This window comes from Exiguobacterium sp. s191 (genome assembly GCF_018618955.1).
Taxonomy (GTDB): domain Bacteria; phylum Bacillota; class Bacilli; order Exiguobacteriales; family Exiguobacteriaceae; genus Exiguobacterium_A; species Exiguobacterium_A abrahamii.
The window spans coordinates 57,182-172,524 of the sequence record NZ_JACSNC010000001.1; the positions used below are offsets into that span (position 1 = coordinate 57,182).

106 protein-coding genes and 2 pseudogenes (2 of these 108 running past the window's edge) are annotated in these 115,343 nt (G+C 46.7%); 89 read left to right on the top strand and 19 right to left on the bottom strand.

The features are described 5' to 3' along the window. From lplA to KNQ09_RS00400, 9 genes are all read left to right on the top strand, one after another. Window positions 1–879 carry the 3' portion of a lipoate--protein ligase gene (gene lplA, locus KNQ09_RS00360; protein ID WP_050677162.1) on the top strand. Its footprint begins 111 nt before the window's first position, so only the last 879 of its 990 coding nucleotides appear in the window; its start codon lies beyond the left edge, outside the window; it ends in the stop codon at window positions 877–879. Window positions 880–929: 50 nt separating this feature from the next. Continuing rightward, the gene (locus tag KNQ09_RS00365) at window positions 930–1,817 is read left to right on the top strand and encodes an SDR family oxidoreductase (protein ID WP_050677163.1); all 888 of its coding nucleotides are present in this window, start codon (window positions 930–932) and stop codon (window positions 1,815–1,817) included. A gap of 124 nt (window positions 1,818–1,941) precedes the next feature. Then, entirely contained in the window at window positions 1,942–3,489 is a 1,548-nt protein-coding gene (locus tag KNQ09_RS00370) for a fatty acid--CoA ligase family protein (RefSeq protein ID WP_133207917.1), read from the top strand. A 67-nt stretch (window positions 3,490–3,556) separates the two neighbouring features. Continuing rightward, a complete protein-coding gene (gene mgsA / locus KNQ09_RS00375; protein WP_029340960.1) occupies window positions 3,557–3,991 on the top strand; it encodes a methylglyoxal synthase in 435 nt (144 codons plus the stop codon). A gap of 96 nt (window positions 3,992–4,087) precedes the next feature. Further along, entirely contained in the window at window positions 4,088–4,243 is a 156-nt protein-coding gene (locus KNQ09_RS00380) for a hypothetical protein (protein WP_167507527.1), read from the top strand. A gap of 134 nt (window positions 4,244–4,377) precedes the next feature. After that, window positions 4,378–5,040 (top strand): response regulator transcription factor, encoded by a 663-nt coding sequence (locus KNQ09_RS00385; protein WP_023467381.1) that lies wholly within the window; start codon window positions 4,378–4,380, stop codon window positions 5,038–5,040. Then, window positions 5,037–6,419: a HAMP domain-containing sensor histidine kinase gene (locus KNQ09_RS00390; RefSeq protein WP_133207918.1), complete on the top strand. Its 1,383-nt coding sequence runs from the start codon at window positions 5,037–5,039 to the stop codon at window positions 6,417–6,419. The genes KNQ09_RS00385 and KNQ09_RS00390 overlap by 4 nt, the downstream gene beginning before the upstream one ends. A gap of 110 nt (window positions 6,420–6,529) precedes the next feature. Next, the gene (locus KNQ09_RS00395; protein WP_029340962.1) at window positions 6,530–7,003 is read left to right on the top strand and encodes a competence protein ComK; all 474 of its coding nucleotides are present in this window, start codon (window positions 6,530–6,532) and stop codon (window positions 7,001–7,003) included. 97 nt (window positions 7,004–7,100) lie between these two features. Next, window positions 7,101–7,508 (top strand): hypothetical protein, encoded by a 408-nt coding sequence (locus KNQ09_RS00400; RefSeq protein ID WP_023467385.1) that lies wholly within the window; start codon window positions 7,101–7,103, stop codon window positions 7,506–7,508. Between the two features lie 43 nt (window positions 7,509–7,551). On the opposite strand, the gene KNQ09_RS00405 is transcribed toward KNQ09_RS00400, so the two are convergent. Both KNQ09_RS00405 and KNQ09_RS00410 read right to left on the bottom strand, forming a co-directional pair. Continuing rightward, complete coding sequence (locus tag KNQ09_RS00405; protein WP_023467386.1) at window positions 7,552–7,893, bottom strand: hypothetical protein; 342 nt, start codon at window positions 7,891–7,893, stop codon at window positions 7,552–7,554. Between the two features lie 60 nt (window positions 7,894–7,953). Further along, complete coding sequence (locus KNQ09_RS00410; RefSeq protein ID WP_214857028.1) at window positions 7,954–8,331, bottom strand: truncated hemoglobin; 378 nt, start codon at window positions 8,329–8,331, stop codon at window positions 7,954–7,956. A gap of 137 nt (window positions 8,332–8,468) precedes the next feature. Here KNQ09_RS00410 and addB point away from each other — a divergent pair, with 137 nt between their 5' ends. The 9 genes from addB to KNQ09_RS00455 all read left to right on the top strand — a co-directional run bounded on the left by addB (window position 8,469) and on the right by KNQ09_RS00455 (window position 24,027). Next, entirely contained in the window at window positions 8,469–11,900 is a 3,432-nt protein-coding gene (gene addB / locus KNQ09_RS00415; RefSeq protein WP_214857029.1) for a helicase-exonuclease AddAB subunit AddB, read from the top strand. Further along, window positions 11,897–15,448 (top strand): helicase-exonuclease AddAB subunit AddA, encoded by a 3,552-nt coding sequence (addA, locus tag KNQ09_RS00420; RefSeq protein ID WP_214857030.1) that lies wholly within the window; start codon window positions 11,897–11,899, stop codon window positions 15,446–15,448. Before addB ends, addA begins: the two co-directional genes overlap by 4 nt. A gap of 206 nt (window positions 15,449–15,654) precedes the next feature. Next, the gene (locus tag KNQ09_RS00425; protein WP_023467390.1) at window positions 15,655–16,032 is read left to right on the top strand and encodes a response regulator; all 378 of its coding nucleotides are present in this window, start codon (window positions 15,655–15,657) and stop codon (window positions 16,030–16,032) included. After that, window positions 16,013–18,556 carry a HAMP domain-containing sensor histidine kinase gene (locus KNQ09_RS00430; protein WP_214857031.1) on the top strand — a complete coding sequence of 848 codons (2,544 nt, stop codon included), beginning with the start codon at window positions 16,013–16,015 and terminating at the stop codon, window positions 18,554–18,556. Before KNQ09_RS00425 ends, KNQ09_RS00430 begins: the two co-directional genes overlap by 20 nt. Before the next feature lie 84 nt (window positions 18,557–18,640). Beyond that, window positions 18,641–19,021: a DUF1516 family protein gene (locus tag KNQ09_RS00435; protein ID WP_023467392.1), complete on the top strand. Its 381-nt coding sequence runs from the start codon at window positions 18,641–18,643 to the stop codon at window positions 19,019–19,021. 139 nt (window positions 19,022–19,160) lie between these two features. Next, window positions 19,161–20,159 carry a class I SAM-dependent methyltransferase gene (locus KNQ09_RS00440; protein WP_023467393.1) on the top strand — a complete coding sequence of 333 codons (999 nt, stop codon included), beginning with the start codon at window positions 19,161–19,163 and terminating at the stop codon, window positions 20,157–20,159. Between the two features lie 106 nt (window positions 20,160–20,265). Then, the gene (locus KNQ09_RS00445) at window positions 20,266–21,756 is read left to right on the top strand and encodes a phytoene desaturase family protein (RefSeq protein ID WP_214857032.1); all 1,491 of its coding nucleotides are present in this window, start codon (window positions 20,266–20,268) and stop codon (window positions 21,754–21,756) included. Continuing rightward, window positions 21,753–23,234: a phytoene desaturase family protein gene (locus KNQ09_RS00450; RefSeq protein WP_214857034.1), complete on the top strand. Its 1,482-nt coding sequence runs from the start codon at window positions 21,753–21,755 to the stop codon at window positions 23,232–23,234. Before KNQ09_RS00445 ends, KNQ09_RS00450 begins: the two co-directional genes overlap by 4 nt. Next, window positions 23,194–24,027, top strand: a complete 834-nt coding sequence (locus tag KNQ09_RS00455) for a phytoene/squalene synthase family protein (RefSeq protein ID WP_050677172.1) — start codon at window positions 23,194–23,196, stop codon at window positions 24,025–24,027. The genes KNQ09_RS00450 and KNQ09_RS00455 overlap by 41 nt, the downstream gene beginning before the upstream one ends. A 421-nt stretch (window positions 24,028–24,448) precedes the next feature. Here the strand turns inward: KNQ09_RS00455 and KNQ09_RS00460 are convergent, their stop codons facing one another. The 7 genes from KNQ09_RS00460 to KNQ09_RS00490 form a co-directional block, all read right to left on the bottom strand. After that, window positions 24,449–25,921, bottom strand: coding sequence for a phytoene desaturase family protein (locus KNQ09_RS00460; RefSeq protein ID WP_035398446.1), 1,473 nt, complete (start codon window positions 25,919–25,921; stop codon window positions 24,449–24,451). A gap of 15 nt (window positions 25,922–25,936) precedes the next feature. Then, complete coding sequence (locus tag KNQ09_RS00465; protein ID WP_214857035.1) at window positions 25,937–27,013, bottom strand: glycosyltransferase family 2 protein; 1,077 nt, start codon at window positions 27,011–27,013, stop codon at window positions 25,937–25,939. Next, window positions 27,010–27,711, bottom strand: a complete 702-nt coding sequence (locus KNQ09_RS00470) for a lysophospholipid acyltransferase family protein (RefSeq protein WP_251138061.1) — start codon at window positions 27,709–27,711, stop codon at window positions 27,010–27,012. Before KNQ09_RS00470 ends, KNQ09_RS00465 begins: the two co-directional genes overlap by 4 nt. Then, window positions 27,680–28,435 (bottom strand): carotenoid biosynthesis protein, encoded by a 756-nt coding sequence (locus KNQ09_RS00475; protein ID WP_214857036.1) that lies wholly within the window; start codon window positions 28,433–28,435, stop codon window positions 27,680–27,682. Before KNQ09_RS00475 ends, KNQ09_RS00470 begins: the two co-directional genes overlap by 32 nt. A 136-nt stretch (window positions 28,436–28,571) precedes the next feature. Beyond that, entirely contained in the window at window positions 28,572–29,318 is a 747-nt protein-coding gene (gene pssA, locus KNQ09_RS00480) for a CDP-diacylglycerol--serine O-phosphatidyltransferase (RefSeq protein ID WP_174316042.1), read from the bottom strand. Window positions 29,319–29,339: 21 nt separating this feature from the next. Next, complete coding sequence (gene ybaK / locus KNQ09_RS00485; protein WP_064300355.1) at window positions 29,340–29,807, bottom strand: Cys-tRNA(Pro) deacylase; 468 nt, start codon at window positions 29,805–29,807, stop codon at window positions 29,340–29,342. Then, window positions 29,767–31,149 carry an MATE family efflux transporter gene (locus tag KNQ09_RS00490; protein WP_149426917.1) on the bottom strand — a complete coding sequence of 461 codons (1,383 nt, stop codon included), beginning with the start codon at window positions 31,147–31,149 and terminating at the stop codon, window positions 29,767–29,769. The genes ybaK and KNQ09_RS00490 overlap by 41 nt, the downstream gene beginning before the upstream one ends. 193 nt (window positions 31,150–31,342) lie before the next feature. Between KNQ09_RS00490 and KNQ09_RS00495 the strand changes: the two genes are divergently transcribed. Next, complete coding sequence (locus KNQ09_RS00495) at window positions 31,343–32,116, top strand: enoyl-CoA hydratase/isomerase family protein (RefSeq protein ID WP_149426918.1); 774 nt, start codon at window positions 31,343–31,345, stop codon at window positions 32,114–32,116. A 58-nt stretch (window positions 32,117–32,174) separates the two neighbouring features. Here KNQ09_RS00495 and KNQ09_RS00500 read toward each other — a convergent pair whose 3' ends face one another. Both KNQ09_RS00500 and KNQ09_RS00505 read right to left on the bottom strand, forming a co-directional pair. Continuing rightward, window positions 32,175–33,326, bottom strand: coding sequence for a cation:proton antiporter (locus tag KNQ09_RS00500; RefSeq protein WP_214857037.1), 1,152 nt, complete (start codon window positions 33,324–33,326; stop codon window positions 32,175–32,177). A gap of 140 nt (window positions 33,327–33,466) precedes the next feature. Then, window positions 33,467–35,254 carry a glycoside hydrolase family 13 protein gene (locus KNQ09_RS00505; RefSeq protein ID WP_214804367.1) on the bottom strand — a complete coding sequence of 596 codons (1,788 nt, stop codon included), beginning with the start codon at window positions 35,252–35,254 and terminating at the stop codon, window positions 33,467–33,469. 455 nt (window positions 35,255–35,709) lie between these two features. Between KNQ09_RS00505 and KNQ09_RS00510 the strand changes: the two genes are divergently transcribed. The 7 genes from KNQ09_RS00510 (at window position 35,710) to KNQ09_RS00540 (ending at window position 45,462) form a co-directional block, all read left to right on the top strand. Then, on the top strand, window positions 35,710–36,966 hold the full coding sequence (locus KNQ09_RS00510) for an extracellular solute-binding protein (RefSeq protein WP_214858528.1): 1,257 nt from the start codon (window positions 35,710–35,712) through the stop codon (window positions 36,964–36,966). Window positions 36,967–37,092: 126 nt separating this feature from the next. Further along, a complete protein-coding gene (locus KNQ09_RS00515; RefSeq protein WP_023467408.1) occupies window positions 37,093–38,448 on the top strand; it encodes a carbohydrate ABC transporter permease in 1,356 nt (451 codons plus the stop codon). Between the two features lies 1 nt (window position 38,449). Then, entirely contained in the window at window positions 38,450–39,283 is an 834-nt protein-coding gene (locus KNQ09_RS00520; RefSeq protein ID WP_050677686.1) for a sugar ABC transporter permease, read from the top strand. Window positions 39,284–39,305: 22 nt separating this feature from the next. Next, window positions 39,306–40,829, top strand: a complete 1,524-nt coding sequence (locus tag KNQ09_RS00525) for an alpha-amylase family glycosyl hydrolase (RefSeq protein WP_214857038.1) — start codon at window positions 39,306–39,308, stop codon at window positions 40,827–40,829. A gap of 34 nt (window positions 40,830–40,863) precedes the next feature. Beyond that, a complete protein-coding gene (locus tag KNQ09_RS00530) occupies window positions 40,864–41,895 on the top strand; it encodes a LacI family DNA-binding transcriptional regulator (protein WP_035398727.1) in 1,032 nt (343 codons plus the stop codon). Between the two features lie 227 nt (window positions 41,896–42,122). Then, the gene (locus KNQ09_RS00535) at window positions 42,123–44,423 is read left to right on the top strand and encodes a glycoside hydrolase family 65 protein (RefSeq protein WP_214857039.1); all 2,301 of its coding nucleotides are present in this window, start codon (window positions 42,123–42,125) and stop codon (window positions 44,421–44,423) included. Window positions 44,424–44,610: 187 nt separating this feature from the next. Further along, window positions 44,611–45,462 (top strand): YitT family protein, encoded by an 852-nt coding sequence (locus KNQ09_RS00540; protein ID WP_023467413.1) that lies wholly within the window; start codon window positions 44,611–44,613, stop codon window positions 45,460–45,462. A gap of 41 nt (window positions 45,463–45,503) precedes the next feature. On the opposite strand, the gene KNQ09_RS00545 is transcribed toward KNQ09_RS00540, so the two are convergent. Beyond that, a complete protein-coding gene (locus tag KNQ09_RS00545; protein ID WP_251138062.1) occupies window positions 45,504–46,313 on the bottom strand; it encodes a Cof-type HAD-IIB family hydrolase in 810 nt (269 codons plus the stop codon). Between the two features lie 198 nt (window positions 46,314–46,511). Between KNQ09_RS00545 and KNQ09_RS00550 the strand changes: the two genes are divergently transcribed. From KNQ09_RS00550 to KNQ09_RS00620, 15 genes and pseudogenes are all read left to right on the top strand, one after another. Beyond that, the gene (locus KNQ09_RS00550; RefSeq protein WP_023467415.1) at window positions 46,512–46,706 is read left to right on the top strand and encodes a YjzD family protein; all 195 of its coding nucleotides are present in this window, start codon (window positions 46,512–46,514) and stop codon (window positions 46,704–46,706) included. Window positions 46,707–46,769: 63 nt separating this feature from the next. Continuing rightward, window positions 46,770–47,903: a beta-aspartyl-peptidase gene (iadA, locus tag KNQ09_RS00555; RefSeq protein ID WP_064300347.1), complete on the top strand. Its 1,134-nt coding sequence runs from the start codon at window positions 46,770–46,772 to the stop codon at window positions 47,901–47,903. Window positions 47,904–47,916: 13 nt separating this feature from the next. Continuing rightward, entirely contained in the window at window positions 47,917–48,405 is a 489-nt protein-coding gene (locus KNQ09_RS00560; RefSeq protein ID WP_050677692.1) for a thioredoxin family protein, read from the top strand. Beyond that, window positions 48,398–49,177, top strand: coding sequence for a phosphatidylserine decarboxylase (locus KNQ09_RS00565; protein ID WP_082874228.1), 780 nt, complete (start codon window positions 48,398–48,400; stop codon window positions 49,175–49,177). The genes KNQ09_RS00560 and KNQ09_RS00565 overlap by 8 nt, the downstream gene beginning before the upstream one ends. A 50-nt stretch (window positions 49,178–49,227) precedes the next feature. Continuing rightward, on the top strand, window positions 49,228–50,577 hold the full coding sequence (locus KNQ09_RS00570; protein ID WP_214857041.1) for an ArsB/NhaD family transporter: 1,350 nt from the start codon (window positions 49,228–49,230) through the stop codon (window positions 50,575–50,577). Between the two features lie 136 nt (window positions 50,578–50,713). Next, on the top strand, window positions 50,714–51,298 hold the full coding sequence (locus tag KNQ09_RS00575; RefSeq protein WP_023467420.1) for a YqeG family HAD IIIA-type phosphatase: 585 nt from the start codon (window positions 50,714–50,716) through the stop codon (window positions 51,296–51,298). Window positions 51,299–51,441: 143 nt separating this feature from the next. Then, window positions 51,442–52,551, top strand: a pseudogene (gene yqeH, locus KNQ09_RS00580) (ribosome biogenesis GTPase YqeH). After that, window positions 52,551–53,339 carry a shikimate dehydrogenase gene (gene aroE / locus KNQ09_RS00585; RefSeq protein ID WP_214857042.1) on the top strand — a complete coding sequence of 263 codons (789 nt, stop codon included), beginning with the start codon at window positions 52,551–52,553 and terminating at the stop codon, window positions 53,337–53,339. The pseudogene yqeH and the gene aroE overlap by 1 nt, the downstream one beginning before the upstream one ends. A 2-nt stretch (window positions 53,340–53,341) precedes the next feature. Next, window positions 53,342–53,635 (top strand): ribosome assembly RNA-binding protein YhbY, encoded by a 294-nt coding sequence (gene yhbY / locus KNQ09_RS00590; RefSeq protein WP_023467424.1) that lies wholly within the window; start codon window positions 53,342–53,344, stop codon window positions 53,633–53,635. Then, window positions 53,632–54,201 (top strand): nicotinate-nucleotide adenylyltransferase, encoded by a 570-nt coding sequence (gene nadD, locus KNQ09_RS00595; RefSeq protein ID WP_064300344.1) that lies wholly within the window; start codon window positions 53,632–53,634, stop codon window positions 54,199–54,201. Before yhbY ends, nadD begins: the two co-directional genes overlap by 4 nt. Beyond that, window positions 54,191–54,766, top strand: coding sequence for a bis(5'-nucleosyl)-tetraphosphatase (symmetrical) YqeK (gene yqeK / locus KNQ09_RS00600; protein WP_023467426.1), 576 nt, complete (start codon window positions 54,191–54,193; stop codon window positions 54,764–54,766). Before nadD ends, yqeK begins: the two co-directional genes overlap by 11 nt. Beyond that, window positions 54,763–55,110, top strand: coding sequence for a ribosome silencing factor (rsfS, locus tag KNQ09_RS00605; RefSeq protein ID WP_023467427.1), 348 nt, complete (start codon window positions 54,763–54,765; stop codon window positions 55,108–55,110). Before yqeK ends, rsfS begins: the two co-directional genes overlap by 4 nt. Continuing rightward, window positions 55,110–55,838, top strand: coding sequence for a class I SAM-dependent DNA methyltransferase (locus KNQ09_RS00610; RefSeq protein WP_058704798.1), 729 nt, complete (start codon window positions 55,110–55,112; stop codon window positions 55,836–55,838). Before rsfS ends, KNQ09_RS00610 begins: the two co-directional genes overlap by 1 nt. Before the next feature lie 228 nt (window positions 55,839–56,066). After that, on the top strand, window positions 56,067–56,675 hold the full coding sequence (locus KNQ09_RS00615; protein ID WP_214724734.1) for a helix-hairpin-helix domain-containing protein: 609 nt from the start codon (window positions 56,067–56,069) through the stop codon (window positions 56,673–56,675). After that, the gene (locus KNQ09_RS00620) at window positions 56,675–58,837 is read left to right on the top strand and encodes a DNA internalization-related competence protein ComEC/Rec2 (RefSeq protein ID WP_214857044.1); all 2,163 of its coding nucleotides are present in this window, start codon (window positions 56,675–56,677) and stop codon (window positions 58,835–58,837) included. The genes KNQ09_RS00615 and KNQ09_RS00620 overlap by 1 nt, the downstream gene beginning before the upstream one ends. A gap of 36 nt (window positions 58,838–58,873) precedes the next feature. On the opposite strand, the gene KNQ09_RS00625 is transcribed toward KNQ09_RS00620, so the two are convergent. Continuing rightward, a complete protein-coding gene (locus KNQ09_RS00625; protein WP_023467431.1) occupies window positions 58,874–59,035 on the bottom strand; it encodes a YqzM family protein in 162 nt (53 codons plus the stop codon). A gap of 97 nt (window positions 59,036–59,132) precedes the next feature. Between KNQ09_RS00625 and holA the strand changes: the two genes are divergently transcribed. Together holA and KNQ09_RS00635 are read left to right on the top strand one after the other, a co-directional pair. Further along, a complete protein-coding gene (gene holA / locus KNQ09_RS00630) occupies window positions 59,133–60,137 on the top strand; it encodes a DNA polymerase III subunit delta (protein WP_231681748.1) in 1,005 nt (334 codons plus the stop codon). Between the two features lie 13 nt (window positions 60,138–60,150). Further along, window positions 60,151–60,594, top strand: a complete 444-nt coding sequence (locus KNQ09_RS00635) for a GNAT family N-acetyltransferase (RefSeq protein ID WP_041255011.1) — start codon at window positions 60,151–60,153, stop codon at window positions 60,592–60,594. Window positions 60,595–60,720: 126 nt separating this feature from the next. Here KNQ09_RS00635 and rpsT read toward each other — a convergent pair whose 3' ends face one another. Next, window positions 60,721–60,981 carry a 30S ribosomal protein S20 gene (rpsT, locus tag KNQ09_RS00640; RefSeq protein WP_023467434.1) on the bottom strand — a complete coding sequence of 87 codons (261 nt, stop codon included), beginning with the start codon at window positions 60,979–60,981 and terminating at the stop codon, window positions 60,721–60,723. A 232-nt stretch (window positions 60,982–61,213) separates the two neighbouring features. Between rpsT and lepA the strand changes: the two genes are divergently transcribed. The 15 genes from lepA (at window position 61,214) to KNQ09_RS00715 (ending at window position 78,485) form a co-directional block, all read left to right on the top strand. After that, the gene (lepA, locus tag KNQ09_RS00645; protein ID WP_023467435.1) at window positions 61,214–63,037 is read left to right on the top strand and encodes a translation elongation factor 4; all 1,824 of its coding nucleotides are present in this window, start codon (window positions 61,214–61,216) and stop codon (window positions 63,035–63,037) included. A gap of 58 nt (window positions 63,038–63,095) precedes the next feature. Beyond that, entirely contained in the window at window positions 63,096–64,241 is a 1,146-nt protein-coding gene (hemW, locus tag KNQ09_RS00650) for a radical SAM family heme chaperone HemW (protein ID WP_214857046.1), read from the top strand. Between the two features lie 316 nt (window positions 64,242–64,557). Beyond that, a complete protein-coding gene (hrcA, locus tag KNQ09_RS00655) occupies window positions 64,558–65,592 on the top strand; it encodes a heat-inducible transcriptional repressor HrcA (RefSeq protein WP_214857049.1) in 1,035 nt (344 codons plus the stop codon). Window positions 65,593–65,616: 24 nt separating this feature from the next. Further along, window positions 65,617–66,174 (top strand): nucleotide exchange factor GrpE, encoded by a 558-nt coding sequence (gene grpE, locus KNQ09_RS00660; protein WP_023467440.1) that lies wholly within the window; start codon window positions 65,617–65,619, stop codon window positions 66,172–66,174. A 48-nt stretch (window positions 66,175–66,222) separates the two neighbouring features. Continuing rightward, entirely contained in the window at window positions 66,223–68,049 is a 1,827-nt protein-coding gene (gene dnaK / locus KNQ09_RS00665; RefSeq protein WP_029341001.1) for a molecular chaperone DnaK, read from the top strand. A 132-nt stretch (window positions 68,050–68,181) separates the two neighbouring features. Then, window positions 68,182–69,288 (top strand): molecular chaperone DnaJ, encoded by a 1,107-nt coding sequence (dnaJ, locus tag KNQ09_RS00670; protein WP_023467442.1) that lies wholly within the window; start codon window positions 68,182–68,184, stop codon window positions 69,286–69,288. A 25-nt stretch (window positions 69,289–69,313) separates the two neighbouring features. Then, window positions 69,314–70,261, top strand: coding sequence for a 50S ribosomal protein L11 methyltransferase (prmA, locus tag KNQ09_RS00675; RefSeq protein WP_214857051.1), 948 nt, complete (start codon window positions 69,314–69,316; stop codon window positions 70,259–70,261). 4 nt (window positions 70,262–70,265) lie between these two features. Further along, entirely contained in the window at window positions 70,266–71,012 is a 747-nt protein-coding gene (locus KNQ09_RS00680) for a 16S rRNA (uracil(1498)-N(3))-methyltransferase (protein WP_214854793.1), read from the top strand. A gap of 5 nt (window positions 71,013–71,017) precedes the next feature. Next, a complete protein-coding gene (gene mtaB / locus KNQ09_RS00685) occupies window positions 71,018–72,352 on the top strand; it encodes a tRNA (N(6)-L-threonylcarbamoyladenosine(37)-C(2))-methylthiotransferase MtaB (protein ID WP_023467445.1) in 1,335 nt (444 codons plus the stop codon). Between the two features lie 107 nt (window positions 72,353–72,459). After that, window positions 72,460–73,155: a 23S rRNA pseudouridine(2604) synthase RluF gene (gene rluF, locus KNQ09_RS00690; RefSeq protein WP_023467446.1), complete on the top strand. Its 696-nt coding sequence runs from the start codon at window positions 72,460–72,462 to the stop codon at window positions 73,153–73,155. Between the two features lie 47 nt (window positions 73,156–73,202). Further along, a complete protein-coding gene (gene rarD / locus KNQ09_RS00695; RefSeq protein WP_238239084.1) occupies window positions 73,203–74,084 on the top strand; it encodes an EamA family transporter RarD in 882 nt (293 codons plus the stop codon). A gap of 16 nt (window positions 74,085–74,100) precedes the next feature. After that, window positions 74,101–74,985 (top strand): EamA family transporter RarD, encoded by an 885-nt coding sequence (gene rarD / locus KNQ09_RS00700; RefSeq protein WP_050676932.1) that lies wholly within the window; start codon window positions 74,101–74,103, stop codon window positions 74,983–74,985. A 76-nt stretch (window positions 74,986–75,061) separates the two neighbouring features. Next, window positions 75,062–75,727 (top strand): deoxyribose-phosphate aldolase, encoded by a 666-nt coding sequence (deoC, locus tag KNQ09_RS00705; protein WP_023467449.1) that lies wholly within the window; start codon window positions 75,062–75,064, stop codon window positions 75,725–75,727. Window positions 75,728–75,864: 137 nt separating this feature from the next. Further along, a complete protein-coding gene (locus tag KNQ09_RS00710) occupies window positions 75,865–76,839 on the top strand; it encodes a BMP family lipoprotein (RefSeq protein WP_029341009.1) in 975 nt (324 codons plus the stop codon). Then, complete coding sequence (locus tag KNQ09_RS00715) at window positions 76,836–78,485, top strand: methyl-accepting chemotaxis protein (RefSeq protein ID WP_214857053.1); 1,650 nt, start codon at window positions 76,836–76,838, stop codon at window positions 78,483–78,485. Before KNQ09_RS00710 ends, KNQ09_RS00715 begins: the two co-directional genes overlap by 4 nt. A 64-nt stretch (window positions 78,486–78,549) precedes the next feature. Here the strand turns inward: KNQ09_RS00715 and KNQ09_RS00720 are convergent, their stop codons facing one another. Together KNQ09_RS00720 and KNQ09_RS00725 are read right to left on the bottom strand one after the other, a co-directional pair. After that, window positions 78,550–79,758 carry a murein hydrolase activator EnvC family protein gene (locus KNQ09_RS00720; protein WP_251138063.1) on the bottom strand — a complete coding sequence of 403 codons (1,209 nt, stop codon included), beginning with the start codon at window positions 79,756–79,758 and terminating at the stop codon, window positions 78,550–78,552. A 385-nt stretch (window positions 79,759–80,143) separates the two neighbouring features. Further along, entirely contained in the window at window positions 80,144–80,893 is a 750-nt protein-coding gene (locus KNQ09_RS00725) for an SDR family NAD(P)-dependent oxidoreductase (protein ID WP_050676928.1), read from the bottom strand. Between the two features lie 137 nt (window positions 80,894–81,030). Here KNQ09_RS00725 and KNQ09_RS00730 point away from each other — a divergent pair, with 137 nt between their 5' ends. From KNQ09_RS00730 to KNQ09_RS00740, 3 genes are all read left to right on the top strand, one after another. Beyond that, entirely contained in the window at window positions 81,031–81,465 is a 435-nt protein-coding gene (locus tag KNQ09_RS00730) for a YkvA family protein (protein ID WP_029341012.1), read from the top strand. A 129-nt stretch (window positions 81,466–81,594) separates the two neighbouring features. Beyond that, on the top strand, window positions 81,595–82,158 hold the full coding sequence (locus KNQ09_RS00735; protein WP_050676927.1) for a DedA family protein: 564 nt from the start codon (window positions 81,595–81,597) through the stop codon (window positions 82,156–82,158). Between the two features lie 13 nt (window positions 82,159–82,171). Then, a complete protein-coding gene (locus KNQ09_RS00740; RefSeq protein WP_133207948.1) occupies window positions 82,172–82,801 on the top strand; it encodes an HAD family hydrolase in 630 nt (209 codons plus the stop codon). An 86-nt stretch (window positions 82,802–82,887) separates the two neighbouring features. Here the strand turns inward: KNQ09_RS00740 and KNQ09_RS00745 are convergent, their stop codons facing one another. Further along, on the bottom strand, window positions 82,888–83,946 hold the full coding sequence (locus KNQ09_RS00745) for a PTS sugar transporter subunit IIC (protein ID WP_214857057.1): 1,059 nt from the start codon (window positions 83,944–83,946) through the stop codon (window positions 82,888–82,890). Window positions 83,947–84,134: 188 nt separating this feature from the next. Here KNQ09_RS00745 and KNQ09_RS00750 point away from each other — a divergent pair, with 188 nt between their 5' ends. Further along, the gene (locus tag KNQ09_RS00750; RefSeq protein ID WP_214857059.1) at window positions 84,135–85,130 is read left to right on the top strand and encodes an NADP-dependent oxidoreductase; all 996 of its coding nucleotides are present in this window, start codon (window positions 84,135–84,137) and stop codon (window positions 85,128–85,130) included. A 57-nt stretch (window positions 85,131–85,187) separates the two neighbouring features. On the opposite strand, the gene KNQ09_RS00755 is transcribed toward KNQ09_RS00750, so the two are convergent. Continuing rightward, window positions 85,188–85,352, bottom strand: coding sequence for a hypothetical protein (locus tag KNQ09_RS00755; protein ID WP_023467459.1), 165 nt, complete (start codon window positions 85,350–85,352; stop codon window positions 85,188–85,190). A 287-nt stretch (window positions 85,353–85,639) separates the two neighbouring features. Between KNQ09_RS00755 and KNQ09_RS00760 the strand changes: the two genes are divergently transcribed. The 13 genes and pseudogenes from KNQ09_RS00760 to pulA all read left to right on the top strand — a co-directional run bounded on the left by KNQ09_RS00760 (window position 85,640) and on the right by pulA (window position 103,188). Further along, entirely contained in the window at window positions 85,640–88,264 is a 2,625-nt protein-coding gene (locus tag KNQ09_RS00760; protein ID WP_214857060.1) for a glycosyltransferase, read from the top strand. Further along, window positions 88,261–89,265, top strand: a complete 1,005-nt coding sequence (locus KNQ09_RS00765; protein ID WP_251138064.1) for a class I SAM-dependent methyltransferase — start codon at window positions 88,261–88,263, stop codon at window positions 89,263–89,265. Before KNQ09_RS00760 ends, KNQ09_RS00765 begins: the two co-directional genes overlap by 4 nt. Further along, window positions 89,160–90,476 (top strand): glycosyltransferase family 4 protein, encoded by a 1,317-nt coding sequence (locus KNQ09_RS00770; protein ID WP_231884702.1) that lies wholly within the window; start codon window positions 89,160–89,162, stop codon window positions 90,474–90,476. Before KNQ09_RS00765 ends, KNQ09_RS00770 begins: the two co-directional genes overlap by 106 nt. Beyond that, a complete protein-coding gene (locus tag KNQ09_RS00775; RefSeq protein ID WP_214857062.1) occupies window positions 90,473–91,726 on the top strand; it encodes a glycosyltransferase family 4 protein in 1,254 nt (417 codons plus the stop codon). The genes KNQ09_RS00770 and KNQ09_RS00775 overlap by 4 nt, the downstream gene beginning before the upstream one ends. A 278-nt stretch (window positions 91,727–92,004) precedes the next feature. Beyond that, the gene (locus KNQ09_RS00780) at window positions 92,005–93,297 is read left to right on the top strand and encodes a nucleotide sugar dehydrogenase (protein WP_214857064.1); all 1,293 of its coding nucleotides are present in this window, start codon (window positions 92,005–92,007) and stop codon (window positions 93,295–93,297) included. Beyond that, window positions 93,294–94,094, top strand: a complete 801-nt coding sequence (locus KNQ09_RS00785) for an ABC transporter permease (RefSeq protein WP_023467468.1) — start codon at window positions 93,294–93,296, stop codon at window positions 94,092–94,094. The genes KNQ09_RS00780 and KNQ09_RS00785 overlap by 4 nt, the downstream gene beginning before the upstream one ends. 11 nt (window positions 94,095–94,105) lie before the next feature. Beyond that, a pseudogene (gene tagH, locus KNQ09_RS00790) lies at window positions 94,106–94,846 on the top strand (teichoic acids export ABC transporter ATP-binding subunit TagH); the annotation flags it as partial. Between the two features lie 112 nt (window positions 94,847–94,958). Further along, window positions 94,959–96,059 carry a non-hydrolyzing UDP-N-acetylglucosamine 2-epimerase gene (wecB, locus tag KNQ09_RS00795; RefSeq protein WP_050678363.1) on the top strand — a complete coding sequence of 367 codons (1,101 nt, stop codon included), beginning with the start codon at window positions 94,959–94,961 and terminating at the stop codon, window positions 96,057–96,059. After that, the gene (locus KNQ09_RS00800) at window positions 96,056–96,541 is read left to right on the top strand and encodes a hypothetical protein (RefSeq protein ID WP_214857066.1); all 486 of its coding nucleotides are present in this window, start codon (window positions 96,056–96,058) and stop codon (window positions 96,539–96,541) included. Before wecB ends, KNQ09_RS00800 begins: the two co-directional genes overlap by 4 nt. Further along, window positions 96,531–97,919 carry an MBOAT family O-acyltransferase gene (locus tag KNQ09_RS00805; protein ID WP_029341026.1) on the top strand — a complete coding sequence of 463 codons (1,389 nt, stop codon included), beginning with the start codon at window positions 96,531–96,533 and terminating at the stop codon, window positions 97,917–97,919. Before KNQ09_RS00800 ends, KNQ09_RS00805 begins: the two co-directional genes overlap by 11 nt. 15 nt (window positions 97,920–97,934) lie before the next feature. After that, complete coding sequence (locus KNQ09_RS00810; RefSeq protein ID WP_214857068.1) at window positions 97,935–99,110, top strand: DHHW family protein; 1,176 nt, start codon at window positions 97,935–97,937, stop codon at window positions 99,108–99,110. Between the two features lie 25 nt (window positions 99,111–99,135). Next, window positions 99,136–100,050: an LCP family protein gene (locus tag KNQ09_RS00815; protein ID WP_231884701.1), complete on the top strand. Its 915-nt coding sequence runs from the start codon at window positions 99,136–99,138 to the stop codon at window positions 100,048–100,050. A 225-nt stretch (window positions 100,051–100,275) separates the two neighbouring features. Then, window positions 100,276–103,188 carry a type I pullulanase gene (gene pulA / locus KNQ09_RS00820; protein WP_214857069.1) on the top strand — a complete coding sequence of 971 codons (2,913 nt, stop codon included), beginning with the start codon at window positions 100,276–100,278 and terminating at the stop codon, window positions 103,186–103,188. A gap of 68 nt (window positions 103,189–103,256) precedes the next feature. On the opposite strand, the gene KNQ09_RS00825 is transcribed toward pulA, so the two are convergent. After that, a complete protein-coding gene (locus tag KNQ09_RS00825) occupies window positions 103,257–104,516 on the bottom strand; it encodes a dicarboxylate/amino acid:cation symporter (protein WP_064300322.1) in 1,260 nt (419 codons plus the stop codon). A 313-nt stretch (window positions 104,517–104,829) separates the two neighbouring features. On the opposite strand from KNQ09_RS00825, the gene rpsU reads away from it, so the two are divergent. The 14 genes from rpsU to glyS form a co-directional block, all read left to right on the top strand. After that, the gene (gene rpsU / locus KNQ09_RS00830; protein ID WP_012369719.1) at window positions 104,830–105,003 is read left to right on the top strand and encodes a 30S ribosomal protein S21; all 174 of its coding nucleotides are present in this window, start codon (window positions 104,830–104,832) and stop codon (window positions 105,001–105,003) included. Window positions 105,004–105,024: 21 nt separating this feature from the next. Beyond that, complete coding sequence (locus KNQ09_RS00835) at window positions 105,025–105,471, top strand: GatB/YqeY domain-containing protein (protein WP_214857070.1); 447 nt, start codon at window positions 105,025–105,027, stop codon at window positions 105,469–105,471. 181 nt (window positions 105,472–105,652) lie between these two features. Beyond that, the gene (locus tag KNQ09_RS00840) at window positions 105,653–106,162 is read left to right on the top strand and encodes an NfeD family protein (protein ID WP_047396392.1); all 510 of its coding nucleotides are present in this window, start codon (window positions 105,653–105,655) and stop codon (window positions 106,160–106,162) included. Then, on the top strand, window positions 106,159–107,142 hold the full coding sequence (gene floA / locus KNQ09_RS00845) for a flotillin-like protein FloA (protein ID WP_023467489.1): 984 nt from the start codon (window positions 106,159–106,161) through the stop codon (window positions 107,140–107,142). The genes KNQ09_RS00840 and floA overlap by 4 nt, the downstream gene beginning before the upstream one ends. Window positions 107,143–107,155: 13 nt before the next feature. After that, window positions 107,156–107,626: a hypothetical protein gene (locus tag KNQ09_RS00850; RefSeq protein ID WP_064300320.1), complete on the top strand. Its 471-nt coding sequence runs from the start codon at window positions 107,156–107,158 to the stop codon at window positions 107,624–107,626. A gap of 171 nt (window positions 107,627–107,797) precedes the next feature. Beyond that, window positions 107,798–108,760 (top strand): PhoH family protein, encoded by a 963-nt coding sequence (locus KNQ09_RS00855; protein WP_023467492.1) that lies wholly within the window; start codon window positions 107,798–107,800, stop codon window positions 108,758–108,760. Window positions 108,761–108,796: 36 nt separating this feature from the next. Beyond that, entirely contained in the window at window positions 108,797–110,854 is a 2,058-nt protein-coding gene (locus KNQ09_RS00860; protein ID WP_214857071.1) for an HD family phosphohydrolase, read from the top strand. Then, window positions 110,851–111,327, top strand: a complete 477-nt coding sequence (ybeY, locus tag KNQ09_RS00865; protein ID WP_214857072.1) for an rRNA maturation RNase YbeY — start codon at window positions 110,851–110,853, stop codon at window positions 111,325–111,327. The genes KNQ09_RS00860 and ybeY overlap by 4 nt, the downstream gene beginning before the upstream one ends. A 29-nt stretch (window positions 111,328–111,356) precedes the next feature. Continuing rightward, window positions 111,357–111,674 (top strand): diacylglycerol kinase, encoded by a 318-nt coding sequence (locus KNQ09_RS00870; RefSeq protein WP_241492327.1) that lies wholly within the window; start codon window positions 111,357–111,359, stop codon window positions 111,672–111,674. 48 nt (window positions 111,675–111,722) lie between these two features. Further along, entirely contained in the window at window positions 111,723–112,121 is a 399-nt protein-coding gene (locus tag KNQ09_RS00875; RefSeq protein WP_023467498.1) for a cytidine deaminase, read from the top strand. Then, complete coding sequence (era, locus tag KNQ09_RS00880) at window positions 112,114–113,022, top strand: GTPase Era (RefSeq protein WP_023467500.1); 909 nt, start codon at window positions 112,114–112,116, stop codon at window positions 113,020–113,022. The genes KNQ09_RS00875 and era overlap by 8 nt, the downstream gene beginning before the upstream one ends. A gap of 3 nt (window positions 113,023–113,025) precedes the next feature. After that, window positions 113,026–113,775 (top strand): DNA repair protein RecO, encoded by a 750-nt coding sequence (gene recO, locus KNQ09_RS00885; RefSeq protein ID WP_023467502.1) that lies wholly within the window; start codon window positions 113,026–113,028, stop codon window positions 113,773–113,775. Between the two features lie 288 nt (window positions 113,776–114,063). After that, the gene (gene glyQ, locus KNQ09_RS00890) at window positions 114,064–114,954 is read left to right on the top strand and encodes a glycine--tRNA ligase subunit alpha (RefSeq protein ID WP_029341034.1); all 891 of its coding nucleotides are present in this window, start codon (window positions 114,064–114,066) and stop codon (window positions 114,952–114,954) included. Next, window positions 114,947–115,343: the start of a glycine--tRNA ligase subunit beta gene (gene glyS / locus KNQ09_RS00895; protein WP_214857073.1), read on the top strand. The gene runs 1,664 nt beyond the window's last position; only the first 397 of its 2,061 coding nucleotides appear in the window; the start codon lies at window positions 114,947–114,949; its stop codon lies beyond the right edge, outside the window. Before glyQ ends, glyS begins: the two co-directional genes overlap by 8 nt.

A 115,343-nucleotide genomic window follows, 5' to 3' on the forward strand; every position in this document is an offset into this window, starting at 1 on the left:
ATCAATGGTCCGTCGATCATCGTCGGAAAAAACCAGAACACGAATGAAGAAGTCAATTTGAAATATGTCGAAGAAAACGGTATCCACGTCGTCCGTCGTCTTTCTGGCGGTGGCGCAGTTTATCATGACGAAGGAAACTTGAACTTCAGTTTCTTGACAAAAGATGACGGCGATTCGTTCAACAACTATAAAAAGTTCACGGAGCCGGTCGTACAAGCACTGCATAAACTCGGTGTCGAAGCGGAGTTATCCGGACGAAACGATATTCATGTCGGAAGCCGGAAAATCAGTGGGAATGCCCAGTTTACGACAAAAGGACGGATGTTTAGTCATGGTACGCTGATGCTTGATTCGAACATCGAAGAAGTCGTCAATGCGCTTGTCGTCAGCGAAGAGAAGATGCGTTCAAAAGGTATTAAATCAGTTCGGAGCCGGGTTGCAAACATTTCAGAATTCCTGACAGAACCATTGACGATGGAACAATTCGTCGATCATCTCCTTGCCTCGATCTATGAAGGAAAAGAGATTGAACGGTATATCTTAACAGAAGAAGACTGGGATAAAGTGCGTGCTATCTCGGCAGAACGTTATGGCAACTGGGAATGGAACTTCGGAAAATCGCCGAAATTCGATGTTATCCATAAAAAACGCTTCCCGATCGGTACGATTGATTTCCGGCTGAACGTCAAAAAAGGCATCATCGAAGAAGCGAAGATTTATGGCGACTTCTTTGGCGTCGAGGATGCAGAGGAAATCGCGCGGGCGCTCGAAGGTTCACGCTATGATCGCGCGTCTCTTCGCGAAGTGCTCGGTCGTTACGAATTGAAAAAATACTTCGGCGCTGTCGAACTAGATGAAGTGCTAGACGTTTTAGCGTAAGTCTTTATGGGAAAACTCCTTCTATCAACTGCATAGGGGGAGTTTTTTTCATGGGCTATAATAAAGATAACTTTTTAGAAGGTTCGTTAACGGACTTTATCGATTTTGAACGGATTTCAGAACAATTACCAAAGACGGAGGACGCACAGCCGTTACCATATTATGAACGTGATGATTATAAGGCAGCAGGAAAATTGGAAGGGAAAGTCGCGATCGTCACAGGCGGCAACTCTGGGATCGGGCGTGCTGTCTCGATTGCTTATGTCCGTGAAGGAGCAAAAGTCGTCATCGCCTTCTACGGTGATCAAGAAGGAGCGGAAGAAACAAAAGCACGTCTTGAAGAATTAGGAGGCGAAGTCCTACTTTCTAAAGGAGATATCGGAGATGCGGATTACTGTGAAACACTGGTCCAAAAAACAATCGATCGTTTCGGTCGCTTAGATATCATCGTCAACAATGCGAGTATGCAAAAACCAGAAGATAGTCTGAAGGATATTACAGACGAGTCGATGGAAAAGACGTTCAAGACGAATATCTTCGGAATGATGCGTCTTGCCCGTGCTGCCTTACCGCATCTTTCACTCGGTTCTGCCATCATCAATACGACATCTTCAACGGCATACGAAGGAAATGCGTTACTGATCGATTATTCTGCTACTAAGGGAGCAATCGTCAGCTTCACACGAAGTCTTTCGATGAACTTAGCGAAGGAAGGAATTCGTGTTAATGCCGTCGCACCGGGTCCGATCTGGACGCCGCTCATCACGGAAACGTTCCCGCATGAGTCGGTCAAGACATTCGGGAAAAATACACCGATGGATCGCCCAGGGCAACCGGCTGAGATGGCATCTGCGTATGTATTCTTAGCGTGTAACGATTCAAGTTATATGACAGGACAAGTCCTTCACTTAAACGGTGGCGTCATCGTCAACGGTTAAAAAGAAACTCGGTGAAAACGTTTCCAAAAAGTGTTACACTATCCATACGGTCGCTTTTGACTACGTATGGATTTTTTTTACGTAAAAAATGAATAGTCATTCATTCGAAAGGGGAATTTTGCTCATGCTTGGATTGATTCAATCCGTCGAAGAAACAGCTCGAACACATCCAGATTCAACGGCGTATGTGTTTGAGGACACGCAAGTCAGCTATCGTGAGTTTGTCGAGAAGTTTCACCGGGCAGCCGGCGCACTCGAAGCGAACGGGATTCAAAAGGGTGATCATGTCGCGCTGATTTTAGGAAATAGCCCAGCGTTCCTAGTGGCGTATTACGCCATCATGAAACAAGGGGCAATCGCGATTCCGATCAACCCTACATATACACCGGATGAAATCGGGTATATTCTGATGAACGGTGATGTGAAGGGGATTTTAGGTATTGCACCGCTCGTCGAAGCAGCAAAAGATCGTCTCGTTCATTTACCGAACCTCAAGATTGTCGTCTCTGTTCCCTACGCGGATCAGGAAGGACCAAACGAAACGCATCAACAAGTTACGTTCATCACGCTCGATCGCTGGCTCGAAATCGAACATCCATTGACAGAAGTGACGAATGAATTGGACGACATTGCTGTCATTCTCTATACGAGTGGAACGACAGGAAAACCAAAAGGTGCGATGTTGTCCCATCGTAATCTGACGTCGAATGCGCGCTCGATTGGGGATTATCTACATGTATCCAGTAGCGATCGGACACTTGCCGTATTACCGATGTTCCATGTTTTTTGTTTGACGGTCGTCGTCAATGCTTCACTCGCACATGGAGCGTCAATCATCATTGCTTCACGTTTTTCACCACAAGAAACGTTTGAGTTGGCGAAAAAAGAACAGGTGACGATCTTTGCGGGAGTTCCGACGATGTATAATTTCTTACTTCAAACTGTGAAGGCCCATCCGGAATATGCGACCTATTTTGAATCAACACGTTTGTTCGTCTCAGGAGGAGCGAGTCTCCCAGTGCCGCTTCTTGAAGCATTTGATCGGACATTCCAATGTCGTATCCTCGAAGGATATGGTTTATCGGAAGCATCACCCGTTACCTGTTTCAATCCGGTCAATGGTGTTCAGAAACCAGGCTCGATTGGTACATCGATCGTCGATGTCGAAAACAAAGTCGTCGATGAACTGGGACAAGAATTACCAGATGGTCAAGTCGGAGAATTGATCGTTCGTGGACCAAACGTCATGACGGGTTATTACAAGATGCCGGAAGAATCGCAAGCGACGTTACGCGATGGCTGGTTATATACGGGTGATTTGGCTCGTCGAGATGAAGACGGTTATTTCTATATCGTCGATCGTAAAAAAGATATGATCATCGTTGGTGGTTACAACGTCTACCCGCGTGAAGTCGAGGAAGTGCTCTATCAGCATCCGAATATCATTGAAGCCGCCGTCATCGGCATACCGGACGAGGAGATGGGCGAAGCTGTCAAAGCATTCGTCGTTGCCCGTGAGACGATGACGGAAGAGGAAACGCGGACATTCTGTGCCACATCACTCGCGAAATATAAATGTCCGACACAGATTGAATTCATCGAGCAATTGCCTCGTAACACGACCGGAAAGATTTTACGGACCGTGTTGAAAAAACAACCGACGAACTCATGAGTGGAATCAAGAACTTCAGGTTTCTGAAGTTCTTTTTCTGTGCATAGACCAGAAGGAGGGGATACGAATGAATATTGCATTGATCGCACATGATGAAAAGAAAGATGAGATGATGGGCTTTACACGGGCTTACGCCGCATTCTTTAAGAAAAATACGTTATATGCGACAGGAACGACTGGACAACGGATCATGGAAGCAACAGACTTGCATGTCCATCGTTGTAAATCTGGACCACTCGGTGGGGATCAAGAAATCGGCGCCCTCGTGGCACAAGGGAAAATCGATATCGTGATTTTTTTACGGGATCCACTGACGGCACAACCGCATGAGCCGGACGTCTCCGCACTCATTCGATTGTGTGACGTGTACGATCTGCCGCTTGCGACGAATGTCGGAACTGCTGAAATTTTAATCAATGGACTCGAACAAGGACAATTCGATTGGAAGGAAATCATCCGAAAACGTCATGAACTGGAACAAAAAAAGTTTTTAGACGATTAATTTCATGAGAACGCTTCTCATTTTCGATTGAGCATGCTATAGTCAGTTTGAGGATGATACTGATTATCAATTGCGATGGAAAAGGTGGCGAAGAAAATGGAGATTCTATTAATGACGGGTGTAACGGTATTGCTAGGAGGCGGCGTTGGATTCTTGACGCACGTCGTAAAAATGGAACGTCGTCAACAGGCAACAACTGTGACTTCAAAGAACGAGCAAGTAGCGTATCCAGCGCTCCGTCTCGTCAAATAATAGAAAATTTACGACTTCGCCTTTCTTTTCTTTTGAAAAGAAAGGTTTTTTTGAATTATTATCCACTCTCCCATAATTTTGCGGAATTCCTTTGATACACTGAAACAAAGCACATTAGTCGAGGAGTGAGAGCCATGCATACAATCTATTTAGTTGATGATGAAGTGAACTTGAATCGTGTACTCGTGAAATATTTGGAGCAAGAAGGATGGCAGGTGAAATCGTTTACGTCTGGTGAGGCGGCAGCCTCTGCCATCGTTGAAAAGCCTGACTTATGGATTTTAGACATCATGCTACCGGATATGGATGGTTTTCAATTGATTAAACGGATCAAGGCACATGATGAGACGACACCTGTCATTTTCATCTCGGCTCGGGATGAGGATATTGATAAAATCATTGGTCTTGAGATGGGATCGGACGATTACATCGCAAAACCGTTCCTTCCGCGAGAACTCGTCATCCGCGTCAAAAAGATTTTGGCACGAACGTATGCGACACCAAAGAGTGGTGTCATCCAATACGGAGATTATATGATTTATCCAGAGAAACGAATCATCGAAGAGAATGGTCAAGAAATCGATTTGACGTCGAAAGAATACGATTTGTTGATTTTATTCGCCACTCAAATCGGGACGCCGATGTCACGCGAGCAGATTCTCGTCAGCGTCTGGGGTGACGATTATTTCGGTTCAGACCGAGTCGTCGATGATCTCGTTCGTCGTGTCCGTAAAAAATTATCGAAGCTCGAGCTCGAAACGATTTACGGCATCGGTTATCGCTTGGTGTCTGCATGAAAAACCGCAGTCTCGGATTCCAGATTTGGGCGATGTTTCTGCTCGTCATCGTCACGCTTTCTGCGGTCATTCTCTTGGTCATCCGGTCATCGATCGGAAATTTCATCGATGAACAGGTCTATGCGACACTTGAGAATAGCGAAGTCTTCTTCTCGAAGGACGCCTCCGTCATCGAGATGCTTCAGGATAATCCGATTGAATTCGACCGCCGAAAACAGGAGTCCCGTTCTGTTAATATCCTACTCCTTTCTAAAAACGGAAAGCTCTATTACGGTGGAGCGCCACAACAGCTGATCAATCAGATGTACCGTGATGCGATTGATCAAAAAACAGTTACGGCAAAGTATACAACGCGTCTTGATAAAGAAGATGTATACTACAGTATTCGAAAAATCGAGGATAGTGGTGAGACCTACTATCGTGTCTCTTATGTTTGGGATGCGTATCGACAAGAACTGATTACGCAATTATTCTCCAAAATCGGATTCGTCGTCATCATTGGAAGTATCTTCACGCTGTTCATTGCGTTTTGGTTAGCGCGACGTTTGACACAACCACTCGTCGAAATCGAGGGGGCGGTCGGGAAGATCGCGGCTCAGAAATGGGATACACCACTTCCGCTTGATCGCGGGGATGAAATCGGACGACTCGCACGATCCGTCGATGCGATGCGGATGGATCTTGAAAAACAAGATAAGGCACAAAAATCATTACTTCAAAACATCTCCCATGATTTGAAAACACCGATCATGGTCATCCGAAGTTATGCCCAGTCCATCTCAGACGGGATTTATCCAGATGGTGATTTGACCGGATCCGTATCCGTCATTGATGAAGAAGCGGAGCGGTTGGAGAAAAAAGTCGCGGCTCTACTCTATGTCACGAAGCTCGACTATTTCGAGCTCGATCGTTCGACATGGGACAATGTTGACATCGACCGGATGGTGCATCTGTTGAAAAATCGTTTTTCCGGAACGAAGTCACTTGACTGGCATGTCAGTGGAGAAGCAGGAATCGTTCTTGGTGAAGGAGAGCAGTTACGTGTTGCGCTCGAAAATGTCATGGACAATGCGATTCGTTATGCCGAAACACGAATTGATATTCGACTGTCCGGAACAGCGGATCAGGTTCATATCGAAATCGAAAATGATGGACCACCGCTTGACGCCTCCTCGCCACTGTTCCATCAATTCTCACGTGGTAAGGAAGGGAAGTTTGGGCTTGGTCTCTATATCGTCAAACGGATCGTCGAGCGTCATGACGGGACAGTTGCAATCGAGAATCGTTCTGCGGGAAATGGAATCGGAAAAGTTTGTGTGATTTTTAATTTTCCGCGTCATTTCATTGAGCAAGAGGAAAAAAATCCAAAAGAATTTTAAAAACGGGATCTTAGGATCTCGTTTTTTTCATTAGGAAATAATCGTTACGTTCATGCAAAGCAAAAGGAAGTTTGATATAACCAATATAATCCAGGAAGGGAGCGAAGGAGATGTCATACCCAATCACGGAAGAAACGTTAGCCTTGATCCCGCGATACGGTCAATACGGTGAACCGCAGACACTCGTCATCAAGGAACATTCTGAAAGTATTTTAGATGGTCATCCCATTAAGTTGATTGAAGAATCCTGTTTGTATTTTGGTTCGTCCATGCGTGGAAGAATCGAAGCAGCGCGGCATATTCTTGGTCCGAACCGAAAGACCCCTGTTTTAGTGGATTGGCAAGCACAGACGATTTTCTTTCCAACGACCGCAAAAGAAAAGGCGGAATGTATTTGGATTAATTTTAAACAGATGAAGACTGTTCAGAAAAAATCCGGTAAAGTACAAGTCGAATTTCAGACAGGTCAATGTATCGATACGGATGCATCCGCATACAGCATCGAACGACAACGGATTAAAACACTGGAACTGGCGTATGAAATGCAGCGTCGTTTTCAGTTGCCGGAGTTTAAGAATCGGTGAAAAGTGGAAACACATAACAGGAATCTTACTTACGTAAGGAGAAACAGTAGAGAGAGAAATCATAGGGAGGTGAAGCGGTAACTTTTACCGCGACACGATGAATGAATCATACGAATGGTTAAATCGCCGAAAATTACAGCCTGGATTTGGTGCGACTGGAGGCAGACGCTTTATCAGTTCCCGCATCGTGCGTCCGGAAAATACACCGGGTAAACGAATCAAAGGAATTAAACGGGCGCGACAATTGGTCGTCGATGATGCTGGAAATCGCCGTTGGGTCACGAAACGCATCGTCGTGACGGATGCTGCGAAACACGTCACGATGAACCGTCGGACATCCATCGCCTTGAAAGAGACGAATGAGTCCCGCCTTGAGCAAGTCAAACAAAAACTAGCATCCAACAAAAAGGTCTTATTACCGATCTTGGCGGCAACAGGGATCGCTGTCGCAGGTGGCGTTCTTGCTTACGTCCTTCGTCGGAAGAAAAAACAATCTGATCAATAAAAAATAAGCCGTTCTCCAATCGGAGGACGGCTTATTTCATGCATTACAAGAATCGTTTTCGTAAAGAAGTCGAGAGTGCTTTTTCTGCGATTTCTTCTAGTTCCGTCAAGTTTGTCGGATCAAAGCTATCATTGTAGAAACGACCTACGAAGTCGACACGGTCGTAATCGAGTTCCTTGAAAATCAAGTGTTTATGGTCGTCATAAAAAACGACACGATAGTAATCAGATCCGCGTTCAAGGGTTACGAGACCTTTGATGTGATCCAATTTTTTTTGTTCTTCGGTTTGCTCTTCCTCGAGCGTGTCATCCTCGTTCGTCGATGCTTCGGCTTGCTCGATCGCATTCTTTACGAGTTCAGGTCGTTGTTCTTGTTCTTCCGTCATGTTTTATCGCCTCCATTTATTATTTTACATGGAAATGGACAGATGAGAAAGAAAAATCCCTCAGTCCATCTGGTGTGCTTCACAAACGCGTAGTACATTCATCGCGCCAATTCGTAATCGCTCGAGTAGTTGAAGTCGTGCGTCTTCATTTGGAATTGTCTCAAGAGCAGCTACTTCCATCAGTTCCAACCAACGGATGGCATGTTCTTTTTGAATCGGTAATAACCGGTGAATCATCGCTAAACTCGCCGGCGGTTGATCCGGGTCGCGCGGTCCCCCTGTCAATTGGGTCAAGAAGACGAGTTGTGCCTGTTCGACACGTTGCCGATCTTCAGGGAATAACGGTCGCAACAGTGAATCATGGTAGACTTGATGATAGAACGAGCGAACCAAGGATGTGAGTACATGCTCGCCTCCGATGGTTTCGTAAAGTGACAAGGAGCATCACCTGCCTTACATAGGATGTGTCCTGATTATAGCAAATTTATACTTAGAAGACATGCGCCAAAAACAGTACATTTGTTCTTGTTTGTGAGATACTAAGAGTAAAGAAAAACGAGGAGGAGGTTTTCTTGATGAACCATATGCATATTGGTCGTGCGGGTAGTGGGAAAACGACACAATTGATCGAGCGCGTCGTACAAGAACTCGAGCAACGACCATTAGGGGAGAAGATGTATTTCATCGTTCCGGATCAGATGTCATTTGAAATGGAGCGGCGGATTGCGACAGATGAACGGATAGCAGGTCTTGTTCGCCTTGAGGTTATGAGTCTACGGCGCTTTGCGTTTCATATCTTACGCGATTACGGGAATCAAGCGATTCCATTTCTCGATGAGACGGGTACACAGCTATTACTGCGACAGGTCGTCGAGGAATCAGAAGACGAACTGAAGATTTTTAAACGAACTAAAAACATGCCTGGATTTTTCCAAGGACTTGATGAGCTCATCGCGTCGTTTAAACGTTCGTTGATTGAGCCAGACATGTTGCGTCAAGTGAGTGATCGCTCTCTCGAACGGTCACCGAAATTAAACGACCTTGCGTTGATTTATGAGCGCTTTACGGAACGAATCGTCGATAAAGCACTCCATGCAGACGATTACTATACGACGTTGCTCGAATTACTTCCAAAAGCGCGACTGGATCAAGCGACGATCATCGTCGACGGATTTTATGAATTTTCGCTCCAGGAACAACAAGTTTTACTCGCCTTGATGCAACAAGTGGCTGAAATGCATATTAGTTTTACGATGGATGCAACGGATCCTTATGCGAAACAAACTTCTTTTGGTGTGTCTCAGCGGTGCTACATGCAATTGATCGGTCAGATGCAGGAACTGTCGATTCCATATGAAGAAATTTTGTATGATCAACCAATCAAGTTTCAATCAGAAGGACTACGACATTTGGAGCAGGCCTTGTTGAAGCCGGGATATCCTCCTGTCGATCATGACATTGAGGGCTTTCAGATGACAGCTGCAGTTAACCGTCAAGTTGAAGCGGAATCAGCCGTGCGGAAAGCGATTCAACTCGTTCGACAAAAAGGGTATCGGTTTCATGAGATGGCATTCGTCGTGCGACATCTTGAGCCGTATGCGGATCACTTGGAACGAGCCTTCCACATGTATGATGTTCCATATTTCTTGGATCAACGTGAGTCGATGGTTCACCATCCGCTCGTTGACTTGATTCAATCTGCTTTAGACATCGTAACGTCGGGTTATCGGGAAGAAACGGTCTTTCGTTTACTGAAGACGGAGCTCTTGCCGATTCCAGCAGAAGATGCGCGTCTAGCGCTCGATCGTTTCGAGACGTTCGTGCTCGAACGCGGCATCAAAGGATCGATGTGGCAACAACCGTGGCAATTAAAGCGACGCCTAGCAGAGGAAGTTCGCTTAACGGAAGAAGAGCTTGCGCAAGAAGAAGAACTGAACCATTTACGAACCTTCGTCGTCGACTTGATTGAACCGTTGCACCGTCGGTTGAAGCAGGCAAAGACGATGAGCGCGTATACGAAAGGTCTTTATCAATTCCTTGAAGAACAGAAAATTGCAGAACGTTTAATGGAATGGCGTAAGCAGGCACTAGAGCAGGATCAGTTACTTGTTGCTCGAGAGCATGATCAAGTGTACGAAGCGATACTTCATCTATTCGAACAGCTAGAAGCTGCTGCGCCTGAGCATACGTTATCGACGGATTTGTTCGTCCAGATGGTCGAGACAGGACTTGAGAGCCTTCGTTTTGCACTTGTTCCGCCATCGCTCGATCAAGTCATCGCGACGGACTATGTCCGTGGACGATTACAACGAGTAAAAGTCGTCTTTTTACTAGGAGCGAATGATGGTCTGATTCCGTTCGTTCAAGATCAATCAAAGTTACTGTCTGAAAATGATCATGACTTTTTACATGAGCATGGTATTCCGGTTGGAAAAGCGTCTCTTGATGTGTTTGATGATGAGCTGTTTTACCTGTATCAAGGGATGATGGCTCCAAGTGAAGCATTGTATGTTAGTTACGCACTTGTCGATGAAGAAGGAAAGGCGCTTCAGCCGGCAGCGATCACAAAACAATTAAAGCGACAACTGTTGCTCGATCGTCCGATCAAAACACACTTTGCGGAAGCTGGGGAACACGCACCACAAGAACAACTTGATTTCGTGACGAGTCCAGATCGCGCGGCAGCAGCGACAGCGATTGAACTCCGGCGTCTTCAACGACGTTATCCGATTCAACCGATTTGGTTCGAAGTGTATAACACACTTCTCGAAAACGGACAGGGACGTGAACGGATGGGATTATTCTCGAGTGCCTTGTTCTATCAAAATAAAGCGGAAGCCTTGCCGGAAGGGTTGGCGCATCGTCTATATGGTGATTCACTGCAAGCGAGCGTTTCGCGTTTTGAGACCTATAACGCCTGCTCGTATAAGCATTTTGCTCGATACGGACTTCGTTTACGCGAGCGGAAGCTGTATAAATTTGAAGCACCGGACATCGGGAATCTGTTCCATGGCGCATTAAATGATTTGTCGCTCAGTATTAAAGCTTCTGGACGACACTGGCGAGAGCTCGACGGCGAAACGTGCGGGACACTGGCGAAAGAAGCTGTCGAAAAGGTGACACCGGAAATTCAGAATGCGATTTTGATGAGTTCGAGTCGGTTCGGGTATATCAAGAAAAAATTGACGGATGTCGTGGAGCAAACAGCTAAAATGCTTGTTGAACAAGCAAAACGAACAGACTTTGAACCCGACTTATTTGAAATCAGTTTTGGGAACGCGACGTTCCCACCATTACGCTTTACGTTACCAGACGGAACAGAAATTGAATTCACGGGTCGCATCGACCGGATTGATCAGGCGACGATTGGTGATCAGCTATACGTTCGAATCATTGATTACAAATCGAGTGCTCGAGGACTGGATTTTGCGGAAATCTATTATGGGCTTGCCATTCAGATGCTTCTTTATCTGAAGACGGTCGTGGAACAGTCGGAGTTGCTCTATCAACAGCAGGCGAAACCAGCTGGTGCGTTATATTTCCACGTCAAAAACCCGATACTACGAGGCGATTTATCGGCTGACGAAGAAGAGCGCAATCAACTGTTACTCGAGTCCTATCAAATGCAAGGCGTCATCCTAGAGAATGACGAGGTACTACGAGCGATGGATCATATTGCGTACGATGAACGAAAAAAATCACCGCTCGTCAAAGTGACATTCACAAAAAACGGACTGCATAAGACGCAGACGAAAGGTGTCGTAAAAGAGGAAGATTTATCAGCGCTGATGGATCATGCATGGGAGGCATTAAAAGACAGCAGTCAAGACATCTATGATGGGGATATCGCCATCAATCCGTTTGATTATCAAGAGCGGACACCGTGTAGTTTTTGTGAGTATCGTTCAGTCTGTCAGTTCGATGAATCGCTTGGGAATCAGTATCGCCCATTAAAACCGATGTCTGAAAAAGAGGTACTGGAACGGTTGAAGGAGGAAGAAGAATGAGCGTGCGTTGGACGGAAGAACAACAACAAGCCATTTCAGCTAGAGGTGGACATATCCTAGTCTCAGCGGCTGCTGGATCAGGGAAGACAGCCGTCCTCGTTGAACGGCTGACGCAACGATTGATTGATCCCGAAGATGAGTTGTCGGCAGATCGGATTCTCGTTGCTACCTTTACGAATGCGGCAGCACGTGAGATGAAGACGCGGGTCATCGAGGTCATGGACCAGCGCATCAAAGAAGCACCGGATGATTTATATTTGAAAAAACAGCGTCAATTGATGAACCGGGCACAAATTACGACGATTCATTCGTTCTGTTTGTCGATTCTCCGCGAGAACTATTACCGGATTGGTCTGGATCCTGCGTTTCGAATTGCCGATGAATCCGAATTACTGTTGTTACAAGACGATGTCTTAGAAGCAGTCTTTGAGTCCTTTTATGCCTCCGAGGACCCAGGATTCTATGATTTGATTGATAGTTATACGTCAGATCGGGATGATCAAGCCATGTTGACGCTGATTTCGAATCTCTATCGATTTTCCCGTTCCTTACCGGATCCGGAAGCCTTTTATGCACATTTAATCAGTCAGTACGATCAGCCGATTGACCCGGATGATTCTCCACTTATGCAACGACTAGTCGAATTAGAGTGGGAAAGTCTCTCGAATTTATTGGGACGTTACCGAGAACTTGCTTTTGAGCTGGAGCAGTCTGGTTATGCGGAAATGGGAAACATGATGCGACAGGATATCTCTCCCTTTACCTTGCTCGAAACGTCAGAACGACACTGGTCGATGGTTGCGCTTGCTTTTCAAGCAGTAGAGTTCGGTCGCTGGAAGAGTCCACGCGGGGATGAAGGAATCAAACCGTTTCAAGCAGAGCGGACGCGACTCGTAGCGGAATTCAAGAAAATGAAAGAGCTGTTCGTCCAAAAGACTGGTGTTGATTACTTGGAGGACTTGCGGTCGCAGCTTCGACACGTGGAGACGATCGTGACACTCGTACGTCAATTTGCAAGCGATTATCTCGAAGCGAAACAACAACGTGGTATCGTCGATTTTTCGGATCTTGAACATTTTGCATTAGAGATTTTGACGGACGAAGGACAACCGTCAGACGTGGCAAAACTTCTGAAGGAACGCTTCGTTGAAGTACTCGTCGACGAATATCAAGATACGAACGAGGTTCAGGAACGCATCATCCAATTGGTCTCGAAAACGGATGAGGCGACAGGAAATCTATTCATGGTCGGTGATGTCAAACAATCCATCTATAAATTTCGTCATGCAGAGCCAGGATTGTTCCTTGAGAAATTCAAACGATTCCAACAGACCGACGTTGGAACACGGATCGATTTAACAAAAAACTTCCGCAGTCGTCTTGAGGTGCTGGATGGAACGAATCAAATCTTCCGCCAAGTGATGGATGAGACGGTCGGGGAGATTGATTACGATGAAGCCGCGCACCTTCGACTCGGGAATCTAAGTTATCTCGAATCGGAGCAAGTGGCGCCTGAATTACTCTTGATAGATCCACTTGATAGTGAAAAGGAAGAGGTTGAAGCACGAGCGATTGCGACGCGAATTTTAGAACTCGTTGATTCGAAGCATCCACATCTGATTTACGATGCGAAAGCGAACCGATTCCGAACGTGTGAATACCGCGATATCGTCGTCTTAGCACGGTCGCGTGGTAAGCGTGTCCAAGCGCTTGTCGAAGTGCTCGAACAGTATGAGATTCCGGTCTATGCGGATACGACGGGCGGATACTTCCAAGCGACGGAAATTCAAATCATGATGGCATTGCTCAAGACGATCGATAATCCACTTCAAGACATCCCATTCGCGAGTCTGTTACGATCGCCGATTTTTGGGGTGGCGGATCGAGATTTAGGACGGATTCGAGCAAAACAAAAAGAAGGAAGCTTTTATGAGGCAGCGCTAGCAATGGCGGCAGAGGAATCATCACTCGGAATTCGAATGGATGAAATCATCCGTCAGATTCAATCATGGCGAACTGAAGCGCGTGGGAGTGCCCTACCTGCCTTCATTCGATCGCTCTTTGATCAGACCGGCTATTTTGAGTACGTCGGCTGTCTCGCCGGAGGAAAAAGTCGTCAAGCCAACTTGAACGCCTTATATGAGCGAGCGAAGCAATATGAGACGTCCGGTTATCGTGGACTCTATCGTTTCCTTCGTCTGATCAATCGATTAATTGAACGAGGAGAAGACTTCGCAGAAGCCCGTTCGCTTGGAGAAGACGAGGACGTCGTTCGCATCATGACGATCCACCAATCAAAAGGACTCGAGTTCCCCGTGACGATCGTCAGCCAATTGACGAAGCAATTCAACAAACAGGATCAAATGCAGGCGATTCAGTTGCATAAGACGTATGGCATTGCCCTAGATGCGATTGATCCGATTCGTCGTTTGCGATCTGGGACACTCTTGAAAGAAGTCATCCGCCGGGAAATGGATCGAGAGATGAAGGCAGAAGAGATGCGCGTCTTGTATGTTGCGATGACTCGAGCGAAGGAAAAGTTGATTCTCGTCGGGACAGTCAAGGATTTAGAAGATCAAATGGCGACCTGGCAGATGACGCCACCAGATGAAGTCTTACTACCTGAAAATGACCGGCGCCAAGCGAAGAGTTATGCGGAATGGGTCGTTCCGGCAGTCTTACGCAGCAGTTTACTACGTCCGGATGAGACGGATTGGTCGATTCGCGTGATGTCGTTAGAGGAGTTAGCACCGTATCAAGAAATCTCAACACTCGTGGAGCAACTCGAACACGTTCAGAAGCTTGAAAAAATCGATGTGCCGGTTAATTCGCAAGTCAAAGAAATCGTCGAAGCGGCATTTTCGTATCAGTATCCGTATGCGCTTGCGACAGAGACGGCAGCAAAACAGACCGTCACGGAACTGAAACGGGCGGAACAGCTAGAACGTGCAGCATTCGAAACGACATATCGCCAGACGACGTATTACCGTACGCCACAATTCCTCGGACCTGTTTTAAGTGGGGCGGAACGAGGAACGGTCTTACACTTAGCGATGCAATTGTATGAACCGGACGAATCGATTTCGCAACAAATCAATCAATGGGAAGCGACGGAACGCATTACGTCGATTGAAGCGACGACGATGCGGGAAGCGACAGCACAGTTACAAGGGTTCCTCGACTCTGAAATCGGACAATTGTTCAGCGAACGATTACGGACGAACCACGTCTATCGGGAGTTGCCGTTCACATATAAGATCGGGGCATCGCGTTTCCGGAAAGACTGGACAGGTCCAGTGGATGACGCAGTCATGCAAGGAATCGTCGACTGTTTGATTCAGGATGGGGAGTCCTATATCTTGCTCGATTATAAATCGGATCAAATCGTTACGACGGAAGTCGGACAGACACCTGCTGATGTGTTACGGGATCGGTACGCAACTCAGTTGAATCTGTATCAAGAAGCGTTAGAAGCGATTCTTCATATTCAAATTTCACGCAAGGTCATCTATGCGTTTGCTTTAGAAGAAACGATTGATTTAGTGTAATTTAATTTTGATACGATCGAGACCTTCCTCGTCCTACTACTTAAGGTAGAGACGAGGGAGGTTTTAGTATGGGTCGAAAGAGGGATGAGGAAGAAGGAGACAAAATCAGTTTCTGAAGGGATTTCCGTTTCTTATTGTGAAAGAACTGTGTAAAATAAAGAAGATATGTTACTTTGATGATGGATAATTTTGGGAGGTTTTAATAGATGGCACGTATTTTATTAGCAGAAGACGAAGATGTCTTACGAATGTTAGTACTCGATACACTAGAAGATGAAGGATATACGATCGACGAAGCGACAGATGGAGACGAAGCGTATCAAAAAATCATGAACGCTGAATATGATCTCGTTTTACTCGATTACATGATGCCTGGAATGACAGGGATTGAAGTTATTGAGAAAGTCCGACAACATCCAGATAAGCAACACTTAAAAATCATGATGTTGACGGCTAAAAGTCAACAATCAGACCGCGAACGAGCGGAAGAGATTGGTGCGAATTACTTTTTCTCAAAGCCATTTAGTCCGTTAGAACTGATTGATGTCGTGGGAGGAATACTGAGTGATCACCAAGTGGATTAATCGAAAAATCGGGCGCCAACTCATGGCCTCCTTTTATGTCGTATTAGCTACATTGATGATTTCATCATTGATCGTCTACAACTACACCGATACGAAACTGCAGGCGACTCGGGCGAAATTAGAAGATATCCGTGACCGGAGTGCACGTGCGGGTGCTTTATGGGAAGAGTGGCAGGATGTCCAGTTCAACATGCGCGGTTATGCCTTGATGGGGAATGGTGATCTATACAATCAAGTCATGGCTCAACAAGATAAGATTGATCAGCAGACAGAATGGTTCGAAAAAAATGCGATTTATGATCAAGGAAAGGCATTCGCCCAGTCCTCGAGAGAATTGTATAGTTATTATTTCGATGCGATTTTGCCGCTTATTCAATCCTATGTCCAAGCGAAAGAATCTGGAGATGTCACGGAATCCTTCTTAAAAGGAACAACACTTGCTGAACTGCCACTTGGTCAGCAATTATTAGCTGAAGGTAAGATTCAATTAGATGCTCAAGGAAACATTGATGTACTCTCGGAAATCAATAAGAGCGAGCTAGCACTCGGCGGTTATCGTGAATTTTTGGAGGATTGGGCACAACGGACGAGCGACCAACTGGAACGGGAAATCCGGACGACACAGCTGATTTGGTTAGCGAATATCGTCGTCTTACTTGCCGTCTTGATTTTCTTTATTTATCCGTTTATTCGCCGCATCACGATGGAATTATTATCTCTCGTCAAGAACAGTCAACGGCTTGCGAACGGTGAAGATGTTTCGAGCGTCAAAGTACCGAATCGTAAAGATGAAATCGGAATCCTGGCGTTATCCTTCAATCAGATGGCAAGTTCGATTTCCGAGAACAAGCAGCATTTATTAGCGAAAAATGAAGAATTACAGGCGCAACAGGAAGAATTACAAGCACAGCAAGAAGAATTACAAGCACAGCAAGAAGAACTCGAAGAAGCATTAGAGCTGACGATGCGGAATGAGCAACATTTGCAGTATCGGAATGATTTGACAGAAACGCTCGCGGCACGTGAGTCGTTGACTGCTTATCCAGAAATCATTGAGAAGCTAGTCACGATCACAGATTCTGAGATTGGTGCATTAGTATTTGTTGATGAAGAAGACAGTTATTCTGTCGTTACGTATGGAATGACGGATGAATTGGCAGAACAGCTGCTTCAAAACGATGCGTCTCTCTTAAAACGAGCTGAGTCACTAAAGTCACCTGTTCATTCTTCTAAACAAGTCGCAAGCAATCATCCACTGCCGTACCCGTACTATATGTACGAAACAGCTGTACCGATTCTTGAACCGACGTCTGGTGACATCATCGCGTATATCTACCTTGTCCGTTATCGCGATCAGTTTACGAACGAACAGATGCGTGATGTCATGTCCTTCTCCCGTCAATTATCGCTATCGCTTTTACGGATGCGGTTGTTTGACGAGATGACGAAAGAGAAAACGAAGACAGAGCGGATTCTCGATTCGATTCGAGAGGCCGTCATCTATCTTGAACCGGGGAAAGAAGAGGTCTTCGTCAATCGACCATTATACGATTTATTCCCGGAATTACGTTATGGTGTTCAGACTGAACAGGAGACATTGCAAACGTGCTTAGAAGTCATTCGATCCGTCGTCGACGAACCAGAAGTCTTTAGCCGTTATGTTGATGCAGTTTTGCGTGGAGAATTACCGACCGATAGTTTACAGTTCTCGATTCGAAACGAAACGGTATTCATTCAATTTTATGTCGAGGTGATCCATATCCATCACGTACATAAAGGAACGATGCTCGTCATGCGTGATGTGACGAAAGAGACTGAAATGGATCGTTTGAAATCAGAACTCGTTTCAACCGTCTCTCATGAACTTCGGACGCCACTCTCTTCGATTTACGGATTTACAGAACTCATGCTCAACCGAGACATCGAAGAGTCGCGCCAAGATCGATATTTGCGGACGATCCATTCCGAAACGGAACGTCTTGCGAATCTCGTCAATGATTTCTTAGATGTCCAGCGCATGGAGTCGGGCACACAATCGTATAAAAAAGCATCCGTGAACATCTATACGATTGCTGAAGAAACGACACAATTTTATGCGGCTTCGACACAAGCTCATCAAATTACGTTCCATCATGAGGGAAATCAGTTGCCAGTCATTGAAGCAGATGAAGAAAAAATCAGACAGTTGCTCAATAATTTATTGAATAATGCAGTGAAATATTCACCATCTGGTGGTGCGATCGATGTCGTACTCACGACATCACTTGATCAAGTCATTCTTCAAGTTCGAGATGAGGGAATCGGGATTCCAGAACAATCGCTGAGTCGTCTATTCGAAAAGTTCTATCGCGTCGATAATTCGGATAGTCGAAAAATCGGTGGAACTGGTCTAGGACTAGCCATTTGTAAGGAAATCGTCACCGGTCATGGTGGAGAAATTCATGTCGAGTCAGTCGTGAAGGAAGGTAGTCTTTTTACCGTCAAATTTCCACTTGTCCAGTCTACACATGTGACAATCTCCTGAAAAAACCATATATCAACAAAATAACACTAGGTGTTCGTCCTGAAATCAGATACGATGAAATAGGAAAAGAAAGGAGGAAATGAAATGCCAATCACAGCATTCGTTCACACACACGTCTTACTTTGGGTACTTTTATTGGTTACGTTCTTCGTCGCCTTTTCGATGTACAAGAACAACAAAAAAGCTGCAAAAGGGATTCATATGGCGTTCCGTCTTTTACTCTTATTGACGTTCGCGACAGGTCTTTATCTGTACATCAAAATCATGGGGATGTCTGAAAATCCAGACCCACTCTACCATGCGAAGATTACACTCGGCTTACTATCGCTCATCTTCGGAGAGTTGACACTTGTTCGACTTAAAAAAGGAAAAGCTTATTCCGGTTTCGTCATCGGATTCATCGTACTTGTCCTTGTGACAGTATTCCTAGGCTATTCACTCCCATATGGTATGAAATTTTTCTAAGTTCATACGAAATCAAAGAGTCCTTTTCGACCTTACAGGTTGAAAGGACTCTTTTTGTCATGTTCGTTAGTAATTTTTGTTTACAAGTGGTTGTTATTTGGGAAAAGGGATGTATTACACAGTAGAGAGGGGAACGCTTGTGGCACAGTTGAAGGAATGGACGAAAGTTTTCCGGGCACGAAAATGGATGAAACGCGCAGAACCGGTGTTACCACTTTGGCATGGATATATCGGTTATAAATATGGATTATTCGATGCTCTTCAAACAGGGGCAACACAAGCAGAGGCACAGTTACGAATGCAGCGTCCGCTGACACAGGAAGCGTTATCCCGCTGGTTCGAAGTTGGCGTCGCAGTCGGTCACTTGAAGAAAAAAGATTTACGCTATACAGCGACTCGCCATGTTCTTCCGGAACTCTCTCAATCAGACGATCGGAGTATCGGATTCATGTTATCGGAAATGATGGAGCTGCACTTGCCAGCACTATTCTCTTATCCTCAATTTTTAGAAGAGGGTCAACAAAAGACCTTTAATGGAGAGGAACATGGAGACATCGTGGCTGAAACTTCAGCTCTCGTTGAGACTGTTGCTTTCCCAGCAGTACGCCATATCATTCGGAGTCGTAATCTGACCTCACTTCTTGATATTGGTTGTGCTTATGGTGGGTATCTCCGTAAAATCCATGAGGCATTGCCGGACTTACGACTCGCCGGAATCGATATTGAAGAATCCGTCATCGCAGAAGCAAAACGACGAGATACGAGCGGAGAGATTGATTTTGTCGTTGGAGACATCAAAACGTTTGATGTCAAAGAGACATATGACGGTGTCATGATGAATAATATTTTGTATTACTTCCCGCAACCGGAACGCCTTGCACTATTAAAAGGAGTTCGTCGTTTCGTCAAGGATGATGGAACAGTCATTCTCGTCACACCATTACGTGACAGTTCACATGGTGCACCTTTCTCAGCAGCATTCAATGCCTTCATGACGTTGCATGAGAATCTGTATCCATTACCAAGTAAGGAAGAATTGAAAGAAGATCTAACGAAAGCTGGGTTTGAAAACATTTCGATCACACCGTTCCTAAAAGAAGGTGCCTGGTATATTGTGACTGCAAACGCCACTTCCTAAGCGAAGTCTGGCGTTTTTACAGTTAGAAGACAGTTCAAATTTGTTGCTTTTACTATGTGCTTAGTATAATAGTTGAAACGATGAGAGATAAAAAGGAGAGATTTGGGTGAAGCGACGCGTAGCAGTGATAGGAGCAGGACCTGGGGGACTTGCATGTGCCTTGTTATTAGCAGGAAAAGGAGTAGACGTCACCGTTTACGAAAAACAAACGCAAGTCGGTGGACGAACTTCTGCCGTCAAGCTAGGTGACTATACGTTCGATCGAGGACCAACATTCCTTAATATGCCGCATATTTTAGAAAACGTTTTTCACGAAGCCGGTCTTCGGTTAGAAGATTATTTAGATTTAAAGGCACTTGATCCGATGTATACACTCTATTTCAAAGGAGGAACAGAGGAGTTTACGATGACGACGGATCGGGACCGGATGAAAGAGGCAATCGAACGACAATTTCCTGGAAACGGAGAAGGGTACGATCGATTCATGGCAGAGCAAGCACTTAAGCTTGGAAAACTCATGCCAATCTTACAGACACGTTACGATCGGCTGACGGATTACTTATCACCGCGTGTCTTAACGGCACTGCCACGCCTATCGCTCGGACGATCGCTTTATGATGTTTTATCCGATTACTTCACGAGCGAAGAATTGAAGTACTCTTTTACATTCCAAGCGAAATATTTAGGCATGTCAGCATGGGAATGTCCGGGTGGTTTTTCGATCTTGTCTTACATGGAACATGCTTACGGTGTCCACCATCCGATTGGTGGGATGCATCAAGTACCGCTTGCAATGCAACGTGCGATCGAGGAGCTAGGCGGAACCGTACAGTTAGGGGCGGGCATCGAACAATTGATTTTAAACGGAAAAGCTGTCGAAGGAGTCATCCTCGAGTCAGGTCAACATGAGTTATTCGATGAAGTCATCATCGGTGCCGATTTCGCACATGCGATGAATCACCTGGTGCCGGAAGGGGTTTTGAAAAAATGGTCCCGACCAAAAATTGACCGTAAAAAATTCTCGTGTTCGACGTTCATGTTATATCTCGGTGTCAACCGGACGTTCGATGCACCACACCATACGATTTATTTTGCGGAGGACTATGAGAAAAACGTTCGTGAGATGACACAGACGCTTGAGCTATCCGATGATTTTTCATTCTATGTCCAAAATCCATCCGTGATTGATTCAACGCTAGCACCTGAAGGCAAGTCTGCTATGTATGTCCTAGTGCCGGTACCGAACAATTACTCTGAACTTGATTGGTCGATCGAAGGACCAAAGCTACGTCGTCGTGTTCTTGACGCCCTTGAAACGCGTTCGCCGTATCAAGGGATCGAAGCAGCAATCGAAGTCGAAGAGATGTTCACGCCGGATGATTGGGAAGCGATGGGGATTCATCAAGGCGCGACGTTCAATCTTGGTCATCAGTTGACACAGATGATGTATTTCCGACCGCATAATCAATTTGAAGAGCTCGATCACTTGTATCTCGTCGGAGGTGGCACACATCCGGGGAGCGGGTTACCGACGATTTTCGAATCCGCTCGTATCACGGCAGAACTCGTGCTCAAAAAAGAAGGGGTGCGGACATGAAGATAGGATTCGTAGGAGCCGGTGTCGGTACACTGCATGCAGCGCTTTTGCTGACAGCAAGACATCCTGGCGTCGAGATTACGATTTTTGAAAAAGAAGCGCGGGTCGGTGGTCGATTACAATCCGTCGATTTTGAATCGGGTGGCCGCATCGATGAAGGTCCGACGATCGTCCTGATGCCAGGTAAGTTAAAAGAGCAGTTGACAGAAGCCGGCGTGACGGGAGTAGAACTTGAACGGGTCGATCCATTGTATGATCTTCACTTCGACGATGGAACAGTCGTTACGAAAGTAGCCGATGTCGTGGATCAAGCGATCGCGATCGAACGCCAATTTGGTGAAGGGCGCGGATTTTATGAATTCATGCATCAAAAAGAAAAGGATTATGAGACGAGTGTATCGAAATTTTTAGAACGTGGTTATCGTCGGAAGACGGAGTTGTTGCATCCAGACATGATGCGTCCATTATTACAGATGCATGCTCTAGAGACTGCACATGATCATTTGAAGCGATACTTCAAGAGTAAATATTTGCGCATGGCATACAGTTTCCCGACATTTTATATCGGCGGAAACCCTTATACGACACCATCGATTTACGGTTTGATTCCGTACCGGGAACAAGCAGAAGGTGTCTGGTATGTAAAAGGTGGCTATTTCTCACTGGCTGAACGCATGTATGACACGTTAGTCGAACGAGGTGTCCGATTCGTCTTTGAAGCACCAGTCGAACGGATCGTCGTTGACCAAGGACAGGCAAAGGAAATTGTCTTACAAGATGGAACACATGAAGCATTCGATCAAATCGTACTAAATGGAGAGTTTCCATTGATGGAACGTCTTGTAGAAGGTAAACAACCCAAAACATATACTCCTTCAGGCGGTACGCTGTTGCTGTATTTCAAGATGAAAGGGAAAGTCGATTTACCGGTGCATCGTTTTTTGATGCCAAACGACTTGGAACCGCTCATGACGAATATCTTTAAAAAAGGACGCTTACCAAAATATCCGGCAATCTATCTGTTCCATCCGAGTCAGATTGACCGTAGTTTGACAGGAACGGACGATAGCGTCGTCTATTCATTAATTCCTTCTCCGCGTGGCTATGGTGTAGAAGATTATGAAAAAGTAGACTTCATCGAGACTGTACTTGAAAAAATTGAGCATCATCATCCGGGATTCCGGGAAAAGATACAAGAAATGAAGATTCGTACACCGAATGATGCACAGGCCTTTGGGTTATATCAGGGAGGTAGTTTTGGGATTGCGCCGACGATTCGCCAATCGGCTGCCTTAAAGACACAGGCAAAACCGTATCCGGATATCGATCGACTATATGCCGTCGGTGCATCGGTGCATCCGTGTGGAGGAGTACCAGTCGTCATGATGGGCGCAACGATACTCGTAAACCGAATGGAACAAGAGATGGGGTGGAAACATGAATTCAGTGACGATCCAGAACGCGTATATCAAATGTGAGGAAGTCATTCAGTCCGGATCTAAGACGTTCTATAAAGCCTTTTCACTCTTACCAAAAGCAGATCGACAAGCTGTTTATGCCATCTATACATTTTGCCGGTTCCTCGATGATACCGTCGATGAGTCGGATACGCCGAAAGAGAGTTTACTAGCTTTCTTGAATGAATTCAAACGATTCCGTGATGGCGAAGTACTGGATAAACCGCTATGGATCGCGTTAGCAGACGTATTTGAACGTTATGAAATGGATGAGACACCATTTCTTGAGCTCGCGGAAGGAATGCGTTGGGATATCGAGAAAAATCGTTATCAGACGCTTGAGGAGACAGAGCAATACAGCTACTACGTAGCAAGTACCGTCGGTTTGATGTTGTTGCCAATCCTTGCACCGCAACAGCCTGATCTTCGTAAGTCTGCTATTGATCTTGGAATTGCGATGCAATTAACGAATATTTTACGAGATGTTGGTGAAGATGCAAAACGCGGACGCATCTACTTGCCCCATTCATGGATGGAGACATACGGTGTCACAGCGGAATCGTTACTCGCGGGTCATCCTTCAGGAGACTTCATCGGTCTCTGGGAAGAGGTTGCACTTCGAGCAGAGCATCTGTATGATGCGGCGATTCCATCGTTTGAACGATATCCACGAGAGAGTCGACGTGCTCTAAAGGCTGCTGCCTTCCTGTACCGCGGTATTCTTGATGCAGCGCGGGATAATCACTATGACGTCTTCACGAAACGAGCGTACGTCAGCCGTTGGCAAAAGATGAAGTTACTTGCAACGATTTAATACATGACCATAGAAAAAAGACCTTGGCGGGGACCAAGGTCTTTTTTCTATGGTCTGAGACCGGGGAGTCTCAGATTACTTCTACACCAGAGCGAACATCTGGACTACGAGATAGGTCTGTTTCGACCACGGGGATGGTCTTTTCTTTATCGAGCTATCTGTGGACCATTCGGATGAGACGATCTAAGGGGGAACGTCGTAAGTCATGCGAATGGACACACGATGAGTCACGTGATGAAATGGGTGGGTCCCATTTGATTTCGCTGGTTAGAAAAAGTAAGTTCTTCAACGCTCTTGACTCGGGGAAGTCACCTTGCGCTTGATTGAGGATGTGGGGTCAATCACTACCTCTTGAACTCGAAGTAATCGTATCAAATCTTAGTTGTCCGTACAAGTGATTGATATGCAATTCACATAACGTTCACAGGGTAGCGGCGACAGCGGAGACGATTCGTTCACTTGCTAGTTTTCCTGAAAGCGTCACCATTGGACTTCCACCACCAGGATGCGTTGATCCACCAGCAAAAAACAAATTGTGAACATTCTTTGAACGGTTGCTCGGACGGAGGAAAGACGAACGGATACCATTGGATGACAAGCCATATAACGAGCCGTGATAGGCAAAGAAGGTTTGTTCGATATCCTGTGGTGTGACCCGTTGTTCGAAGACGACATCAGATGAAATATCAATTCCAAATGACTGCAATCGCTGATTGATCAGTTGATCATACGTATCAAAATCAATTGCATGTCCAGTATCCGTTGCAGGTGCATTGACGAGCACGAATAAGTTGTCACCCGCTTGTCCCATTTCTGGTGCCGTGACGGAAGAATTCGAGATATAGATCGTCGGCTCCTCAGCGTAACGCTTTTCATCAAAGAGTGCCTTGAACTCAGCTTCGTAATCTGAAGAGAAGAAGACGTTATGATGAGCCAGTCCTTCAATGCGACGTGAGAGACCGATACAACGAACGTAGGCAGAAATCGACGGTTCGACTTGAGCAGGTGTTGGATTTTTAAAATCAGGTCGTGCCGTTTCTGAGATCAGACGTGGATATTGTGTCAACAAATCACCGTTCATGACGACGAAGTCAACCGGTAGATATTCCAAGTGATTCAATTCAATTTCCGTTGCTTGTCCATCGACGACTTCGATCTGTGTCACCTCATCGCCAAGACGGAAGACGACACCTAGTTCTTTTGCGCGTCGGGCGAACCCTTCTGCGATTGCTGTATTACCGCCATTCGTGAAGTAGACACCGTCATTTAGTTCTAAATGAGCGATTAAACTGAAGGTAGCGGGTGTTTGATACGGACTACTCCCGATATACGTCGCATAACGATCGAGTGCCTGAATCAACCCTTTATCCTTAAAGTAGTGCTTATGCAACCCATGAAGGTTTTGAAAGGGATGCACTTTCAACATGTCTCGCCAGAGGGAGGGGCGGATATACGAATCAATATTCGTAAAGAATTGTTGTTTTGCGATCGTATGCAACTTCGCCACTTCTTCTTGGTAACCTGTAATATCGTTCTTCGCCAACTGACCGTTCGTGAAACGATCTACTTCTGTCCGCATCGCTTCGCGTCCAGACGAGAATGTTAATGTTCGTCCGTCAGAAAAGTGATTGACCGTATGACGCTCAAGTTTCGTGAATGTAAAGTACTCATCGGGATCCGCACCGGATTCAAGAATGACAGACTGAAAAACTTCCGGCATCGTGATCGTGTTCGGACCAAAATCGAAGCGATGTCCTTCTGTGACGATCGGCATCATTTTGCCACCGATATGTGTATTGCGCTCGATGACCGTGACGCGAAATCCTTTTGCTGCTAATGAGATAGCAGCGCTGAGTCCACCAAGACCGGCTCCGATGACAGCTATATGTTTCATGATACTGATTCCTCCTTATGAATAGGTCCTACCCTTCCATGTGATTTCCCGTTTCCTAAAGCTTCGAATCATCGCACTTGCTAGCAAGATGACATAAAGGAATACCGCCAGTGGATGGAGCCACCAAACATGTCGGATTCGTGCCGCACGATCGATTCGGAATCGTGCTAAATAAAGAAGAATCAGTGCGCCACCCATCTGCCAGGATGGGTGGCGGATGAGATAAGGTAGGACACTTGCTTGAGCCAAGTAAAAGAGTAGAAAGTATAATCCGACGACATAAGAATCGTTCATCCCACGAAAGACATTCTTTAGAAAACCTTGCCAGACCTCTTCATTCGTGGCGTACATATCACAAGAGACTGCTGGAGCCACTTCGACGAGCGTCGTCGTCCATCCGTTTTTTTTAAATGTGCGACAAAGTTCTAAATCGTCAACGAGAGCCGATTGAATACTTTCATGTCCACCGACTTGATCATACGCACGTCGTTCGACGAGGACGACCATTCCGTTAGCAGCAGCAAACGCTGGATGCTTCACTTTGCGAAAAGGAATCGGAAGATGCTGTGCAATAAGAACATGTTGCATCGGAATCAAACATTTCCCTAGAAACGTCGGTACAGGAAATGATGGAAAACCGGAAAGGAAAACGGCTCGTTCTGTTCGTAATGTTCCGTATAAGCGACAAATTGCGTCAGGTGTCAGTGTCACATCAGCATCGAGAAATAACAGATAGTCCTCTGTCGTTCGTTTTGCGAGTTGATGACACGCATGGACCTTTCCTGCCCAGCCAGCTGGTAAGGGAAGACCATCAATCACTGTAAAACGGTCGTCTTGACCGATTCGATCGAGCAATAACTCGCGCGTCCGATCGGTCGAGCGGTCTTCATATAAGTAAACGTGCATCCCTGGTGTCAGAGCGGGTTCTAATGCGTCTAATAATTTTCGTACATTACGCTCCTCATTACGTAAAGGGATGCAAATTGCTAGACTATCTGGTTGAACGGGAGCCGTTAATCGTGGTAGAAAAGCTAAATTAATCCATGTATAGAGACAGACAGCTAGAGCGAAGAAGAGAAAGAACCAACTCATGACCGAAGGGCCCGTAACCAGCGCTCCGTTCGTGCAGGAAGTGGTTCCCTTCGGGTAGAGATACAGCGATACAAATCCACACGTTCCGCAATTGCATCTGCTCGAATGTCGTCGTATAAAGCAGTTAGTTCTACCATCAGTCGTTTTGCCTGAGCACTTGACCGTTCGTTAGGTAATGGACGAAAGCGACGCGTCCGGATATAGACGTCCGGTTGCTGTTCATGACCATATGAATAATAAAAGGCGACGAGAGACACGTGATCCGTATGACGCGTCAAATGTGTGGCACCACTTGCTAAGCGAAGCGGACGGTCCTCTTGATGACGTTCCTCGCCTTGAGGAAACATCCAGACGCTGCTGCCATTTTGAAGTCGTTCTTTTGCATAATGAAGGCTTGTCTTGATATCAGCGAATGATGTCCGGTCAACAGAGAAAGCTCCGAGACGGGAGAAGAACGGGAAACGAGCAAGCCCTGCTTGATCGATCATGACGTAGGGGTCGTGATGGAAACAGGTCTGATCCAAATGAAAAAGAATCATACCATCCCACCAAGAACTGTGCGTAGCAAGCATGAGACCAGGGACAGGTAGATCGTCTGCTCGATATAAGACACGATGGAAATGACGTCGGATCAAAGCATGATCGACATACGTATGAAATACGGACTCAGCTAATTTGCTTTTGTTTGCTTCTTTCAACGATAACCCCTCGTTTCACAATGAAATAGACGATGAATGCACTTAAGCTGATCAAAGTGACGCCATAGAGACCAGCAACTCCTGCCGTTACACCGAATAAAGTGTGCAACATCAAAAAGAGATACTGATTGTTTTGTTCGAGTGCGGCATCCTTCGCCTTGACTTGATAGCGATTGATGAAAAAGGAAAAGACGAGCGCCGTTCCATACCACCCGAAGAAGTTCTGTGTCGGAATATCGTAATACCAGCCACCGTCTTGCCAAAGCCAATACGATTTCACGTTAGCAGCAACAGGATCGATTGCTAAATCGAGCCAAACGGCAAACAATGGAACGAGGATCAATGTACTATAGCGAAACGAGAACAAACGGGAGAAAGCGAGACTCGCACCCATGACCGACAGCCATGCAGCCCCAATCGTAATCGGCACACCTAATAATTGGACACCGAAATCCGACTCGTAACGATATGTTCCAAACGGCCAACCGGTATGGACACCAATTGACTCGATGATGATCGAACCAAAGAAGATGAAGGGGATGACAAGACGTCCTTTCGGTAAGACATGCCAAAAATAGAGTGCTGCGTATAAGCCGGAAGCGAATAAAAAGACGGCATTGGCCCACTCGAGCCAAGGGGGAAGTAACGAAAAACCGACTAAGATCAAGCCGATGGTGAACCAAATCGAAAAGAAAATCCAAAGACGTTTATGAAACTGCTCCATGCGTGACATTCCTCCATTTCCAAAATAGCTTCTGTCATAAGTATACCCATATATCTTGAAAACGAGCGAGGGAGAAGCGGTCTTATAAAAAAAGTGGTCCGGCTTCTCGCAAGAGAAACCGAACCACTTCCTACCATTATCCGTTTGAATGTTGCTTTTGCTTCTTCTTTTTGATGAACGAGAAAAGGAGAAACGCGATATACAACGGAACAGCAACGAACCAAAACGTCGACCACTCATTGCTACGCGCAATCATGACATACGTCACGTACAGCAACGTAAAGGTGATGACGAACGTATGGCGCGGAACGGGAATGTCTTTAAAACTTGGAATCTTGACACGACTGACCATCAAGAAGGCAAGACCTGTGAAGACAAGTGGGACCATCAAGTCGTTCATTCGTCCGCTAAACAACGTGACGACGGCCAAAATACCACCTGCCGCCGTAATTGGTACACCTGAAAAATAAGCAGATGCCACATTCGTTGCCGATAAATTAAACCGGGCAAGACGGAATGCGCCGAACAACGGGAACAGAGCAGAGATTAGTAAACCAACTTCTCCGAATTCATAGAAATACGTATAGTAGGCCATCATTGCAGGTGCGACACCGAATGTCACGATATCTGCTAATGAGTCCAGTTCTTTTCCGAAGTCGCCTGCTACACCAAGCATCCGAGCAAGACGTCCGTCCAGACTATCAAGCATCATCGCGATGACGATTAGTAAGGTGGCATTTTGAAAATCACCTTTTGCTGCCATGACGATGGCTAAAAAACCACAATACAGATTTCCGAACGTAAATAGGTTGGGTATTGAATTACGAACACGATCTTTCCACAAAATGATTCCTCCTGCCACTTCATCGATACTACTCATCATACCATAATTAGGAGATGGAATTCAGCCGTTCGTAAAGAGAATCCCCTGAGTGAAAGATAAAAAATCATGAGGATTCAACCGAACTTGATGTCCACGTTTTCCAGCGGATATGATGATGAATGGTTCATGGATAGCACGATCCGATAAGAGAACCGGAAAATTCTTCTTAGCACCGATGGCAGAGACACCACCTCGAATATAGCCAGTCAGGTCTTCTAACTCCTTCATCGGAACAAGCGCGACTTTTTTTGAATGCAATGCTTTGGCCGCTGCCTTTAGAGAGAGTTCTTCTTCCCCCGAAATGACGACGAAGACATATTTATTTTCGACCATTTTCAAAACAAGGGTTTTAAAAATGGTCGAAAGGGGGTAATTAATCTTTCTAGCGACGGCTTCAGCAGATAAATCATCAAGATCAACAGGATAAGTGAGGGATTCGAAGTCAATCTTAGACTGCTTCAGAAGCCTCTCGACGTTCGTTTTGCTCATGTGTTTCTCCTTTGACGAGTGAGTATTGGACCCATTTCCGTCCGTGCCAACGCTTCATGGCGAAAATGCCACGGAACCATTCGTCAGCAGAGAAGGCAATCCAGATTCCAAGTAATCCAAGACCGAAACCAAGACCAAGCGTATAACTTAGGACGACCGCGATTCCCCACATCGATAGAATACCGATGGCGACAGGGAAACGAACATCTCCTGCCGATTTAAGAGTTCCCATGAGCACGATGTTCATCGCGCGACCTGGTTCAAGAATGACGCTTGCCCAGAGTAGTGGGATACCGATTGCAATGATTTCAGGACTCGATGTGAACGCTGATAGAATCGATGAACCGAATGAAGCAAGAGCGACAGCTGAGATGAAGCTTGCGAAAACAGCGATCTTCAATGTTTTCACAGCACGTCCATATGCTTGTTCAAATTGTTGAGCACCAACTTGGCGTGCGACGAGTAATTGAGTTCCTTGAGCGATGGCAAGCGTAAATAGGAAACAAAGCATCGTGATGTTTGATACATAAACGCGAGCAGACAACGCTGCTTCACCAATTGTTGCGATGAATCCTGTGATGATGAGTTGTGAGAATTGATACGAGATCCCTTCACCAGCAGATGGGATTCCGATGTTCATGATTCGTTTCACATCCTCACGATTGAAATGAATCAAGTCTTTTACTGTAAAACGTAAAGAAAGTTTGCGGTAAACGACAAAGAACAACACAAGGACAGCGATTGTCCGGGCGATGACGATCGACCAAGCGACACCAGCAACACCGAGAACGGGAATGCCGAAGAGTCCAAGAACAGCGATGACGTTACCAAAAGCACTAACGAAATTCATGAGTAGCGTGACGTACATAGCATTTTTAGTGAATCCATGACTCCGGAGAATCGCACCCAGTGTCAATGAGATAGCTTCTAAGAAAAGGAATAGACCAACGATCTTAATGAACGTTTCGCCATAGACGAGCGTCTCTCCTTCTAACGAGAAAAATCCAAGAAGTTGTCTTCCGAACAACACGACGGTCAGAGAAACGATGAGACCGGTATACAAGTTAATCGCAAAAGCAGAACGAGCAGTTTGACGAGCGTTTTGCGTCTTTTTTGCACCGAGGTACTGACCAATGATGATCGTTGCACCGACCGAGGTGATGTTAAAGAGAATAATGAAGATATTCAAAATTTGATTGGATACACCGACTGCCGCAGCGGCGCTATCCGAGTAATAACTTAAAATCAACGTTGCAATGATCCCGAGGCTCATATGCAATGCAATCTCGATGAATAATGGCCACGTAATGTGGAATAAGCTTGGTTGCTTGACTGTTTTCATAAATAAATCCCCTTTGTTTCATAAAACGAATAGTGTTTCTTTATCTTTTTGAAACTATACGCCTTCGATTTTCATAATGAAAGAGGGTTTTTTGTCTTTCATCGAAAAAAAAGAGATTTAAAAGGATTTTCATAAAATATCACGAATACATCATAATGAACAATCATTCATTTTTAAAAGGTAGGGGAATCCGATGAAACGAGAAATGCATTATGTCGTCAAGGATCAAATCGCAACGCTAACGTTGGCTCGACCCAAACAACTGAATGCATTAACGTCGAATTTGTTAGAAGAGCTGGCAGACGCCTTAGAAGAAGCGAATCAAGACGAAGAAGTACGTGTCATCGTCTTGACTGGTGAAGGACGTGGTTTTTGTGCAGGACAAGATTTGAAAACCGTCTCGCCTGAGCTCGATCATGGTGAATATCTCCAGCAGTATTATCATCCTGTCGTTCGGGCGATTGCTAAATCAAAAAAACCGACGATCGCTGCCATTAATGGTGTAGCGGCAGGTGCCGGTTTATCATTGACGCTGGCCTGCGATTTCCGGCTCGTCCACGCTGAAGCGAAATTGTCGCTCGGATTCATCAATATCGGTCTTGTTCCAGATGCGGGTGCTCCGTATTTCTTGCCTCGACTAATCGGTGCAGCAAAAGCAACGGAGCTTGCGTTACTCGGTGACACGATTTCAGCAGACGAAGCCGTTTCGCTCAACCTAGCAACACGAAGTATCGAATCAGAGAAATTTGTAGAAGAGGTCACAGCGTTTGCTCGTCAGCTGGCAGATCGTCCGACAAAAGTGATCGGGTACATCAAGCAGCTGCAAGCAGCGAGTTATGAAAATAACTTGGAGGAAATGCTTGCTCAAGAAATCATCTATCAGTCACGTGCTGGAAAAACGGAAGACCATCGCCATGCTGTTGAATCCTTCATCGAAAAAAAACGCCCTGTTTTTGTCGGACGATGAATCGAGCATACTTTTATAGAAGAAAGACGTCGGAAACGCACGATGCGCCGACGTCTTTTTAATTCAATTTCTTTTTGATTTTTCGTGCGGTCGCATGTGTACGGTTCGTCAATCCTGTAGAGATACGGAATAATAGAATTCCGAGAAAAGCAGAAACAAAAATGTATATCCCAGTCAACGTCACGAATGCACCACTAGCGAGCGTGATGAAAAGTATCGAAAATTCACCACGTGGACCCAGACAAAAGCCAGATTCGATCGCATGATAATTCGATAAACCAAAGGACCTTCCGCCGAGGTAACCGACTAAAAATTTAGAGACGACTCCCCAAATGACAAGAGCGAAGAAAAATAGATCAATCGGTAATCCGTCAGTCAATTCGAATGACATTCCGAATGTAATAAAGAACAATGGTAATAATAAGTCTTGGAACGGCGTGACTAGTCGTCTAAGATAACGCGTCTCATCCAGTTCGGTTAACAAAATACCGATGATGAAGGCACCAAGTACTTCGGATAGACCAAATAAGATTCCAATTCCAGAAAACAATAAAATCAAGCCGATGATTCCGATGCCGGCATCAGGATGACGGTAGAGTGAATCGACGAGACGTTTCCGTCTTCGGATGAATAACGTCATGATGATTAAAGCAATGAATAAGAAGGCGAACCCGAGAAAGATGATGCTGATTTTGGCAACCGAGAACGTCTCAGTCCCTAAAACGAACGGGGCCGTCGTCAGTAGGATTGGTGCCATCAAATCTTCGAAGACGAGTAAGGACAGCACGAAGCGATTCACATCCTGATGTTTATCCGGTTCCCGATCGAGCAGTCGAGCTGAAATCGAAGAACTCGTCGCATACAAGACACAGCCGATCAAAAACGATTCGGCGATGGAAAAACCGAACGATAAAGTCAACAGGATTGTTCCACCAAACGAAAGTAGAATATCGATGACTCCTGCTTTCCAAATGGAACGGAGCTGAATCAGCAAGTCCGCCACTGAAAATTTTAGACCGAGTAAAAAGAACAGGACGATGATGCCCGCTTCTCCTCCGAGTTTCAGCTCTTCGGGAGGATCGTAATAAAATCCAAGGAGGATTCCAATCAAGATGAAGGCTAGAATACTCGGAACGTGGAATCGTTCACTCAAGTAACTGATCGTAAACAAGCCGATGAGGATGAGACCGGCGTAAAAGAAAATTTCCATGGAGGATGTCCTCCTTTCTGTACCCTATACCCTAATTCGATGGCATTCATTAACTTGTTTCTCTCCTGAAGAACGGATACAGAAAAAGCCTGTACACAAAACTTCTTTTTTAGAAGGTGAGTGTACAGGCTTTTAGATGGTTATAAGACTTGAACGATCGTTCCAGAATACGCAGGGAGAGAGACATCAAGTGTCTGCTGGTGCGTGTTCGTCAATAAATCAAGCCCCCGACCAGCTTGTGGAGCGGTCAACGAAACGGGAGCATCTGAATTGTTGAAGTAGATATAATACAATCCTTCCGGGCTCATGCGACGCATGATGATTGTATTCGTCTCATCATTCGCATGAACGAAAGAGATATGTCCTTTGTTCGCAAGCGTCTTATGCTGCTTTCGAAGCTGTAACAAATGTCGCGTATAGGCGAATAACTCCTGATCCTGCTCCTCTGGATCCCACGGCATGCATTTTCGGCAGCCTGGATCTTGATCGCCATCGAGACCGATTTCATCACCATAATAGATGACGGGACTACCTGAGAACGTCAACATCGATAACAAGAGAAGGCGAAGCTTCTGTTTGTTATTGCCAGCGCGCGTTAACGCACGTGGTGTATCGTGTGAACCGATCAAATTAAAGGTCACTTCATTGACATTCATCGTGTTTGAGAACAATACATGCGACATATCGTTCGCATACGAGCTTGCTTTAGTCTTATCCAAGGCAAAGAAGTTCAAGGCGGCATTCGTAAATGGATAGTTCATGACGGCGTCGAACTGGTCACCGAGCAACCATTCCTGTGAGTCATGCCAAATTTCACCAAGGATATACGTGTCAGGGTTGACTTCCTTGACGACTTGACGGAAATCACGCCAAAATGCGTGATCAACCTCGTTGGCGACGTCGAGTCGCCAGCCATCGATTCCGAATTCTTCGACCCAATAGCGGGCGACATGGAGTAAGTATGACTTTACTTCATCGTTCTCGGTATTGAATTTCGGCATTTCAGGTACGAAAGCAAACGTATCGTAGTTCGGCAATGGTTCTGTCACGAGCGGGAAATCACGCAGATGGAACCATTCTTTATAGGTTGAATGACTACCATGTTCACGGATGTCAGCGAATGCTTTATGGTGGAAGCCGGCATGATTGAAAACGGCATCTAACATGATGCGAATCCCGTGTGCGTGTAACAGATCGACCATTTCCTTGAATTTCTCTTTCGTACCGAACTGTGGATCAATTTCTAAGTAATCGATTGTGTCATATTTATGATTCGATTTCGCCAAGAAGATCGGGCAGAAGTAAATACCAGTGATACCAAGTTCAACGAGATAATCGATGTGGTCGATGACTCCTTGGAAATCTCCACCGAAAAGATTCGTCGTCGTCGGTGCTGTACTATTCCATGGAAGTGTACCAGCTGGATCATTCGTCGCATCGCCATTTGCAAAGCGATCTGGGAAGATTTGATACCAAACTGTATCCTGGACCCAATCTGGTGCAGTGAATACGTCGACTGCATTAAGGAAAGGAACACAGAAATAGTAGCCTGTATCATCGAGCGGTTTTTCATCGAACCATCCACGTTCCGTGAATACATGACTCGTTGAACCGTCATGGAGACGGAAACCATATCGTAGACGACGGAAAGGAGGTACGACATCGATGAACCAATAATCGTATAATTCATCTGATCCACTTCGCTTCATCGGTGTTTCAAATGTATTCCAGTAGTTTGATTTTGAGGGATCGAAGTTCCAATCGGCAGCATCTGGGTTTTCAGTATGCCAATCGTATGGATCGCCCCAAATCAAATCGACGCGATCAACGTCATTTTTTTTCGTTTGTAAACGGATGTGGATTGTTCGCTCATCGTACTTATAGACGAATGGAGACATCGCACGGTGAAACACAGCTTCTTTGAACATGGCAGTCACTCCTTAACGCAATCGCTTGCATCGTATTGATTATGTCTTCGACCTAAGAATAGTAAAGCGCTTTCTTAAAGTCAATTCCAATCCCGTGAAATCAAGGATTCCTGATAAAAGTCGAGAGTATGATGCAATCGTTTGCATCATGTTGTGCAAACAATAAAAATGAAAACGTTTTCTTTTTATTCACTTATTCTTTTTAGCGTTTGATTCAAATAATGAAATCAAAAATAAAAAGTTTTTGAAATGTAAGAAAATAATTGAATAAAAGGACTTGTCAAAAGGATTTTAGATTGTATAATAAAAATGTAAAGGTGATGCAAACGTTTTCATAAAACGCTTACAACCACTCGGTTGTTATCATGAGAAAATGGTTGTGCCTTTATGCAAACGTTGTGCATTAAAACTTATCATTCATAAGTTAACTTGGGGAGGAAATTTCAATCATGGAAATGAAAAAATTCGTAGCAGGTCTCTCTGTATCTGTCATGGCAATCGGTGCGCTTGCAGCATGTGGCGGTGGATCGGATTCTGAATCATCATCTTCAGATTCGGGCAGTAAAAAACCAAGCAAGATCGTCATCTGGGAAGACACTGAAAAAGCTGAAACGACTAAAGCGGCAGCTGAAGCGTTCGAAGAAAAAGAAGGCGTCAAAGTTGAAGTTAAAGAAGTTAAGATGACAGATCAGCAGAAGAAAGTAGCACTTGACGGACCAGCAGGTAAAGGGCCGGATATCATGCTTCTTCCACACGACCAAATCGGTACAGTCGTTGACCAAGGCTTGATCGCGGAACTCAAGGATGGCGAAAAAGCACTTGAGCCATTCATCGATACAGCGAAATCAGCAGTAACGTTTGATGGTAAAGTCTACGGATATCCGAAAGCAGTTGAAACACCAATCCTCCTTTTCAATAAAGATGAATTAAAAGAAGCACCAGCTTCAATGGATGATCTGTACAAGATCTCAACAGAGCAAAAGAAAGACGGCAAATACGGATTCCTCGCGCTTTGGGATAACTTCTACTTCGCACACGGTCCAATCGGTGGATACGGTGGATATGTCTTCAAAGACAACGGTGGCAAATTGGATCCAGCAGATATCGGCTTGAACAATGAAGGTGCTGTCGAAGGTATGGATTACATCGGCAAGTGGTACAAAGAAGGTCTCTTCCCGAAAGGTCTTATCGGTGGTGGCGGTGGTCAAGCACTTGATCAACTCTTCGGCGATAAAAAAGCTGTTGCTGTCATGAACGGTCCATGGGCAGTTGCGAGCTATAAAGAAAAAGGTATCAACCTCGGAGCTTCAGCACTTCCGAAACTTCCAAACGGTGAGCCGATCAAAACATTCGTTGGTGTAAAAACATACGCGATTTCAGCATACTCGGAAAATGCAGAGTGGGCTGAGAAGTTCTTGGCATCACTCACAGGTGAAGAAAACGCTAAAGCAATGTTCGAAAAATACAATGAAATCCCACCAGTTACTGCTCTTCAAGAAGATGCAGCAATCAAGGATAACGAAGTCGCAGCAGCAGTCTTCGCACAATCACAAAACGGTGTGCCAATGCCGAACATCGCTGAGATGGGTCAAGTTTGGGAACCAATGGCAGCAGCACTTCAGCTTGTTGCAACAAACAAACAAGACGCACAAAAATCAGCTGATGATGCTGTCAAACAAATCAAGCAACAAATCGAAGCTAACAATCAATAAGCGTAAATGGAACGTGTGAATCCATGAAAAAGAGATAAAGAGAGGGGGATCTTGGATTCCCCCTCATCTTTATGGTTGGAAGAGAAGCCTGAGGTCAGACATGACCTTTGGAAAGGAGAACGGACGATGGCTGCGATTGCAACACCACACCCGACGAATCCAACGCCTGAAAAAAAGACGAACCACCGCACGATTGCGGCGCTGATGTCGATCATTCCAGGAGTAGGACAACTATACAATAAACAATTCCTTAAAGGCGCGACATTTTTTGTCGTCGTACTATCATATTTTCTCGTCAACTTTGAACTGTTCTTCAAAGGAGCCGGAAATGGTCCTGGCGATCGCGGAGCGATCTGGGGCTTGATTACACTCGGTGAGGTACCAGGCGTAAGGGGGGATCACTCGATCTTTCTAATGGTCGAGGGCATCATTGCCTTGATTTTACTTGTCTTTGGTATCGCCATTTACGTCTGGAACTTTATCGATGCGTATCGAATCGGTAAGTTGCGTGACATGAACCTTGAAGTACCTTCCTTGAAGATGCAACTACGGAACTTCCGCGATAATGGATTCCCGTATGCGATGTTGATTCCTTCGTTAGTACTTTTAGTGTTCACAGTCGTCTTACCGTTAATCTTTACTTTCTTGATTGCTTTTACGAACTATAAGTTCAACAACTCGCCTCCAGCAAAGCTGGTCGACTGGATCGGGATTCAAAACTTCTTGAATATCTTTACGGTTGATATTTTCCGCGATACATTCGTCAGCGTTCTTGGTTGGACGCTTGTCTGGACCGTCGCTTCGACGACAGGTGTCATCGCGATCGGTATCGGACTTGCAGTCTTGCTTAACCAAAAAGGACTCAAAGGAAAACGGTTCTTCCGTTCCATCTTGATCCTGTCATGGGCAGTACCAGCCTTCATCACGATTTTGATCTTCCGCTCGATGTTCAATGAGACATTCGGTGTCTTCAATACGACATTGTTACCAGCGATCGGTCTTACTGACGGTGTCGACTGGATGACAGATCCGACGTATACGAAGCTTGCCTTGATCGGGATTCAGTGGTGGTTAGGTTTCCCATACATCATGACACTGACGACGGGGATCTTGCAGTCGATACCAGAAGATCTTTATGAGGCAGCAACAATCGATGGAGCGACAGCAGGAGAGAAGTTCCGCTTGATCACATTGCCGATGATTCTTTTCGCAACAGCACCAATCTTGATCACGCAGTATACGTTCAACTTCAATAACTTCAATATCATCTATCTCTTCAACAACGGTGGACCGGCAGTGCCGGGTCAATCGGCTGGTGGAACGGATATCTTGATTTCGTGGATTTACAAATTGTCGCTTGGCGCGAACCCGCAGTATGGATTCGCAGCAGCGATCACGCTTGTGTTGTCGTTCTTCATCATGACGATTGCCGTCATTCAGTTCAAGCGTTCAAAATCATTCAAAGATGAGGATATGATCTAATATGAGAAAACAAAACCGAATCAACATGGCGTTGTCATATCTCATTTTGACGATCGCCTCCATCATTATCGTTTATCCACTCCTTTGGGTTGTTGGGACTTCACTTAACCCAGGGAAAAGTATTACATCGGATATCTTCCCAAGTAATCCGACTTTGATTCACTACTTCGATTTGTTTGATCCATCAAAAACGGATTATGGCATGTGGTATTTAAACACAATCAAGATTGCCGTCATCACGATGGTCGTCTCCGTCGCTCTAATCACGTTAACAGGATACATTTTTTCACGCTATCGCTTCGTCGGTCGGAAAAATTCACTAATCTTGTTCCTCGTGTTGCAGATGGTACCGCAATTCGTTGCCATTATTGCGATTTATGTCTTGCTTAATATGTTAGAATTGTTTGATACGCATCTGGCGCTCATCCTACTCTACTCGGGTGGCGCGATTCCAATGAATACGTATCTTGCAAAAGGATATTTCGATACGATTCCAAAAGAACTCGATGAGGCGGCACGGATGGATGGTGCCGGTCACTTACGAATCTTCTGGCAAATCATCTTACCGCTCGCAAAACCGATGGTCGCCGTCATCGCGTTGTTCAACTTCATGGCACCATTCAACGACTTCATTTTAGCATCGCTCGTCCTGCGTTCTCCTGAGAAACAGACACTTGCGGTCGGGTTGTACAACATGGTGTCGGAGCAGTTCGACAATAACTTCACGTTATTTGCGGCAGGTGCCGTATTATCAGCAGTTCCAATCGTTCTTCTCTTCTTCGCATTCCAGCGCTTCTTCGTGTCTGGATTGACAGCAGGTGGAACAAAAGGATAATCATAAGGGGGAAATCAGCGGCATGAGACGAGGCATAATGCTTCTCCTCTTGCCGCTTCTCTTGTCTATCGGCCTTCAACCGATGACGGGTGAAGCAGCAGGTTGGGAAAAAGAACGAATGTATTTCATCATGGTGGACCGGTTCGAGAATGGCGATCCGAGTAATGACCGAGAGGCGGATCCTGAAAATCCAAAAGCGTTTCAAGGTGGTGATTTAGCAGGCGTGACGAAACGTCTCGATTACATCAAGGAAAAGGGATTCACGTCGATTTGGTTAACGCCGATCTTTAAGAACCGTCCGAATGGTTATCATGGATACTGGACGGATGATTATTACGAGATTGATCCGCACTTCGGAACAAAGGAAGAGTTTAAACGCCTCGTCAAGGAAGCTCATGACCGAAATATCAAGGTCGTCCTTGATCTTGTCGTCAATCATTTAGGACCAAATCATCCGATGGTGAAAGAAAAACCGGAGTGGTTCCATAAAAATCAACCAATCATGAACTGGAATAACCCGTCGGAAGTCGAAAATAACTGGCTGTTCGATTTACCGGACTTCAATACGGAAAATCCAGAAGTCGTCGATTATTTAGTTGATGTCGCGAACTACTGGGCCGATGAAACGGGTATAGACGGATACCGGCTCGATACGGTTCGCCATGTGCCAGCCTCTTTTTGGGAAACGTTCATCCCAGCAGTCAAAGAAAAGCATCCGGACTTATTCTTGTTGGCTGAAGTATTCGATGGAGATCCGCGAAAAATCGCATCTTATTCAAAATTAGGTTTTGATTCCGTGACGAACTTCCCGTTTTATTATGGAGTCAAGGATCAGTTTGCCCGCAAAAATGGTTCAGCGGAAGAGCTCGATTCAGTTTATAATCGAGATACTACGTTTAATCCGAATGCCAAGGGACTTGCAACCTTCATTGATAATCATGATGTCAAGCGCTTCATCACGGAAGCAAAGATTGGTGGAGCAGACGAAGAGGAACGGCAGCTTCGATTGGCGCTGTTTGCACTCTATGCTGCCCCGGGGATGCCAATCGTCTACCAAGGAACAGAGGTGGCGATGCCAGGTGGCGAGGATCCTGGAAACCGGATGATGATGACATTTGATCAAAACAAGAAGATGCAACAGTACGTAAAAACGTTGAACGAGATGCGTCAGGACTACCCAGCGTTTGCAACAGGGAAGCAACGCTTGATCGCAAAAACAGATCATATGGCAGTCTACTCACGGGAGACGAAACAACAACAAGTCGTTTACGCGATCAATCTTGGAGAAAAAAAGACGAGCTTACGCGTGTCTGCGAAAGAAATCGTTGATGACCAGCGTTTAAGAGGACTTTTATTCTCAGACTTGGTGCGTCAAGATGGTGACGCCTATGAGATCACGCTTGATGCAAATAGTGCGAACAGCTATGTCATCGAAAAGTCACAAGTCAACTGGTGGTCGATCATCGCCATTGGTGCGATTGCTCCGATTTTAGCGCTCATACTTCTTCTCGTTCACCGTAAACGCATGCAACGTCAAACAAAATAAAATACTTAACTAGGAGAAATGTGAGGTGAAGGGGATGCAGGTAACAATCAAGGATGTAGCACGGGAAGCGAATGTCGCACCCTCGACGGTATCACGCGTCATTGCGAATAGTTCACGCATCAGTCAAAAGACGAAGGAACGGGTGCGGCAGGCGATGGATGAGCTCGGATATTATCCGAACGTTCATGCTCGCAGTCTAGCGAATCGAACGACACAAGCGATCGGTCTCGTCATGCCAAGTGCTGCAACAAAAACGCTACAAAACCCGTTCTTTTCGGAAGTCATTCGAGGAATCAGTACAAAAGCGCATCAAAATGGATATTCGTTATATATGACGACAGGTGTCTCGGAAGAAGAAGTATATGAAGGTGTCGTGTCGATGGTTCAGGGCCGTCGTGTCGATGGTGTCGTCGTACTGTATTCCCGTACGGATGACAAAGTTGTTCAATTTCTGCAAGATTCGAAGTTTCCGTTCGTCGTCGTCGGAAAACCATTCAGTGATTCATCACATGTCACATATGTCGATACGGATAATTATCTAGCCGGTCGCGAAGTGACGAAGTACTTGCATCAACTTGGGCATGAGTGTATCGCATTCGTCGGAGGCGCACAGGACCTAGCTGTGACGCAAGAACGTGTCGGGGGTTACAAGACGGCTCTCATGGAAGAGGGTATTCCGATTCAAGAATCCTACATCGTCAGTGCACCATTCATGACGACAGGAGGCGCTGAGGCAGTCAAACGACTGATGTCGCTTGAACATCCGCCGACGGCCGTCGTCGTCAGTGACGATATGATGGCACTTGGTGTCATGAGTACACTGAATGAGATGGGTATCGGTGTGCCGGATCAAATGGCTGTCGTCAGTTTCAATAACTTGTTCATCGCAGAATTCTCAAGCCCGCCGTTGACTTCTGTTGAAATCAATATCTTTGGACTTGGTTTTGAAGCGACGAATTGTTTGATTGAACAAATCAATGAAGATGCGACCCCTTATGGGAAGCGCGTCATCGTCCCGCATTATCTCGTCGTCCGTCAGTCTTGTGGCGGAAAATCTGAAGCATGAAACGACAGTCTATTTTTAAGCCGATTGGTTTGAAAATAGACTTTTTTTGATTCAAATGGATATCGATTTCTAGTAAAAGGAAGCGGTTGCAGAAAAAGAAATTTATTTTCGTGCAAACGATTGCATTGATGCTTTTTATGTGTACAATAAAGAATGTATAGTATAGATGAAACGCTTACATGATCAGGGTGACCGACATGCGTAGCATAAAAAGGAGCGACTTGACGATGAAACGACTTTTTGAGGTCAATGAGTGGAAAATTACAGAGCTTGGTTTTCATCCAGAAGATAATCGATTGGCAGAATCGATGACATCGATCGGAAACGGTCATATGGGAATGCGCGGGACGTTTGAAGAAGAGTACACAGGGGACACGCATCAAGGCATGTATGTCGCAGGTGTTTACTATCCGGATAAGACACGTGTCGGCTGGTGGAAAAACGGTTATCCAGAGTACTTTGCGAAAGTACTCAATGCTGTCAATATCATGGGATTGAAAGTATCCGTCAACGGAAAAGCTGTTGATTTGAACACGTGGGAAGTCATCGACTTCAAACGCGAACTTGATATGCAACACGGTGTGTTGACACGGACGATGCTATTGAAGAATGGGGTAGAGGAAACGAAAGTCGAATCCAAGCGTTTCTTCTCGATCGTTGATAAAGAAATCGCTGCCTTGCAATATACGGTGACACCTGTCAATTTTGAAGCAGAAATCGTCATTGAATCGTATCTCGATGCAGATGTTGAAAATGAAGACTCGAACTATGACGAGAAGTTCTGGCTTCCTGTCGAACACGGAATTGAAGAACGGTTCGGTTATGTCACATCAAAAACGAAAAAGCTCGATTGGCATGTGACGGCAGCGATGATCACGGATGTCGAAGGCGCACGATGTGAGGTCGTCGATGGCAATACGCAGTACGTCGCGAATCGTTTCACGAAACAAGCCGCAGTAGGTGAGGGTGTCACAGTCGAAAAATTCGTCGCACTCGTAACGAATCGCGACCATGAAATCGATGCGCTATTGGAGCAAGCGATGAAACGGGTTCACGTCGCATTCGAATCAGGCTTTGATACATTGCTTGCGACACATGAAGCAGCTTGGTTGCACCACTGGGAAGAAGCGGACGTGAAAATTGAAGGAGATGTCGAGGCACAGCAAGGGATTCGTTTCAACATCTTCCATATGTTCCAGACCTACACAGGTGAAGATTCACGCCTGAATATCGGACCAAAAGGATTCACGGGCGAGAAGTATGGTGGTGCGACGTATTGGGATACAGAAGCATATTGCTTAAACTTCTACCTTGCGACGTCGAAACCGGAAGTTGCTTGGAATTTACTCAAGTATCGTCACAATCAATTACCGCAAGCGAAAGAAAATGCGGATAAGAATGTCGGAATGAAGGGTGCACTTTATCCGATGGTAACGATGAACGGAGAAGAGTGCCACAACGAGTGGGAAATCACACATGAAGAAATTCACCGGAACGGTGCAATCGCGCATGCGATTTATAACTACACGAACTACACGGGAGACACGTCGTATCTCGGACAATACGGATTTGAAGTGTTAGTCGAGATTTCCCGCTACTGGGCAAGCCGTGTCAATTACGTGCCGCACAAGGATGTCTATATGATTCTTGGCGTGACGGGACCGAATGAATATGAGAACAACGTCAACAATAACTGGTATACGAATCTGATTGCGGCATGGTGTCTCGAATATACGCAGACCGTCCACCGTCATTTGGCACAAGAAGAACCAGAACGTTTGCAAGAACTTATGCATCAATTAGCGTTGACGGATGAGGAGCTGGCGAAGTGGGCAGGTATCGACTCGAAGATGTATTATCCAAAAGATGAGGCAGCCCCTGGAATCTTCATGCAACAGGATGGCTTCATGGATAAGGAACAAATCTTGGTCGCTGACCTCGATCCAAAACATCTCCCGCTAAACCAGAATTGGTCATGGGACCGGATCCTTCGCTCTGTCTTCATTAAACAAGCAGATGTCTTACAAGGTCTTTACTTCTTGACGGATCGCTTCAGTGTAGAAGAGAAAAAAGCGAACTTCGATTTCTATGAACCACGCACGGTTCATGAATCGTCATTATCACCATGTATCTACTCAATCATTGCGGCGGAAGTCGGCTATGAGGAAAAAGCGGTCGAACTGTACCAACGTTCAGCACGACTTGACCTCGATAATTACAACAATGATACGGAAGACGGATTACACATCACGTCGATGGTTGGATCATGGATGTCGATCGTCCACGGGTTCGCTGGATTACGGGTGGCAAACGATACGTTATCCTTTAAGCCGATGTTGCCAAAAGGCTGGACGAGCTATACATTCCGGATGCAATGGCGCGGTCATCATATCCATGTCCATGTACAGCCAAATGCCGTCGAAATCGCTCAAACAGAAGGCGAAGCATTCAGCTTAAACGTTCATGGAACAACTGTAGAAGTTCCGGCGGGAGGACAGATTACAGTTCCTGCTTCGATGACAGTATAAGAGATTAAACAGAACCGATTTTTTAGTCGGTTCTTTTTTTGTGTGTAACAAGAATCAGGACACCTTTGTCACAAATGAGAACGCCATCATGAAAAAGAACATCAATCTTTGGAAATCTTGACTATCCGACGACATTTGAATGTGCTAAAGTGTTTCAAGATAGTTATGAATGAGAGGAGAACGGCGTGTGACAGCAGTAGTAAAGGAAAGTATGTTAAAAGTGATCGTGGCTTCGATTGGGGGATTCGTCATCGCCGTTGCCATGAACTGGTTTTTGATTCCGAGTGGTGTATATTCGACTGGATTTACAGGACTTGCCCAAATCTTGACGCAAGTCCTTCAAAATACAGCATTTGCGTTTGGTGAAAACGTCTGGTTCTTGGCGTTGAACATCCCTTTGATCGTGCTCGCATGGATCATGTTAGGTCGGAGTTTTACAATCATTACGTTGGTTTCGGTCTTGGCAACGACGATTTTTATTGGTCTTATTCCTCAATATGCTGTCATACCAGGTGATCAAACACTGAATGCAGTGTTTGGAGGGGTTTTGCTTGCGATCGGTACCGGTATCACGATTAAGTTCGGTGCTTCGACGGGTGGGTTTGATATCGTCGCCCTCATCTTTGCTCGTTTCTCCGATCGCAGTGTCGGCTTGTATCTGTTCGTCTTGAATTTTTTAATCGCATTATTAGCAGGAGCGTTGTTCGGTTGGTCGACTGCTTTATACACAATCGTCTTCATCTACGTGACGTCTAAGGTCGTCGATGAGATTCATACGAGCAATCAGCGTCTAACGATTTTCATCGTCACGAATCATGCGGATGACATCACGACGGCTTTGCATCAGCATATCATCCGAGGAATCACGCAAATTCCTTCGATTGGAACGTATTCGCGAGCTGAAAAAGCGACGTTGATGATGGTCATCGAGCGTCACGAATTGCGGGACATTGAACGAATTTGCCGGGAAGCGGACGAGACAGTCTTCATCAACGTCGTCGCAACGGACTCGGTCGTCGGATACTTCCGAAAAGGATAATGAAAAGAGGCTGACTCAAAAGTCAGCCTCTTTATCTGTTTTCATGCGAGCCCGAGGACGTGTTTCAAGTAATACGCGATCCCGTCATCCTCATTTCGCTTCGTCGTGCCGTTTGCCAGATGCTTCAGCGCGGGGATGGCATTACCCATCGCGACACCATGTCCAGCATACTCGATCATCTCTAAATCGTTTTCCTCATCACCGAAAGCAATGATTTGTTTAGAGTCAATTCCAAGGTGGTCGGCGATATGGGAAAGACCGACCGCTTTGCTTGTACCTTTTCGCATCACTTCGACCATGAATTCAGGTTTCACCCATTGACGATTGAGTACCGTCTCAGCATGGATACCAGATAGTTCGGAGCGGATCTCATCGACGTGTTCTCCTTTTGCGTGAATCAAAAGAGATGTTGGTTCATGCATAAGCACCTTTCGTAAATCTCCGGTCGTGACGGATAAGGCATGGTCGGTATAGAATTCGTAAATGCCAACCGGATCATATTGAAAATAGACATGATCCGTGACTTCGCAGACGATGTTTTGTGTTTTCGTCTCAGCGACAGATTCTAAAATATGTTGAACAGTTTTTAATGGAATCGGATGATGCTGAACTTCAAAGTGGATGTCTTGCGGGTGATGAACGAGACCACCGTTAAAGTTAACGATCGGTGTCGTTAAACCGAGCTGTTCGTAATATTTTCGAGCGTGACGAAATGGTCGTCCAGTTGCGATGACGACTTCGTGACCATTCGCACGCGCACGCTGGAGCGCAGCGATGTTCGCAGCGCTGATTGTCTTATCATCTTTTAAAAGGGTGCCGTCGAGATCGACAGCGATTAAGTGACGGGTCATGATGAAATCCTCCGCTTTCTTTTCGTTAATTCTACTGTAGCATATGAAGCGATTGTCCTTCGTATGAAACGATTAAGTTTTTCAAGGAAAAGAAAGCGCTTGAAAAAATTAGAGAAAAGCTGTTGCTTGGATTAAAAAATGGTATACTACAAATCGTAGGATAACTCTATAGTACGTTATGGAAACGGAGGGGAAATCATGCGTTTTCTCGTTACATTCTTTTGGTCATTCTTACTCGTGAACACGGCTGTGTTCATCGTATCGGCAGTTGATGCAGTAACGTATAGCTTCGGATTCGCGACAGCTATGTCTGTCGTCACTTCACTTGTCGTCTTCGCACTCGATGCCGTCAATGAAGATTTAGGTCTTGGTCAAGGGACTAAGGCAGAATAAGGAAAAGCGAGATGTCGTCACTTGGGCGATAGGCTCGCTTTTTGTCTTAAGGAGGAATGAACGATGATCGTCATCGAACAGGTTCTGTGGCAAGAGATGCCGCAAAATGTCTACATCGCAGGGAATCAGATCATCGGAATCGGTTCCTACACCATAGATGAAGCACTGATCACGCAACGGATTGATGGTCGCAACAAACGGCTAGTCCCCGGATTCATCGACGGACACTTACATCCGATTGGTGGAGGTGGAGAAGGTGGATTTGCCACGCGAACGGCTCCGTTGACTGTTCGTGACATATTCGAAGGCGGTGTCACGACGGTCGTTGGATTACTCGGAACGGATGGTTGGACACGAACAGGAATTGACCTACTGGCACACGTACGGGGATATGCTCCATCTGGTATCCGTCCCTTTCTATTAAGCGGAAGTTATATGGTTCCGCCGGTCTTCCTGACGCAATCGACAGGACATGATATCGTCCTCATCAATGAAGTGATTGGTATCGGAGAGATTGCCATCAACGATCACCGATCGACACAACCGACGGCTCATGAACTCGCGCGATTAGCGTCAGAAGGCCGAATTGCCGGCATGGTCAAAGGCGTGTCGGGAACGATGAACGTCCATATCGGAGACGGGAAACAAGGGCTCGATCTATTACATGAAGTGATCGACACGACCGATCTACCGATTCAACAATTCCTTCCGACACATATCAATCGGAGTGAACGGATTTTTGAGGCAGGACTCGCCTGGGCGAAACGGGGAGGACGGATCGATTTTACGACGTGTACGACGGAAAGCTTCATTGCGGAAGGCGAGATTCCAGCAGGACAGGCTGTCGCCCGTGCTTTAGTAGCGGGAATTCCACTCGAGCAGATCACGATGTCGAGCGACGCTGGCGCAAGTCTTCCGGCATTTGATGAGGCAGGTCGATTAGTGCGAATTGATACAGGAAAACCCTCTTCCTTGATGCAAGCCGTACGCGATGCAGTGGAGCATGGTGTTACTTTTGATCAGGCAATCGCGACGATCACGCGATATGTCGCGGATGCATATGGTATACCGGGCGGGCGAATAGCGGTTGGAGAACGAGCGGATCTGTTACTGATTGATGACGCTTTGCAAATCGATACGATTCTTGCGAATGGTCATGCTATAATGGTTCAGAAAAAATGGCTAATACCAGAATGACGGAGGGATAGACGTGTCAAAGAAGTCGAAACGTAAAAACACGAAAAAACCGCAATCCAAGGCGAATTGGATTACAGCCGGAGTCATCGCCTTGATCGTATTGGTGGGAGGATTACTTCTCGTCTTCACGGATCGAGAAGATTCTGCATCGAAGAACGGCAACCTAACGGCTACACAAGTCGCAGATAAAGTAAAATCCGGTGATGAATTCTATACGTATTTCTATCAAACAGGTTGTTCTCACTGTGAAAAAGTAAAACCATATCTCGTCCCGCTTGGTGAAAAACAGGACATCCCATTCGAACAGATTGATCTTGCTGTCGAACAGTCGGCTTGGGACACGTTTGGCATCGAGGGTACACCGACGGTTGTTCATTTTAAGGATGGTAAGGAAGTCGGACGTGTAGCAGGAGAGCAAACGGAAGACAGCTATAAAGAGTTCTTCGCTGGAAAAGACGTAAAGGACTCAAAAGAAGAATCATCCGGTGATCTCAATGATTAAAAAATGGTTTTACTCTCGCGTGTTCGAATTAAATGGACACCCGCTTGTTGCCAAACAACTGAAACGTTTTGCGATGAGCCGTATCAGTCGTCCATTCATCCGTCCGTTCGTTCAGGCATACGATCTAAATATGACAGAAGCGACTCGGAATTTAGAAGCGTATTCGAGTTTACATGACGTTTTCATTCGTCATGTCAAACCGGAAATGCGACCGATTGATCAATCAGATGGCGCATTCGTCAGTCCGTGTGACGGTGTGCTATCCGTCGTTGACGACTTGACGGCTGATAGCCGATTTACTGTCAAAGGACAATCGTATACGGTATCTGAGTTACTCGGTTCCCATCACGAGGCACAGCAATACGTTGGTGGACGTGTGATGATCTTTTACTTAAGTCCGCAAAACTACCATCGTGTTCATGTGCCGATGGATGGAACAGTCCGGACGAGCTATACGCTCGGTCGCGATTCAGCACCAGTGAATGAGATCGGTCTCACACATGCGCTTCGTCCATTGACGCGGAACTACCGTCGTGTGACGCGCATCGTCCAAGGGAAACATGCGCTTGAACATGTCATGGTCGGCGCACTGAACGTTAACTCGATCGTTCGGACGAACGAGTCGAAGGACCTTCGTCGCGGGGATGAGTTTGGATACTTCTCATTCGGTTCGACGGTCGTCCTGATTTGTCCGAAAGACGCATTGACGTTAGACAGTCAGGCGATTGGACCAGTTTTAATGGGGCAGCGCCTCGGACAATGGCATTCATGAAAGCGAGGCGCCCGTTTTGGGCGTCTCCTTACGTTTAGGAGGAATGAATCATGCCGGCACTGGCATTAGCAGAAATCGGAAGTACACAGGTCCAAACGTATATCGCACTCATCATTTTTTTAGTGACCTATGGCTTCATCATCAGTGAAAAAGTAAGTCGGGCGATCGTCGCCTTGCTTGGAGCGCTCGCGATGGTCATCATCGGTATCGTGGATCTCGAGACCGCATTGTTTGAATATATTGAATGGGGAACGATCGTCTTATTGATCGGCATGATGATTCTTGTCACGATTGCCAATCAATCTGGCTTGTTCGAATACATTGCAATCCGCGCTGCGAAGACGACGAAAGGAGATCCGATCAAGGTATTGATTTTACTGTCCGCATTGACGGCACTTGGATCGGCATTCCTTGATAACGTCACGACGGTTCTATTGATCGTTCCGATCACATTTTCGATTACGAAGATACTTAAAATCGCGCCGTTTCCGTTCTTGCTCGCAGAAGTCCTATTTGCGAATATCGGTGGGACGGCGACCTTGATTGGGGATCCACCGAATATCATGATTGGTGCCGCAAATCCACATTTGACGTTCAATGCCTTTTTAGTGAATCTTGCACCAATTATCCTCGTCATCACGGTCGTAACGATCGGCATCCTGTATTTCATCTTCCGGAAGCAGTTGCATGTCGAAGCGGAAGATCGACAAAAACTGATGGAAATCGATGAGAAGAGTTATATCGTCAGTCGAAAATTGGTCACGCGAAGTAGTATCGTTCTCGTCAGTACGATTGCGCTGTTCGTGTTACATCCGGTGCTTGATCGAATCGGACTTCATCTCGAAGCACCAGCGATCGCGATTCTTGGAGCGACCGTTCTGATGCTGCTGACGATTGAAAACGATCATCAGTTAGAGGGAATCTTTGCCCGTATCGAGTGGACGACAATCTTTTTCTTCGCCGGATTGTTCGTGCTCGTCGGTGGGATTCAGGAAGCGGGCATCATCCGCTACCTCGCTGAAAAGACGATTGATTTGACAGGTGGCGATATTCAGACGACAGCGACTGCTGTGCTTTGGTTGTCTGGTATCGCCAGTGCGACGATTGATAACATCCCGTTCGTCGCGACGATGATTCCACTCATCAATGATGTAGCTGCTGGAATTGGATTATCATCAGCAGATGCGAAAGTGGACGTGTTATGGTGGTCCCTCGCACTCGGTGCCTGTCTCGGTGGTAACGGGACATTGATCGGTGCATCGGCGAACGTCATCGTCGCGGGTCTCGCGACACGACAAGGTGAAAAATTTACCTATATGCGCTTTTTGATTTATGGAGCACCGATCACGATCGTAACGTTGATTCTATCGCAACTCTATCTGTGGATTCGATATTATTAAGAAAACGGAAGGTGGACCTTCCGTTTTCTTTTGTGCGTCGCTCTTACTACCTGATTGTGCTATAATCGAACGATAAGAGCATAACTGTTTCTTAAACTTAACTATAGAGCTAGACCATTATCTGGAGGTTTTATTCTTGTTCAAACGACTTTATCCGAAACATTTCGTGGCTTCGATCTACGATATCGACCTTGAAATGCTCAAACGAAACGGTGTCAAAGCGATTTTGACCGATCTTGATAATACGCTCGTCGCATGGAATATCGCAGATGCTCCAGACGAATTGGTTGCTTGGCTGGATATGGTGAATAATCAATATGGTTTCGACGTCATCATCGTATCGAACAATAACGGAGACCGCGTCAAGAAGTTCGCGGATCCACTCGGATTGCATTATATTGCGCCTGCTCGAAAACCGCTTCCTATCGGGTTTAAACGAGCATTGACGGAATTCGGTTATCATGCGAAGGAAGTTGTCTTCTTAGGAGACCAACTCTTTACGGATGTACTCGGTGCAAACTCCGTTGGAATCGAAGTCATCCACGTTCAACCTGTCGTTAAGACGGACGGTGTCGTCACGAAATTCAATCGCCTGATGGAACGTGTCATTTTCCGCCGGATGAAACGCAAAGGAATCTATAAATTGACACAACGCGTCAAGGAAGATCCTTCTGCACTGGAGCATCCGATCGAAACACTTCGTCAGGATAAGCAACAATAACCCTGTCAGATCGGTAGATGAAAGGGAAGGCAGCAGTCGCAACATGTACGGCGAGAGGTCGGAAGTTACGCTCTTGGAGTAGCGAGCAGGGCGCTACGGTGAAAAGAGAAGGGATATCGTTCCCGCATGCGGCTCAACATAATATGATCGAAGAAATCCACTGCGCTGGCTGTGGTGTCGCCATTCAAACGGAAGACACAAAAGCACCAGGATACGCACCTAAATCTGCACTTGATCGTGAAATGGTCATTTGCCAACGTTGCTTTAAATTAAAGCACTACAATCAAATTCAAGATGTATCGTTATCGGACGATGATTTCGTTAAAATCTTAGACGGAATCGGTCAAAAAGATGCACTTGTCGTTAAAATCGTTGATATCTTCGATTTTAATGGAAGCTGGTTACCGGGATTACATCGGTTCGTCGGTAAAAACGACGTCTTACTCGTCGGGAACAAAGCCGATTTATTACCGAAGTCACTCAACCCGAACCGTCTCATGAACTGGATGCGTCAAGCATCGAAAGAACTTGGATTACGTCCAGTCGACGTTCATCTGATCAGTGCGAAAAAAGGGCACGGAGTCGATGAACTCGCTGAAAAAATCGATTATTATCGAAAAGGTCGCGACGTCTATGTCGTTGGTTGTACGAACGTCGGGAAATCGACGCTGATCAACCAAGTCATCAAACGCTTCGGTGAAGAAGATGAAGCCGTCATCACGGTCAGTCACTTCCCAGGAACGACACTAGACTTGATTGACATTCCACTCGACGATAACTGTAACCTGTATGATACACCGGGGATCATCAATCATCATCAGATGGCTCACTATGTTGATGCAAAGGACTTGAAGCTGATCACACCGAAAAAAGAGATCAAGCCATAAGTCTTCCAAATCCATCCGCAACAGACACTCTTCTTCGGAGGTCTTGCACGATTGGACTATATGGAAGGGAACAAGCGTTCATTCGTCATCTACATGTCGAATGAATTGAAAGTTCACCGGACGAAGCTTGAAAAGGCAGACGATTTATACGCGAACCATAACGGTGAGCTGTTGTCTCCGCCAAACGAAAAGACGCGTGAGATGTTACCGCCGCTTGTCCGTCATGAATTCAGCCTCCGCGACAACATGAAGACGGATATCGTCTTCAGTGGACTCGGGTGGGTTGCGGTTCACGGAAAAGGTGGACGTGTCGCTGCTTACGCCCCGAAAGGTGTCGCTGTATCCTTACGTGAGGCGCTCGTCTGATGCGCTTTGCCGTCATCGGTCATCCGATTGCCCATTCACTTTCACCTGAGCTGCATACAGCTTGGCTGGAAGCGGCTGGGCTTTTCGGCTGTTATGACCTCATCGATGTAACGGAGCAGCAATTGCCGCAAATCATTACGAAATTACGCACACATCAGCTAGACGGAATCAATGTGACGATTCCACATAAAACAGCAATCATTCCGTATCTGGATCGGCTAGAGCCGGCAGCTCAAAAAGCAGGCGCCGTGAATACGGTATATCGGCAGGATGGGCAGTTGATTGGTGCGAATACAGATGGAATCGGATTCGTCCGCGCGTTGACAGAACGTCGTCCGTCATTTCAAAAGACGCTCGTTCTTGGTGCGGGCGGTGCGGCGCGAGGCATCATTGCTGCGTTGCCCGGAGATGTGACGATCACGAATCGTACAGAAGAACGCTCTAAGGCAGTTGCCGATGAATTCGGAGCAACCGTTCTACCATGGCAAAAAACATTTGATTTAACGAGTTACGACGTCATCATCAATACGACTTCTGTCGGGATGGCGCCACATATCGAGGCACGTCCGATCGAATTGACGGAGACGCACGCCTTGATTTGTGATATTATTTATCGGCCGACGCCGACCCGTCTATTGCGTGAAGCGACCGAAAAAGGTCTCGACACACTTGACGGCGTCCCGATGTTCGTCTTACAAGCGGCTGAAGCATTTGAACGCTTCACCGGACAAGCACCTGACCTTGCACTTGGCGAGCAGGTGATACGAAAGCAATTGGAGGAATTTTAATCATGTTAACAGGTAAACAAAAACGTTTTTTACGCGCGACAGCTCACGACTTAAACCCGATTTTCCAAGTCGGTAAAAATGGAGTCGGAGAAGCGATGTGTGCTGATTTGATGGATGCGCTCGAAAAACGGGAACTCTTGAAAGTACAAGTATTGCAAAATTGTGCGGACGCACCGAAGGATGTCGCACAAGAACTCGTCGCAGGAACGAATGCTGAACTCGTTCAAGTCATCGGAAAAGTCATCGTTCTCTATAAAGAATCAAAAGAGAACAAGACGCTCGAATTGCCACGATGAAAATCGGACTGATGGGCGGAACGTTCGATCCTCCGCATATCGGTCATCTCCTGATTGCCGAACAAGCGCAGGAACAACTTGAACTCGATGCGGTCTGGTTCGTACCAGCGAATGTGCCACCGCATAAACAACGTACAGTCACAGACGCAACCAAGCGTTTACGCCTTGTAGAAGAAGCAATTGCATTGAATCCTGCTTTTTCCGTCTCAGCAATCGAGTTTGAGCGCGAAGAGCCTTCCTATACGTATGATACGATTCGTGCACTCAAGCACCGGTACCCGGAGCATGAGTTTCTATTTCTCATTGGAGCAGATTCACTCGTGAGTCTCGATACGTGGTATCAAGCCGAACAGTTATACGAGGAAGTCGTCTTTGGTGCCGTCGCTCGACCGGGCAGTCGGTATCTGATTCCGCGTGGTGCCCGTGTGAAAGCGGTCGATATGCCATTGCTAGAAATTTCTTCGACGGATATCCGGCAACGGGTCGCGCGTGGACGGAGCATTCGCTACCTTGTACCGGAAGCCGTTCGACAACGGATTGAGGAGTGGAATCTATATGCGCCTTGAAGAAGCACGTCAAATCATTGAGCGTACGTTGCCTGAGCGACGCTATGTGCACACATTAGGTGTCGTTGAGACAGCACGACACTTGGCTCTTAAATATGGTGTTGACGAAGAAGAAGCAACACTTGCTGCTATGCTTCATGATTATGCGAAATACCGCGATACGAATGAGATGCGTTCGATTGCCGTTGAATTGAATCAACGGGTTTTACTCGATTATGATGACGAACTGCTTCATGCGCCAGTAGGTGCGGAGCTTGTCCGTCGAGAACTTGGTCTTGATTCAGACGTGATTTATCAAGCGATCGCAAATCACACGACGGGGGCACCCGGTATGCCGTTGCTCGATCAAATCATCTTCGTCGCGGATGCGATTGAACCAAATCGCAGTTATCCAGGTGTCGAAGCGCTTCGTGAAGTAGCGGAGCAGGATTTGACGGACGCCGTCATCGCAACACTCAGTCAGACGATTCATTTTTTATGTAAAAAACAAGCCATCATCTTTCCGCGAACGATTGAGACCTATAATGCCTTCGTCGCGGCCAAACGAAAGGGGACCGTCCTATGACAGTCGAACAAGAATTACAATTAATCGTAAATGCCATCGACGATAAACGCGCTGAAGATATCGTCGTCCTGAATATGTCGAGCATCTCACCAGTTGCCGACTACTTCGTCATCTGTGAAGGGAATTCAGAAAAACAAGTACAGGCAATCGCACGTGAACTCAAAGAAGTCGCGCACGAACATAACCTGCCGATCAAACGTCTCGAAGGATTCGATGCGGCACGTTGGGTGTTAGCGGATCTTGAAAACGTCGTCGTTCACGTCTTCCACCGTGACGATCGTGATTACTATAATCTCGAAAAACTCTGGGCAGATGCTCCAAAGGTTGAAGTCGAGGTCAACTAATGGCATACGAACAGTTCGCCTACATCTATGATGAATTGATGCAAGACGTCCCGTACGATCAATGGGTCGACTGGGTCAAAGCATACGTTCCGACTGGCAGTACGATTGCTGATATCGGATGTGGAACGGGTACGGCGACGCTTGCATTAGCGGCACACTATGAGATGCTCGGAATCGATTTATCGGAAGAGATGCTCGAAGTCGCGCAGGAAAAAGCGATGGAAGAGGGATTACGCATTCAATTCTGGGCGCAAGACATGCGCGAAATCGAATTGCCGACACCTGTCGATGCCGTGACGATCCTATGCGACTCCTTGAACTATCTCCGGACGGAAGAGGATGTCAAACAGACGTTTACACATGTAGCAGCAATCCTCAAAGAGGGTGGACGTCTCTTATTTGATACACACTCTCCATACAAGATGGAAACGTTGTTCAATGGAAAGACATATGCGACACATGCGGAGCAAAGTTCGTATATCTGGTTCGCGGATCCTGGTGAAGCACCGCTTTCTGTCGTCCATGAACTGACTTTCTTCATCGAGGAAGAGGACGGTCGCTATGAGCGTGTCGATGAAACGCATCATCAGCGGACGTATCCTCCAGCACAGTACGTGACATGGTTACGCGACGCCGGATTCCGGGTCCTCGCGGTCACAGGCGATTTTGGACCGGATGCTCCTTCTGAGACAGCCGAGCGGATTTTCTTCGTTGCTGAAAAAATGTAAAAGTGATCTCATCCGTCTTCTTTAAGTGATACACATTCGTGTTGCTTAAAGGAGACGGATTTTTTGTTCGTCAAACAGATGCTAATTCAAAGTAACGGTATGGATGGTATGACCTTTATTCGACATAACACACCGTATCATGTTGTAAAAGAGTGGTTAGTGTGTATTCCTTCGTTTCCTGAAGTCCGTAGCGACCTGTTAGAGTCGTGGAAAAAGGAGGGATTCGTCTTGACCGTTCCACGTTTGCAACAAATCGCAGGTCTCGTCGTCGTCCTGCTACTCATCATTTTATTGTTCGTACCATTACCCTCTTGTTCGAATGAAGCGATGGTCGATCAACCGTCCTTAACGGATAAACAACAAGAGGCAAAAGCAGAGCCAGTAGAAAAAGATACCTCGATTCGTGACAAACTCATCATGGTCGATGTGAAAGGGGCGGTAGAAGCACCTGGACCCTATCAATTTCACCTCGGTGATCGAGTGAAGGATGCAATCGAAAAAGCAAAGACGACTGAGAAAGCTGACATTCGACAAATGAATCTCGCGGCACGTCTCATTGATGGACAGGAAGTCATCGTGCCGGTAAAAAAGACGAAAGATCAGCCGAAACCAACGAAACGCTCAAAAGCAGAGATACCAAAAGGACTGATTGACCTCAATGCGGCAACGGCGGAACAGTTGATGGAGGTTCCGGGAATCGGTCCTGCCAAAGCAGAAGCGATCTTAGCCTATCGTGAGGAGAAGGGAGGATTTGCGACGTATGAATCACTCGGAGATGTAAAGGGCTTTGGGGAAAAGACGTTAGAATCGCTTAAATCCTACCTGATCGTCTACTGATGCCGCTTCATGCGCTGTTCGTTCTCTTACTCATTGTCGCCATTAAAGAATCGATCTGGTGGTTAGTGACGCTGATGCTATTTACTGTCATGAAGTCATGGTCTTTTTCAATCGGTCGTCTTTTCTTTTTGTTCATTCTGAGTTGTCTATTCATCGGAATGGGTCATCTGTCACCTGAACCGCACGACGTCTCGTCTGTTGACATCTTATCAGGTAAGCGTAATGGGGATCGAATTCGCTATGATGCGGAGAGCAACGGTCAATCGGTTCTATTGACGGCAACGATTGCAGAAGATGAGACAGGATACGAACGAATCGGTTACTCCTGTCACGTCGATACGGAACCGCTCGATGTCCGTCAACAATCGAATGCGGGAGGTTTTGACGAACTGCAATTCATGCATACGAATCGTTACGCTGGAAAGTGGGAAGTACGTTCGTTTGATTCCTGTCATCCGACACTTGGATATGCGGCAGAAGGAAGACGGGTACGTGAAGCATGGTTGAAACGGATAGAAGACTTGTTACCACAAAAGCAAGCATTCTACGTCGAAGCACTTGTATTTGGTGAGGATCGATTAATGGATCAAGTGACGCTCGAACGGTTTAAGAAATTCGGCTTATTACATGCGATCGTCATCTCAGGATCACATATCGCTTTTTTAGTGTTTAGTCTGCTGTACGTCTTACGAAAAATCAGGATGACAAAAGAAAAACGACTTGATATCGTTCTGATCTTACTGCCGATTTACGGATGGTTGACGGAGTGGAGTCCTCCAGTCACTCGGGCTGTGCTCGTCGCGATGATTCTGTTGCTCGGTCGTCGTTTCCACAAACCGTTAGATCCGGTGGAGGTCATTGCGGGGGTCGCGGCTTTTCAATTGGCGATTCAACCAACTGTCATTTACGATATCGGATTTCAATTGACGGTCGGACTGACGCTGTTTCTTGTGCTGTCGAGACGACTCATGGGTTCGGTTCGTCGTCCTTGGAACTGGCTGCTTATCAGTGCTTGGGAACAGTTTGGAACACTCCTCTTTTTACAGGGGATTGAACAGACGACGGTTTCAATTTGGTCGCCATTGTTGAATCTATTGATTGGTAGCTGGATTGAGTGGGTGATTCTGCCGGGATCGTTCATTCTGGCGACACTCCCGTTCTTACCGATTCGTTCAACGTTTCAGATCGCGCATCAGTACGCGATTCAATGGATGGACCAAGCGTTACGACTGGCGGAGAATCTGCCGTTGGCGATGGTTGCCGTTCCAGCATTTTCTCCGATCGTCTTGACAATCGTCGTTGTCGGAACAGGAATCGCTTGGTATATTGCTGAGCGGAGATGGTGGGGGCATGCACTCCCGCTGATTCTTTTACTTACGGCATGGGGGTATACGGAGTGGCGCGTACCTGAACAAATCACGTTTTTAGATGTCGGGCAAGGGGATAGTATCGTACTTGAGAAAGCAGGAGAGACGTTCGTCGTGGATACCGGTGGCGTTTATCAGCAAACGACGCATCCACTGCTCCGTCCGTTCGATCCAGGTAGTCATATCGTCGCGCCCTTTTTATTCACACGAGGAGAAGCAGAAATCGACGGTCTCATCGTGACGCACGCTGATCATGATCACGTCGGTGGACTGCTAGGATTACTGCGTCAAGTTCGCGTGAAAACCATTTATTTAGGTGCGTATGACAACACGGATGAGAAGCGAAACGATTTGATTCGTTCGATCGAAGCAACTGGGACGCGTGTCGAGTTCATTCAAAAGGGGCAAACGATTCGTCCTTGGTTACAGGTACTTGCACCGACTGGACGAGAAGAAGAAGAGAACGATCGGTCTATTATATTACTTGCACAGATTGCCAAACAACGTGTTTTACTGACGGGTGACGCTGGCCTAGCAATCGAGGACGAATTAAGCGTTGGACCAATCGATATTCTAAAAGCAGGTCATCATGGTTCGAACACGTCGACCGGTGAAGAACTCTTGCAGAAGACAAATCCGAAGATTGTCATCTTATCAGTCGGACGAAAAAATCGATACGGGCATCCGCATCCGGACGTGCTTGAGCGGATCGGGACAGATCGGATCGTCTTTCGAACGGATGAGGACGGGAGTGTAACTTGTTCTTCAGCGGGCTGTGAACCTATGATAAAATAAAAAAACAGCAACCCCCCAAGGTTGCTGTTTTACTGATTATAGACTTAAGAACTTAATTGCGACACCGATGATGAACAAGACTGCGAAGAAGCCGAATGATGCACCAAAACCAACGGCAGAGTCGAGCGCATCGTTGCGTTTTGATTGAATATCGTTCTCGAACGCGTTTTCACTTGGTGGGCGTACTGAATGTGCCATGCTGCATTCCCCCTTAATAGATTCCGCTTCTAGTATAGCGGAATAAAAGAGGATTATCTATGATGAAGTTAAGAACAAACTGTGAAATGTGGTGGGAATGATGAAAACTCCTTGGCTCGTCAACGGAAAATTAGCGAATTTATACTTATTATATGGAACAGAACGACACTTGTTAGAAGAATGGGAACGTGAAATCGTAAAAGCGGCTCTTCCGGACGGAGAACGCTTTGATTATATGAAAATCGATTTGAACGACCAACCGCTTGATGCGGTACTCGATGAAGCGGAGACGGTACCCTTTTTAAGCGACTACCGTGTCGTCGTTGCAAAACCTGCAACGTTTCTGACAGGAGCGAAAGATAAAAAACAACATAATCTCGAACGGTTAGCAGATTATATCCTACAACCGGCAGACTACGCGGTCGTTGTCTTGATCGTCGAAGCAGAAAAGCTCGATGAACGAAAAACCGTCGTCAAACGATTGAAGGAGCGCGCGACGGTACTAGAGGCAAAAAAACCGACGACCGAAGAGTTGTTCCGCTTCGTTCTGGATGCTGTCAACGACAAAGGATACCGGATGGAACGTCCAGCAATCGAGCGACTCATTTTCTTGACTGCTGAGATGTGGGGGACATTAGCCCATGAACTTGAGAAGTTGATGTTGTTTGCAGGGGACCGACCAACAATCGAAATCGAGGATGTCGATTTGCTTGTTCCGCGGACATTAGAGGACAACGTCTTTCAATTAACGGACTACTTGATGAAGCGTCAACTCGAACCAGCGATCCGCTTGATTCGCGACCTTGAAAAACAAGGACAGGAAGTGTTGGCTCTCCTTGGACTGATGGCACGCCAATACCGGATGATGTTGCTGTCGAAACGATTAGCAGAACAAGGATACGGAGAACGACAAATCGCATCAAAAGTCGGAGCCCATCCGTATGCGATCAAATTGGCACTCCAGTCTGCCAAACGGTTTACGTTTGCGCAGCTCGAGCAAGCACTCATCGCCATCACGACGACAGATGAAGGTATGAAAACAGGACGCGGTGATAAGAAGATTCTATTCGATGCGTTGATTGTTCGCTTAGCGACGCTATAAGAGGAGGCAAACGATGATGGAAGTCCAGATCATTACAGCAGAAGAGGTCATCCCATTACGGCATGATGTGTTACGTCCACATCAACCACGTGAAGCGTGTATCTACCCAGACGATGCGCTTGCATCGACGTTTCATCTCGGCGGGATAAAAGCACAACAAATCGTCGCAATCGGTAGTTTCTCGGAACAATCGCATGCACAAGCGCCAGGAGCGACGTATCAGCTTCGTGGTATGGCGTCGAGTGAAGACGTGCGTGGTGAAGGGTATGGTCGGGCGCTGATCGAAGAAGCCCGTCGTCTATTGAAAGAACGACAAGTGACAGCTTGGTGGTGTAACGCCCGCGTCACGGCACTTCCTTTTTATGAACGCCTCGGACTGGAACGTGTTGGAGAACCGTTCCTCATTGAAGGGATCGGTCTTCACTATGTCATGATCGATCGTCTAGACGACAAGTAAGACAAGAAATGGCGGACGAAGGAATCGTTTTACACGAGTCCTTCGTCCGCCATTTCAGATCATATAAAAAATCGCCACTGGAGAACCCTCCTAGTGGCGACCCATCACCGTATTCTTCGGAAAGAATTAAAGTGCGTTTACGAGTTTAGCGAGACGTGATTTGTCACGACCAGCTTTGTTGCTGTGGATGAGACCTTTAGCAGCAGCTTTGTCGATTTTTTTAGAAGCTGTAGCGAAAGCAAGGACCGCTTGGTCTTTGTTACCTTCAGCTGCGAAAGTTTCGACTGCTTTAATCGCTGAACGCATTGCCGATTTACGTTGTACGTTAGCGACGCGGCGTTTTTCAGCTGTTTTAACGCGTTTGATTGCTGATTTAATGTTAGCCATGGATGATTCACCTCCAATAAAACTCATTCGAGATTTATATTCGCATATCTGCAGTTATCGTTCAACAGAACAAACACAATTGTAGCAAACGTTTTTCTTAAAAGCAATACGACGTCTAGGGAATCTTCACATTTTGTTTTTCGGGTAAAACAAAACGAGATAGTACAGTGAAGCGCTTTTTGGTATAATGAACCGTATGTACGTTTGAAAATAAGGTAAGGTGACTCTAAACATGACGAATGAAGACCGTTTAAAGCGGCAGAAGAGTATTCGTAACTTCTCGATCATTGCCCATATCGATCACGGGAAGTCGACACTCGCTGACCGAATTTTAGAAAAAACTGGCGCGTTGACATCGCGCGAAATGAAAGATCAGACACTTGATGCCATGGATCTCGAACGTGAGCGTGGCATCACGATTAAACTCAACGCTGTTCAATTGAAGTATACAGCAAAAGATGGGGAAGATTACATTCTTCACCTCATTGATACACCTGGACACGTCGACTTCACATATGAAGTCTCGCGTTCACTTGCAGCTTGTGAAGGGGCTGTCCTCGTCGTCGATGCGGCGCAAGGAATCGAAGCGCAGACGCTTGCGAACGTTTACTTAGCACTCGACAACGATCTCGAAATCCTTCCGATCATTAACAAAATCGATTTACCTTCTGCGGATGTCGAACGCGTCCGTCAAGAAATCGAAGATGTCATCGGACTCGATGCATCTGAAGCCGTTCCGACTTCTGCGAAGGCAGGGATCGGTATTGAAGAAATTCTCGAACAAATCGTCGAGAAAGTACCAGCGCCGACGGGTGATCCGTCTGCACCACTCGAAGCATTGATCTTTGACTCCTATTATGACGCTTACCGTGGTGTCGTAGCATCGATTCGAATCGTCAACGGAACAGTTAAAGTCGGCGATAAGATTCGGATGATGTCGACAGGTAAGGACTTTGAGGTTCTGGAACTTGCCGTTGCGACACCAAAACCATTACGTCAGCAAGAATTGACGGTCGGTGATGTTGGGACGTTGTCTGCTTCGATCAAAACGGTCGGCGACGTACGTGTCGGGGATACGATTACGCTTGCGAAACAGCCAGCTACTGAAGCACTGCCAGGATACCGTAAGATGAATCCGATGGTATACTGTGGACTCTATCCAATCGATGCTGCGAAATACAACGATTTACGAGAAGCGCTTGAAAAACTACAACTTAGTGACGCGGCGCTTGAGTTCGAACCAGAGACATCACAAGCACTCGGATTCGGATTCCGTTGTGGATTCCTCGGGATGCTCCACATGGAAATCATCCAGGAGCGGATCGAACGTGAATTCAACATCGATATGATCACGACGGCACCATCGGTTATCTATCACGTGACGACGACAGCGGGTGAAGTCTTGCACGTCGATAACCCATCGAAGATGCCGGATCAGCAAAAAGTCGAATTCATCGAAGAGCCCTTCGTTAAGGCTGCTGTCATGACACCAAATGACTACGTCGGTGCGATCATGGAGTTGTGCCAGAAGAAGCGTGGGACATTCGTTGACATGCAATATATCGATACGACACGTGTCAAAATCACGTATGAGTTACCGTTATCTGAGATCGTCTACGACTTCTTCGATCAGTTGAAATCGAGTACGAAAGGGTATGCGTCACTTGATTATGAATTGATCGGCTACCAACAGTCGCGTCTCGTCAAGATGGACATCCTGCTCAACAACGAGAACGTCGATGCGCTCAGCTTCATCGTTCACCGTGACTTCGCGTACGAACGCGGGAAAGTCATCGTTGATAAGTTGAAAGAATTGATTCCGCGGATGCAGTTCGAAGTGCCGATCCAGGCCGCTGTCGGAACGAAGATCGTTGCTCGTTCGACGATTAAGGCATTACGGAAGAACGTTCTCGCGAAATGTTACGGGGGAGATATCTCTCGGAAACGGAAGCTGCTCGAGAAGCAAAAAGAAGGTAAGAAACGCATGAAGATGGTAGGCTCAGTAGAGGTACCGCAAGAAGCCTTCATGTCCGTTCTATCCATGGACGAAGATTAAACAGGTGGGGGGCGCTTGCGTCCCCTTTTTGGTTTTTATAGAGAAAGGATGAGGCGAAATGGGAATACGCGCCGCATATGTCCACATCCCTTTTTGTGAACATATTTGTTATTACTGTGATTTCAATAAAGTCTTTTTAAAGAATCAGCCCGTTGATGAATACCTCGATGCGCTCGAACGCGAAATCGAACTGACGTTGAAACAATACCCGACGGATCATCTCGAGACGATCTTCATCGGTGGCGGAACACCAACCGCTTTAAATGAACCACAGATGCAACGGTTGATGGAAATCATCCAGAAACACTTGTTGCCCCTGACAGGCGATGATTTAGAATACACGGTCGAGTCAAACCCGGATGGTGTATCAGAAGAGAAACTCGATATCATGAAGGCGGGCGGTGTCAACCGCGTCAGTTTCGGTGTCCAATCGTTTGACGACGGTTTGCTCGAACGTATCGGTCGGACGCACCGGGAAGCAAAAGTCGCGCAGACGCTCGACGCAGCAGCGAAACGGTTTGATAACATCTCCGTTGACTTGATGTTCGGGTTACCGAATCAGACGCTCGATCAGGTCCGCTACGACGTCTCGCGGGCACTTCAATTACCGATCACGCATATCTCCTCCTATTCGTTGATTTTAGAACCGCACACGGTCTTTGCGATTCAAGAGCGAAAAGGAAAGTTACCGCTACCGACGCAAGATCTCGAGGCAGAGATGTATCAAGTGATGATCGATACGATCGAAGCAGGTGGATATGCGCAGTATGAGATCTCGAACTTCGCGCAAACAGGAAAAGAGAGTCGTCATAATCGCGTCTACTGGGAAAACGATGAGTACTACGGATTCGGTGCAGGATCACACAGCTACATCAATCAGACGCGTCGTGCGAACATCGCACCAATTCCGCACTATATCAAGGCGGAAGGGTTACCGGTTCGAAAAGAGACGCCGTTGACGAACGTCGAGCGGATGGAAGAAGAGATGTTCCTTGGACTTCGAATGAAGGATGGCGTATCACTCGAACGTTTCCAGACGAAATATGGAGTAGCGTTTAAAGATGTGTTTGGTGATGTCATGAAACGTTTATTGCCAAACGGTCTCGTCGAACAGACGGAGACACATATCCGTTTAACGCCTGCTGGTATTCCGTTAGCGAACGAAGTCTTTGCGGAGTTCATCGGTGAAGCGCAGGTTCAATGAATCTTGAATAAATGAAAAGAAGCGGTGTTTCCTTAAAAAAGAGGAATACCGCTTCTTTTCATTTTTTGGATTTCCTTAAAAAATAGGCAGTCGTTCCGATGACCGCGATGAACAGCCAGACAAAGACTCCTGCCATTGCCAATAATTCAATCATCCGATTCATCCTTTCCGTTCTTTGTTTCACTGTATCGCAGAATGGGAAACTGTTCAAAGGGTCACGCAATTCGGTTGACATCGGACGGACAATTCCTTATAGTAAAAGATGTAATTAGCACTCGTTAAAAGTGAGTGCTAACAAAATAAGGTGGTGAAGAAGGTGCTGACGGATCGTCAATTGTTGATTTTACGTGCAATCGTCGATGATTACATCAAGACTGCTCAACCCGTCGGCTCACGGACGCTCTCCAAGCGAGACGACGTGACGTTCAGTTCCGCGACCATTCGTAACGAGATGGCGGACCTCGAAGAGATGGGTCTGATTGAAAAGCCACACACTTCCGCAGGACGGATTCCTTCCGAACTCGGATATCGTTTTTATGTCGACCATCTGATTCGTCCGGAAAGCATCACACCAAAAGAAGCGCAGGCATTGAAATCACTCTTTGCCCATTCCGTGAATGAGAATGATCGGTTGATTCGGCACACAGCAGACCTGTTGAGCGATTTAACCCATTACACGACGCTTGTACTTGGACCAAAAGAAGAGGGACAACGCTTGCATCATCTGGAATTGATTCCTCTTGCCGAAGGTCGTGTCGTCATCGTTCTCGTCACCGAGACGGGACATGTCGAACACAAGACCTTGCAATTGAATCAAGCGTTGTCCCAGGAAGCAGCGAGCCGACTGATGGAACGTCTGAATCAGACGTTACGCGGTACGCCGCTCTCAGCCTTGCGCAGTCGTCTGCTCGAGGAAATCCGTCGCTTCCGTTCAGAGCATTCTGAACAGACGGTGTTGCTTTCGAAGGCACTTGATCTTGTCTTGACGGATCAAGAGGAGCGACCGTTCATCTATCTGGGCGGGAAAGCCAACATGTTCGATCAGCCTGAATTTCAGGACGTCGCAAAACTACGACCTGTTCTCGAGTTGATCGAACAGCAAGAAGCCGTTCTCGATTTCCTCCGACCGAATCTCGAAAATCAAATCCTGATTACGATCGGGAGTGAGAACAATGTGGATGCATTAAAAGATTGTAGCGTCATCCGGGCCCATTATTCGGTCGACGGTGTCTCGATCGGGACACTCGCTTTGATCGGACCGAAACGGATGGATTACAACCGGGGAATCAACTCGATCATCCATCTACTTCAAGCATTCCAAACCGAATTGCATAAGAACAATTTGGATTGAATATAGAAAGGGGCTCGATTCAGAGTGGAAGAAAAAGAACAGAATCAAAACCTCCAACAAGAAGAAAACGTGACAGAGCCGACTGAAACCGTCGAAGTCACAGAAGAAGAAGTCATTCAAGCGGATCTCGTCGAAGACGAGAAACCAGACTTCGAAGCACAACTCGCAGAAGCAAAAGCTTCAGAATTACGCCTTCGTGCGGATTTTGAGAACTTCAAGCGTCGTAACCGTGTCGAAGCAGAGAATCGCGCGAAGTATTCTTCACAAGCGATCGTCGAAAAGCTATTGCCACTCGTCGATAACTTGGACCGTGCGCTCCAAATCGAGACGGAAAACGAAGAGACGAAATCCGTCTTGACGGGTGTTGAGATGGTGAAACGTCAACTCGTCGAAACGCTTCAAAATGAAGGCGTCGTCGAGATTCCAGCTGTCGGTGAAGCGTTCGATCCGAACTTACACCAAGCGGTCGTTCAAGAAGCGAGCGAAGAACACGAATCAGGCGTCGTCATCGCTGAATTCCAAAAAGGGTACAAATTGCACGATCGTGTGATTCGTCCGAGTATGGTTAAAGTAGCTGAGTAATCGGCTTGCACTTTATTATTCCAATCATTGAAAGCGAGGAAATAGATCATGGCAAAAATCATCGGTATTGACTTAGGTACAACGAACTCATGTGTTGCAGTAATGGAAGGTGGCGAACCTGTCGTCATCGCTAACGCAGAAGGAAACCGTACGACACCATCTGTCGTCGCATTCAAAAACGGCGAGCGTCAAGTAGGGGAAGTCGCAAAACGTCAAGCGATCACGAACCCGAACACGATCATGTCAATCAAGCGTCATATGGGTACGGACTATAAAGTAGAAGTTGAAGGCAAAGACTACACACCACAAGAAGTCTCTGCGATCATCCTTCAAAAACTAAAAGCACAAGCAGAAGACTACCTCGGTGAAAAAGTCACAGAAGCTGTCATCACAGTACCTGCTTACTTCAACGATGCAGAACGCCAAGCAACAAAAGATGCTGGTACGATTGCTGGTCTTGATGTAAAACGGATCATCAACGAGCCTACAGCGGCAGCACTCGCATACGGTCTCGAAAAAGGCGAAGATCACACGATCCTCATATATGACCTTGGTGGCGGTACGTTCGACGTGTCGATCCTTGAACTCGGTGATGGCGTCTTTGAAGTTGTTTCAACTGCTGGTGACAGCCGTCTTGGTGGAGATGATTTCGACCAAAAAATCATCGACCATCTTGTAGCAGAATTCAAAAAAGAAAACGGCATCGATCTTGCTCAAGATAAGATGGCGCTTCAACGTTTGAAAGATGCAGCTGAAAAAGCGAAAAAAGACCTTTCAGGTGTTTCTTCAACACAAATCAGCCTTCCGTTCATCACAGCTGGCGCATCAGGTCCACTTCACTTGGAAATGACACTTTCACGCGCGAAATTCGACGATCTCACAGCAGATCTCGTTGAACGTACGATGGAACCAACACGCCGTGCTATGAACGATGCAGGTCTGACACCAGACAAAATCGACAAAATCATCCTCGTTGGTGGTTCGACTCGTATTCCTGCAGTTCAAAAAGCAATCCAAGACTTCACTGGTAAAGAATCGTTCAAAGGGGTTAACCCGGATGAAGTCGTTGCACTCGGTGCAGCGGTTCAAGGTGGCGTGTTGACAGGAGACGTTAAAGACGTCGTTCTTCTCGACGTAACTCCACTCTCACTCGGTATCGAGACAATGGGTGGCGTGATGACGAAATTGATCGATCGCAACACAACGATCCCGACTTCGAAATCACAAGTCTTCTCGACTGCGGCAGACAGCCAACCAGCTGTTGACATCCACGTCCTCCAAGGGGAACGTCCAATGGCAGCAGATAACAAAACACTCGGTCGCTTCCAATTGACGGACATTCCACCAGCACCACGTGGCGTGCCACAAATCGAAGTTAAATTTGACATCGATGCGAACGGTATCGTTAACGTTTCTGCGAAAGATCTCGGAACGAACAAAGAACAGTCGATCACGATCCAATCATCAAGCGGTTTGACTGAAGCGGATATCGAGCAAATGGTCAAAGATGCAGAAGCAAACGCGGACGCAGACAACAAGCGTAAAGAAGAAGTCGAATTACGCAACGAAGCAGACCAACTCGTCTTCGCAACAGATAAAGCAATCAAAGACCTCGGTGAGCAAGTCGCTGACGCTGATAAAGAAAAAGCAGAAGCTGCAAAAGAAAAAGTAACAAAAGCTCTCGAAGGAACAGACATCGAAGCAATCCGTTCTGCAAAAGACGAATTGTCGACAGTCGTCCAAGAGTTGACACAAAAAGTCTACGAGAACATGGCACAGCAACAAGCTGGCGCTGAAGGCGCACAAGCTGGTAGCCAAGACGACAACGTCATGGACGCTGAGTTCGAAGAAGTCGACGAGAAAGACAACAAGTAATTCATCCGACCGATTTTTCGGGCGCTAGAGAGAGCCAAAGCGTATCCGCGCTTTGGCTCTTTCCATGTCGCACGAAGTTCGGTAAAATCAAACAGTATGAAATGAATCGGAATAGAGAGAGGAAGACTGCACGTGGAAAAACGCGATTATTATGAAGTACTAGGCGTCGCGCGCGATGCCTCATCAGCGGAAATCAAACGCGCGTACCGTAAGCTTGCCCGGACGTATCACCCGGACGTCAATAAGGAAGCAGATGCGGATGCGAAATTCAAGGAATTATCGGAAGCATATGAAGTGTTATCCGATGACAATAAACGAGCACGTTACGATCAATTCGGTCACCAAGATCCATCACAAGGTGGCGGTGGATTCAGTGGAGCTGAAGGATTTGGCGACATCTTCGACATGTTCTTCGGTGGCGGACGTCGTCAAGATCCAAACGCACCACGTAAAGGACAGGATTTACAATACGTCGAGGAAATCGACTTCATGGAATCGGTCACAGGCGTCGAGAAGACAATCACGATCCCAGTCGAAGAAGATTGCGGGACATGTCATGGTTCGGGTGCCAAACCAGGAACACATCCGGAAACATGTAAACGATGCGGTGGTTCGGGTCACATCAACGTCGAACAAAACACGATGTTCGGTCGTGTTGTTAACCAAACGACATGTTCGACATGTCATGGCCGTGGACAAATCGTCAAGGAGCCATGTGAAACATGTCGTGGAGCCGGTCGCGTCCGTAAAAACAAAGATGTCCGTGTCAAAATTCCAGCAGGGATCGACAATGGGCAACAAATCCGTTTAGCAGGTAAAGGGGAAGCCGGTGTCAACGGTGGACCAGCAGGTGACTTGTATGTCGTCGTTCGTGTTGCAGCACATGAACTGTTCGAACGTGTCGACGATCATATCGTCATGGATATGCCACTGACATTCGCACAAGCAACACTCGGTGATGAGATTGAAGTACCAACCGTTCACGGTAAGGTCAGTCTGAAGATTCCAGCCGGCACACAGACAGGATCGCGATTCCGTCTCCGCGGAAAAGGGATGCCGAACGTTCGGTCCGGTCACCATGGCGACCAGTACGTCAACGTCGTCGTCATCACACCGAAGAACCTGACGGAACGTCAAAAAGAACTCTTACGGGAATTCAATGAAATCAGCGATGAAAAAGGTGTCGAAGAGCAACACGAAGGTGTCTTCAGCCGGATCAAGACATTCTTCACAGGGTGATCACTACAGAGGAGCGTGACAAGAAATGAAATGGTCAGAGATCTGTGTCCATACGACACAAGAAGCCATCGAAGCAGTTTCAAACATCTTACATGAAGCGGGAGCAAGCGGAGTCGTCATCGAGGATGTCGAAGATTTCGAGATGATGTCCCACCGCGAAGATAACTTCGGTGAAATTTGGGATGAGACGAAACGAGACGAGTATCCGACACAAGGTGTACTCGTGAAGGCGTATCTTGCAGAAAGCAGCGATGTGACGGACACGATCAAAGGCATCGAACATGATATCCAGCAGTTGACGAACTTCGGTTTGTCGATTGGCACGGGTGCTGTCACGCTGACTCAAGTAGATGAAGAAGATTGGGCACATTCATGGAAACAATTCTATAAGCCGGTCAAAATTAGTCGCCATCTGACGGTCGTCCCAATGTGGGAAGATTATACACCACAACCGGATGAAAAGATCATCGAGCTCGATCCAGGCATGGCGTTCGGAACGGGAACACACCCGACGACGGTCCTCTGTATTCAAGCGATTGAGAACTACTTGCAAGAGCAAGACCGTGTCGTCGATGTCGGAACGGGATCCGGTGTCCTAGCGATTGCAGCTGCGAAGCTTGGGGCAAAAGATGTCTTTGCACTGGATTTAGACGAAGTCGCTGTCAAATCGGCGACGGAAAACGTCGCTTTGAACGAAGTCAGTGAGCAGATCACGGTCCGTCAAGGCGACTTGATGAAGGAATTGAGTGAGCCGGTCGAGTTGATCGTCGCAAACATCTTAGCGGAAGTCATCCTCCTCTTCGTCAAGGATGCTTATACATTGACGTTACCAGGTGGTCATTTCATCGCTTCCGGTATCATCAGTCAGAAGAAGGATATGGTCGTACAAGCGATGCAAGAAGCAGGTTTTACGATCGTCGAGACGACGAAGCTTGAGGACTGGGTCGCGATCATCGCGAAACGGGAGGAGTAAACGCATGCAACGGTATTTCGTCGAGCCCTCGATGCGTCAGGGAGATGTCTTTCATCTCCCGAAAGACGACGCACACCATATGAAAAACGTCATGCGGATGGAAGTCGGCGGAGAGATTCTCGTACTCGACGGGACAGGTCTTTACCGGTGCCGTCTGGAAGCACTCGATAAACAAGCGGCTTCTGCCCGGATCGAAGAGACTCTACCAATCGAGACGGAATTACCGATTCGTGTGACAATCGCCCATGGATTGCCAAAAGGCGATAAGATCGAACTCGTTGCCCAAAAAGCAACGGAACTCGGGATCCATCATCTACGAATTTTCGAAGCCGACCGTTCCGTCTCGAAATGGGATCAGAAGAAGGTTCCGAAAAAGATTGAACGCCTCGAAAAAATCGTCAAGGAAGCAGCGGAACAATCGTACCGTGCTCACTTGCCGACAGTCGACTTCGTGGCGTATGATGAAGTCTTACAGGATGCATCGAACTACACGGCTTGTCTGGTTGCCTATGAAGAATCAGCAAAACAAGGGGAGGCCTCCGTCCTCGCTACGACGCTTGCTGGATTGCAAGAGGGTGATTCCCTTCTTGTCGTCATCGGACCTGAAGGTGGGTTCGCTGAAGCAGAAATCGCACGTTTGACGGATGCCGGTTTTAAAAAAGCCGCTCTAGGGCGTCGCATCTTACGGACGGAAACGGCACCATTTTATGTCCTTTCCGCCGTCTCGTATCATTTTGAATTGAAAGGGTGAACGAAATGGCAACTGTTGCCTTTCAAACGCTTGGCTGTAAAGTCAACCATTACGAAACAGAAGCTGTCTGGCAACTGTTCAAGGACGCTGGTTACGCACGCGTTGATTTTGCTGATCATGCGGACGTGTATGTCGTCAATACATGTACGGTCACGAATACCGGAGATAAGAAAAGTCGCCAAGTCATCCGACGGGCGATTCGCCAAAATCCGGATAGTGTCATCTGCGTAACGGGCTGTTATGCCCAAACGTCTCCTGCTGAAATCATGGCGATTCCTGGCGTCGATGTCGTCGTCGGAACGCAAGATCGGCATAAAATGATTGGATACATTGAACAATTCCGTGAAGAACGCATGCCAATCAATGCGGTCGGAAACATCATGAAAGCAAAAGTCTATGAAGAACTAGATGTACCGGCCTTTACGGACCGGACGCGGGCTTCGCTGAAAATTCAGGAAGGCTGTAACAACTTCTGTACGTTCTGTATCATCCCATGGGCGCGTGGTCTCATGCGGTCTCGTCAACCAGAAGATGTCTTGAAGCAAGCACAACAGCTCGTTGATGCGGGTTACAAAGAAATCGTCTTGACGGGAATCCATACAGGTGGATACGGAGAAGACTTGAAAGACTACAACTTAGCGAAATTACTTAAAGCACTCGAATCCGTCAATGGACTTGAACGCTTACGCATTTCGTCGATCGAAGCGAGTCAAATCACGGACGAGGTACTCGATGTCCTGAAGGACTCACCAATCGTCGTTCGTCACTTGCACGTTCCAATCCAGTCTGCATCCGATACGGTCCTTCGCCGGATGCGCCGCAAGTATACGATGGCGGAATTCGGAGAACGGATCACGCGTCTGAAGGAAGTCCTGCCTGACTGTGCAATCACGTCGGATGTCATCGTTGGTTTCCCAGGTGAGACGGAAGAAGAGTTCATGGAAACGTTCAACTTCATCAACGATCATAAGTTCAGTGAGTTGCATGTCTTCCCGTACTCGAAACGGACGGGAACACCAGCTGCGATGATGGACGATCAAGTCGAGGAATCAATCAAAGAAGAACGCGTCGCGCGTTTGATTGCTTTATCAGATCAACTCGCGAAGGAATATGCTTCGAAATACGAAGGAGAACTGCTTGAGATCATTCCGGAAGAATTTTCGGAAGAAGCAGGCGGTCGTCTCGTCGGTTACACGGATAACTATCTGCGTGTTGCAATCGAAGGCGATGAGTCAATGATCGGACAACTCGTTCGTGTCAAAATCACGAAAGCCGGCTATCCGATGAATGATGGTCAATTCGTTCGAATCATGCAGACACTTAAAGACGCTGCAGTCTAATCGAAAGGGCAAAGGAAACCTCTGGTTTTCTTTGCCACTTTTTTTGTTTTCATTTCAGGAATGCGCTACACTGAATACAGTTCAATTAAGGAAAGAGGATATCATTCATGCGAATCAACAAATTCATTAGCGAAACGGGCTTTTGCTCAAGACGTGCTGCCGATAAACTAATCGATGCAGGTCGTGTGACGATCAACGGTCTGACAGCAGAACTCGGCTCGCAAGCTGAAGAAACGGACGTCGTCGAAATCGACGGTCAGCCGCTCCAGACAAAACCAAAACCTGTCTACATCGTCTTAAATAAACCAGTCGGCATCACGTGTACGACAGAGCTTGATATCGAAGGAAACATCATCGATTTCGTCAATCATCCGAAGCGGATTTTCCCAATCGGTCGCCTCGATAAAGATTCAGACGGCTTGATTCTTTTGACAAATGACGGTGATGTCGTCAACCGGATCTTACGAGCAGAAAACAATCACGATAAAGAATATATCGTAACCGTCGATGCACCAATTACGGATACGTTCATTCAAGGGATGGCGAGTGGTGTTGACATTCTCGGTACGACAACGAAGGAATGCATCGTTGAACCACTTGAGACACGGACATTCCGGATCATTTTGACGCAAGGGTTAAATCGTCAGATTCGCCGTATGTGTAAAGAGTTCGGCTACCGAGTTAAGCGTCTCCAACGCGTCCGGATCATGAACATCGAACTTGGCGATTTACCGATTGGTTCTTGGCGTGATTTGACAGAAGAGGAATTACGCGAGTTGTTTACGACGCTTGACGGGCAATAAGGTTCAATGAAAGTCGCCACTGGCGGCTTTCTTCATACATAAGGGGGATGACCGTGGATAAACGGGGTATGAGTGCGACATTCGTCGCCTACGTGATTGGTGGACTGTTGCCGATCTACAAAGTATTTGCTGCTGGTATTCCAGCATGGACGGTCGTTTCAATTCGGATATTGAGTGCGTTCATCTTCGTGACGTTGTTACTACGCCTGACGAAGAAATTCCAATTCGTTCGTCAATTATGGCAAAACAAACGCCAGCGCTATACCGTTCTTGCGGCAGGGCTCGTATTAGGCGGGAACTGGTCGCTCTATCTGTACGCCATCGGGGAAGGGTATATCGTTGAGTCGTCACTCGGGTATTACATCAATCCGCTCGTCAGCGTCTTGTTCGGTTTGATCTTTTTTAAGGAACGATTGACGCGTCCGCAAGTGATTGCAATTTTATCAGCAATCATCGGTGTGATGATTTTAACGCTCGGTTATGGTCAATTTCCGATTATCGCCTTTTCGCTTGCCGTCTCGTTCGCATTTTACGGTGTGCTGAAGAAAAAGGCAGCAGCCGAACCATTATCCGGATTATTTTTAGAGACACTCGTCACGCTTCCGTTCGCTCTCTTGACGCTTGGTGTGACAGATAGTCAACCGCTTGCGATGCCGACGAGTGCATTGATTGCGATCATCATGCTCGGAATCGCAACAGCAGTCCAATTGATGTTATTCGGATACGGAATGCCGAAAATCCCGTTTGTCTACGTCGGGATTCTCCAATACATTGCCCCGACGCTGACGCTGCTCCTTGGAATTTATCTATTTAATGACGTCTTTACGACGATTCACTTCATCGCTTTCCTGTTCATTTGGATTGCTGTTGCTCTATTTACGATCAGCGGTTTATCGGCAGGAAAGATGCGAATGAAGAAGGTATCATAATGAAAGAAGGGATTACGTGAATCTACCAGGATTCTTTGCGACACTTGTCGCGTATATCATTTGGGGACTCTTACCGCTCTACTGGAAGATGCTCGCCAATGTACCGAGTGAAGAGATACTGGCACACCGCATCATCTGGTCATTCTTATTTCTGCTCATCCTATTATCATTTCAAAAAGCGCTTGGGAAGTGGAAGACGGCGCTGCGCGATCCGTTCACGCGCCGACTCTTTTTCTTAAACGGACTGATCATCAGTCTGAACTGGTTCATCTATATCTGGGCCGTCAATCATCAATTTATTGTCGAGGCATCGCTTGGCTATTATATCAACCCGCTCGTCAGCATCGTCTTCGGAGTCGTATTCTTTCGTGAAAAACTCTCACGGATCGAGTGGGTATCGATTGTCCTTGCGACAATCGGTGTCTTGATTTTAACGATTGGCTACGGCGAGTTTCCATGGATTTCGATCGCACTTGCCTTAAGCTTCGGCTTTTACGGCGTCGTCAAAAAGCGGCGACCGCTCGAATCAACGGTTAGTCTGACGCTTGAGACGATGGCGCCGCTTCCGCTTGCTTTGATTTTTCTCGGGTATTGGCAGGTGCAAGGGACGTCTTCGATGACCGAATCCGTTGGTACGACGACCGGACTCATCTTGACCGGGATCGTCACCGCCGTTCCACTTTTGTTATTCGGATTTGGGGCACAACGGATTCCATTCACGTGGGTCGGATTCCTCCAATTCGTCGCACCAACCTTGTCGCTCGGACTCGGTGTATTGCTTTATCATGAACCATTTACTAAAACACACATGGTGGCGTTTACATGTATTTGGACAGCAGCAATCGTCTTTACGCTCAATGGTGTCTGGATTCGGAAAAAACAGCTCCGAAAAGTCGCGTAAAAAGATAGAAGTCTGACCTCTTGCGTGATAGAATAAAAACAGAGTCTAAGGGATACCCTTAAGGAGGACAACAAACATGAATTTAGCAGGAATGATCGACCATACGGCACTGAAGCCAGAAACATCACGTGCTCAGATCGAAACACTCTGTAAAGAAGCATTAGAATACAAATTCGCAAGCGTCTGTGTTAACCCAACATACGTCGCGTTAGCAGCAGAACTCTTAAAATCAGATGACGACGTCAAAGTATGTACAGTCATCGGCTTCCCACTTGGAGCAAACACACCAGAAGTGAAAGCATTTGAAACAAAAGATGCGATCCAAAACGGTGCAACAGAAATCGATATGGTTCTCAACATCGGCGCATTAAAAGATGGCGATCTTGAGTTAGTTGAACGTGACATTCGTGCGGTTGTCGAAGCGGCAAACGGTACACTCGTTAAAGTCATTTTCGAAAACTGCCTTCTTACAAAAGAAGAAATCAAAACAGCTGCTGAACTTTCAGTTAAAGCAGGTGCTAACTTCGTGAAGACATCGACTGGTTTCTCAACTGGTGGTGCTACAGTTGAAGACATCCGTCTCATGCGTGAGACAGTTGGTCCTGACATCGGTGTTAAAGCATCTGGTGGTGTTCGCGACTTCGAAGGTGCAAAAGCAATGATCGATGCAGGTGCATCGCGTATTGGTGCATCAGCAGGAATTGCAATCGTTACAGGCGGTACGTCTGATAGCGACTACTAAGAATATCTGACATGTCCCTCTTTTTAAGAGGGGCATGTTTTTTTGTTATGAAAGTATTCTGATTTTAAATTTTGTATTAAGAAGTCAGACATCGCTTCCGATAATCAGATGTAGAATGTTGGAAGGGTGTGGAATAGATGAAACGATGGAGTGGAATCATCCTGGCATCGACACTTAGCCTCGCAGGGTGCGGTAGTGTCATCGATGATCCAGAACGAGCAGTCAAGGAAAGAAAGGAAATGGCAGTCGTCTTGTCTGATGTGGGTCTTGGCGATCAGTCGTTCAGCGATGCGGCAATGAGTGGTATGGCGTTGTTACGCGAGAAGGAAGGCTGGTCGATCGATTACCGAGAATTGAATGAAACGAAGACTTATAAAGCAGCATTCGAAGCGTTAGCGAAAAAGAAGCCGACCGTTATCGTCGGACTCGGCTTTATGGGACAGACGGATCTTGAAACGGTTGCTAAAAAATATCCGAAACAACAATTCGCCTTGATTGATGCTGTATCGACGTTACCGAACGTACTCTCGGTTACGTTCAAAGAGGACGAAGGAAGCTATTTAGCGGGTGCGGCTGCAGGGATTCAAACGAAGACGAATACGATTGGTTTCATCGGTGGGATGAAGTCGCCTCTGATCGAGAAGTTTGAAAAGGGATACATAGCTGGCGCTAAAGCGGTCAATCCAAAAACGAAAGTACTCGTCGAATATGCTGAAGACTTTGCAGCGCCCGAAAAGGGACGGACGCTCGCAAACGAAATGATGCAGAAAAAGGCAGACGTATTATACGCAGCTGCTGGATTGACGGGAAGCGGTGTCCTGGAGGCAGCGCAAACGAAGGGGAAAAAAGCGATCGGTGTCGATAGCGACCAGACCCCAATCGCACCTGACGCTGTCATGACGTCAATGCTAAAACAAGTTGATCTTGCGATTACGAAAATCGGACAAGATGTGGCTGCGAAAGGTCTACAGTCCGGACAAGTCGTCCTGGGTGTCAAAGAAGGGGCAATCCAGTTGGCTCCAATCCGAAATACGAACTTTACGGACGGGGAACGAAAAAAATTAGAGCAGCTACAACAAGATGTGCTCGAAGGTAAGGTGACGATCCAATGACGTTACGGAAACGATTTTTACTCTCCACGTTAGTGACGATTTTGAGTGTCGTCATCTTGATGGGATGGACTTTGTTCCAACTCCGTCAAATTCAGTCCTATAACGAAGATTACGGGAAACAGCTCGTTGAGATCTCAGAACTTGAAACGAAGCTCTTATATGAACAGGCAGCATGGAACCGACTGGCAAGTCAACCGTCTGAAAGTCAGGCGGAGCAAGTACAGGCACTTAGTAAAAAGAACGAACAAGCATTAAACGAATTACAGAAGACGTATTTGATTCCTGCATTTCAAGAAGAGTTGAACCGGGCGGATATGAAGTATAAGACGCTTGCAACGAAGCGGACAGAACTGACGGATGCGATGAATCCGATTGAGATTCGCTCGCATGCCGCACGAATCGAAGGTGTGCTCAGTGATCTCTACACGTTACATACGAAAAATGGAGAGTTTTATGATGTCTTACAACGTGAAGCAAAAGACGAGACATTGAACCTGACGCGGACCGTATTGATCGCGACATTCATTCTCCTGATTGGTCTTGCGTTATACAATTGGTACTTCGCACGTAGCATCACGCGACCGATCAGCCGTGTCGTCCGGACAGCAGAACAGATTTCGGACGGAGACTTATCGCAGGAATTAGTCGTATCCGGTCGAAAAGATGAGATTGGTCGACTCGAGACAGCGGTTGCGCAGATGCAAGGAACATTGCATGAGGTCATCGGAACGATTAGTCGTTCGTCGAACACGATTCGTCAGATGAGTACGGAAGCGACGACAGAGAACGCGAACATCGTTGAAGTATCGGGAAACATGACCCATGCGATCAATGAGATGGCAAGTGGGACACAAACAGTGTCGGACGATATCCAGACGACAGTCAGTACGATGTCCGATATGCAACAGCTCTTTGAAGAGAGTGAACAACGTGCACAAACGGCTTATGCAGAAGGACAGGCGGCCGATCACGTGATGGTTCAAAGTAGTTCCGTCATGGAACAGCAAGCACGGTCACTTCGCGCGTCAACAGAACAAAATCGCGAACTCGGTCAGAAACTGGAAGGTTTCTTAGAACAGACGCAACAAATTGAACAGATGGCACAACTTGTCGCGGGAGTCTCCGCGCAGACGAACTTATTGTCACTCAATGCGGCAATCGAAGCGGCACGGGCTGGAGAAGCTGGTCGAGGATTTGCCGTCGTGGCAAGTGAAGTTAAAAAGTTAGCAGATGAGACACACGAAGCGACGCGCTCGATCTTCTCGCTTGTCCGTTCGATTCGTCAGGACGGTGCTGTTTTACAAGAAGCACTCGTGCAAGCGGAGCGGGAGCAGACGAATCAGGTCGAGAACTTTACGCATGTTCAACAAGCTTTCGGTGAAACACGTCAAAAGGTAGCGAGTGTGACGGAAACCCTCGATTACGTGACGAAACAACTCGTTCATTCGAAGCAACAAGCCCGCCATGTCGTTGGTCAAGTCAGTACAGTCAGTGGTGTCATGGAAGAACTTGCAGCTGGAAATGAAGAGATCGCTGCTTCGATGCGTGATCAACAGGCCTCGTTTGAACAGATTCATCAATTGATGCAAGAACTCGAGTCGACGACGACGTCGCTTGACAGTCAGACACATCAATTCAAAATTTAATGAACACAGCAAAAAGTGCACTCCTTCTCGGGAAGAGAAGAAGTGCACTTTTTCTTGAATCGACTTAGAAGAAGCTTTCTGGGTCGAGCTCATTCGTCCGTCCATTCGCATCATACTGGTACCCACCATCGTGGATTTCAAAATGCAAGTGTGGACCAGTTGAGTTACCGGTGCTTCCGAGAACACCGATTTGCTGTCCTTGTTTGACTTGTTGTCCCTGTTTAACGTTCAAGGCATTCATATGGGCATAAACGGTCGTATACGTTTTCCCGTCGATATTATGAGAGATATAGACGTGGTTGCCGTAAGGACCACCTGAACTTGCTAAGATGACTGTCCCGCTTGCAGATGCAACGATTGGCGAGTTGAGTGGACCAGCGAAGTCGGTTCCATTGTGGTACGCATAACCATTGCTTCCGCTTGCTGCACCCATTCCTTGCGAAACAGAGCCTTGAGCAGGTTTGATGAATTTACCTTTTGCTTTTGAGATGACTTTCGTGCTGGCCTTACTAACAGATGCTGGTGCTGCCGATTGTTTCGCAGCTTTTGCGGCAGCTGCCTTTGCTGCTCGTGCTGCTGCTTTTTCAGCTGCTTCCTGTGCCTTCAGTTGGGCCGATGCCTCTTTCAGGCTTAGGATATTGGATTCAATTTTTTTCTTTTGCGACGTCAGACGCTTCAAAAGTGCTGTGCGCTTTTGTTTTTCTTGTTTCAGTTCACGTTGTTTCTTTTTTAAAACATTACGATCTTCAATCAAGTCTTGGCGTGTCTGCTTTAGTTCTTCTTTCGCAACTGCCAGTTCTTTTTTGTTTGATTCGTAATCTTTTAACAAAGAAGCATCGCTTTCCGCGATTGTATTGAAGGCATTGAAGCGGCTAATCATATCACCGACATCTTTTGCGCCGAATACGGCCTCAAGCAGCGGAGCGTTATCGGCTTTCGACTGACGGACCGCCAGACGATCACCGAGCATTTTTTCTTGTTTCTTGATTTTCTTTTGTAGCTTCTCGATTTTATCTTCTAATCGAGCAATCTGTTTCGTGTTTTCGTCGATTTTCTTTTGATTCTCGACGACTTGTAATGTCAGCCCATTAATCTGTTGATCCAGTGCGTAGACTTGTTGTTGTGCTTTAGATAACTGGTTATTCTTTTGAGACAACGCCTCACGTTGCTTCGATTGTTGTTGCTGGTTTTGTTGTTGCTTTTCTTTATATGAACTTGCCGCGTCGACGGGAGTTGTCGTCATGAGCGGACTTGCGAGTAAAGTGAGTGTCATGAGCGATAGCCCAATTGACTTTCCGAAAGGTCGTTTCATAAACTAAGCGTCATTCCTTTCCCTTGTATGAAGTGTTACCTTTCCCACTCTAACAAGAAAATCGGAAAATCAACTTTACAATTCTTTTAAAAAAATGCAAGAGAAGCTAGCGAAAAGTATGAAGAATTTATGAAAATAATGATTGATTAAGATTCGGATAAGGGAAAATCGTTGATATGAAGGGGAAGTTTATCGTGTAATCAATTGATTTCCGAATGATGTCAGAAGATATATTTTTGTAACATCATATCAAGAGAAGGTTTAAGAAGAATTGAGAAAGGTATAAGTATAATTTTTGTAAAATGAGAATAATAATAGAGTGCCTAAATCAGGCACTCTTCATGAATCATTCTTCGTAAATCATTTTTCGTGTCATCCCGCCGTCTAGGACCAGTGTTTCTCCCGTCAAGAAGTCGTTATCTGGATGTGTTAGATAAAGAGCAGCACGTGCGACATCACTTGGTTTTCCGACGCGACCGGCTGGATGCTGACTGTGGTCTTCGGGTGATAATTCTTGGTAGTCACCGGTTTCGATCCAACCCGGAGCAATCGCGTTGACGAGAATTCCATCTTCTCCGAGTGAGACAGCAAGTGCATGGGTCAGGGCAAAAATGCCACCTTTCGTCGACGCATAAGATTCTGTATGCGGTTCCGACATGAAGGCGCGGGTCGAAGCGAGGTTGACGATCCGACCACCACTTTTACTTTGTTTCAAATAGGGTGTAGCGGCCTTAGTCGTTAGAAAGATGCTACGCAGGTTCGTATGATGAACCCGATCCCATTCCTCAAGCGACAATTCGAGTAAGGGTTTTCGGATCATGATACCGGCGTTGTTGATGACGATGTCGATGCGACCCGTATGTTCAATCGCTTTTTCGATCAACAGTTGAACGTCTTTTTCATGTTGGATATCGAGGTGATAGAAGTAAGCCGTCCCACCATCTTCTTCAATTTGTTGAACTAGTTCGTCTCCTGTCATTTGATCGATGTCAGCAAGAACGACATTTGCGCCATGCGTAGCGTAGGTGCGGGCGAGTTCTGCACCAATTCCATTCGCCGCTCCCGTAATGATGACGGTTTGATTAACATGATTCATAAAAATCATCCTTTCTGTAACGCTTCTCTCCCTTTTTTACCGTTCCATCATATCCTGAAACCTGACAGGATTATCATACGTAGGAACAGGGAAATAGAAAAGCGTTGAAGTTACTTTAGAATGGGGGGAAAACAGGAATGAAATTCTCAAATCAACAATTAGAAAAACAACAAAATCAATATGCCGAAGATGCAAAAGATTATATCGATCGTCCGAAAAAGACGAACTCGCTGTTACAACGAGCAACTGCTAAAGTGAACGGGAACTCTCGTTTGTCCGTCGTCTTCTCGCCGTTGACGTTGTTCGTCGATATGATTCGCGCGTACCAGTCAGGTGAATATCGCAACATTCGTCGTACGACGATTTTAAAAGTAATCGGAGCGTTGATTTACCTCGTGTCACCGATTGATCTCGTACCTGATTTCGTACTCGGATTTGGTTTCGCAGACGATATCGCCGTCATCCTTTTCGTCACGAAAACAGTCTTTGAAGAGTTGACACGTTTCAGTGACTGGCAAGATGAACAACAAAAGCGTCGTACGCAACCAGTACAAAGTGAGGATGCGTATTAATCAAATAATGATCCGAGCGACTTCACTATGAGAAGTCGCTCTTCTTTGTCTACGGAGAGCCGTTTCCTGTACGCCTTCTTGAAAGTTCGATACACTAGAAATAGTTGGTAAAGAGAGAGGGGGGCGAAGATGGGACACCAGTGGATGGAATCATACGGTTATATCGGGATCATGATGACGCTCATGTTTCCATTCATACCGAGCGAAGTACCGCTCGCGTATGCCGGATATCTCGTGCATACCGCACAGGCGAATCTTTTATTCATGTTGTTCCTCGCTGTAGTGAGCTTCGTCATTAGTCAGAACCTCTTCTTTACGATTGGTCAGTTCGGGAGTGAACGGTTATTGAATCGTTTATTCAAATGGTTTCGGATTTCGGAAACAAAAATGCTTCAGTTTCAGACACAAATGGAGACAAAGGGACGCTATATCCTTCTTCTGTCTCCGATGTGGCGCATCGGATTTGCGATTGGTGCCGGTCTGACTGGTGTTTCACGCTGGACGTTTACCGTCGTGACGACGATTTCCTTTTTCCTTTGGTCGGCGATTTTCATTTGGGGCGGGAAAGCCGTCGGACATGAATGGCGAAAATTGCACCACCTCAATCATCCAATAGTTTGGATTGGTTTAGGCGTGTTGATTACGGTTGGCTACTTGATTCAAAAAAAGAGAAAAGCAAAAAAAGAGATCTAAAAGGAGTGGGAACATGGCAATTATCTTATTCGATATTGACGGTACATTGATTGATTCAACGGAACAGATGACAGAAGCAATCCATCGAGCGATGGAGGACATGCCGCATCTTCCAAAACCTTCTCAATCGAGTGTACAAGCGAGCTATGGTTTGGCGGGAAGTGCCTTTTGGCGTAAGGCGATTCCGGAAGCCTCAGAAGAGGATATTCGGTTGATTCGTAAAAAAAGACATGGTCATCTAGAAGCGACGATGGCAGAACAGAACGTCTTGTTTGACGGAATTCGATCTTTATTAGAAGCGCTAGTTTCCGCGGGACATACCATTTCAACAGCGAGTAATTGTGGCAACCACTATCTAAACCTTGTGCTGGATAGCCAGAGAATTCGTTCATTCTTCACGAGTCCGAAATGCTTAGAATCCGTCAACGGGAAAGAAAAAGCGGATATCTTGCGAGCACACCGTGAGGAGTTCGGGGAAGAGTCCTACTGGATGATCGGGGATCGGTCTTCCGATGTTGAAGCGGCCCGTAAGGAAAACATGCCGGTCGTCTTATGCCAGTATGGTTTTGGGACACAATCCGAGTGGGATTCGGCGGACCATGTCATCGAGACACCGCTTGACTTACTGACAGTTATCAAATAAATGCACAAAAAAGCCAAGTTCGATCCGTCGATTTTTTAGACGGTCAGCTTGGCTTTTTTTGTGATGAAAGAACGCTAACGATGAACTTACTCAAAATCCAGTCGGTATGGCTCTGCACTCATCCATGGACGGAATCTCCGGAAGAGCAGATGGAACAACAGACAAAGAATGACGGGCAAGACGATGAATAATCCGAGAACGAATGTCATGTTGAACAATGTCCAGCCCCCTGACATCAGATGTAACGCATTGATCGGACCGATTAGACCAGACATCCCGAAGCCGGCACTAAACGGCGTACCTTGGACGCCGAGCATTCCTGCTAGTGCGCCAAGGATAGCAGCACTACACATGACAGGTAGGATCATCAATGGATTACGTATGAAGTTCGCCATCTGGATTTTAGGAGAACCAAGAAAATGAGCAATTGACGTTCCGCGTGAATTAGCTTGCCATCCGGCGATTGCAAGACCAAATCCAGCGGCACAGACGCCTAGGTTCGCAGCTCCGGCAGCAACACCCGATAAACTAATCGCTGTTGCAATGCCGACCGTTGAAAGCGGAGAGACGATCAGCACGGAAAAGGCGATGGCAATCAAAATGCCCATTAAAACGGGTTGAAGTGCCGTGAAGTCTGAAATGACATGTCCAATCGCCGTCGTGATCCGTGTCACGAACGGATACGTCAAAACACCGATTCCACCTGCTCCGACAATTAAAATCGTCGGCATGACCAGCACCGTGTAGGTCTTAAAGCGATCTCCGATCAGTAAGACGATCGCCGTTGCTATAGCTGCCGTTAGTCCGGCATTGATGACGTCACCCGTACCGACGAAAATGAACGTCGCATCTGCACGAGTTGCAACACCTGATCCAACGACCGTCGCAAGACCAATCGACGTGGTCGCAATTGGTGTCACTTTAAATTGCATGGCTACGGCAACACCAATCACCATCGGCAAAAGGCGCATCGCGAGTGTGGTGGCATCTAAAACATGTTGGGCTCCGGATACGTATGGCAACAATGCCTTAGCGAGTTCACCGAGTAGTGCTCCTGGGATAAGGGCAACGAGAATTCCGATACTAAGTCCGTTTAAAACATGAACGGCAAATTGACGCGGCTGGCGCAAAATAGATGAATCCATACAAGTCCTCTCCTTATGTAACGCTTTTGTGCATAACAGTATAAAAGTTATGAATTGTTTTTTATCTTACGGCAAGAACAGAAGGACGTCAAGAAAAAGTTAGAAAATTCCAAACGAGCAAAGGATTCGTCTTTCAGAAACGGAATTGTTACAGTGAAGAAGTACATTGAATGAGGAGGTCATGAATCATGTCAGAACAACGTATCGTATTAGCAGCACGACCAAACGGAAAGCCAACAGGGGAAACATTCCGCTATGAATCATTTGAGTTAACAGAGCTGAAGGAAGGACAGGTCGCACTGGAGTCACTCTATATCTCGGTCGATCCATATATGCGGGGTCGTATGAACGATGCACGTTCTTATTCGCAACCATTTGAGATTGATGCACCGATTCACGGAGGTGTCGTAGCACGTGTCATCGAGTCTAAAAGTGACGGGCTCAAGTCAGGTGATGTCGTTGTCGGGATGCTCGATTGGGCAACAAAAGCAGTCGTTGATGCGAAAACCGTTCGTAAAATCGATGAGCAGATCGCACCGATTTCAACAGCACTCGGTGTTCTCGGAATGACAGGGATGACAGCGTATTTCGGATTGCTTGATATCGGGAATCCACAACCAGGGGAAACGGTCGTCGTATCGGCAGCAGCGGGGGCTGTTGGATCGATCGTTGGTCAAATCGCTAAAATCAAAGGCGCACGTGTCGTCGGAATCGCAGGAAGTGACGAAAAGCTACAACATTTAAAAGCAGATCTTGGTTTTGATGAAGTCATCAATTATAAAACGGAAGACATCCGGGAAGCATTAGACCGGACATGTCCAGACGGCATCGATGTCTATTTTGAAAACGTCGGTGGGGAAATCGGTGATGCAGTCCTTGATCGACTCAATCCATTCGCGCGGGTGCCAGTCTGCGGTGCCATTTCTGGATATAACGCACAACAGGACATCGGTCCACGTGTTCAATCAAAATTAATCATCGCGCGTGCGCGTATGCAAGGTTTCTTAGTGGGCGATTATGGCAAACGATTCAAGGAAGCGGCTGAGCAACTCGGTCAATGGGTTAGTGAAGGGAAGTTACAATACGAAGAGACGATCTTTGAAGGGTTCGATCGTGTACCAGATGCGTTCCTTGGCTTGTTCGATGGGTCGAACACAGGGAAACTACTAGTAAAAGTGAAGTAAACATGCCAAAAGAGGTTGCGGAATCATTCCGCAACCTCTTTTTCTATGGCGTGAGATTCATGAATCTTTTCGATCGCGCTCGAGCTCTTCTGGATCAGGATCCGGATGTTGTGTTTCCGCAGGCTTGATGCCGGGATCTGATGTCTCAGCTGGATCAGGGTCCGGGTGAAGACCAACGTCTGCCTTTTCATCTGGTAAATCATGATTTTTTTCGTTTAACATGTCCAGTCATCTCCTTTTATCAGTACGTAGTAATGTTTCCCCGTTTTTTAAATCCAAAACAATGAGGGTGCATAGGATTCGTTTTTGAAAACATGTGAATGACTTCCACGGACAAGAAAGTGAAAGCGGTCGATTTCCTAGGAAATACAGGTTGACTGAACTGGAATGTAAGGAAAATCCAAAAAAGCTTCATGAAGTCTTTACAAAAACCTTGCAAGTCCTTCAAGTAGCCTTTGAACTGCTTCCGTAGACTAAGAAAGAGTTGAAAAGAGGAAGGGTGTTTACGTGTGAGTGATCAAAAATGGAAACGACAAATCATGCAACAACTGAACTGGGTCCGCGAAGAGAAAAAACGGCTTACGAGCGCGACGACCGCAAGTAAAGATGCACTCGAAAAACTCCGTCAGTTAGACGTCTTGCGACTGCCGACGGTTCGAACTTCTAATAATACGACGACACGTTATCGACAAAATAGCCAAGCATCACTGCTGAATCAATTGGATGTCTCGGAGATTCCGGTCCGGACGACGACGCGTTACTATGAAAAGCGACCAATCGAGATGGCAATCGTCTGCTCGGAATTCATGTATGCCTATTATGAAGATGCCGTTCATCTCCACTACGTCAATGCGCATACATTCGAAGAAGTCTTCGAGCGTGAGATTGATCTCTTTTTAGTCGTTTCCTCATGGAAGGGGTTACGAGGAGACGATTGGAAAGGTGTCGCCACACCGAATTCAAAGAAACGCCAACGACTGCTTTCGATGATGCAGGAAGTCAAAGCCAAAGGAATTCCAGTCGTCTTTCAATCGACGGAAGATCCGAGCAATCATGAACGGTTTCAAGACGTGGCGCAAGCTGCCGATTATGTCCTGACTTCAGATGAGGCGATGATTCCTGAATACCGCGTCTTATGTGGTCATGATCGGATCATGGCGATGCCGTTTGGTGTCAATCCATTGATTCACAATCCGATCGGAGCGACACGTAGCCGAAAGAAAGGCGTTTTATTTGCCGGTAGCTGGATGGCGAAATATCCGGAGCGTGTTAAAGATACGGAGATGTTGTTTGATGGGGTGATGCAATCCTCGCACGAACTCGATATCGTGGACCGGAATTATCATCTCGACTTACCAGCCTATCAGTTTCCAGAGCGCTATCAATCACGGGTCGCACCAGCGATTCCTTATGATGCTTTACAACAAGTCAGTAAATGTTACGACTGGGTCTTGAACCTGAATAGCATCAAATACAGTAAAACGATGTGTGCTCGTCGCGTTTATGAATCGCAAGCACTCGGGAATTTGATCTTGTCGAATTACAGTATCGCCGTCAACAACGAGTTTCCGAATATCTTCACTGTGCATGACGCACAGGAGGCGACGGCAATCGTGGAACGTACGTCACAGGATGAAATCGAACGGTTACGGGCAGAAGGACTTCGTGCCGTCATGACGGAGCATACGGTCTTCGAACGGATGGATCAGATCCTAGCGTTCATTGGACGAGTACCTGAAACACGGAAACATCGCTTACTCATCGTCGTCGCTCAGGATGGGGAAGCTATTCGTGACGTGATTGATCGCCAAAGTCTCACACCAGACGAAATCGTCTCAGCGGATACGTTGACGGAGCAAACCTATGATCAAGCGGATCTCGTAGCTTGGATGGATGGACAGGAATCTTACGGCGAATATTATTTAGAGGACCTCGTGAATGGCTTTAAATATAGCGATGCCAGCATCGTCCGAAAGGGAAGCGAGCATCCGTATCATGTACAAGAGATGAGCGGTAGCCGAAACGGTGCGATCGTTTGGCGGTCAGCTATCGGATATGACATGTTCCAGGCAGATGAACTGAACGGAAAAACACTGTTGCTCGATCAATTTGAGTGGAACGAGCAGACGGTAGTTCCGACGAATCAGACCCCGCAACTATCGGTCGTCGTTCCGATCTATAACAATGGGAAACACCTCACGTATAAATGTTTCGCCAGTCTAACGCGGATGGATCGATTCATGGATTCGGAGATTTTACTCGTAGATGATGGATCGACGGACATAGCGACACGTCAAGCCGTAGAGCGTCTCGCGCGACGCTATGGAAATGTCAGAACTTATTTCTTCGAGACAGGCGGAAGCGGTAGTGCTTCACGTCCGCGTAACAAGGGAGTCGAGATGGCACGAGCTGACTATGTGACGTTCCTTGATCCGGATAACGAGGTACTCAGTGATCGATATGCCTTTTTGCTTCAAGAACTAGAAAAAGATCCATCACTTGATTTTGTAGCAGGGCATATGAAAAAGCTTGCCGAGAAGACGAGCATCATCGCCTTGCCGACGATTCGTAAACAAGGACGAACGGTTTGTGAGGATCCGAAAGCTTTTCTATTGAAACATCGGTTTGCGGTACAAAGCATTCAAGCACTCGTCGTCCGTCGTACCTTCCTGCTCGAGCATCAATTGGAACAAGTCGTCGGTGCGGTCGGTCAGGACTCCTTGTTCTTCCAAGAATTGATGCTTCGCGCGAACCGTGTCTTACTCGTCAATCGAGTCATCCATTATTATTACGCAGCAGTTGCAGGGTCAACCGTGAATGCATTGACGGTGAAATTCTTTGAACGAAGTGTCGTCCGAGAACGGGCACGAGCTGAGAAATTCGCTCGTTATGGAGTGCTAGAGGAATACAAGGAAACTCGATTCGAGCATTTCTTTGAGCATTGGTATCTTGTCAAGTTACGCTACTGCAGTGATAAGGACTTTGCACCGAGTGTCGCATTACTACGCACGATCATCGGATTCTATGAACCAATCACGTTGACGAACCCGTTGATTCGTCGATTCATGGAGCTTGCAGATCGACAGGAGACGGATCGACTTCAACACTTACTACTCGAGGAGGTGCAAAAATGACGGCATCGATGAAAACAGCACGCCCCAAGGATCAAATCCGAGCTGCCTACTACGATCAGTTAGGCGGTGGATTCGGTAAAAAAGTCCGCGCGCGTGTTCACTGGATCGTTCGACAAGCAAAAGGAGAGCACATTTTAGATATTGGTTGTTCGGGTGGAGTCGTCCCGATTTTGCTCGGACGCGAAGGGAAACATGTCATCGGGATCGATGTGTTACCAGAAGCGATCATCGAGGCCAAACAAGCGTTACTTGAAGAACCGGCATCCGTAAAAGAAAAAGTGGAATTACATGAAGCAAATGTCATGACGTACACACCTGACATTCAATTCGATACAGTCTTGATGACGGAAGTACTGGAACATATCGGGGAGCCAGAGCGCTTTATCGCCCGTGCCGTCTCGTTCATCGCACCAGAAGGACGACTCGTCATCACAGTCCCATTTGGAGTGAACGATTATGCGGATCACAAACGGACGTATTATTTAAATCGACTGCTTGAACAGTTGACACCCTTCGGTAAGATCGAGACGATCGAGCGGATTGACAAGTGGCTTGGGATCACGATTCAAGTCTATCCGGAACCTCAATCCGGTCGATCGATTCTACCGGCGGAAGTCGAATGGCTTGAAGACGCCTTTGAAGAGGTGGAACGATTGCATCTCGCAACGATCATTGATTTAAAACGCAAGCAACAGAATCTAGAACGAAAAGTTCAGCGGTTAGGGGAACAAACGGACCAATTGGAACACGCTCAAGTCGAATTGCTACGTCATGAACAGCAACTACAGGAACAGCGTGAACAGTACAAGATGCTCGAAGAACAATATGCCGTACTGCTTGATCGATTCGAAGGATCATTGGTGACAAATCTGGAATTGATGGAGGCGAATGCATCATGGAAATCAAAATACCGCTCACTCGCGCGATCAAAGCTCGGAAAAATCGTCGTCCGCTACTGGAAGTTCCGACGTCAACTCAAGCAGCGCCGGAGTCGTCGATGAACGTCTTGATGATTTGTCAAAATTTCTATCCGGAAATCGGGAGTGCGGCAAACCGAATGAAGAATATCTTCAAGCGGATGGAACAAGCGGGAAGTGACGTCCATGTGTTGACGTCAGAACCGCTCTATCCGACGGCAGAACTTTATACGGACTCGATGTTCTGGGATGAACCGAGCCTCGATACGGCACATGTAACCCGTATCCAACCGCGTGATGTCCGGGCGACGAATAATTTATGGCGGCGTCTTCGCTTGTTCGTGGAACAATTCGTGCTCGCGGTAAAAGAAGTGCGATATGACCCGAAATCCTATGCCTACATCTATGCGACGACGCCATCCATCTTCATGGGGCTCGTCGGGGTCGTCGCGAAACATGTCAAAAAGGCTCCTTTGATTCTCGATGTACGTGATTTATGGCCGGAATCGTTGATTGGCGTCGGAATCACGAAATCGCGTCTCTTATTGACTCCGCTCTACTGGCTTGAAAAGTGGATGTATCGTCAGGCAGATCAATTGGTCATCAACAGTGAGGGGTTTCGATCATATATTGAAGGGCGGGGCATTGCACCGGAAAAAATTCATTACATCCCGAACTCCATCGAGGAAAATGAGTGGTTGATCAAACGCCGAAAAGTATCGGAACAAGTGCGCGTCGTGTATACAGGGAATATCGGACTCGCACAAGATGTGTTCTTGTTGCTTGACGTCGCACAGGAACTTCAACAAGAACAGGATATCTGCTTTCAAGTCGTCGGTTACGGCTATCACAAGCAAACGTTCGAACGACTCGTCAAGGAACGTGGATTGACGAATATCGAGTTTCTTGACGCAATGCCACGCTGGGATGCGTTGAAACAACTCGCGAAGAGTGACATCGCCTTTGCGACACTCGTCGAGAGTACAGCGTTCGATACAGTGACACCAGGCAAAATCATCGACTACATGGCGATGGGCTGTGCCATCGTCGGTGCGGTATCCGGTCATGCGGCGCATGTCATCGAAGAAGCAGGAGCCGGTTATGTGTCTGTCCAGCGGAAAAAAGAGGAGATCGTTGATCATATTCTCGAGTTATCACGAAATCCAGAGAAACGTGCAGCGATGGGACGGGCGGGTGTGGATTACGTCCAACGCCATTTCGATTGGGAACAAAATGAACAGCGCTTGTTTGAAGCCATCGAACAAACGCAGTCACGAAAGGCGGTCGCAGAATGAAGCGCATTGGAATGTTTGTTTGGAATCCGTTTACGAATGATGCCCGTGTCTTACGTGAATGTACGGCACTTGTCGAAGCAGGACACCGCGTGGACCTATACTGCTTAAATGACGGAACATTTCCAGAAGTCGAATACCCGATGTCTGGGTTTCGCGTCATTCGAATCGACCGGACGCCACCTTTTGCGAGGTGGCTCCCGTTCTTTCGCAAACGGAAAAAACGGACCCTTGTTATCGGATTGATGGGTGCGCTTCTTGCGCCATGGCTTATTCCCGTGATGCTCGTGCTCTTTTTACTCATGCGAAGTCGATTCATCCGTTACGCCCTATATAACAGTTTCGGCATTCTTCGTATGACACGTACTGCCCGGAAGCATGATTATGACGTCATGCATGCGAACGATGTCAATACGTTACCACAAGCGATTGGGGCGGCGCGTGGTGCACAAATCGTCTATGACTCGCATGAAGTCCAGACCGATCGGACAGGATACGGAAGCATGCAAGGGAAATTAGAACGCTGGTTGCTTCGATTCGTCGACCAGACAATCGTTGAAAATGACACGCGTGCAGATTATCATCAAAAATTATATGGAACCCGACCATCCGTCTTGCACAATTATCCGTTTTACGAACCGATTATTCCGCAACCGCGACCGTTACGCGAAGAGTTAGCACTCGCACCAGACGAGCCGATTTTGTTGTATCAAGGCGGGATCCAGGAAGGACGTGGACTGGAGCGACTCATTGAAGCGATGCCGTTCATCGATCGAGGAACACTTATTTTCGTTGGAGATGGAAAGTTAAAAGGGAAACTGATGCAACTGGCCACGCAATCATCGGAAAAGTCTCGTATCCGCTTCATTGATAAGGTTCCGCTTGCTGAACTACCCAGTTACACGGCAGCGGCGACGGTCGGCTTTCAAGTCCTCCAGAACGTTTGCTTCAATCATTATTCCGCTTCTTCGAATAAACTATTCGAATACATGGCGGCGTTGATTCCTGTCATCGCGGCCGACTTACCAGAAATCCGTCGTGTCGTCGAAACAGAAGGAGTTGGATTAATCGTCGATGTCGAATCACCGCAGAGTATCGCCGAGGCGGTCAATCGTCTAGTGAAGGATGAGAACTTGCGACGGGCGATGCAGGAACGAGCAAGCGTAGCAAGGAGACAATACAACTGGGAGCAAGAAAAAGGTCGACTTCTTGCTGTCTATGACTCGATTTTCATGGAATCTGGCGCAAAATAAGAAAAATAGTCAACGACTCGAAGGGAAATCCACGTGCAATGAAGGCGGATTCCTGACGAGTCGTTTTGTTTCATTCGAATAGACACGAAGGATTCGCGAAAGCTTCATAAGATTTACAAAAACGATAGAAAACACTGGAAATGTAAGGTCTGTGAAGAATGGTTTAAGAGATGGTTAGAAGCATTGGAAAGCAAAGGAAATGTCGTTATGGTCTAGTTACAGCCAAGCCACAGATCGTTCGTTGGCTAGTATGACTAACTCGATGGAGGAATGACAAAATGAAACTTTGCACAATCGGACTAGGATATATTGGATTACCTTCTTCTGCGATGTTCGCGGATCATGGCACGGAAGTCGTAGGTGTCGACATCGATCCACAAATCGTCAATCTTCTGAACACGGGAACGATTCATATTGAAGAACCAGGACTCGAGGATGTCATCAAACGGATCGTCGCGAACGGAAAATTCCGAGCGACACTTACGCCAGAACGAGCCGATGTCTTCTTAATCGCCGTTCCAACTCCTAACTTAAACGATACGTATAAATCATGTGATTTGAAATATGTTATTTCAGCGGTTAACAATATGCTGCCATTCCTTGAAAAAGGGAATGTCGTTATCGTCGAATCGACGATTGCACCACGTACGATGGATGACCATGTTCGTCCATTGATTGAAGAAGCCGGCTTTACGATTGGTGAAGACGTCTATGTCGTCCATTGCCCAGAGCGTGTCTTACCAGGACAAATCTTACATGAACTTATCCATAATAACCGCATCGTCGGTGGGTTGACGCCAGCGTGTGCGGAGGCAGGAGCTGCCGTCTACGAAACATTCGTTCAAGGTGAGATTGTCCGGACCGATGCCAAAACAGCCGAAATGTCGAAGTTGATGGAGAATACGTTCCGCGATGTCAACATTGCTCTTGCAAATGAATTAACGCAAGTATGTCATCAGCTAGAGATCAACGTCTTAGATGTAATCGAGATGGCGAACATGCATCCACGTGTGAACTTGCATCATCCGGGACCGGGAGTCGGTGGTCACTGTCTCGCAGTGGATCCGTACTTCATCGTCGCAAAAGCCCCATCGCTTGCACGCATCATTCATACGGCACGACAAACGAACGTTCAGATGCCGCAATTCGTTGCTGAACAAGCGGCTCGCCTCGTCGGTTCCCGTGTCCGTCCAAAAATCGCTGTCTTTGGTGTCACGTATAAAGGAAACGTCGACGATATGCGCGAGAGTCCAGCTGTTGAAGTCATTGAACAATTACTTGACCGTGGACTTGACGTCGCTGTCTGTGATCCGCACGTCGAACGTTCAATCTCGACACGTTTCGAACTCGTCGATGAGCTGGAAGCGATTCAAGGCGCTGATCTAGCACTCGTCTTAGTCGATCACGATGAATTCAAACAATTCGATTCACGTCGTCTCGCAAACTACATGCGGACACCGTTACTCTTTGATACGAAAGGGATCGTCAAAGCGCTCGACGCTGTCAAAGTCCTGAACTTTGGTAATTTGCATACGCACCGCGTGACGGAAGTGGATGCGAAAGCGATATGAACGCGTTACGAACGATTGGGGGAGAGTTGAAGGATCATCTGTATCTGATCTTTCGACTCTCGCTTTATGAAACAAAGAGTCAATATAGCATGCAATACCTGGGTTGGTTTTGGGAGATCATGACGCCACTTCTCCAAATCGGTGTCTACTGGGTCGTATTCGGCTTCGGGATTCGTGGTGGGCATCCAGTCGATGGAATTCCATTCGTCTTTTGGCTCGTCAGCGGATTGATTGCCTGGTTCTTCATCGGCAGTACGATTCCAAGTGGTTCCCGGTCGATTTATGGTCGGGTTGCCCTCGTCTCGAAGATGCACTTTCCATTGAGTACGATTCCAGCGTATGTCATTTTGGCACAATTCTACCGTCATCTCGCGATGATTGCTTTGACGATCATTTTAGGGTGTGCCTTCGGTTACTTCCCGGGATGGCATACGTTTGAACTTCTATATATCGTACCGGCGGGCGTCGTGTTCCTTTATGCGGTTTCCTTATTGTTATCCGCACTTGCGACGATGATTCGAGATGTACAAAACATGGTGACATCTGCGATCCGCATGCTGATGTATTTAACGCCAATCATGTGGATTCCGCCAGATCACTCGTTATTCAAGATGTTGTTGATGCTAAACCCGCTCGTTTATTTGATTGAGGGATATCGGTCCGCACTCATCGGAACGGGTTATCTGCTCGATCATATGTGGTACGGCGTGTATTTCTGGTGTATGACGCTCGCAATCTTACTTGTTGGAGCATCGATTCACATTCGATTCCGACGCTATTTCATCGATTACGTATAGGAGGGAGAACGATGGGTCATGTCGTGTTTGAGAATGTATCGAAACGGTACATGCTCTATGCCCGACCGATCGACAAGCTAAAAGAAGTGTTGTTCGGTAAGGTGAATGGAAAATCGTTCTATGCTCTGAAGAACGTCTCCTTTTCTGTGGAAGAGGGAGAAATCGTCGGTGTCGTTGGCATCAACGGAAGTGGGAAATCGACACTATCGCATCTGCTTGCTAACGTGACACCACCGACGTACGGTCGGGTCACATTGGGTGGAAAGTCAGCATTGATTGCTATCTCTAGTGGATTGAATAGTCAACTGACGGGGCGAGATAACATTGAATTAAAAGGGCTGATGATGGGCTTGACGAAACGACAAATCGAGACGATTACTCCAGAAATTTTAGAGTTCGCTGATATTGGGGAGTTCATCGATCAGCCGGTCAAGACATATTCGAGCGGCATGCGAGCTCGAATTGGTTTTGCGATCTCGATTCATATTAATCCAGATATCTTGATCATCGACGAAGCACTCTCAGTCGGAGACCAAACGTTTACCGAAAAGTGCCTCGATAAGATGCGTGAATTCCGCGATCAAGGGAAAACGATTTTTTTCGTCAGTCATTCGCTCAGCCAGGTAAAGAGTTTCTGTACAAAAATCCTTTGGTTGGAATACGGGGAAGTACGTCTATTTGGTCCGACGAACGAAACGTTGGCTGAATACAATAAATATCTATATTGGTACAAACAGTTATCAAAAAAGCAAGCCTCCCATTACGTAGCTAAGAAACGAACGGAACGGATCGGTTCCGTGGATCAGCAAATGATGGGCGAGACGATTGAACAATCGTCATGAAATGAGATAGGGGATGAAGTAAATGAAACGTGTCATGCTTGTATTCGGAACACGACCAGAGGCGATCAAAATGGCGCCGGTCGTCAAAGCACTTGAAAATCGTCAGGACGTCGAACCAATCGTCGTCGTTACAGCACAACACCGAGAGATGCTCGATCAGGTCCTTGAACTGTTCGAAATCACTCCGGACCATGACTTGGATTTGATGCGTCCGCGTCAGACGTTAGAGGAAATGACGGCGCGTATTTTAAACGCGATGCGTCGCGTCCTCGAAAAGGAACAGCCGGATCTCGTCCTTGTCCATGGGGATACGACGACGACGTTCGCTGCTTCTTTAGCGGCGTTCTATCAACAGATTCCAGTCGGTCATGTGGAAGCAGGACTACGGACATATGAAAAGTATGCGCCGTTCCCAGAAGAGATGAATCGTCAATTGACAGGTGTGTTGGCGGATTATCATTTTGCACCGACTGAACAGGCCGCAATGAACTTACGTGCTGAGAACAAGCAGACGCCAATCATCGTAACCGGTAATACGGTCATCGATGCGTTGAAGACGACTGTATCACCGACATATACACATCCTGTCCTATCGCGCCTAGAGAAGTCGGGACGAAAACTCGTTCTTTTGACGGTTCATCGCCGTGAGAATCATTTACAACTGGCAACGATTTTTGATGCAATCGAGCGACTAGCGAACGAACATCCAGAAATCGAAATCGTCTATCCGGTTCATCCGAATCCGGTCGTACTAGAGGCGGCAGCTCGCTTGGAGCATCATCCGCGGATTCAATTGATCGAACCACTTGATGTATTTGACTTCCATAATCTTGCGGCTCGGGCATCCTTCATTCTGACTGACTCAGGTGGGATTCAAGAGGAAGCACCTTCGCTCGGCGTGCCTGTTCTTGTCTTACGAGAGACGACAGAACGTCCAGAGGGGGTCGAAGCTGGAACGTTGAAGCTCGTCGGAACGAACCCAGAGATGATTTATACGATGAGTCATCAATTGTTGACGGATCAGGTGTTCTATCAATCGATGGCACAAGCGGCGAATCCTTATGGCGATGGACAGGCAGCAGAGCGAATCGTCGATGCCATCATGAGTGAGGTACCTGTATGAGTCAACGTATTCCTCCAGCGATTTATCAGTTCTTTCCATTCGGAACGCAGGAAAAAATTTTGCTTGAGGATGCTGCAGATGGTGTCTATTTTGATTTTCAAGAAGCGACGGCAGACGACAAATTGTACATTCAGTTGTTTGATCAAGGATTTCAACATCCTCCTTCAAAGTTGTACCGGTCAGACGCCACGATTACAGGAGATCTCATCGAGATGACCTGTCATTTCGAAGTCGATGCACCATGTGTCGTTCAGTTATTCAAGATGCAGTATGGACAGAAAAAACGGATGGGATCGGAAACGGAAACCGTCACATTGACGAATGAGACAGTCGTTCATGTACAGATGAAACGAGTACCAGGAGCGAAGTATTTCAAGGTGGCATGGAAGTTCTTGCAAGAGGGGAGCTTCCGGGTCCATCTCCGGGACATTCAGATTGTGCAACATGTCACGGCAGGGGAGGAAGCGACGTATGCTATTTAGTTCGACGATATTCTTATTTCTGTTCTTACCGACTGTGTTGATCGTCTATTACCTACTCCCACGCAGCTTCCGAAATGGCTGGTTATTAGTGACGAGTCTATTCTTTTATGCATTCGGAGAACCGCGTTTTGCATTGCTGATGCTACTGAGCGTCACAATCAACTACTTCTTCGCCTTGTTCGTCGATCTGTATCGACAACGAATCGGCGTCAAGTGGATCATGTTCAGTATGATCGCAGTCAATCTGGGGTTACTCGGCTGGTTCAAGTACAGCGGATTTTTTGTTCGTTCAGTCAACGAGACATTCGGATTAGGATGGTTCGTACCAGAAGTCGTCTTGCCACTCGGAATCTCGTTCTATACGTTTCATGCGATGAGTTATGTCATCGACATCTACAAAGGGAAGGAAGCGGTGCAAAAGAATCCGCTTGACCTCGCCCTTTATATCGCGTTCTTTCCCCAACTCGTCGCGGGTCCGATCGTTCGCTATAACACGATTGCGAGCCAAATCGAGTCACGAGAAGAGACGGTTTCCGATTTTGCCCGAGGGGTTCGTCGGTTTACGATCGGCTTAGCTAAAAAACTGATTCTTGCCAATGGATGTGGTCAGGTCGCGGATGCCATCTTCAATATGAAAGATCTTTCGATGGGGCTTGCTTGGATCGGCATCATCGCCTACGCCTTACAAATCTATTTCGATTTTTCGGGATACAGTGATATGGCGATTGGACTAGCTTTGATGTTCGGATTTCATTTTCTTGAGAATTTTAACTATCCCTACATTTCAAAGTCTGTTTCTGAATTTTGGCGTCGATGGCATATTTCGCTTGGATCATGGTTTCGGGATTATGTCTACATCCCGCTTGGTGGAAATCGTGTCTCACCGTGGTTACAGTATCGCAACTTAGCAATTGTCTGGATGCTGACAGGTCTTTGGCATGGTGCGAGTTGGACGTTCGTCGCGTGGGGAGCGTATTACGGAATCTGGATCATGCTCGAGAAAGCATTTCTAGGGAAATGGTTGGAGAAAACGCCAGTCTTCTCGACCGTTTGGACACTCGTACTCGTGTTGGTCGGTTGGGTATTCTTCCGTTCCGAGACGTTCCCGGAAGCCGTTACGTACATTCAAGCGATGTTCGTACCAGATGTGATCTGGGATGAACGCGCGAGCTACCAGCTTGTCCAAAATGGTGTTCTACTGCTTGTCGCGTGCATCGCAGCGACACCGATTCCGAAAATCATCGGAGAGCGATTAGTCGTGTCACTCGGAAGAATTGGTACGACGATGCAGTATGGATATGCGATGTTGCTACTATTTTTGGCGACATCAGCACTTGTTGCAAGTACGTTTAACCCATTCATCTATTTCCGCTTCTAAAAAGGAGGTCTACTGATGGCACAGCCACTTGAAACAGAAAATAAGCAGGGACAAAAACGGACGACTTCTTTTGAACGGATCATGATGTGGGTGACGACGATTAGTTTTTTACTCATCTTGTTAACGATTGGTGTCGGAACGATCGTCCGAGAGGATCGTGTGCGTTCCCAGTTAGAAAATCGTACACTCGCACAATCGGTCGATCCGACGATCGAAGGAATCGCGACTGGAAAAGACATGCTGAAGATGGAGACGTATTTCACGGACCAACTACTTTTGCGAGGGACGTTCGTTGAGATGCAGGCGCTACTATCGAAGGATGTCTTCAGACAGCCTTTTCGTAATGGAATCTATACAGCTAAAAATGGCTATATGATCGAACCGAGTGCCTCGACTCAAGTCCAGATTCCAAACGCGTTTCAGCAATTCGTGCAAGAAGTCGATCGACCCGTCTATATGGCGCTAGCTCCATCGAAGACGGTCATTGCTGAACGCGATCAGTTGATCCCATCGTATGTTGCTTCGAATGCACGGACACGTTACGCAGGAATGATTCGTGACTTCAAGGCTGCGGGGATGACGAATTTGTCACTTGATCAATTAAAACTAACGGACTACTTCAAGACGGACCATCACTGGAATATCGACGGAGCAGCGTCAGCATACCAGACGATTACGAAGGGGATGGGGTTGCAACCGCTCACACCATCAAAAGCAGATCGTAAAGAGGATGAGCATGCCTATTATGGTTCATTAGCGCGAAAGACGACGCTTGCGTACGCGACGTCCGGTGATCAGTTAGCTTATTATGGACCAGCATTCTTTAAAGGGATCGATGTCTGTTACGACGGGGCATGCGATCGTCCAATCATTGATGAAACCTTCGTTCAGCAGGAGGGAGATTACGTCGATCGGTATGAAGTATTCTTGCGCGGGAATCACGGCATCATGTCGATGAAAGAGCAAACGAAGAATGATCGACCAACGATTCTCGTCTTAAAAGATTCATTCGCGAATCCTGTCTTACCGTTCCTTGCTAAAAGTGCCAATCTGGAAGTCGTCGACGTTCGTTATGTGCCAAAATCATTCGACGTCTCGCAGTTCGCTAAACAAAAACAAGTCGACTCCGTGTTGTTCTTGCATAACTCGAACATTGCTGGATTGATGAAGACGTATGAAAACACACTATGAAGGAGTTCATGATATGAGATCCCGAATGGCGAAAAGAAAACCGCGTCTTGTTTGGCGCGTATTGAGTGCGCTCCTGCTAGGTTTCGTTCTGATTGCTAGTGCATCAGCTGGTTTAGCTTTTTTAAAAGTGAAACAAACGGCAGACGCGTTCTTAACACCGTTAGATGGAGAGCAGCCGAAGCCACTCGAATCGATGAAGCCGGTCAATGTCTTGTTACTTGGTGTGGATGAACGGAAAAATGATAAGGGACGTGCCGATGCCATCATGCTTCTTTCATTCAATCCAAAAACAAGACAAGCGACTTCCCTGTCTATTCCAAGAGATATGCAGGTAACCGTGCCTTCTGGCGAAAAGACTAAGATCAATCATACCTATGCCTATGGGGGTGTGAAAGAGACAGTCGAAACGGTGGAGCAGACGTTTGAGACCGATATTCCTTACTATGCGAAGATCAACATGGATGGATTGATTGAGTTGGTCGATGCTGTTGGGGGTGTCACGGTCGACAATCCATCTGCCTTCAGTTGGAACGACCGCCGTCTTCAAAAGGAGTATGAGAAAGGGAAAATTCATCTGACGGGTCTTGAAGCGAGTGGTTACGCACGTATGCGAAAGCAAGATCCACTCGGCGATATGGGTCGACAAATTCGTCAGCGTCAAGTGCTAGAAGCCGTCGGAATGAAGCTTGCTGGACCACAGTTGTTGACGCAACTCGAAAAGATTACGGACGTCATGAAAAACAACTTTACGACGAATATCGGACTTGATGTCGCAGCGCAGCTAGCGCAGGAGAATCAGCGTGGGTTCGAACAATTGAAGCCGCTGAAAATTGATGGAGAAGGATATATCGCAAGTGATGGTGTCTGGTATTTCTTTGCATCGGACGAATCAATGGAACAGACGAAGCAGACGATCGCTACACTTCTCGCACGATCGTAAGCCATAAATAGTATTACCATCAAACAAACCAGGATGAGCGTCTCTAGCACATAATTGTGGAGACGCTTTTTCCTGTTTTTCTCTAAAGTAACATCGCTCTTTTTGAAAAAAAGTGCTTGGTTCAAAAGTCTTATTTTCGATCAAACCGATGAAATAGGCTTTGACAGGACTTGTAAACGGATGCAAAATGAAAACGATTACATACCAAAAGGAGATGGCTACCGTATGAAACGCATGAGATTCGTTTGTATCGTTGCGCTAACGTTTGCACTGATATTTAGTGGACTCTCTTTATCCGGTCAAGCACTGGAAAAAGGGAAGTCGACATTGGTCATCATTCACTACAAGGAAGACCCAAATGCCACAAAGGATTGGAATCTGTGGTTATGGGCAAATGGTCCGGATTATTTTCCGAATAAAGCTCACGCTTTTAACGGCGAGGATGCTTACGGGAAAATCGCAGCTTATGAATTTCCAGTTGATCAGCCGGAAAAAATCGGCTTCATCGTTCGAGATGATAACTGGAACAAGGATGGGGGATCTGAAAATGATCGCTTCATCACGAAAGATATGATTAAAAATGGTGTTGCTGAAATCTGGATCGAGTCGGGAAGTAAGAACATCTCGACAGTCAATCCAAGCAATGGAGCAGATGTCGAAAATATCGATACGAACATCCACTATTACCGGTATGACAATGATTATGACAAGTATGGTGTCTGGTCTTGGCCGGAAGAGCAAGATGGCAAGCGATTCGAGTTCGACAAGCAAGATGAGTTTGGTGCCGTTGCCAAAGTAACACTCGATAATCCGACGAAAGCACGTCTTGCAGGCGTCATTCCGCATCTTGAAGGATGGTCGGAAAAAGACGGAGCTGATCGTTTCTTTTATGCAGGGGCGAAAGACATCTGGTTGATTGAAGGAGATCAGACGGTATACTACAGCAAACCGGAAATTGATCGCACACCGAAAATCACAAGCTTTTTAGCAGATGACTTCCGGACGATGACATTAAAAACGAATGCACCGCTGACGGAAGAAGACTTAAAGGCATTTACGTTTGAAGGCGTGACGAATCCAGTCGTGTCAGCAATCGATGCCAAAACGGTAAAAGTCGAAGTCACTTCAGATATCGATTTAGCAAAAGTCGTCCGAGCATCTCATCCTGTTTTTGGAGAAGCAATTCTTGAAGCAGGTAAAGTGCTCCGTTCGAAAGCATTCGACCAAAAGTATGCCTACGATGGAAAACTCGGTGTCGACTATCAAAAATCGAAGACGACGTTTAAAGTCTGGGCACCGACAGCACAAGCCGTCGAGCTCGAATTGTATCGCTTACCAAAACAAGAAGCTGCTACGACAAAAGATATCACGCGCGAAATCAAGATGGAACGAACGGATCGTGGTGTGTATCAAGTAACAGTCAAGGGCGATCTTGACGGTGTCGGATACACATACGAAGTCAAACACGCCAAAGAATCAACGCGTGCTGTTGATCCGTATGCGACAGCAGTCGCCGTCAATGGCGACCAAGGTGTCGTCGTCGACTTACGCGAGACGGATCCAAAACGCTGGACGAATGGGAAAATGCCACTTCGCCATGCGACAGACGCGATCATCTATGAATCACACGTCCGTGATTTATCGATGTTTGATGTGACGAATTCAGGTTACGATTCAGGCATCAAACAAAAAGGGAAGTACCTTGGCGTCATCGAGCCAGGTACGCGTTTGACGAAGGATGGTAAGAAAACGAAGACGAAGACAGGGCTTGATCATCTGAAGGAACTTGGCATCACGCACGTTCAGTTCATTCCAGTCTATGATTTCAACACAGCGTCCGTCGATGAGACGAACCCGCTTAAATCGTATAACTGGGGTTATGATCCGAAGAACTATAACGCACCAGAAGGTTCGTATGCGACAAACCCCTATGATCCAAAAGTCCGAATCACAGAAATGAAGCAGATGATTCAAGGACTACATGACAATGGACTTCGTGCTGTCATGGACGTCGTTTACAACCACATGTTTGACGCAAAGGCATCAAACCTTGATAAAATCGTCCCTGGTTATTACTACCGTTATACAGAAGGCGGCGATTTAGCGAACGGAACTGGTGTCGGAAACGATACAGCATCTGAGCGTCAAATGATGCACAAATTGATCGTTGACTCTGTCTCATATTGGGCGAAAGAATACCACTGGGACGGATTCCGCTTTGACTTAATGGGCATTCACGACGTCAAGACGATGAATGCTGTTAAACAGGCGACAAAACGAATTGACCCGTCGATTCTCGTATTCGGAGAAGGGTGGAGCCTTGGAACACCGCTTCCGGATGCAGATAAGGCCAACCAAACGAATACAAAACAAATGCCAGGAATCGGACATTTCAATGACAATCTACGCGATGCGCTCAAAGGTAGCGTCTTCATCGATTCAGATGCTGGTTTCATTAACGGAACAACCGGTCTTGAAACGCGCATCAAACGCGGAATCGTCGGAGAGATTGCTTATGACAAAGAGATTCAAGGATTTACGCAAGAACCAGATCAAGCCATCACTTACGTTGAAGCCCATGATAACCATACGCTTTGGGATAAGTTAAACCTGACGAATCCACAAGACAATGACGCAACGAAGACAAAGATGCATCGTTTGGCTTCAAGTATCTTGTTGACGTCACAAGGAACGACGTTCATCCATGCGGGGCAGGACTTCATGCGGACGAAGGGCGGAGACCATAACTCGTATAAATCACCGGATTCTGTCAACCAGCTCGACTGGAAACGGAAGATGGACCGTCAACAAGACGTTGATTATATGACAGGATTGATCGAGTTACGTAAAAAGAATCCAGTACTTCATTTAGCAACAGCAAAAGACATTCGTCGTTACCTGACGTTTGAAACAGCACCGGCACAAGTCATCGCTTATCGATTAGATGATGCTGCGCCACAACAAAAGGATGATCTCTACGTCATTCATAATGCGAATCGGACAGCAGTCGATATGAAGTTACCGACAGGGAAATGGAAGTTGCTTGTAGACGGTAAACAAGCAGGAACCAAAGCAATCCGTAAAGTATCAGGTACGGTTCGTGTCGAAGGACTTAGCTCATTCGTCTTATCGAAATAAGTGAACAGATAAAAAAGGACGTTCCGCAGTTGGCGGAACGTCCTTTTCGTCAGTCGAGAAACGTGCAATCAAGCGTAACGCTCATCCGTTTCTTCGTTCTCTTCTTCTTTCAGATTACCTTCTTCCGATTTCGAGACGATGACGGCACATGCTGCGTCACCAGTGATGTTGACGGCTGTCCGCATCATATCAAGAAGACGATCGACACCGATGATTAAAGCGATCCCTTCGACCGGTAGATTGACCGATTGAAGAACCATCGTCAACATGACGAGACCGACACCCGGTACACCGGCTGTACCGACTGAGGCAAGAACAGCTGTCAGGACGACAGTCGCAAGTTGACCTGGCGTCAAATCTACAGCGTAGACTTGCGCGATGAAGACAGTCGCGACACCTTGCATGATTGCTGTTCCATCCATATTGATCGTCGCACCAAGAGGTTGGACGAAACTTGAGACGGAACGCGGAACCTTCAACTCTTTTTGAGCCGTTTGCATCGCGACAGGAAGTGTTGCGTTCGATGAAGACGTCGAGAAAGCAAACAACATGACAGGTGCGAACTTCTTAAAGAAGAAGAACGGGTTCATCTTCCCGAGTAACGAAACAGTCGAACCGTATGTGAATAAAGAATGAACGACTAACGCTAGAACAACGACGAGCATATAGAAGAACATTGCTTTTAACGATTCCCAACCTTGTGAACCGACTGCTGATGCGATCAAAGCAAACGCTCCAAGCGGAGCCATCTTCATGACGAGTGTGATGAGGTACGTCATCAATTCGTTTCCTTGTTCGACGAATGTCCGTAACGTCGAGACTTTTTTACCGAGGAATGTGATTCCAAAACCGACGAACACACTGAAGACGATGATTTGCAACATGTTGCCTTCTGCCATCGAGGTGATCGGGTTCGTCGGGAACATACCGACGATTGTGTTGATCAAACTCGTATCGGGAAGACTTCCACTATCGTATTCAAGGTTATTTGTAGAGAAGCTTCCGAGAGTACCCGGTTTAATCAGTAATGACAAACCGAGAGCAATGACAATCGCGACAGCCGTCGTCGTCATGAAGTAGCCGATTGCCTTTCCGCCGACACGACCAAGCTCTTTTGGATTCCCGAGCCCCATGACACCGAGAGTGATCGAGAAGAAGACGATCGGTACGACGAGCATCTTAATCAGGTTCAGGAAGATTGTCCCGATGGGCTGTAAAGCATATTTATTCAATCCCTCATAAATCGACTTATCCGGTAAGGTTGCAAGAATGATTCCGAGGATCACCCCGAGAATCAATCCCCAGATGATGCGCTTTGCTTCTTTCATAAGTGATGTCACACTCCTTTATTTGATAATTGTCTATATTTTGACACATCATCACCCATTTTGACAAAACATTTTAAAAAATACATGATAACGCTTACAAAAAAGTTTCTGGATTTTGATGCAGGAATGACTAGATTTTGTTGTCAAACGGATGCAACCATGAGAGGATAGAAAAGAACAAAAAGGAACAGCGTAGGGTATAGAAAAGTCGCTAGAATCAACTGTTGACCAAATTGTATATTCCTACTATAATGTTGTATGACGTGTCTGACACGTTTCCTTTAGTCGGTAATATCGGAGGGAGGGAAAACTAGTGGAAACTCGTGTACGTAAAAATGAATCACTTGAAGACGCACTTCGTCGCTTCAAACGTGGTGTTTCAAAAGATGGTACGCTTGCAGAAGTTCGTAAACGTAAACACTACGAAAAGCCAAGTGTAAAACGTAAGCTTAAATCGGAGGCTGCGCGTAAGCGTAAGAAGTTCTAACGTTAGAGAGGGTGTATCCTCATGAGTCTTCAGGAGCGTTTGACAGCGGATATGAAAGAAGCCATGCGTCTACGTGAAAAAGATCGTCTTACGACGATTCGGATGGTGAAATCATCGCTGCAAAATGAAACGATCAAACTCGGTAAGCAAGAATTGACGGACGAGGAAGAATTAACGATTCTTTCACGTGAAATGAAGCAGCGCAACGACTCCCTCCGAGAATTCGATAGCGCTGGTCGTCACGATCTCGTCGAGAAAATTCAAGCAGAGATTGTCGTGCTCGAAGCTTATATGCCAAAACAGCTTTCCGAGGAAGAAGTACAGGAAATCGTCGACGCAGCTATTGCGCAGACGGGTGCCTCTGCTCCTTCAGATATGGGGAAAGTAATGGGTATCGTCATGCCACAGCTTAAAGGCAAGGCAGACGGTGCATTAATTAATCGACTCGTCAAACAACGGCTCGCTTAATACATGGAAAAGGTGTCCTTCGGGGCACCTTTTTTGTCGTTCCTGTCACAATTAAAAGTTTCTTGATGAATTCAGAATAGTCATGAAACCTTTTTGTTTTGAAAGCGTATATAATTATAGTAACGAATCAAAGTGCAAAAGAAGCAGCTTCTGACACGAATGAAAAGGGGTGAACGTACGCATGACGTTTAGCTTAGGGATGATTTTGGCGGTCTTCATGATCGGGGTCCTCATGTTACTGGTCGAAATATTCGTCACAGGGTTCGGAATCTTTGGAGTCCTCGGAATCGGCGCTGTCCTTGCTAGTCTGATCATGGCAGGTGCTACAGTTGGTCAAGTAGGCATAGCGGTTGGACTTGCTGTATTTCTATCACTTGCGGCCGGATACTGGGCATATCGCAGAATTAAATCGAATCAATCCTTATTATGGAGAGGTTTGATTTTGACAGATTCCACATCGTCTGAAAAAGGCTATCTTTCTCATCAAGACAAAGTGCAATTGTTAGGACAAGAAGGAGTTAGTCTGACACCTCTCCGTCCGTCAGGAACAATTGAAATCGACGGAAATCGAATCGATGCGGTTACGGAAGGGACCTTCATTCAAGCGGGGGAAACGATCGTCGTAAAAGAAGTGACGCATGGACGCGTCATTGTTAGAGTCCAACATACGAAGGAGGAGTCCCACACATGACACCTGAATTATTGACTGTATTACTCATATCCGGAGGAATTTTAATTTTCCTCGCCATCTTCTTCACGCTCGTTCCGATTCCACTTTGGATTAGCTCGCTCGCAGCGGGAGTACGCGTATCGATCTTTACATTAGTCGGGATGCGTCTTCGTCGAGTAACACCGTCTAAGATCGTCAATCCGTTGATCAAGGCGGTTAAAGCGGGATTGAACTTGAATACGAACCAACTGGAAAGTCACTTCCTTGCTGGTGGTAACGTTGACCGCGTCGTCAATGCCTTGATTGCAGCACACCGTGCGAATATCGAGTTGAGCTTCGAACGCGCAGCGGCGATTGATCTTGCTGGTCGTAACGTTTTGGAAGCTGTTCAAATGTCGGTTAACCCGAAAGTCATCGAAACACCATTCATTGCCGGTGTGGCGATGAACGGGATTGAAGTGAAAGCGAAAGCCCGGATCACGGTACGTGCGAACATCGATCGTCTCGTCGGTGGTGCTGGGGAAGAAACGGTCATCGCACGTGTTGGTGAGGGTGTCATCTCAACCATTGGTTCGTGTAATGACCAAAAAGAAGTACTTGAGAATCCAGAGATGATCTCACGGACGGTTCTTGCAAAAGGACTCGATTCGGGTACGGCGTTCGAGATTCTCTCGATTGATATTGCAGATATTGATATCGGTAAGAATATCGGTGCGGTTCTGCAGACGGATCAAGCAGAAGCAGATAAGAACATTGCGCAAGCGAAAGCCGAAGAACGTCGCGCAATGGCGATCGCAAGTGAACAAGAGATGAAATCACGTGTTGAAGAGATGCGTGCGAAGGTTGTCGCTGCTGAAGCGGAAGTGCCGCTTGCTATCGCTGAAGCGATGCGTGACGGTAACTTTGGCGTCATGGATTATGCGAACTACTTGAACGTGACAGCAGATACGAAAATGCGCCAAGCAATCGGTGGGCAATCATCACCAAATGACTCACAATAAAGGGTGAGACGGTATGGATATCATATGGGTCGGATTGATGATCGCATTCGGTGTCATCTCCGTCATCTCAAAAGCAGCAGATAAAAAACCGAAGCAGACGAACCGAACTCCTTCAAAGGAGTTCGGTGAATATGTGAAGCAAATGACCGAACAGGTCGATACGATGCGACAAGAGACGGTACCTCCACCTGTCGTTCGTAAAAAAGCACCCACGAAGAAACAACCGGGGGTAACGCAAACGAAAGCGCGACCCGTTCATGAACGAACGGAATTGCAACAACGTTTGGACCAACGTCAAAAGCAACATTCGAAAAAAGGGATGTCCTCATCGACGATTGGCGAAATCAAAGATAGCGTAGCAGATGGTGCCATTGGATCGTCTAGTCGTTCAGCATCAGCAACGACGATTTCACAAGATGAAATGCGACGTGCCATCGTTTGGAGTGAGGTTCTGGGTGCACCCGTTTCAAAACGAAAACGATGATGATTAGACAGTGAGTCAATCCTACGAAACGCGTAGGATTGACTCTTTTTATTTCCTAAAAGGTGGGAACGGGTTTTTCTTTCCATCTTTTCGGCGGAAGTGCTAAAGTGGAAGAGATTAGATATGAAGCGATGACAACTTGTTATCCATGACTAGGAGGCCATTCACAACGTGATATTCAACGAAAGAATCCCATTTGCATTTTCGAATTCAGAACAGATTCAAGCATTCGTCGGTCCGAATGATGCAGTCTTACGTACGATGGAAGCAGAACTTGACGTTCAGCTGACGCATCGAGGAGATGAACTGTTGGCACAATCCGAACAGGAGCAGTCTGTGATCTTAGCAGGACAGGTTGTAGGCGTCTTGAAACAACTTGTGAATCGTGGTGCTGTTTTAACAGAGCGTGACGCGACGAGCGCCATTCAACTCGCACGTCAAGATCGTGTGGATGAACTGCTAGAACTTTACGATACGGTCATTCATACGAATCATAAAGGAAAACCACTTCGTGCAAAGACACTCGGTCAAGCACGTTACGTTCGGGGAATCGACCGCTGTGATTTGACATTTGGTATTGGACCAGCGGGAACTGGAAAAACATATCTTGCTGTCGTGATGGCGGCAAAAGCGTTAAAAGAAGGTCACGTCAAACGACTCGTCCTGACGCGTCCGGCAGTAGAAGCAGGAGAAAATCTAGGATTCCTTCCAGGGGATCTTAAAGAAAAAGTCGATCCCTATCTACGTCCTCTGTACGATGCGCTACATGACGTGCTTGGTGTCGAACATACGGCTCGTCTGCTTGAACGTGGTGTCATCGAAATCGCACCGCTCGCCTACATGCGCGGACGGACGCTTGAACATGCTTTTGTCATTCTCGATGAAGCGCAAAATACGACACGGGAACAAATGAAGATGTTCCTGACGCGTCTCGGATTCCATTCGAAGATGATTGTTACGGGCGATTTAACACAAGTTGATCTTCCGCGTGGAAAAACATCTGGTCTACAAGAAGCGTTACATTTGCTCGGTAATGTCAAAGGGATTCATTTTGAGCACTTTGGCTCAGCTGATGTCGTACGTCACCCACTTGTCCGGAAAATCGTTGATGCTTATAGTCAGGATTTGACCTAAGCCGTTACGGAAAAAGAGGGAAAAGGGGGAGATGATATGCGCAAGGTTGGGGTCTGGGTTGGTCTTTTGACAGTAGTATTCTATCTCATCGTATCGACGATGATGTATGTCAGCGTTCGACCAGAAGCCTTGTCCGCAGAACCATTCTCAATTGCAGAAGAAGATATCCGGTCACCCTTGACGATGGAGGACCGGGTCGCAACAAATCAAATCAAGGAAAATTCGGTTGCTGCAATCGAGAGTCAGTATACGATCAAACAAGAGTATGCAGCACAGCAAATTGATAAAGTAGAACAACTTTTTGCTAGTTTGTCCGGTATTAAAAAAGCAAATGAGATCGGTAAAATCAAGCAGCGTCTGCGTGGGACGGAGGCAGCGACACTGTTGAAGGATGATGAGTTACGCTTGCTTGTGACGTCGACGACAGCACTGCGGAATACGACACGTGACGTCGTCATTACAGCGATTGAAGAAGCGATGCGTCAACGCATCTCGTCCGATGGTGGTGAAGTAGCGGAAGCACGTGAGAATGCGCGGACGGATATCGAACGTTCGCCACTCTCCTTTTCACTAAAAGCAGTCGCTAAAGCGTTGACCGATCAACTGATCGTGACGAACTACGTCTATGATCCGGAAAAAACGGAACAGCTCCGTAAACAGACGAGTGATAAAGTCGAACCGGTCATCATTTCAGAAGGTGAAGTAATCGTCAAACGAGGCGAAGTGATTTCACAAGATGCCTATCGTCAGCTACAACTGGTCGGATTGATTTCTGATCGACAGTCGTTGAAACCGTTACTCGGTGCGATGCTGATCAGTGCGTTGATGACTGCCTTTTTATTTGGCTTCATTCACCGTTCGAAACTACGATACGCTCAAATGGGGCGGATTCGTTTATTTGGGCTTGTCTATCTCGTCGTCAGTCTACAATTACTCGTCATGTATGGTATGGCGTTCTTAGCAGACGACATCAATCCAGCATTTTACTTACTCACGCCGACCGCTTTTGCTGCGCTCGTCCTGCGCAATTTATTGAACGAACGGATTGCCTTATCGAGCTCTCTGTTTACGGCACTTGCCGGAACGTTCTTCTATAGTGCCAATCAAAACTTCAGCTTCAATATCGCGATCTATTTATTGGTTGGTGGGTTAGTCGCAACATTTTTCCTACAATCTAGTTTGTCGCGTCGTCGTATTTTCATGAGCAGTATTTCGATTGCCGGAGCAAACATCGCGATTTTCTTAGCATTCGTCCTGTTACGAAGTGGTACATTCGAACTGCGAGAAACGCTGATTTTAATCGGTTTTGCAATTGCGAGTGGTATCTTGAGTGCCGTCCTAGCAATTGGGCTATTGCCGTTTCTTGAAATGACATTCGGTATTTTAGCACCGACCCGTCTACTCGAACTGTTGAACCCAACGCATCCGTTACTCAAAAAACTATTAGTTGAAGCACCGGGAACGTACCATCATAGTATGATGGTCGCGAACTTAGCAGAAACAGCCTGTGAAGCAATCGGAGCAGATGGGTTGCTTGCACGAGTCGGAGCCTACTATCATGATTTAGGGAAAACACGACGGCCACTTTATTTCATTGAAAACCAGCATGGACGTAATCCCCATGATCGATTGACACCGGAAGAGTCGGCACGTGTCATCTTGGCACATACCGAGGATGGCGTTGAATTACTCGAAGACGCAAAACTTCCTGCGGCGATCATCGATATTTGCCGTCAGCATCATGGAACCTCTCTGCTTCGCTATTTTTATGTCAAAGCAGCAGAACAAGGTGAGGTCGACGAAGAGACGTTCCGTTACACAGGTCCGAAACCACAAACTCGTGAAGCGGCGGTCATCATGATCGTTGACTCGATTGAAGCGGCCGTTCGTTCGATGAAAGCTCCTTCAGAAGAAGGAATTCGGGACTTAGTCGCGAAAATCATTCGTGAAAAGATGATGGATGACCAATTCGCGGAATGTGACATTACGACACGTGAGATTTATCGCGTCGGTGAAAGTGCGTGTCATACTTTATCCGGTTTGTTCCATGAACGAATCGAGTATCCAGAATTAAAGAAAGAGGCAACGACATGAATATTTATATGACAGACGAAAATAATCGTCTAACGGAAGAACAACGACAGCTTGTCGAATCGATTTTGATTTACACGGCAGAACAAGAAGAAGTCGATTCAAATAGTGAGTTGTCCGTGACTTTCGTCTCAAACGATGAGATTCAAGAAATCAATCGTGAATGGCGTGGAAAGGATCAGGCGACAGACGTCATTTCCTTTGCGATGGAAGAACTCGGAGAAGATGAAATCGATTTCGGATTGCTCGAAGATGAACCAATCGTCCTTGGCGATTTGATCATTTCCGTGGAACGATGCCGTGAACAATCGGCAGAGTATGGCAATCATTTTGAGCGAGAGCTCGGTTTCCTCGCTGTCCATGGTTTTCTCCATTTACTCGGATACGATCATATTGAAAAAGCAGATGAGGAAGTCATGACGAAGCGACAGGAGGAAATCCTGCATCACTTCGAGTTATATCGGGGCACATTGTGAAAAGCTGGTGGCAACCCTTTCGGCATGCCATGAACGGATTGCGCCAATCGATTCGAGAGGAACGGCATATGAAAGTTCATGTGACAGTTGGTGCCATCGTGTTACTTGTCGCCTTTCTATTACCCTTGACGTCTGTCGAGCGAGCAATCCTCTTCTTGACGGTCGGGATCGTCATCAGTGCTGAGATGTTCAATACAGCGTTTGAGCGCGTCGTTGATCTCGTAACGCAGGAATGGCATCCGCTGGCAAAAGCAGTCAAGGATATTGCAAGTGGAGCTGTTCTTGTGTTGGCGCTTACATCTATTGCAATTGCACTATGCATCTTCATCCCATATTTGGTACAATAAGAATCCGGCCTTTTTGGCCAATACCGTTCCTAAGAAGGGGATACTCACATGAAAACAGAACAATTACTCGAACAAGCTAAACGTGCACGCGAAAAAGCGTATGTTCCATATTCGAAATTCCAAGTCGGTGCTGCTCTACTAACAAAAGACGGACAAGTCTTCCATGGTTGCAATATTGAAAACGCTGCATATGGTCTTTGTAACTGTGCAGAACGGACAGCAATCTTCTCTGCGTGGGCACAGGATGCGCGCGAGTATGCAGCGATGGCTGTCGTTGCGGACACGGAAGGACCGGTCGCACCATGTGGACAGTGCCGCCAAGTGTTATCAGAGATGTGTGATGCGGATATGCCAATCTACTTGACGAACCTTAAAGGGGATGTCACAGAAACAACAGTGGGTGCCCTCTTACCAGGAGCATTCACGAAAGGGGATTTACATGTTTAAAGAAGGATTCAAATCGGGCTTTGTCTCGATCATCGGACGCCCGAACGTCGGAAAATCGACATTCCTCAACCGTGTCATCGGACAAAAGATTGCCATCATGTCTGATAAGCCACAAACGACGCGAAACAAGATCCAAGGTGTCTATACGACAGAAGACGTTCAGACGATTTTCATCGATACACCAGGGATTCACAAACCAAAACATAAACTCGGCGACTTCATGATGAAGGTCGCAACGAACGCATTGCGTGAAGTTGATGCGATTTTGTTCATGGTCAACGTGACGGAACCAAAAGGAAAAGGTGACGATTTCATCATTGAAAAATTGAAGGAACTCGATACACCGATCATTCTGGTCATGAATAAGGTCGATTTGATTCATCCGAATGATATTCCGCCAATCATCGAGTCATATAAAAATGAGCTTGAGTTTGCGGCAGTCGTTCCGATCTCTGCGTTACAAGGTAACAACGTCGGACCGTTACTTGAAGAAATCGCGAAGATCTTACCGGAAGGACCAATGTATTACCCGGCGGATCAAGTCACTGACCACCCGGAGCGTTTCATCATCTCAGAGATGATCCGTGAGAAAGTCTTGCAGAAGACACGCGATGAAGTACCACACTCGATCGCAGTCGCGATTGATCAAATCAAGACGCGTGAGAATGGAAACATGGTCGATGTCCATGCGACGATCTTGATCGAGCGCGATTCCCAAAAAGGAATCATCATCGGTAAACGCGGAGCACTTCTAAAAGAAATCGGCTCTGAAGCACGAACGGACATCGAGATGTTACTCGGAACGAAAGTTTACCTGAACTTGTGGGTCAAAGTCCAAAAGGATTGGCGTAACAAGGCCGGTCAATTGCGTGAACTTGGCTTCCGCGATGACGAGTATTAAGCGATGATCGATAAGGCGGAAGGGCTTGTACTACGAACGGTCGTATACGGTGAATCGAATAAGATCGTCACGCTACTGACACGTGAATACGGCAAGCTCGCCGTCATGGCGCGAGGAGCGAAGAAGCCGGGTAGTCGTTTCAACGCGGCAAGCCAGCCTTTCGTTCGAGCCGTCTATATCTATCCACGGTCACGTGGTCTCGGTCAGTTGAAATCAGCAGACGTCATCACGAGCCACGCGCATATCCGGCAAGATGTCGTCTTGATGGCGTATGCGATGTATCTACTGGAGCTGGCAGATAAAGCGCTTGATGAACGAGTGCCGCAACCGGCACTCTATGATTTGTTCGTCGAAGGACTGGAGGCGATGGATGAAGGACTGGATCCCGACGTCGTCTCTTTCATCATCGAGTTGCGCCTGTTGCGTCATCTAGGGATTGCGCCGCACTTGAATGGCTGTACGATTTGCGGGAGTGCTGAAGCACCGTTTGCTTTTTCGTTACACCACGGTGGTCTACTCTGTCGCCGGCATCGCCATGAGGATGAACATGCTGTCTTTATGTCAGAGGCAGTCGCGAAGATGCTCTATGTGTTTTCTGTCTATGATTTCTCGCGGATCGGGACCGTGACGGTGAAGCCGGAAACGAAGCGTCTACTACGTCAAATCATGGATGCTTATATGGAACGCTACAGCGGGTTACGTCTACGTTCAAAACGTGTCCTCGACCAGTTGATTGATTTCGGCAACGATTGACAGCAACAAGCGGGTTCGGTAGAATAAATGCGGTAGAAGCAACTAAATGAACACGATGACGAAAAGGAGTACCGTCTTTTTCTCAATCAAGCGATTCCAGGGTGGTGTGAGCTGGGAGTGAGAGGGGCGCGAATGGCGTTTCGGAGTGTTCTTTGTCAAAAAGAGTGGCATGCGATGCATGCAAGTAGGGTGGAACCGCGGGCTCGTCTCGTCCCTATGTGCAACGATTGTTGTACATAGGGGCGTTTTTTGCGTTCCTTAATCATTTCGGAGGTGAAAGTCGTGAAGATGACAGTACAAGACATGATCTTGACATTACAAAAATTTTGGGCAGAACAAGGCTGCTTGACGATGCAAGCATACGACGTAGAAAAAGGAGCCGGTACGATGAATCCGATGACGTTCTTACGGAGTCTCGGACCAGAACCATGGAACGTTTGTTATACAGAACCATCACGCCGTCCAGCTGACGGTCGTTACGGGGAAAATCCGAACCGTCTGTATCAACACCATCAATTCCAAGTCATCATGAAACCATCACCTGACAACATTCAGGAATTGTACTTACAAAGTCTCGAGTTGCTCGGTATCAACCCACTCGAACATGATATTCGTTTCGTAGAGGATAACTGGGAGAACCCGACATTCGGTGCTGCAGGTCTCGGCTGGGAAGTATGGCTGAACGGGATGGAAATCACGCAATTCACGTATTTCCAACAAGTCGGTGGAATCGAGTGTAATCCGATCGCAGTAGAGATCACGTACGGAATCGAGCGTCTCGCGTCGTACATTCAAGACGTCGAGAGTGTCTTTGATCTCGTTTGGACGGATGGCTTCAAATACGGTGATATCTTCTATCAACCGGAGTTCGAACATTCGAAGTATACGTTTGAAACATCAGATGTCGCCTTACTCTTCACGTTGTTCGATCAATATGAAAAAGAAGCGAATCGTGCCTTGGACGAGAATCTCGTTTTCCCAGCGTATGATTACATCTTGAAATGTTCACATACCTTTAACCTTCTCGACGCGAAGGGTGCGATTTCTGTCACGGAACGGACAGGATTCATCCATCGTGTCCGGAACATGTCGCGCCGTTGTGCGCAGAGTTTCATCGAAGAACGGGAACGTCTTGGCTTCCCATTGATCAAGTCGAAAGCAGGTGAGTCACATGCATGAATTATTACTTGAAATCGGTTTAGAAGAGATGCCGGCTCGATTCGTCCTTCAATCCGAAACACAACTCAAGGAACGCGTGACGCGTTTTCTTGAAGAAGCACGGATTGAGTTCGCGAGCGTCGAATCCTTCTCGACACCACGTCGTCTTGCAGTATATGTCAAAGGTCTCGCAGCACGTCAAAGCGACCTCGAAGAGACATTAAAAGGACCAGCAAAACGAATCGCGATGGATGAAGACGGTAACTGGACGAAAGCAGCCGAAGGATTCGCGCGTGGTAAAGGGTTAACGACGGACGATCTCTTCCTTGGAGAAGAAAAAGGAGTCGAATACCTTTATGCGACACGTAAGGAAGTCGGACAAGCGACAGCCGATCTACTTCCTGGACTAA

What these genes read in the sequence shown, in the direction of transcription:
- KNQ09_RS00525 (WP_214857038.1), top strand. Translation starts at nt 39,306, where the DNA reads ATGAGACGAGGCATAATGCTTCTCCTCTTGCCGCTTCTCTTGTCTATC.
- KNQ09_RS00505 (WP_214804367.1), bottom strand. Translation starts at nt 35,254, where the DNA reads ATGTTCAAAGAAGCTGTGTTTCACCGTGCGATGTCTCCATTCGTCTAT.
- KNQ09_RS00875 (WP_023467498.1), top strand. Translation starts at nt 111,723, where the DNA reads ATGAAAACAGAACAATTACTCGAACAAGCTAAACGTGCACGCGAAAAA.
- KNQ09_RS00840 (WP_047396392.1), top strand. Translation starts at nt 105,653, where the DNA reads ATGACGTTTAGCTTAGGGATGATTTTGGCGGTCTTCATGATCGGGGTC.
- KNQ09_RS00545 (WP_251138062.1), bottom strand. Translation starts at nt 46,313, where the DNA reads ATGACCCGTCACTTAATCGCTGTCGATCTCGACGGCACCCTTTTAAAA.
- KNQ09_RS00565 (WP_082874228.1), top strand. Translation starts at nt 48,398, where the DNA reads ATGATTAAAAAATGGTTTTACTCTCGCGTGTTCGAATTAAATGGACAC.
- KNQ09_RS00715 (WP_214857053.1), top strand. Translation starts at nt 76,836, where the DNA reads ATGACGTTACGGAAACGATTTTTACTCTCCACGTTAGTGACGATTTTG.
- KNQ09_RS00610 (WP_058704798.1), top strand. Translation starts at nt 55,110, where the DNA reads ATGGCATACGAACAGTTCGCCTACATCTATGATGAATTGATGCAAGAC.
- KNQ09_RS00400 (WP_023467385.1), top strand. Translation starts at nt 7,101, where the DNA reads ATGAATGAATCATACGAATGGTTAAATCGCCGAAAATTACAGCCTGGA.
- KNQ09_RS00570 (WP_214857041.1), top strand. Translation starts at nt 49,228, where the DNA reads ATGCCGGCACTGGCATTAGCAGAAATCGGAAGTACACAGGTCCAAACG.
- aroE (WP_214857042.1), top strand. Translation starts at nt 52,551, where the DNA reads ATGCGCTTTGCCGTCATCGGTCATCCGATTGCCCATTCACTTTCACCT.
- mgsA (WP_029340960.1), top strand. Translation starts at nt 3,557, where the DNA reads ATGAATATTGCATTGATCGCACATGATGAAAAGAAAGATGAGATGATG.
- era (WP_023467500.1), top strand. Translation starts at nt 112,114, where the DNA reads ATGTTTAAAGAAGGATTCAAATCGGGCTTTGTCTCGATCATCGGACGC.
- KNQ09_RS00395 (WP_029340962.1), top strand. Translation starts at nt 6,530, where the DNA reads ATGTCATACCCAATCACGGAAGAAACGTTAGCCTTGATCCCGCGATAC.
- KNQ09_RS00515 (WP_023467408.1), top strand. Translation starts at nt 37,093, where the DNA reads ATGGCTGCGATTGCAACACCACACCCGACGAATCCAACGCCTGAAAAA.
- KNQ09_RS00850 (WP_064300320.1), top strand. Translation starts at nt 107,156, where the DNA reads ATGGATATCATATGGGTCGGATTGATGATCGCATTCGGTGTCATCTCC.
- recO (WP_023467502.1), top strand. Translation starts at nt 113,026, where the DNA reads ATGATCGATAAGGCGGAAGGGCTTGTACTACGAACGGTCGTATACGGT.
- KNQ09_RS00755 (WP_023467459.1), bottom strand. Translation starts at nt 85,352, where the DNA reads ATGTTAAACGAAAAAAATCATGATTTACCAGATGAAAAGGCAGACGTT.
- KNQ09_RS00495 (WP_149426918.1), top strand. Translation starts at nt 31,343, where the DNA reads ATGAAACGAGAAATGCATTATGTCGTCAAGGATCAAATCGCAACGCTA.
- deoC (WP_023467449.1), top strand. Translation starts at nt 75,062, where the DNA reads ATGAATTTAGCAGGAATGATCGACCATACGGCACTGAAGCCAGAAACA.
- KNQ09_RS00620 (WP_214857044.1), top strand. Translation starts at nt 56,675, where the DNA reads ATGCCGCTTCATGCGCTGTTCGTTCTCTTACTCATTGTCGCCATTAAA.
- KNQ09_RS00860 (WP_214857071.1), top strand. Translation starts at nt 108,797, where the DNA reads ATGCGCAAGGTTGGGGTCTGGGTTGGTCTTTTGACAGTAGTATTCTAT.
- KNQ09_RS00370 (WP_133207917.1), top strand. Translation starts at nt 1,942, where the DNA reads ATGCTTGGATTGATTCAATCCGTCGAAGAAACAGCTCGAACACATCCA.
- KNQ09_RS00490 (WP_149426917.1), bottom strand. Translation starts at nt 31,149, where the DNA reads ATGAAAACAGTCAAGCAACCAAGCTTATTCCACATTACGTGGCCATTA.
- KNQ09_RS00405 (WP_023467386.1), bottom strand. Translation starts at nt 7,893, where the DNA reads ATGACGGAAGAACAAGAACAACGACCTGAACTCGTAAAGAATGCGATC.
- KNQ09_RS00765 (WP_251138064.1), top strand. Translation starts at nt 88,261, where the DNA reads ATGACGGCATCGATGAAAACAGCACGCCCCAAGGATCAAATCCGAGCT.
- KNQ09_RS00500 (WP_214857037.1), bottom strand. Translation starts at nt 33,326, where the DNA reads ATGGAAATTTTCTTTTACGCCGGTCTCATCCTCATCGGCTTGTTTACG.
- KNQ09_RS00805 (WP_029341026.1), top strand. Translation starts at nt 96,531, where the DNA reads ATGCTATTTAGTTCGACGATATTCTTATTTCTGTTCTTACCGACTGTG.
- KNQ09_RS00810 (WP_214857068.1), top strand. Translation starts at nt 97,935, where the DNA reads ATGGCACAGCCACTTGAAACAGAAAATAAGCAGGGACAAAAACGGACG.
- KNQ09_RS00710 (WP_029341009.1), top strand. Translation starts at nt 75,865, where the DNA reads ATGAAACGATGGAGTGGAATCATCCTGGCATCGACACTTAGCCTCGCA.
- lepA (WP_023467435.1), top strand. Translation starts at nt 61,214, where the DNA reads ATGACGAATGAAGACCGTTTAAAGCGGCAGAAGAGTATTCGTAACTTC.
- KNQ09_RS00635 (WP_041255011.1), top strand. Translation starts at nt 60,151, where the DNA reads ATGATGGAAGTCCAGATCATTACAGCAGAAGAGGTCATCCCATTACGG.
- pulA (WP_214857069.1), top strand. Translation starts at nt 100,276, where the DNA reads ATGAAACGCATGAGATTCGTTTGTATCGTTGCGCTAACGTTTGCACTG.
- KNQ09_RS00475 (WP_214857036.1), bottom strand. Translation starts at nt 28,435, where the DNA reads ATGGAGCAGTTTCATAAACGTCTTTGGATTTTCTTTTCGATTTGGTTC.
- KNQ09_RS00825 (WP_064300322.1), bottom strand. Translation starts at nt 104,516, where the DNA reads ATGAAAGAAGCAAAGCGCATCATCTGGGGATTGATTCTCGGGGTGATC.
- KNQ09_RS00870 (WP_241492327.1), top strand. Translation starts at nt 111,357, where the DNA reads ATGAACGGATTGCGCCAATCGATTCGAGAGGAACGGCATATGAAAGTT.
- KNQ09_RS00530 (WP_035398727.1), top strand. Translation starts at nt 40,864, where the DNA reads ATGCAGGTAACAATCAAGGATGTAGCACGGGAAGCGAATGTCGCACCC.
- KNQ09_RS00835 (WP_214857070.1), top strand. Translation starts at nt 105,025, where the DNA reads ATGAGTCTTCAGGAGCGTTTGACAGCGGATATGAAAGAAGCCATGCGT.
- KNQ09_RS00725 (WP_050676928.1), bottom strand. Translation starts at nt 80,893, where the DNA reads ATGAATCATGTTAATCAAACCGTCATCATTACGGGAGCGGCGAATGGA.
- KNQ09_RS00800 (WP_214857066.1), top strand. Translation starts at nt 96,056, where the DNA reads ATGAGTCAACGTATTCCTCCAGCGATTTATCAGTTCTTTCCATTCGGA.
- KNQ09_RS00390 (WP_133207918.1), top strand. Translation starts at nt 5,037, where the DNA reads ATGAAAAACCGCAGTCTCGGATTCCAGATTTGGGCGATGTTTCTGCTC.
- rluF (WP_023467446.1), top strand. Translation starts at nt 72,460, where the DNA reads ATGCGAATCAACAAATTCATTAGCGAAACGGGCTTTTGCTCAAGACGT.
- KNQ09_RS00775 (WP_214857062.1), top strand. Translation starts at nt 90,473, where the DNA reads ATGAAGCGCATTGGAATGTTTGTTTGGAATCCGTTTACGAATGATGCC.
- KNQ09_RS00535 (WP_214857039.1), top strand. Translation starts at nt 42,123, where the DNA reads ATGAAACGACTTTTTGAGGTCAATGAGTGGAAAATTACAGAGCTTGGT.
- KNQ09_RS00815 (WP_231884701.1), top strand. Translation starts at nt 99,136, where the DNA reads ATGGCGAAAAGAAAACCGCGTCTTGTTTGGCGCGTATTGAGTGCGCTC.
- KNQ09_RS00625 (WP_023467431.1), bottom strand. Translation starts at nt 59,035, where the DNA reads ATGGCACATTCAGTACGCCCACCAAGTGAAAACGCGTTCGAGAACGAT.
- iadA (WP_064300347.1), top strand. Translation starts at nt 46,770, where the DNA reads ATGATCGTCATCGAACAGGTTCTGTGGCAAGAGATGCCGCAAAATGTC.
- KNQ09_RS00435 (WP_023467392.1), top strand. Translation starts at nt 18,641, where the DNA reads ATGCCAATCACAGCATTCGTTCACACACACGTCTTACTTTGGGTACTT.
- rsfS (WP_023467427.1), top strand. Translation starts at nt 54,763, where the DNA reads ATGACAGTCGAACAAGAATTACAATTAATCGTAAATGCCATCGACGAT.
- ybaK (WP_064300355.1), bottom strand. Translation starts at nt 29,807, where the DNA reads ATGAGCAAAACGAACGTCGAGAGGCTTCTGAAGCAGTCTAAGATTGAC.
- addB (WP_214857029.1), top strand. Translation starts at nt 8,469, where the DNA reads ATGAACCATATGCATATTGGTCGTGCGGGTAGTGGGAAAACGACACAA.
- glyQ (WP_029341034.1), top strand. Translation starts at nt 114,064, where the DNA reads ATGACAGTACAAGACATGATCTTGACATTACAAAAATTTTGGGCAGAA.
- yhbY (WP_023467424.1), top strand. Translation starts at nt 53,342, where the DNA reads ATGTTAACAGGTAAACAAAAACGTTTTTTACGCGCGACAGCTCACGAC.
- KNQ09_RS00425 (WP_023467390.1), top strand. Translation starts at nt 15,655, where the DNA reads ATGGCACGTATTTTATTAGCAGAAGACGAAGATGTCTTACGAATGTTA.
- KNQ09_RS00385 (WP_023467381.1), top strand. Translation starts at nt 4,378, where the DNA reads ATGCATACAATCTATTTAGTTGATGATGAAGTGAACTTGAATCGTGTA.
- wecB (WP_050678363.1), top strand. Translation starts at nt 94,959, where the DNA reads ATGAAACGTGTCATGCTTGTATTCGGAACACGACCAGAGGCGATCAAA.
- KNQ09_RS00750 (WP_214857059.1), top strand. Translation starts at nt 84,135, where the DNA reads ATGTCAGAACAACGTATCGTATTAGCAGCACGACCAAACGGAAAGCCA.
- KNQ09_RS00520 (WP_050677686.1), top strand. Translation starts at nt 38,450, where the DNA reads ATGAGAAAACAAAACCGAATCAACATGGCGTTGTCATATCTCATTTTG.
- floA (WP_023467489.1), top strand. Translation starts at nt 106,159, where the DNA reads ATGACACCTGAATTATTGACTGTATTACTCATATCCGGAGGAATTTTA.
- KNQ09_RS00460 (WP_035398446.1), bottom strand. Translation starts at nt 25,921, where the DNA reads ATGAAACATATAGCTGTCATCGGAGCCGGTCTTGGTGGACTCAGCGCT.
- KNQ09_RS00740 (WP_133207948.1), top strand. Translation starts at nt 82,172, where the DNA reads ATGGCAATTATCTTATTCGATATTGACGGTACATTGATTGATTCAACG.
- KNQ09_RS00450 (WP_214857034.1), top strand. Translation starts at nt 21,753, where the DNA reads ATGAAGATAGGATTCGTAGGAGCCGGTGTCGGTACACTGCATGCAGCG.
- KNQ09_RS00770 (WP_231884702.1), top strand. Translation starts at nt 89,160, where the DNA reads ATGGAAATCAAAATACCGCTCACTCGCGCGATCAAAGCTCGGAAAAAT.
- prmA (WP_214857051.1), top strand. Translation starts at nt 69,314, where the DNA reads ATGAAATGGTCAGAGATCTGTGTCCATACGACACAAGAAGCCATCGAA.
- pssA (WP_174316042.1), bottom strand. Translation starts at nt 29,318, where the DNA reads ATGATGAGTAGTATCGATGAAGTGGCAGGAGGAATCATTTTGTGGAAA.
- KNQ09_RS00720 (WP_251138063.1), bottom strand. Translation starts at nt 79,758, where the DNA reads ATGACACTCACTTTACTCGCAAGTCCGCTCATGACGACAACTCCCGTC.
- KNQ09_RS00745 (WP_214857057.1), bottom strand. Translation starts at nt 83,946, where the DNA reads ATGGATTCATCTATTTTGCGCCAGCCGCGTCAATTTGCCGTTCATGTT.
- hemW (WP_214857046.1), top strand. Translation starts at nt 63,096, where the DNA reads ATGGGAATACGCGCCGCATATGTCCACATCCCTTTTTGTGAACATATT.
- KNQ09_RS00465 (WP_214857035.1), bottom strand. Translation starts at nt 27,013, where the DNA reads ATGAGTTGGTTCTTTCTCTTCTTCGCTCTAGCTGTCTGTCTCTATACA.
- addA (WP_214857030.1), top strand. Translation starts at nt 11,897, where the DNA reads ATGAGCGTGCGTTGGACGGAAGAACAACAACAAGCCATTTCAGCTAGA.
- KNQ09_RS00780 (WP_214857064.1), top strand. Translation starts at nt 92,005, where the DNA reads ATGAAACTTTGCACAATCGGACTAGGATATATTGGATTACCTTCTTCT.
- KNQ09_RS00455 (WP_050677172.1), top strand. Translation starts at nt 23,194, where the DNA reads ATGAATTCAGTGACGATCCAGAACGCGTATATCAAATGTGAGGAAGTC.
- KNQ09_RS00510 (WP_214858528.1), top strand. Translation starts at nt 35,710, where the DNA reads ATGAAAAAATTCGTAGCAGGTCTCTCTGTATCTGTCATGGCAATCGGT.
- KNQ09_RS00730 (WP_029341012.1), top strand. Translation starts at nt 81,031, where the DNA reads ATGAAATTCTCAAATCAACAATTAGAAAAACAACAAAATCAATATGCC.
- dnaK (WP_029341001.1), top strand. Translation starts at nt 66,223, where the DNA reads ATGGCAAAAATCATCGGTATTGACTTAGGTACAACGAACTCATGTGTT.
- yqeK (WP_023467426.1), top strand. Translation starts at nt 54,191, where the DNA reads ATGCGCCTTGAAGAAGCACGTCAAATCATTGAGCGTACGTTGCCTGAG.
- KNQ09_RS00735 (WP_050676927.1), top strand. Translation starts at nt 81,595, where the DNA reads ATGGGACACCAGTGGATGGAATCATACGGTTATATCGGGATCATGATG.
- KNQ09_RS00380 (WP_167507527.1), top strand. Translation starts at nt 4,088, where the DNA reads ATGGAGATTCTATTAATGACGGGTGTAACGGTATTGCTAGGAGGCGGC.
- KNQ09_RS00550 (WP_023467415.1), top strand. Translation starts at nt 46,512, where the DNA reads ATGCGTTTTCTCGTTACATTCTTTTGGTCATTCTTACTCGTGAACACG.
- mtaB (WP_023467445.1), top strand. Translation starts at nt 71,018, where the DNA reads ATGGCAACTGTTGCCTTTCAAACGCTTGGCTGTAAAGTCAACCATTAC.
- rpsT (WP_023467434.1), bottom strand. Translation starts at nt 60,981, where the DNA reads ATGGCTAACATTAAATCAGCAATCAAACGCGTTAAAACAGCTGAAAAA.
- KNQ09_RS00785 (WP_023467468.1), top strand. Translation starts at nt 93,294, where the DNA reads ATGAACGCGTTACGAACGATTGGGGGAGAGTTGAAGGATCATCTGTAT.
- rarD (WP_238239084.1), top strand. Translation starts at nt 73,203, where the DNA reads ATGACCGTGGATAAACGGGGTATGAGTGCGACATTCGTCGCCTACGTG.
- KNQ09_RS00365 (WP_050677163.1), top strand. Translation starts at nt 930, where the DNA reads ATGGGCTATAATAAAGATAACTTTTTAGAAGGTTCGTTAACGGACTTT.
- ybeY (WP_214857072.1), top strand. Translation starts at nt 110,851, where the DNA reads ATGAATATTTATATGACAGACGAAAATAATCGTCTAACGGAAGAACAA.
- nadD (WP_064300344.1), top strand. Translation starts at nt 53,632, where the DNA reads ATGAAAATCGGACTGATGGGCGGAACGTTCGATCCTCCGCATATCGGT.
- holA (WP_231681748.1), top strand. Translation starts at nt 59,133, where the DNA reads ATGATGAAAACTCCTTGGCTCGTCAACGGAAAATTAGCGAATTTATAC.
- KNQ09_RS00680 (WP_214854793.1), top strand. Translation starts at nt 70,266, where the DNA reads ATGCAACGGTATTTCGTCGAGCCCTCGATGCGTCAGGGAGATGTCTTT.